This is a genomic window from Azospirillum sp. UENF 111221 (genome assembly GCF_058780625.1).
Genome location: NZ_JBSNCH010000005.1, coordinates 2,169,772 through 2,281,653 on the forward strand (window position 1 = coordinate 2,169,772; position 111,882 = coordinate 2,281,653).

102 protein-coding genes, 3 tRNA genes and 5 pseudogenes (2 of these 110 cut by a window edge) are annotated in these 111,882 nt (G+C 67.2%); 61 read left to right on the forward strand and 49 right to left on the reverse strand.

Going from position 1 to position 111,882, the window contains the following annotated elements:
- Positions 1–1,126 carry the 5' portion of a porin gene (locus tag ACWPN3_RS24985; protein WP_492261797.1) on the reverse strand. It extends 38 nt beyond the left edge of the window, so the window shows 1,126 of its 1,164 coding nt (coding positions 1–1,126); it begins with the start codon at positions 1,124–1,126; its stop codon lies beyond the left edge, outside the window.
- Between the two features lie 335 nt (positions 1,127–1,461).
- Between ACWPN3_RS24985 and ACWPN3_RS24990 the strand changes: the two genes are divergently transcribed.
- The 6 genes from ACWPN3_RS24990 (at position 1,462) to ACWPN3_RS25015 (ending at position 7,262) form a co-directional block, all read left to right on the forward strand.
- The gene (locus ACWPN3_RS24990) at positions 1,462–2,001 is read left to right on the forward strand and encodes a DUF3576 domain-containing protein (RefSeq protein ID WP_098740706.1); all 540 of its coding nucleotides are present in this window, start codon (positions 1,462–1,464) and stop codon (positions 1,999–2,001) included.
- 71 nt (positions 2,002–2,072) lie between these two features.
- On the forward strand, positions 2,073–4,637 hold the full coding sequence (leuS, locus tag ACWPN3_RS24995) for a leucine--tRNA ligase (protein WP_492239890.1): 2,565 nt from the start codon (positions 2,073–2,075) through the stop codon (positions 4,635–4,637).
- A gap of 109 nt (positions 4,638–4,746) precedes the next feature.
- Complete coding sequence (gene lptE, locus ACWPN3_RS25000) at positions 4,747–5,211, forward strand: LPS assembly lipoprotein LptE (RefSeq protein ID WP_492239891.1); 465 nt, start codon at positions 4,747–4,749, stop codon at positions 5,209–5,211.
- 18 nt (positions 5,212–5,229) lie between these two features.
- Complete coding sequence (holA, locus tag ACWPN3_RS25005) at positions 5,230–6,255, forward strand: DNA polymerase III subunit delta (protein WP_492239892.1); 1,026 nt, start codon at positions 5,230–5,232, stop codon at positions 6,253–6,255.
- Between the two features lie 49 nt (positions 6,256–6,304).
- Positions 6,305–6,835, forward strand: a complete 531-nt coding sequence (locus ACWPN3_RS25010; RefSeq protein WP_109095834.1) for a tryptophan-rich sensory protein — start codon at positions 6,305–6,307, stop codon at positions 6,833–6,835.
- Positions 6,836–6,914: 79 nt separating this feature from the next.
- A complete protein-coding gene (locus tag ACWPN3_RS25015) occupies positions 6,915–7,262 on the forward strand; it encodes a GIY-YIG nuclease family protein (protein WP_492239893.1) in 348 nt (115 codons plus the stop codon).
- 10 nt (positions 7,263–7,272) lie between these two features.
- Here ACWPN3_RS25015 and ACWPN3_RS25020 read toward each other — a convergent pair whose 3' ends face one another.
- On the reverse strand, positions 7,273–8,310 hold the full coding sequence (locus tag ACWPN3_RS25020) for a lysine-2,3-aminomutase-like protein (RefSeq protein ID WP_109095832.1): 1,038 nt from the start codon (positions 8,308–8,310) through the stop codon (positions 7,273–7,275).
- Between the two features lie 66 nt (positions 8,311–8,376).
- On the opposite strand from ACWPN3_RS25020, the gene ACWPN3_RS25025 reads away from it, so the two are divergent.
- The 3 genes from ACWPN3_RS25025 (at position 8,377) to irrA (ending at position 11,459) form a co-directional block, all read left to right on the forward strand.
- The gene (locus tag ACWPN3_RS25025; RefSeq protein WP_492239894.1) at positions 8,377–9,120 is read left to right on the forward strand and encodes a glycerophosphoryl diester phosphodiesterase; all 744 of its coding nucleotides are present in this window, start codon (positions 8,377–8,379) and stop codon (positions 9,118–9,120) included.
- A 254-nt stretch (positions 9,121–9,374) separates the two neighbouring features.
- Entirely contained in the window at positions 9,375–10,772 is a 1,398-nt protein-coding gene (locus ACWPN3_RS25030) for an NAD(P)H-dependent flavin oxidoreductase (RefSeq protein ID WP_199237472.1), read from the forward strand.
- Between the two features lie 264 nt (positions 10,773–11,036).
- Positions 11,037–11,459 carry an iron response transcriptional regulator IrrA gene (gene irrA, locus ACWPN3_RS25035; protein ID WP_199237754.1) on the forward strand — a complete coding sequence of 141 codons (423 nt, stop codon included), beginning with the start codon at positions 11,037–11,039 and terminating at the stop codon, positions 11,457–11,459.
- A 62-nt stretch (positions 11,460–11,521) separates the two neighbouring features.
- Here irrA and ACWPN3_RS25040 read toward each other — a convergent pair whose 3' ends face one another.
- Both ACWPN3_RS25040 and ACWPN3_RS25045 read right to left on the reverse strand, forming a co-directional pair.
- Positions 11,522–11,755 carry a hypothetical protein gene (locus tag ACWPN3_RS25040; RefSeq protein ID WP_109095828.1) on the reverse strand — a complete coding sequence of 78 codons (234 nt, stop codon included), beginning with the start codon at positions 11,753–11,755 and terminating at the stop codon, positions 11,522–11,524.
- The gene (locus tag ACWPN3_RS25045; protein ID WP_109095827.1) at positions 11,752–11,994 is read right to left on the reverse strand and encodes a hypothetical protein; all 243 of its coding nucleotides are present in this window, start codon (positions 11,992–11,994) and stop codon (positions 11,752–11,754) included. The genes ACWPN3_RS25040 and ACWPN3_RS25045 overlap by 4 nt, the downstream gene beginning before the upstream one ends.
- A 332-nt stretch (positions 11,995–12,326) precedes the next feature.
- Here ACWPN3_RS25045 and ACWPN3_RS25050 point away from each other — a divergent pair, with 332 nt between their 5' ends.
- Both ACWPN3_RS25050 and ACWPN3_RS25055 read left to right on the forward strand, forming a co-directional pair.
- Entirely contained in the window at positions 12,327–14,369 is a 2,043-nt protein-coding gene (locus ACWPN3_RS25050) for a sensor histidine kinase (RefSeq protein ID WP_492261798.1), read from the forward strand.
- A 37-nt stretch (positions 14,370–14,406) separates the two neighbouring features.
- Positions 14,407–14,628: a hypothetical protein gene (locus tag ACWPN3_RS25055; RefSeq protein WP_109095825.1), complete on the forward strand. Its 222-nt coding sequence runs from the start codon at positions 14,407–14,409 to the stop codon at positions 14,626–14,628.
- An 81-nt stretch (positions 14,629–14,709) separates the two neighbouring features.
- On the opposite strand, the gene ACWPN3_RS25060 is transcribed toward ACWPN3_RS25055, so the two are convergent.
- Together ACWPN3_RS25060 and ACWPN3_RS25065 are read right to left on the reverse strand one after the other, a co-directional pair.
- On the reverse strand, positions 14,710–16,392 hold the full coding sequence (locus ACWPN3_RS25060; protein ID WP_109095824.1) for a cation acetate symporter: 1,683 nt from the start codon (positions 16,390–16,392) through the stop codon (positions 14,710–14,712).
- A complete protein-coding gene (locus tag ACWPN3_RS25065; protein ID WP_109095823.1) occupies positions 16,389–16,712 on the reverse strand; it encodes a DUF485 domain-containing protein in 324 nt (107 codons plus the stop codon). The genes ACWPN3_RS25060 and ACWPN3_RS25065 overlap by 4 nt, the downstream gene beginning before the upstream one ends.
- A 217-nt stretch (positions 16,713–16,929) precedes the next feature.
- On the opposite strand from ACWPN3_RS25065, the gene ACWPN3_RS25070 reads away from it, so the two are divergent.
- From ACWPN3_RS25070 to ACWPN3_RS25095, 6 genes are all read left to right on the forward strand, one after another.
- Positions 16,930–19,731: a cache domain-containing protein gene (locus ACWPN3_RS25070; protein WP_492261799.1), complete on the forward strand. Its 2,802-nt coding sequence runs from the start codon at positions 16,930–16,932 to the stop codon at positions 19,729–19,731.
- Between the two features lie 79 nt (positions 19,732–19,810).
- Complete coding sequence (locus tag ACWPN3_RS25075) at positions 19,811–20,533, forward strand: response regulator transcription factor (RefSeq protein ID WP_109095822.1); 723 nt, start codon at positions 19,811–19,813, stop codon at positions 20,531–20,533.
- Positions 20,534–20,690: 157 nt separating this feature from the next.
- Positions 20,691–22,355, forward strand: a complete 1,665-nt coding sequence (locus ACWPN3_RS25080) for an acyl-CoA synthetase (protein ID WP_492239897.1) — start codon at positions 20,691–20,693, stop codon at positions 22,353–22,355.
- A 142-nt stretch (positions 22,356–22,497) separates the two neighbouring features.
- A complete protein-coding gene (locus ACWPN3_RS25085; protein ID WP_492239898.1) occupies positions 22,498–23,247 on the forward strand; it encodes an electron transfer flavoprotein subunit beta/FixA family protein in 750 nt (249 codons plus the stop codon).
- Between the two features lie 53 nt (positions 23,248–23,300).
- On the forward strand, positions 23,301–24,227 hold the full coding sequence (locus ACWPN3_RS25090) for an electron transfer flavoprotein subunit alpha/FixB family protein (protein ID WP_492239899.1): 927 nt from the start codon (positions 23,301–23,303) through the stop codon (positions 24,225–24,227).
- 37 nt (positions 24,228–24,264) lie between these two features.
- The gene (locus ACWPN3_RS25095; protein WP_492261800.1) at positions 24,265–26,085 is read left to right on the forward strand and encodes an acyl-CoA dehydrogenase C-terminal domain-containing protein; all 1,821 of its coding nucleotides are present in this window, start codon (positions 24,265–24,267) and stop codon (positions 26,083–26,085) included.
- On the opposite strand, the gene ACWPN3_RS25100 is transcribed toward ACWPN3_RS25095, so the two are convergent.
- On the reverse strand, positions 26,027–26,686 hold the full coding sequence (locus ACWPN3_RS25100) for a pseudouridine synthase (protein WP_492239900.1): 660 nt from the start codon (positions 26,684–26,686) through the stop codon (positions 26,027–26,029). The genes ACWPN3_RS25095 and ACWPN3_RS25100 overlap by 59 nt on opposite strands.
- A gap of 79 nt (positions 26,687–26,765) precedes the next feature.
- On the opposite strand from ACWPN3_RS25100, the gene ACWPN3_RS25105 reads away from it, so the two are divergent.
- Positions 26,766–27,692, forward strand: a complete 927-nt coding sequence (locus ACWPN3_RS25105; protein WP_492239901.1) for a 2-hydroxyacid dehydrogenase — start codon at positions 26,766–26,768, stop codon at positions 27,690–27,692.
- Positions 27,693–27,716: 24 nt separating this feature from the next.
- On the opposite strand, the gene ubiB is transcribed toward ACWPN3_RS25105, so the two are convergent.
- Both ubiB and ACWPN3_RS25115 read right to left on the reverse strand, forming a co-directional pair.
- Complete coding sequence (ubiB, locus tag ACWPN3_RS25110; RefSeq protein WP_492239902.1) at positions 27,717–29,255, reverse strand: 2-polyprenylphenol 6-hydroxylase; 1,539 nt, start codon at positions 29,253–29,255, stop codon at positions 27,717–27,719.
- Positions 29,256–29,261: 6 nt separating this feature from the next.
- Positions 29,262–30,038 (reverse strand): class I SAM-dependent methyltransferase, encoded by a 777-nt coding sequence (locus ACWPN3_RS25115; RefSeq protein ID WP_492239903.1) that lies wholly within the window; start codon positions 30,036–30,038, stop codon positions 29,262–29,264.
- A gap of 487 nt (positions 30,039–30,525) precedes the next feature.
- Between ACWPN3_RS25115 and rpmI the strand changes: the two genes are divergently transcribed.
- The 5 genes and pseudogenes from rpmI (at position 30,526) to ACWPN3_RS25140 (ending at position 35,549) form a co-directional block, all read left to right on the forward strand.
- Complete coding sequence (rpmI, locus tag ACWPN3_RS25120; RefSeq protein ID WP_012975158.1) at positions 30,526–30,726, forward strand: 50S ribosomal protein L35; 201 nt, start codon at positions 30,526–30,528, stop codon at positions 30,724–30,726.
- 35 nt (positions 30,727–30,761) lie between these two features.
- Complete coding sequence (gene rplT / locus ACWPN3_RS25125; protein WP_098740681.1) at positions 30,762–31,133, forward strand: 50S ribosomal protein L20; 372 nt, start codon at positions 30,762–30,764, stop codon at positions 31,131–31,133.
- 136 nt (positions 31,134–31,269) lie between these two features.
- Entirely contained in the window at positions 31,270–32,337 is a 1,068-nt protein-coding gene (pheS, locus tag ACWPN3_RS25130) for a phenylalanine--tRNA ligase subunit alpha (protein ID WP_109448541.1), read from the forward strand.
- 12 nt (positions 32,338–32,349) lie between these two features.
- Positions 32,350–34,762: pseudogene (pheT, locus tag ACWPN3_RS25135) on the forward strand (phenylalanine--tRNA ligase subunit beta).
- 433 nt (positions 34,763–35,195) lie between these two features.
- Entirely contained in the window at positions 35,196–35,549 is a 354-nt protein-coding gene (locus tag ACWPN3_RS25140; protein WP_247873383.1) for a response regulator, read from the forward strand.
- Between the two features lie 60 nt (positions 35,550–35,609).
- Here ACWPN3_RS25140 and ACWPN3_RS25145 read toward each other — a convergent pair whose 3' ends face one another.
- From ACWPN3_RS25145 to ACWPN3_RS25155, 3 genes are all read right to left on the reverse strand, one after another.
- Positions 35,610–37,403 (reverse strand): DUF3369 domain-containing protein, encoded by a 1,794-nt coding sequence (locus tag ACWPN3_RS25145; RefSeq protein ID WP_492261801.1) that lies wholly within the window; start codon positions 37,401–37,403, stop codon positions 35,610–35,612.
- Positions 37,404–37,465: 62 nt separating this feature from the next.
- Complete coding sequence (locus tag ACWPN3_RS25150) at positions 37,466–38,413, reverse strand: SH3 domain-containing protein (RefSeq protein ID WP_492239906.1); 948 nt, start codon at positions 38,411–38,413, stop codon at positions 37,466–37,468.
- Positions 38,410–39,345, reverse strand: coding sequence for a LysR substrate-binding domain-containing protein (locus tag ACWPN3_RS25155; RefSeq protein WP_109448533.1), 936 nt, complete (start codon positions 39,343–39,345; stop codon positions 38,410–38,412). Before ACWPN3_RS25155 ends, ACWPN3_RS25150 begins: the two co-directional genes overlap by 4 nt.
- 158 nt (positions 39,346–39,503) lie before the next feature.
- Between ACWPN3_RS25155 and ACWPN3_RS25160 the strand changes: the two genes are divergently transcribed.
- Both ACWPN3_RS25160 and ACWPN3_RS25165 read left to right on the forward strand, forming a co-directional pair.
- A complete protein-coding gene (locus tag ACWPN3_RS25160; RefSeq protein ID WP_146208061.1) occupies positions 39,504–39,728 on the forward strand; it encodes a hypothetical protein in 225 nt (74 codons plus the stop codon).
- A gap of 51 nt (positions 39,729–39,779) precedes the next feature.
- On the forward strand, positions 39,780–40,868 hold the full coding sequence (locus ACWPN3_RS25165; RefSeq protein WP_492239907.1) for an asparaginase: 1,089 nt from the start codon (positions 39,780–39,782) through the stop codon (positions 40,866–40,868).
- 49 nt (positions 40,869–40,917) lie between these two features.
- Here ACWPN3_RS25165 and ACWPN3_RS25170 read toward each other — a convergent pair whose 3' ends face one another.
- The 7 genes and pseudogenes from ACWPN3_RS25170 to hrpB all read right to left on the reverse strand — a co-directional run bounded on the left by ACWPN3_RS25170 (position 40,918) and on the right by hrpB (position 50,727).
- Entirely contained in the window at positions 40,918–41,547 is a 630-nt protein-coding gene (locus ACWPN3_RS25170) for a hypothetical protein (RefSeq protein WP_492239908.1), read from the reverse strand.
- A gap of 161 nt (positions 41,548–41,708) precedes the next feature.
- Positions 41,709–43,511, reverse strand: a complete 1,803-nt coding sequence (lepA, locus tag ACWPN3_RS25175) for a translation elongation factor 4 (protein ID WP_109448525.1) — start codon at positions 43,509–43,511, stop codon at positions 41,709–41,711.
- A gap of 286 nt (positions 43,512–43,797) precedes the next feature.
- Complete coding sequence (locus ACWPN3_RS25180) at positions 43,798–44,664, reverse strand: IS3 family transposase (protein ID WP_492239909.1); 867 nt, start codon at positions 44,662–44,664, stop codon at positions 43,798–43,800.
- Positions 44,661–45,089, reverse strand: a complete 429-nt coding sequence (locus ACWPN3_RS25185) for a helix-turn-helix domain-containing protein (protein ID WP_174475373.1) — start codon at positions 45,087–45,089, stop codon at positions 44,661–44,663. The genes ACWPN3_RS25180 and ACWPN3_RS25185 overlap by 4 nt, the downstream gene beginning before the upstream one ends.
- Positions 45,090–45,465: 376 nt before the next feature.
- Positions 45,466–46,152, reverse strand: a complete 687-nt coding sequence (locus tag ACWPN3_RS25190) for a hypothetical protein (RefSeq protein WP_492261802.1) — start codon at positions 46,150–46,152, stop codon at positions 45,466–45,468.
- A gap of 58 nt (positions 46,153–46,210) precedes the next feature.
- Entirely contained in the window at positions 46,211–47,692 is a 1,482-nt protein-coding gene (gene dgt / locus ACWPN3_RS25195; protein ID WP_492239911.1) for a dGTP triphosphohydrolase, read from the reverse strand.
- 469 nt (positions 47,693–48,161) lie between these two features.
- A pseudogene (hrpB, locus tag ACWPN3_RS25200) lies at positions 48,162–50,727 on the reverse strand (ATP-dependent helicase HrpB).
- A 176-nt stretch (positions 50,728–50,903) separates the two neighbouring features.
- On the opposite strand from hrpB, the gene ACWPN3_RS25205 reads away from it, so the two are divergent.
- Positions 50,904–51,377 (forward strand): ferritin-like domain-containing protein, encoded by a 474-nt coding sequence (locus ACWPN3_RS25205; RefSeq protein ID WP_109049693.1) that lies wholly within the window; start codon positions 50,904–50,906, stop codon positions 51,375–51,377.
- A gap of 39 nt (positions 51,378–51,416) precedes the next feature.
- On the opposite strand, the gene ACWPN3_RS25210 is transcribed toward ACWPN3_RS25205, so the two are convergent.
- Together ACWPN3_RS25210 and ACWPN3_RS25215 are read right to left on the reverse strand one after the other, a co-directional pair.
- Complete coding sequence (locus ACWPN3_RS25210; protein ID WP_098740667.1) at positions 51,417–51,629, reverse strand: hypothetical protein; 213 nt, start codon at positions 51,627–51,629, stop codon at positions 51,417–51,419.
- Between the two features lie 130 nt (positions 51,630–51,759).
- On the reverse strand, positions 51,760–52,797 hold the full coding sequence (locus tag ACWPN3_RS25215; protein WP_492239913.1) for a hypothetical protein: 1,038 nt from the start codon (positions 52,795–52,797) through the stop codon (positions 51,760–51,762).
- Positions 52,798–52,998: 201 nt separating this feature from the next.
- Between ACWPN3_RS25215 and ACWPN3_RS25220 the strand changes: the two genes are divergently transcribed.
- Entirely contained in the window at positions 52,999–53,415 is a 417-nt protein-coding gene (locus ACWPN3_RS25220; RefSeq protein ID WP_109448517.1) for an HRDC domain-containing protein, read from the forward strand.
- A gap of 288 nt (positions 53,416–53,703) precedes the next feature.
- On the forward strand, positions 53,704–53,850 hold the full coding sequence (locus ACWPN3_RS25225; protein ID WP_199237854.1) for a hypothetical protein: 147 nt from the start codon (positions 53,704–53,706) through the stop codon (positions 53,848–53,850).
- Positions 53,851–53,983: 133 nt separating this feature from the next.
- Here ACWPN3_RS25225 and frc read toward each other — a convergent pair whose 3' ends face one another.
- The 7 genes from frc to mdh form a co-directional block, all read right to left on the reverse strand.
- Positions 53,984–55,234, reverse strand: a complete 1,251-nt coding sequence (gene frc, locus ACWPN3_RS25230) for a formyl-CoA transferase (protein ID WP_109448515.1) — start codon at positions 55,232–55,234, stop codon at positions 53,984–53,986.
- A 110-nt stretch (positions 55,235–55,344) separates the two neighbouring features.
- Positions 55,345–55,818 carry a PAS domain-containing protein gene (locus ACWPN3_RS25235; protein WP_109448513.1) on the reverse strand — a complete coding sequence of 158 codons (474 nt, stop codon included), beginning with the start codon at positions 55,816–55,818 and terminating at the stop codon, positions 55,345–55,347.
- Positions 55,819–56,155: 337 nt separating this feature from the next.
- Positions 56,156–57,412 carry a 2-oxoglutarate dehydrogenase complex dihydrolipoyllysine-residue succinyltransferase gene (gene odhB / locus ACWPN3_RS25240; RefSeq protein WP_492239914.1) on the reverse strand — a complete coding sequence of 419 codons (1,257 nt, stop codon included), beginning with the start codon at positions 57,410–57,412 and terminating at the stop codon, positions 56,156–56,158.
- Between the two features lie 43 nt (positions 57,413–57,455).
- Entirely contained in the window at positions 57,456–60,410 is a 2,955-nt protein-coding gene (locus ACWPN3_RS25245; RefSeq protein WP_109451252.1) for a 2-oxoglutarate dehydrogenase E1 component, read from the reverse strand.
- A 306-nt stretch (positions 60,411–60,716) separates the two neighbouring features.
- On the reverse strand, positions 60,717–61,592 hold the full coding sequence (gene sucD / locus ACWPN3_RS25250) for a succinate--CoA ligase subunit alpha (RefSeq protein ID WP_372398196.1): 876 nt from the start codon (positions 61,590–61,592) through the stop codon (positions 60,717–60,719).
- 1 nt (position 61,593) lies between these two features.
- Positions 61,594–62,790 carry an ADP-forming succinate--CoA ligase subunit beta gene (sucC, locus tag ACWPN3_RS25255; protein ID WP_174475077.1) on the reverse strand — a complete coding sequence of 399 codons (1,197 nt, stop codon included), beginning with the start codon at positions 62,788–62,790 and terminating at the stop codon, positions 61,594–61,596.
- A gap of 130 nt (positions 62,791–62,920) precedes the next feature.
- On the reverse strand, positions 62,921–63,889 hold the full coding sequence (mdh, locus tag ACWPN3_RS25260; protein ID WP_042699729.1) for a malate dehydrogenase: 969 nt from the start codon (positions 63,887–63,889) through the stop codon (positions 62,921–62,923).
- Positions 63,890–64,159: 270 nt separating this feature from the next.
- Here mdh and ACWPN3_RS25265 point away from each other — a divergent pair, with 270 nt between their 5' ends.
- Positions 64,160–64,645, forward strand: coding sequence for a hypothetical protein (locus tag ACWPN3_RS25265; protein WP_492239915.1), 486 nt, complete (start codon positions 64,160–64,162; stop codon positions 64,643–64,645).
- Between the two features lie 30 nt (positions 64,646–64,675).
- Here ACWPN3_RS25265 and ACWPN3_RS25270 read toward each other — a convergent pair whose 3' ends face one another.
- The 3 genes from ACWPN3_RS25270 to ACWPN3_RS25280 form a co-directional block, all read right to left on the reverse strand.
- Positions 64,676–65,899 (reverse strand): DUF2336 domain-containing protein, encoded by a 1,224-nt coding sequence (locus tag ACWPN3_RS25270; protein WP_492239916.1) that lies wholly within the window; start codon positions 65,897–65,899, stop codon positions 64,676–64,678.
- A gap of 147 nt (positions 65,900–66,046) precedes the next feature.
- The gene (locus ACWPN3_RS25275) at positions 66,047–66,955 is read right to left on the reverse strand and encodes a hypothetical protein (protein WP_492239917.1); all 909 of its coding nucleotides are present in this window, start codon (positions 66,953–66,955) and stop codon (positions 66,047–66,049) included.
- A gap of 488 nt (positions 66,956–67,443) precedes the next feature.
- A complete protein-coding gene (locus ACWPN3_RS25280; protein WP_492239918.1) occupies positions 67,444–69,012 on the reverse strand; it encodes a lysine--tRNA ligase in 1,569 nt (522 codons plus the stop codon).
- Between the two features lie 216 nt (positions 69,013–69,228).
- On the opposite strand from ACWPN3_RS25280, the gene ACWPN3_RS25285 reads away from it, so the two are divergent.
- Genes ACWPN3_RS25285 through ACWPN3_RS25295 form a run of 3 tightly spaced genes read left to right on the forward strand, consistent with a single transcriptional unit; the run spans position 69,229 to position 70,413 of the window.
- Positions 69,229–69,552 carry a DMT family transporter gene (locus ACWPN3_RS25285; RefSeq protein ID WP_109449673.1) on the forward strand — a complete coding sequence of 108 codons (324 nt, stop codon included), beginning with the start codon at positions 69,229–69,231 and terminating at the stop codon, positions 69,550–69,552.
- Between the two features lie 52 nt (positions 69,553–69,604).
- Positions 69,605–69,943 (forward strand): ArsR/SmtB family transcription factor, encoded by a 339-nt coding sequence (locus tag ACWPN3_RS25290; protein WP_109449671.1) that lies wholly within the window; start codon positions 69,605–69,607, stop codon positions 69,941–69,943.
- Positions 69,940–70,413: an SRPBCC family protein gene (locus ACWPN3_RS25295; RefSeq protein WP_109449669.1), complete on the forward strand. Its 474-nt coding sequence runs from the start codon at positions 69,940–69,942 to the stop codon at positions 70,411–70,413. The genes ACWPN3_RS25290 and ACWPN3_RS25295 overlap by 4 nt, the downstream gene beginning before the upstream one ends.
- A gap of 30 nt (positions 70,414–70,443) precedes the next feature.
- Here ACWPN3_RS25295 and ACWPN3_RS25300 read toward each other — a convergent pair whose 3' ends face one another.
- From ACWPN3_RS25300 to secA, 3 genes and pseudogenes are all read right to left on the reverse strand, one after another.
- Entirely contained in the window at positions 70,444–73,203 is a 2,760-nt protein-coding gene (locus ACWPN3_RS25300) for an EAL domain-containing protein (protein ID WP_492239919.1), read from the reverse strand.
- A gap of 129 nt (positions 73,204–73,332) precedes the next feature.
- The gene (mscL, locus tag ACWPN3_RS25305) at positions 73,333–73,818 is read right to left on the reverse strand and encodes a large conductance mechanosensitive channel protein MscL (protein ID WP_492261803.1); all 486 of its coding nucleotides are present in this window, start codon (positions 73,816–73,818) and stop codon (positions 73,333–73,335) included.
- Positions 73,819–73,917: 99 nt separating this feature from the next.
- Positions 73,918–76,681: pseudogene (gene secA, locus ACWPN3_RS25310) on the reverse strand (preprotein translocase subunit SecA).
- A gap of 439 nt (positions 76,682–77,120) precedes the next feature.
- Here secA and ACWPN3_RS25315 point away from each other — a divergent pair.
- The 6 genes from ACWPN3_RS25315 to ACWPN3_RS25340 all read left to right on the forward strand — a co-directional run bounded on the left by ACWPN3_RS25315 (position 77,121) and on the right by ACWPN3_RS25340 (position 83,021).
- Positions 77,121–78,089, forward strand: a complete 969-nt coding sequence (locus ACWPN3_RS25315) for a peptidylprolyl isomerase (protein ID WP_492261804.1) — start codon at positions 77,121–77,123, stop codon at positions 78,087–78,089.
- Between the two features lie 130 nt (positions 78,090–78,219).
- Positions 78,220–79,458, forward strand: a complete 1,239-nt coding sequence (gene argJ / locus ACWPN3_RS25320) for a bifunctional glutamate N-acetyltransferase/amino-acid acetyltransferase ArgJ (protein WP_492261805.1) — start codon at positions 78,220–78,222, stop codon at positions 79,456–79,458.
- 21 nt (positions 79,459–79,479) lie between these two features.
- Positions 79,480–80,064 carry a GNAT family N-acetyltransferase gene (locus tag ACWPN3_RS25325; protein ID WP_492239923.1) on the forward strand — a complete coding sequence of 195 codons (585 nt, stop codon included), beginning with the start codon at positions 79,480–79,482 and terminating at the stop codon, positions 80,062–80,064.
- A complete protein-coding gene (locus ACWPN3_RS25330; protein ID WP_161958144.1) occupies positions 80,061–80,504 on the forward strand; it encodes a (deoxy)nucleoside triphosphate pyrophosphohydrolase in 444 nt (147 codons plus the stop codon). The genes ACWPN3_RS25325 and ACWPN3_RS25330 overlap by 4 nt, the downstream gene beginning before the upstream one ends.
- Before the next feature lie 410 nt (positions 80,505–80,914).
- The gene (recQ, locus tag ACWPN3_RS25335) at positions 80,915–82,843 is read left to right on the forward strand and encodes a DNA helicase RecQ (protein ID WP_492239924.1); all 1,929 of its coding nucleotides are present in this window, start codon (positions 80,915–80,917) and stop codon (positions 82,841–82,843) included.
- A gap of 103 nt (positions 82,844–82,946) precedes the next feature.
- Positions 82,947–83,021: transfer RNA gene (locus ACWPN3_RS25340), tRNA-Thr, on the forward strand.
- 173 nt (positions 83,022–83,194) lie between these two features.
- On the opposite strand, the gene map is transcribed toward ACWPN3_RS25340, so the two are convergent.
- Together map and sfsA are read right to left on the reverse strand one after the other, a co-directional pair.
- On the reverse strand, positions 83,195–84,004 hold the full coding sequence (map, locus tag ACWPN3_RS25345) for a type I methionyl aminopeptidase (RefSeq protein WP_109449657.1): 810 nt from the start codon (positions 84,002–84,004) through the stop codon (positions 83,195–83,197).
- Between the two features lie 60 nt (positions 84,005–84,064).
- Entirely contained in the window at positions 84,065–84,817 is a 753-nt protein-coding gene (gene sfsA / locus ACWPN3_RS25350; RefSeq protein ID WP_492241367.1) for a DNA/RNA nuclease SfsA, read from the reverse strand.
- A gap of 66 nt (positions 84,818–84,883) precedes the next feature.
- Here sfsA and ACWPN3_RS25355 point away from each other — a divergent pair, with 66 nt between their 5' ends.
- Both ACWPN3_RS25355 and ACWPN3_RS25360 read left to right on the forward strand, forming a co-directional pair.
- Positions 84,884–85,669, forward strand: coding sequence for a competence/damage-inducible protein A (locus ACWPN3_RS25355; protein WP_492239925.1), 786 nt, complete (start codon positions 84,884–84,886; stop codon positions 85,667–85,669).
- Between the two features lie 118 nt (positions 85,670–85,787).
- Positions 85,788–86,033: a hypothetical protein gene (locus ACWPN3_RS25360; RefSeq protein ID WP_109449652.1), complete on the forward strand. Its 246-nt coding sequence runs from the start codon at positions 85,788–85,790 to the stop codon at positions 86,031–86,033.
- Between the two features lie 32 nt (positions 86,034–86,065).
- On the opposite strand, the gene ACWPN3_RS25365 is transcribed toward ACWPN3_RS25360, so the two are convergent.
- Positions 86,066–86,239, reverse strand: a complete 174-nt coding sequence (locus ACWPN3_RS25365; RefSeq protein ID WP_199237670.1) for a hypothetical protein — start codon at positions 86,237–86,239, stop codon at positions 86,066–86,068.
- A 255-nt stretch (positions 86,240–86,494) separates the two neighbouring features.
- Here ACWPN3_RS25365 and ACWPN3_RS25370 point away from each other — a divergent pair.
- Positions 86,495–86,579 (forward strand) — tRNA-Leu (locus tag ACWPN3_RS25370).
- An 82-nt stretch (positions 86,580–86,661) separates the two neighbouring features.
- Here the strand turns inward: ACWPN3_RS25370 and ACWPN3_RS25375 are convergent.
- The 3 genes from ACWPN3_RS25375 to ACWPN3_RS25385 all read right to left on the reverse strand — a co-directional run bounded on the left by ACWPN3_RS25375 (position 86,662) and on the right by ACWPN3_RS25385 (position 87,532).
- Positions 86,662–86,847 (reverse strand): hypothetical protein, encoded by a 186-nt coding sequence (locus ACWPN3_RS25375; RefSeq protein ID WP_109449650.1) that lies wholly within the window; start codon positions 86,845–86,847, stop codon positions 86,662–86,664.
- On the reverse strand, positions 86,844–87,065 hold the full coding sequence (locus ACWPN3_RS25380) for a hypothetical protein (RefSeq protein WP_492239926.1): 222 nt from the start codon (positions 87,063–87,065) through the stop codon (positions 86,844–86,846). Before ACWPN3_RS25380 ends, ACWPN3_RS25375 begins: the two co-directional genes overlap by 4 nt.
- 83 nt (positions 87,066–87,148) lie before the next feature.
- Complete coding sequence (locus ACWPN3_RS25385; protein ID WP_492239927.1) at positions 87,149–87,532, reverse strand: rhodanese-like domain-containing protein; 384 nt, start codon at positions 87,530–87,532, stop codon at positions 87,149–87,151.
- A 210-nt stretch (positions 87,533–87,742) separates the two neighbouring features.
- Between ACWPN3_RS25385 and ACWPN3_RS25390 the strand changes: the two genes are divergently transcribed.
- Positions 87,743–88,096 (forward strand): carboxymuconolactone decarboxylase family protein, encoded by a 354-nt coding sequence (locus ACWPN3_RS25390; RefSeq protein WP_492239928.1) that lies wholly within the window; start codon positions 87,743–87,745, stop codon positions 88,094–88,096.
- Positions 88,097–88,129: 33 nt separating this feature from the next.
- Here the strand turns inward: ACWPN3_RS25390 and ACWPN3_RS25395 are convergent.
- Positions 88,130–88,214: transfer RNA gene (locus ACWPN3_RS25395), tRNA-Leu, on the reverse strand.
- Between the two features lie 227 nt (positions 88,215–88,441).
- Here ACWPN3_RS25395 and ACWPN3_RS25400 point away from each other — a divergent pair.
- Positions 88,442–88,978 carry a disulfide bond formation protein B gene (locus tag ACWPN3_RS25400; RefSeq protein WP_109449641.1) on the forward strand — a complete coding sequence of 179 codons (537 nt, stop codon included), beginning with the start codon at positions 88,442–88,444 and terminating at the stop codon, positions 88,976–88,978.
- Positions 88,975–89,559: a demethoxyubiquinone hydroxylase family protein gene (locus ACWPN3_RS25405; RefSeq protein ID WP_109449639.1), complete on the forward strand. Its 585-nt coding sequence runs from the start codon at positions 88,975–88,977 to the stop codon at positions 89,557–89,559. The genes ACWPN3_RS25400 and ACWPN3_RS25405 overlap by 4 nt, the downstream gene beginning before the upstream one ends.
- Positions 89,560–89,630: 71 nt before the next feature.
- On the opposite strand, the gene ACWPN3_RS25410 is transcribed toward ACWPN3_RS25405, so the two are convergent.
- Positions 89,631–90,194 (reverse strand): HNH endonuclease, encoded by a 564-nt coding sequence (locus tag ACWPN3_RS25410; RefSeq protein ID WP_109449637.1) that lies wholly within the window; start codon positions 90,192–90,194, stop codon positions 89,631–89,633.
- Between the two features lie 421 nt (positions 90,195–90,615).
- Here ACWPN3_RS25410 and ACWPN3_RS25415 point away from each other — a divergent pair, with 421 nt between their 5' ends.
- Together ACWPN3_RS25415 and gluQRS are read left to right on the forward strand one after the other, a co-directional pair.
- The gene (locus ACWPN3_RS25415; protein WP_014248815.1) at positions 90,616–90,783 is read left to right on the forward strand and encodes a hypothetical protein; all 168 of its coding nucleotides are present in this window, start codon (positions 90,616–90,618) and stop codon (positions 90,781–90,783) included.
- 77 nt (positions 90,784–90,860) lie between these two features.
- A pseudogene (gene gluQRS / locus ACWPN3_RS25420) lies at positions 90,861–91,707 on the forward strand (tRNA glutamyl-Q(34) synthetase GluQRS).
- Positions 91,708–91,829: 122 nt separating this feature from the next.
- On the opposite strand, the gene ACWPN3_RS25425 reads toward gluQRS, so the two are convergent.
- From ACWPN3_RS25425 to ACWPN3_RS25435, 3 genes are all read right to left on the reverse strand, one after another.
- A complete protein-coding gene (locus ACWPN3_RS25425; RefSeq protein ID WP_492239930.1) occupies positions 91,830–93,041 on the reverse strand; it encodes a class I SAM-dependent rRNA methyltransferase in 1,212 nt (403 codons plus the stop codon).
- 79 nt (positions 93,042–93,120) lie between these two features.
- Entirely contained in the window at positions 93,121–93,480 is a 360-nt protein-coding gene (locus tag ACWPN3_RS25430; RefSeq protein ID WP_492239931.1) for a cupin domain-containing protein, read from the reverse strand.
- Positions 93,481–93,535: 55 nt separating this feature from the next.
- Positions 93,536–94,108 carry a hypothetical protein gene (locus ACWPN3_RS25435; RefSeq protein WP_492261806.1) on the reverse strand — a complete coding sequence of 191 codons (573 nt, stop codon included), beginning with the start codon at positions 94,106–94,108 and terminating at the stop codon, positions 93,536–93,538.
- A 246-nt stretch (positions 94,109–94,354) separates the two neighbouring features.
- Between ACWPN3_RS25435 and ccoN the strand changes: the two genes are divergently transcribed.
- From ccoN to ACWPN3_RS25475, 8 genes and pseudogenes are all read left to right on the forward strand, one after another.
- Positions 94,355–95,851: a cytochrome-c oxidase, cbb3-type subunit I gene (gene ccoN / locus ACWPN3_RS25440; protein WP_109449626.1), complete on the forward strand. Its 1,497-nt coding sequence runs from the start codon at positions 94,355–94,357 to the stop codon at positions 95,849–95,851.
- Positions 95,852–95,872: 21 nt separating this feature from the next.
- Positions 95,873–96,610 carry a cytochrome-c oxidase, cbb3-type subunit II gene (gene ccoO, locus ACWPN3_RS25445; RefSeq protein ID WP_492261807.1) on the forward strand — a complete coding sequence of 246 codons (738 nt, stop codon included), beginning with the start codon at positions 95,873–95,875 and terminating at the stop codon, positions 96,608–96,610.
- Between the two features lie 15 nt (positions 96,611–96,625).
- Positions 96,626–96,787 (forward strand): cbb3-type cytochrome c oxidase subunit 3, encoded by a 162-nt coding sequence (locus ACWPN3_RS25450; protein ID WP_012972963.1) that lies wholly within the window; start codon positions 96,626–96,628, stop codon positions 96,785–96,787.
- Positions 96,788–96,790: 3 nt separating this feature from the next.
- On the forward strand, positions 96,791–97,681 hold the full coding sequence (gene ccoP / locus ACWPN3_RS25455; RefSeq protein WP_109449624.1) for a cytochrome-c oxidase, cbb3-type subunit III: 891 nt from the start codon (positions 96,791–96,793) through the stop codon (positions 97,679–97,681).
- A gap of 222 nt (positions 97,682–97,903) precedes the next feature.
- Positions 97,904–98,434, forward strand: a complete 531-nt coding sequence (locus ACWPN3_RS25460; protein ID WP_109449622.1) for a FixH family protein — start codon at positions 97,904–97,906, stop codon at positions 98,432–98,434.
- A 33-nt stretch (positions 98,435–98,467) separates the two neighbouring features.
- Positions 98,468–101,018 (forward strand): annotated as a pseudogene (locus tag ACWPN3_RS25465) (heavy metal translocating P-type ATPase).
- The gene (ccoS, locus tag ACWPN3_RS25470) at positions 100,924–101,127 is read left to right on the forward strand and encodes a cbb3-type cytochrome oxidase assembly protein CcoS (RefSeq protein ID WP_109449618.1); all 204 of its coding nucleotides are present in this window, start codon (positions 100,924–100,926) and stop codon (positions 101,125–101,127) included. The pseudogene ACWPN3_RS25465 and the gene ccoS overlap by 95 nt, the downstream one beginning before the upstream one ends.
- Positions 101,128–101,308: 181 nt before the next feature.
- The gene (locus ACWPN3_RS25475; protein ID WP_492261808.1) at positions 101,309–101,971 is read left to right on the forward strand and encodes a Crp/Fnr family transcriptional regulator; all 663 of its coding nucleotides are present in this window, start codon (positions 101,309–101,311) and stop codon (positions 101,969–101,971) included.
- A gap of 227 nt (positions 101,972–102,198) precedes the next feature.
- Here ACWPN3_RS25475 and ACWPN3_RS25480 read toward each other — a convergent pair whose 3' ends face one another.
- The 3 genes from ACWPN3_RS25480 to ACWPN3_RS25490 all read right to left on the reverse strand — a co-directional run bounded on the left by ACWPN3_RS25480 (position 102,199) and on the right by ACWPN3_RS25490 (position 104,317).
- Complete coding sequence (locus ACWPN3_RS25480; RefSeq protein ID WP_492261809.1) at positions 102,199–103,272, reverse strand: COX15/CtaA family protein; 1,074 nt, start codon at positions 103,270–103,272, stop codon at positions 102,199–102,201.
- Positions 103,273–103,408: 136 nt separating this feature from the next.
- Positions 103,409–103,903 carry a lysozyme gene (locus ACWPN3_RS25485; protein WP_109449612.1) on the reverse strand — a complete coding sequence of 165 codons (495 nt, stop codon included), beginning with the start codon at positions 103,901–103,903 and terminating at the stop codon, positions 103,409–103,411.
- Between the two features lie 177 nt (positions 103,904–104,080).
- Entirely contained in the window at positions 104,081–104,317 is a 237-nt protein-coding gene (locus ACWPN3_RS25490) for a hypothetical protein (protein WP_492239938.1), read from the reverse strand.
- A 446-nt stretch (positions 104,318–104,763) separates the two neighbouring features.
- Here ACWPN3_RS25490 and groES point away from each other — a divergent pair, with 446 nt between their 5' ends.
- The 6 genes from groES (at position 104,764) to ACWPN3_RS25520 (ending at position 110,818) form a co-directional block, all read left to right on the forward strand.
- Positions 104,764–105,054, forward strand: coding sequence for a co-chaperone GroES (gene groES, locus ACWPN3_RS25495; protein WP_492261810.1), 291 nt, complete (start codon positions 104,764–104,766; stop codon positions 105,052–105,054).
- A 48-nt stretch (positions 105,055–105,102) separates the two neighbouring features.
- The gene (groL, locus tag ACWPN3_RS25500) at positions 105,103–106,746 is read left to right on the forward strand and encodes a chaperonin GroEL (protein WP_109449608.1); all 1,644 of its coding nucleotides are present in this window, start codon (positions 105,103–105,105) and stop codon (positions 106,744–106,746) included.
- A gap of 267 nt (positions 106,747–107,013) precedes the next feature.
- The gene (locus tag ACWPN3_RS25505) at positions 107,014–107,379 is read left to right on the forward strand and encodes a hypothetical protein (RefSeq protein WP_492239939.1); all 366 of its coding nucleotides are present in this window, start codon (positions 107,014–107,016) and stop codon (positions 107,377–107,379) included.
- A gap of 17 nt (positions 107,380–107,396) precedes the next feature.
- Positions 107,397–108,314, forward strand: a complete 918-nt coding sequence (locus ACWPN3_RS25510; RefSeq protein ID WP_109449603.1) for a DMT family transporter — start codon at positions 107,397–107,399, stop codon at positions 108,312–108,314.
- A gap of 423 nt (positions 108,315–108,737) precedes the next feature.
- Entirely contained in the window at positions 108,738–109,451 is a 714-nt protein-coding gene (locus ACWPN3_RS25515) for a response regulator transcription factor (RefSeq protein WP_109449601.1), read from the forward strand.
- A 173-nt stretch (positions 109,452–109,624) separates the two neighbouring features.
- Complete coding sequence (locus tag ACWPN3_RS25520; protein ID WP_492261811.1) at positions 109,625–110,818, forward strand: hypothetical protein; 1,194 nt, start codon at positions 109,625–109,627, stop codon at positions 110,816–110,818.
- Positions 110,819–110,838: 20 nt separating this feature from the next.
- Here ACWPN3_RS25520 and ACWPN3_RS25525 read toward each other — a convergent pair whose 3' ends face one another.
- The gene (locus tag ACWPN3_RS25525; protein ID WP_492261812.1) at positions 110,839–111,108 is read right to left on the reverse strand and encodes a hypothetical protein; all 270 of its coding nucleotides are present in this window, start codon (positions 111,106–111,108) and stop codon (positions 110,839–110,841) included.
- Between the two features lie 266 nt (positions 111,109–111,374).
- Here ACWPN3_RS25525 and ACWPN3_RS25530 point away from each other — a divergent pair, with 266 nt between their 5' ends.
- Positions 111,375–111,882: the 5' portion of a zinc-binding alcohol dehydrogenase family protein gene (locus tag ACWPN3_RS25530; protein WP_492239942.1), read on the forward strand. Its footprint extends 518 nt past the window's final position; 508 of the gene's 1,026 nt are visible here — the first part of the coding sequence; its start codon is at positions 111,375–111,377; the stop codon falls past the right edge of the window.

A 111,882-nucleotide genomic window follows, 5' to 3' on the forward strand; every position in this document is an offset into this window, starting at 1 on the left:
CCTTGTCGTCGCGGAGCGAGGCGTCGTTGTCCAGCTTGAAGTGGTCGTACTGAGCCTGGACGGTCAGGCCCGGAGCGACGGTGTAGCCGACACCGATTTCGTAGACCTGCAGTTCGCGGTCGCCGGCGGTGAAGAACGAACCGGCGTCCTTGCCGTTCTTGTAGTTGGCACCGACAACGATCGGGCCGGCGGTGTACTGAGCGCCGACAACCCAGTTGCGGGTGTTCTCGGTGGCAACGCCCGGACGCTTGTTCTGGCCCGACTTGCCGTAGTCGATGTAGCCGCCGCCGATGGCGAAGCCGGCGTAGCCAACCTGAGCGCCAGCCTGCCAGGCGTTCGAATCCTTGTAGTTCGAACCGACGACGTCGTCGACGGCACGGCCCCAGTTGTAGCCGGCGCTGGCCTTAACGGTCACGCCGCCGAAGGTGTTGTTGTAGTTGGCGCCGACTTCGACGATGTCGGTGTAGGTGCCAGCGCCGCCAGCGGCGAACGTGCCGACCGGCTTGACGCGGTTGACGTCGGTGGCCGAGCTGTCGTTACGCGGGGTGTAGCTGGCGCCAACCTGCAGGCCGGCGAAGCGCGGCGAGAAGTACACGATCTTGGTCGAGTTGGCTTCCGCCACCAGCGACTGGGTGATGATCGTGTTGCCGTTGGTGACGGTGCTGGCGGCGCCGCTGTTCAGGCCGTTGGCGGTGGTGCCGATCCAGGCCGGCAGCGCGTCATAGATGCCGAGCGGCAGGTAGTCGAGCGGGGCGGTCGTGTAGGTCTCGTCGTTGAACGAGTTGGTCACGCCGAGGCGGACCTGACCGAAGGAGCCCTGCGCGAAGATGTAAGCGCGGTCGGCATCGGTGTTGCGGGCGTTGTTGGTGCCAGCGTTGGCACGCAGACGCATACGCGCACCGTACTCCAGGCCGTTGTCGGCCTTGGCGGACGGGATGATGTTGATGCGCATGCGGTTGCGGAATTCGGTCGAACGCAGGCCGGAGTCCAGATCCTGATCGACGTAGCCGGCTTCGAAGTAGGCGTCGCCGCCGACCTTGACTTCGAACTTAGCCTGGGCGTTGGCGGCGCCAGCGCCGAGGGCGAGAGCGGCGGCGGCAGCGCCGGCCAGCAGATAACGGGTCATGATTTTTGCCTCCATCCTGGCAGCAGATGTTTCAGCCTGGTTGACGTCCTGGCTGAGACTTTCGTACGCACCCCCGCCTTCGCCAGCAAGCGGCAAATCTCCGGGATTGCTGCATTGGGGGGACAGTGTGTCGCACGGAGCACACTAAGAAGGAGGCCCTTGGCGAGCCCGCCGCAGTGCAACCCGGCAGGCTTCGCCTGTTGTCATCCTGTTGTGACGGGGTGGGGCAAAGACGCTTCCGCTGTTGCGTGGTGCCGTCCACTTATGGTCTGTTCACCGGCATTCCGCGCGTGACTCGCGCGCGGCAACCCCTTTTCTAAACCGGGTTCCCGACCATGCGCCGTTCGACCGCCCTTCGCCTTGTCCCTGTACTGCTCGCGGCTTCCGTCTCGATCGCCGGCTGCGCAAGCTGGGGCGGCAAGACCGAAACCGTCGAAGAGCAGATGAAGAACAAGGACTACAAGTTCGGCAGCCTGCTCGGCACCGACGGCGGTCTGAACCTGTTCGGCAAGAACAAGCGTGGCGGCGACCAGGACACGGCCGGGGGCATCGGCGTGAACAGCTTCCTGTGGCGCGCTTCGCTCGACACCCTGTCCTTCATGCCCATCGCCTCGGCCGACCCGTTCGGCGGCGTGATCCTGACCGACTGGTACACCCCGCCCGATTCGCCGAACGAACGGTTCAAGGTCAACCTCTACATCATGGACCGCCAGCTGCGCGCCGACGGCGTCCGGGTGTCGGTGTTCAAGCAGCAGCGGACCGGCAACGACTGGCGCGACATCACTGTCGGGCCGGAAACCGCCGGCACCCTGGAAGACGCGGTTCTGACCCGCGCCCGCCAGCTTCGCGTGGCGCAGAACGCCGCCGCCCGCTGACGCGGCGGCCGGTCCGGGCTGGTGTCCCGGCCTTTCGAGCATCTGGTACAACGGAAAACGGCGTCGCGCTCATGTCGCGTTACAATGTCAAGGAAACCGAGGCGAAGTGGCAGGGCGTGTGGGACAGCAAGGGCTGTTTCACCGCGCGCGAGGACGCCTCCCGGCCCAAATACTATGTGCTGGAGATGTTCCCCTATCCGTCGGGGCGCATCCACATGGGCCACGTCCGCAACTACACCATCGGCGACGTGATCGCGCGCTTCAAGCGCGCCAAGGGCTTCAACGTCCTTCACCCGATGGGCTGGGACGCCTTCGGCCTGCCGGCGGAGAACGCCGCGCTGGAGAAGAAGGTCCATCCCGCCGCCTGGACGCGCGAGAACATCGCGACCATGCGCGGGCAGCTGAAGACGATGGGCCTGTCCATCGACTGGGACCGCGAGATCGCCACCTGCGATGTGGAGTATTATCGCCACGAGCAGAAGATGTTCCTGGATTTCCTGAAGGCGGGCCTCGCCTACCGCAAGGAATCCTGGGTGAACTGGGATCCGGTGGACAACACCGTTCTCGCCAACGAGCAGGTGATCGACGGCCGCGGCTGGCGCACCGGCGCGCTGGTGGAGAAGCGCAAGCTGTCGCAGTGGTTCCTGAAGATCACCGCCTATGCCGAAGATCTGCTGAAGGGCCTGGAGACGCTGGACCGCTGGCCCGAGCGCGTCCGCATCATGCAGGAGAACTGGATCGGCAAGTCCACCGGCGTCCGGTTCCGCTTCAAGATCAAGGGGCGCGAGGACGATCTGGAGGTGTTCACCACCCGCCCGGACACGCTGTTCGGCGCCTCCTTCGCCGCGATCTCCCCGAATCACCCGCTGGCGGCCGAACTGGCCGCGTCCAGCCCGGAACTGGCCGAGTTCATCGCCGAGTGCAACCGGCTGGGCACCAGCGAAGAGGCGATCGAGACGGCGGAGAAGCGCGGCTTCGACACCGGGCTGACGGTCGTGCATCCCTTCGATCCGTCCTGGGAGCTGCCGGTCTACGTTGCCAACTTCGTGCTGATGGAATACGGCACGGGCGCCATCTTCGCCTGCCCGGCGCATGACCAGCGCGACCTGGATTTCGCCCGCAAGTACGGTCTGCCGGTCCGCCCGGTGGTGATTCCGGCCGATGCCGATCCGGCGGCCTTCGAGGTCGGGACCGAGGCCTACACCGGCCCCGGCGTGCTGCGGAACTCCGCCTTCCTCGACGGACTCGACACCGAGTCGGCGAAGGAGGAGGCCGGCAAGCGGCTGGAAGCGGCGGAGCAGGGCGAGCGCACCACCCAGTACCGCCTGCGCGACTGGGGCGTGTCCCGCCAGCGCTATTGGGGCTGCCCGATCCCGGTCATCCATTGCGAGTCGTGTGGCATCGTTCCGGTTCCGGACGACCAGCTGCCGGTCGTGCTGCCGGAGGATGTGACCTTCGACAAGCCCGGCAACCCGCTGGCCCACCACCCGACCTGGAAGCACACCGGCTGCCCCAATTGCGGCAAGCCGGCGCTGCGCGAGACGGACACCTTCGACACCTTCATCGAGTCGTCCTGGTATTTCGCCCGCTTCTGCTCGCCGAAGACCGAGGATGCGGCCTTCACCCGCGAGGCGGTCGATTACTGGCTGGGCGTCGACCAGTATATCGGCGGCATCGAGCATGCGGTCCTGCACCTGCTCTACAGCCGCTTCTGGACGCGCGCGCTGAAGACCTGCGGCTACCTGAACCTGGACGAGCCGTTCACCGGCCTGTTCACCCAGGGCATGGTCAACCACGAGACCTACAAGGACTCCGGCACCGGCGCCTGGCTGGCCCCGACCGACCTGACGAAGAACGACAAGGGCGAGTGGGTCCGGGCCGACACCGGTGCGCCGGTCAATGTCGGCCGTGTCGAGAAGATGTCGAAGTCCAAGAAGAACGTGGTGGATCCGGCGCACATCATCGGCACCTACGGCGCCGACGCCGCCCGCCTGTTCATGCTGTCCGACAGCCCGCCGGAACGCGATCTGGAATGGACCGAGGCCGGCATCGACGGTGCCTGGCGCTACATCAACCGCCTGTGGCGGATGATGACCGAGGCGGACCTGCCGGCCGCCGGCACGCCGAAGCCCGAGTTGCTCAGCCCGAAGGCCGAGGCCGTCCGTCGCCTGGTCCACAAGACCATCGCCGGCGTGTCGGAGGATCTCGACAAGTTCCGCTTCAACAAGGCGGTCGCCCGCGTTCGCGAGCTGTCCAACGCGCTGGGCGAGCTGGACGGCAAGGGTGACGGCGAGGGCTGGGTCCTGCGCGAGGGCTTCGAGTCGCTGGTCCGTCTCGTTGGTCCGATGATGCCGCATCTGGGCGAGGAGCTGTGGGCGCAGCTGGGCCACGGCAGCCTGCTGGCCGACCAGCCCTGGCCGGAGGCCGACCCCGCCCTGGTGGTGGAGGACAGCGTCAAGATCGCGGTCCAGGTCAACGGCAAGCTGCGCGCCACGCTGGAACTGCCGCGCGACATGGACAAGGATGCGGCGGAGCAGGCGGCACTTGCCGATGTCAACGTCCAGCGCGCCATGGACGGCAAGCCGGCGCGCAAGGTCATCGTCGTCCCGAACCGGGTGATCAATGTCGTCGTCTGATCCCAGATCAATCCGCCAGGGCTCGTTCCGCCGGAGCCCGCCCCGTCAGGCCCCACTCCGTCGGGCCGCGGCGCGGGGGCTTTTCGCCCTCGCGCTCGGCCTATCCGCCGTGTCCCTGTCGGGCTGCGGGTTCCAGCCGCTCTATGGCGGCAAGGGCATCGGGGCCGCCGCGTCCGAGCGGCTGATGGAGGTCGACATCGCGTCGATCCCCAACCGCGAAGGGCAGAAGCTCCGCAACCTGCTGATCGACAATTTCTACCCGTCGGAGCGGCCGAGCGCTCCGCGCTACCGGCTGGACGTGTCGCTGACGGCGTCGGAACAGAAGCTGGCCTTGCAGAAGGACGCCACCGCGGTGCGCGCCCAGCTGCTGGTCAACGCCCCCTACCGGTTGACCGACACCCAGACCGGGCAGGTCGTGTTCCAGTCCAGCTCGCGCTCGATGGTCAGCTACAACACGCTGGAGCAGCATTACGCCGCCATCGTGACAGTGCAGAACGCTTATGATCGGGCGCTCGAAGACATCTCCAACGACATCACCACCCGCGTCGCCATGTTTCTCGGCCGCGGGTCCTGACCGGCCGGGGATGCACGGGTGAAGCTCCAGCCCAAGGCGATCGATGGTTTTCTGCGCAGCCCGGACCGCAAGGTTCGGGCGGTGCTGCTTTATGGTCCCGACTCGGGGCTCGTCCGCGACCGCGCCCAGACGCTGGGCAAGACGGTGGTGCCGGACCTGTCCGATCCCTTCCGCGTCGCTGAGTTCCTGGGGCGCGCCATTGCCGACGATCCGGCGCGGCTGGCGGACGAGGCGGCGGCGATCTCCTTCACCGGCGGCCGGCGCCTGATCCGCGTCCGCGATGCCGAGGACAACGCCACCGCCGCCTTTGCCGCCTTTCTGGAAAACCCGCCGCCGGGCGACAGCCTGGTGGTGGTCGAGTCGGGCGACCTCTCAGCCCGCTCCAAGCTGCGGCTTCTGTTCGAGGGGGACGATGCCGCCGCCGCCATCCCCTGCTATGTCGAGGAGGAGGCGTCGCTCGGCCGCGTCATCGCCGACATTCTGCAAGGCCATGGGCTGACCGCCGATCCCGACGTGTTGAGCTTCCTCGCCGGCAACCTCGTCGGCGACCGCATGGTGGCCCGCGGCGAGGCGGAAAAGCTGGCGCTCTACATGGGCAGCGAAAAGCGCGTGCGGCTGGAGGATGCCCAGGCCTGCATCGGCGATAGCGCCGCCCTGTCGATGGACGAGCCGATATGGGCGGCGGCGGAGGGCGATTTCGCGACTCTCGACCGCTCGCTGGCGCGCCTGTTCGCCGAGGGCACCTCGCCGGTGCCGATCCTGCGCGGCGCCCAGCGCCATTTTCAGCGGCTGCAACTGCTCACCGCCCAGGTCGCTGCCGGCAAGTCGCCGGAGGCCGCCGTCGAGTCGCTGCGCCCGCCGGTCTTCTTCAAGCTGAAAACCCGGCTGGTCAGGCAGGCGCGCCACTGGTCACCCAACCATGTCCGGCAGGCGCTGGAGCGGCTGGTCGATGCCGAGGCCGACTGCAAGCGCACCAACATGCCGGACGAGACCCTGTGCGCCCGCGTGCTGTTCCAGCTCGCCTCGCTGGGGGCCCGGCGCTGAAGGATGGCGCTGACTTGACCGTTGGGGGCGGCGCGCTATCTGGCGGAGCATGAGCGACGCCACGTACTCCGCGCCACCGCCCGCCCCCTTCCGGGTCCGCTGGTGGCAACCCCTGCTGTTCTGGGTCATCGTCAATGCCTGGGGCTTTGTCGAGCGGGGCGGACAGCCCTTTGCCGGGCACCACCCGTCGCCCTTGCAGCCGCCGGGCTGGGTCTTCCCGGTGATGTGGTTCACCTTGAACGTCTTCCAGATCTGGGGAGACATCCGCCTGATCGACCCGGCGCGGCGAATCCGCAGCCGCGGGCTTCTGATCGGCCTCCAGGCGGTGACCTGGGCGATCTACGCCACCTTCAGCCTCGTCTATTTCACGCTGGGCAGCTCAATCCTCGCCGCAGCATGGACGGTGTGCTTCTTCGTCATCACGTCGATCTGCATCGCGCTGGTAGGGCGTGACGACCGAAGCATCGCGCTGATCTGGACGCCGTTGATCCTGTGGACCGGCTTCGCTTCGGTGGTCGGCATCCACAATGCCCTCATCAACCCCGATCCGCTGTTCGGGACGCCAGCCCTCTGGGGATAAAACCCGGATAAAAACCTTGCATGGAATATCACCCGGGTATAACCAATCGGGACAGATAACCCGCGAAGGAGTGAAGGCTATGGCGGCGACGGTTGGGAAAGAGGATCGAAAGGCGGCAATGGCCGCCTACAAGGAGCGCAAGAGCGTGGCCGGTGTCTTCGCCGTCCGTTGCGGGGCCTCCGGTACGGTGTGGGTGGGCGGCGCGCCGGACCTCGACAAGATCCGGAACCGCCTCTGGTTCCAACTGAAGATGGGCGGCTGCCCGCACCGCAGCCTGCAGGTAGCCTGGAACGCCCATGGCGCCGAGTCGCTGGCGTTCGAGATCGTCGAGCCGCTGGAAGACGAGGAACTTGCCTTCGCCCGCGCTGCCGCCCTGAAGGCGCGGGTCGCCCATTGGGTTGCGGCTTTGCGGGCAGAAGCGATCTGAGGGCGGGCGCTCAGCCGCGGTAGTCGTGAACCCGGCCGGTGAAGTCGGTCACGCGATAGCGGTTCCCGTCCTCCGCTTCGATCCAGGCCGGGGCGGCGGGGGCTTTGCCATGGCCGCCGGGAATGTCGAGCACGTAGGTCGGCTGGCACAGGCCGGACAGTTTCCCGCGCAGGCCGGTCACCAGTGCCTGCCCCTCCGCCAGCGTCGGACGGAAATGGCTGGTGCCGGCGGCAAGGTCGGGATGATGCAGGTAATAGGGCTTCACCCGGTTGCGGACCATCCCGCGGAACAGAGCCTCCAGCGCGGCATGGCTGTCGTTGATGCCCTTCAGCAGCACGGTTTGTCCGACCAGTGGGATGCCGGCCCCGACCAGCCGGGCGAGGGCCGCCCGCACCGGTGGAGTCAGTTCGTCGGCATGGTTGATGTGGACGGCGACCCAGGTGGCGAGGTCAGGGGCGGTCAGCGCCTCCACCAGTTCCGGCGTGACACGGTCGGGATCGGCGGCGGGAATGCGGCTGTGCAGACGGACGACACCGACATGCGGCATGGCCGACAGCGCGTGGACGATCCCGCGCAGCCGGCGCGGCGACAGCAGCAGCGGGTCGCCGCCGGTGATCACCACCTCCCACACCTCCTCATGCTCGCGGATATAGGCCAGCGCCGCATCCATCTCCTCGGCGGTCAGTGCCTCGCCGCCCGGGCCGACCATCTCCCGGCGGAAGCAGAAACGGCAATAGACCGCGCAGGCGTGCAGCGGCTTCAGCAGCACCCGGTCGGGATAGCGGTGGACGATGCCCTTCACCGGGCTGCGCGCCACGTCGCCGATGGGATCCGCGAGTTCCTCCGGCGTGCTGTACGCCTCGGCCGGGGAGGGGACATATTGGGCATAGAGGGGATCCCGCGGATCCATGCGTCCGGCCAGCGCCTCGCGCAGGTACGGGGTCAACGCCACGGCATAGCGGTCGGCGACCGTGCGCACGGCATCGCCGGCCTCCGGCGTCATCAGCCCGGCGGCCACCAGATCGGAAACGCTGTGCAGGGCCTTCATCGCTCTTTCCCGCTTCGACGGAATGGGTCATGTAGGAAAGCGACCGCTCTTACTCCTGCGAGACCCATGCTGTCGACTCTTCCCCGCCTGATCGGCCATCGCGGCGCCAAGGAAAGCGCCCCGGAAAACACCCTCGCCTCGATCCGCGAAGCCGCCCGCCAGGGCGCCCGCTGGGTCGAGGTGGACGTCATGCTGACCCGCGACCAGCGCCCCGTGCTGATCCATGACGACACGCTGGACCGCACCACCACCGGCAGCGGCGCCGTCCCGTTGCTGGATCTGGCGGAGCTGCAGGCACTCGACGCCGGGCGCTGGTTCGATGCCGCCTTCGTCGGCGAGCGCGTGCCGACGCTGGAGGAGGCGGTGGCGCTGGTCAATGACCTGGGCCTGGGCCTGAACCTGGAGATCAAGCCCTATCCGGGGCAGGAGGAGATCACGGCGGAGGTGGCGCTGAACACCCTGCGCCCGCTGTGGCCGTCCGACCGGCCGCTTCTGCTCTCCAGTTTCGAGGTTCCCTGCCTGGAGGTGGCGCAGCGTCTGTGGCCGAAGATCCCGCGCGGCTATCTGCTGTGGGACCCGCCCTCCGACTGGGCTTCCATCGCCGATCGCATCGGCGCGGCGACGCTGAACGTCCATCAGGACCGCCAGACGGCGGACAGCGTGGCCGAGTACCGCGCCACCGGCCGGCCGGTGCTGGCCTACACCGTCAATGACGCCGAGCGCGCCCGGACCCTGTTCGGCTGGGGCGTGTCGGCGGTCTTCACCGATGCGCCCGGCCGGCTCGCCGACGAACTGGCGGCGGATGCCTGATGGGAAGCCCGACGATCCGCCGGTGGACCGGTCGATATGCTGACGCTTCCGTTCGCGACTGCGGCAATTCATGAACGTTTTTTGCGCGAGGGGATGAATCCGCTCGTAGGGCGCGCCAATTCCTCATATATAGAACCGCACTGGCGATCCCGCCGGAACCCACGCGGATTCCGGCGGAGCTTTTCGTCGTCCGGTAGTCCGCCGCTTTGGTCCGGCGTCCCACGGGATGCCACGTTCGGTCTTTGGAGGGTTCGTTGAAGGCGTTGAAGCCGTTGCCGATGTCCGGCCGGGAGGTTCTGCCGCTCGTCGAGGGTGGCAAGGGTATTGCCGTTTCCAACGGCGAAAGCTCCGGAGCCTGGGCGGCTGCCGGCGGGATTGGCACCTTTTCGGGTGTCAACGCCGACAGCTATGATGAGAACGGCAACCTTCTGCCGCAGATCTACAAGGGCAAGACCCGGCGCGAGCGCCATAACGAGCTGATCGCCTTCGGCATCGAGGGCGGCATCGCCCAGGCGCGCATCGCGCACGAGACGTCGAACGGCAACGGCCGTATCCACATGAACGTCCTGTGGGAAATGGGCGGCGCCGAGCACATCCTGCATGGCGTGCTGGAAGGCGCCCAGGGCATGATCCACGGCGTCACCTGCGGCGCCGGCATGCCTTACAAGGTTGCCGAGATCGCCGTGAGCTACGGCGTCCATTACTATCCGATCGTCTCGTCGGCCCGCGCTTTCCGCGCCTTGTGGCTGCGCGCCTACCACAAGTTCCGGGACCATCTCGGCGGTGTGGTGTACGAGGATCCGTGGCTGGCCGGAGGTCACAACGGCCTGTCCAACTCCGAAGACCCGCAGAAGCCGGAGGATCCGTTCCCCCGCGTCCTGGCCCTGCGCCAGATGATGAACAGCTTCGGGCTGAACGACACCCCCATCGTGATGGCGGGCGGCGTCTGGTGGCTGTCGGAGTGGGAGGATTGGATCGACAATCCAGACCTGGGTCCTGTCGCCTTCCAGTTCGGCACCCGTCCGCTGCTGACCCAGGAGAGCCCGATTTCGATGGCGTGGAAGCGCAAGCTGGTGGCGCTGCAGCCGGGCGACGTCTTCCTGAACCGCTTCTCCCCCACCGGCTTCTACTCGTCGGCAGTGAAGAACCCCTTCCTGCTGGACCTGATGGCCCGGTCCGAGCGTCAGGTCGCCTATCTGTCCAAGCCGGTGGGCGAGCATTCGGCCGAATTCCCGGTCGGTCCGCGCGGCCGTCCGGTCTACGTGACCGAAAGCGACAAGCAGCGCGCCGAGGGTTGGCTGTCCCAGGGCTTCACCACCGCCCTGAAGACGCCGGACAGCACGCTGGTCTTCGTCACGCCCCAGCAGTCGGACAAGATCCTGCACGATCAGGTCGACTGCATGGGCTGCCTGTCGGCCTGCGGCTTCTCCAACTGGGCGCAGAACGACGAAGGCACGACGGGCAAGCGCGCCGATCCGCGCTCTTTCTGCATCCAGAAGACGCTCCAGGCGGTCAGCCACACCGACGACTGCGAAAACCAGCTGATGTTCGCGGGGCACAACGCCTACCGCTTCGCCAGCGATCCTTATTACAACGACGGCTTCATCCCCACGGTGAAGCAGCTGATTGAACGGATCGCCACCGGCTACTGACCGGTCGCATCCACCGGCCACATCCATCGGTCTGGCAAGGCCGTCGGCGGGAAACCGTCGGCGGCCTTTGCATTGGGCCGTCATGGGCAGTCATCCGGTTCGGGCGGCTCTCCAAACCATGTCTCCATTGACGTCGCTGCGACAATGGCTTGCGTGAGCTTTCCGAATGGTTTTACTCTTAAACAGAATGCGGCCTAGTGCCGCGGTTCTGTTTTGGACTCCGTGTCCGATCCCACTGTCGACAGTACGGGTGCCTCGCCCATGATGACCGCCGAACGCCCCTTCAAGCGAGCCCTCGACCGGCTGAACAGCGCCGGGTTGCGCCCGACCCGCCAGCGCCTTGGCCTCGCCCGCATGCTGTTCGAAGGCTGCGACCGGCATGTCACGGCGGAGCAATTGCATGGCGAGGCGCAGGCAGCCGACCTGCCGGTGTCACTGGCGACCGTCTACAACACGCTGAACCAGTTCACCGCCGCCGGGCTTCTGCGCGAGGTGGTGGTGGAGGCGGGCAAATCCTACTTCGACACCAACACCAGCGACCATCACCATTTCTTCGTCGAATCCACCGGCCGGCTGGAGGACATCCCCGCGGACCGGCTGACGGTGCAGAACCTTCCGGCCGCCCCCGCCGGCACCCGCGTCGCCCGCGTCGACGTGATCGTCCGCCTCATCGAGGACGACATCTGATCGAGGACGACATCTGATCGAGGATGACGTCCGATCCTGTCCCCTTGCCGATGGTCCGGTGCTCAGCCCTCGTCGGGCTGCGTCGGGGAGGGGGCGCGGTCGACGAAAGGCCAGCGGATGAAGGCGAAGGCCCAGACCGCCAGGACGTTGAGGTAGGGGAACAGCAGCAGCAGGATCCACAGCGGGCTGCGCCCGGCCTTGGCCAGAACCCAGCCGCCGGCGATCAGCATGTACATCGTGACGATGGAGCCGATCAGCAGTTCCCAGAAGCCGAGCTGGATCACGGTCTCCGTCATGCCGTCCTCCGTGCCTTGACCTTGCGCGCCTGCCGTGCCGGCAGCACCGGCCATCGGCTGTGAGCCATCACGCCGATGGGCACAACATGACCGAGCGGCACCAGGGAGAACAGGGCCCACAGCGGCGAGAAGCCGGCCCGCCGCAGGATGCGCGACATCGGCCAGACGATGGCGATCTGGAACAGCATCAGCCCCAGGAGCGGCCCCTGGGACAGGCTATCGATGAAATCCTGCAGCATGCCCGACGGGATCCTCCTTCACATCGTCGCCGGGCAGAGAAGCGCGGGCTGCGGGCTTTGTCGAGCCAAACTTTTCCCGGAACTCTTCCCCTAAGCTCCTTCCATGCACGACGGCCGGCCGAAGCATCCCTGATGCTGCCCGGATCAGGGGTAAGCGAACGTGAAAATGCCCGCACCGGCATGCTACAGTTCGTCGCGTCCGGCCGTTCCGGCTTGACGTCTCTCCAGCATTCAGACGCGGCGGACCATTTCCTTTGACGGATCTCTCCGAACCGGACGGTGGCGCACGCGGGACGTGGTGGCGCTTATCCTCTCTTCCGCCCGTCGCCGCGATGCGAATCGGCCTGCTTGTGGCGGTGATCGCCGGCTTTTGGCTGGTCGCATACGCCGACCTTGAGCGGGCGCGCGACCGGGCGATCCATGATGGTCTGCGCCAGACCGCAAACCTCTCGACCTTGCTGGAGGAGGACGCCCGCCGGGTCATGGTCGTGGCGGACCATGCCCTTCGGGCGACGGCGGCCGAGGGGACGATTCCCGCCTATCTGGTTGGGGAAGGGGCAGGGGTATCGGGGGCGGCCATCGGTCCCGGGCCGGCTTTGCGGACTCTGATGATCGTCGAGCGGGATGGCCGGGTGCGGCAGGCTGCCGGTCTGCACAAGCCCACCGATGTCGCCCATTCCCCGTTGGCTGAGGCGTTGATGGGGGAGCCGCGCGCCTTCGTCGGGCCTTATCGCGAGGCCGACGGCGGTTGGCGGGCCGCGATAATCCGTCCGCTTGCCAACGGCAGCGCCATGGCGGTGGCTGTGCTCGATCTCGACCGTTTCGCCCGGCTTTATGCGACCCAGGACATCGGCCCGCTCAGCATCATTCTGTTGTACGGTGAGAATGGCATGGTCCTGTCCCATTCTCGGAGCGGAATGCGCGCTCTCGATGAGAACCGCGCTTTCTTCGCCTCGGTCCTGCCGCGTCTGCCTGCCGGTGAGAATGCCCGGACGCTGTCCGGTCTCGATCCCACGGAGGGACGGGAGCGCATCGGTACGGTGCGCCGTGTGGCGGGGTGGCCGCTTTACGTCTATGTCCGCATCCGGACCGAGGACGTGCTGGCCGGCTGGTACGACGACCGCTGGAAACGCATTCTGGAAACCGCAGCAGTGTCGGTGGTGGTGCTGCTGCTGGCATTGCTGGCCTTGCGGCAGCTCGGCCGGCTGGAAACGACGACGCAGGCGCTGCGCGCCAGCGAACGGCGGTCGCAGGCCCTGTTCGACAGCAGTTTCCAGATCATGGGGCTGTTGGCGCCGGACGGTCGGGTGCTGGCGCTGAACCGGCCTGCCTGCGCCCTGGCCGGCCTGCCGGCCGAAGCGCTGGTCGGACATCCCGCCTGGGAGTTCCGCGGCTGGGCCCGCACGGACGATCTGGCGGCTGCTTTCCGCCAGTCCATCGAAAAGGCGGCCTCGGGACGCTTCGTCCGTTACGAGACCGATGTGGTCGCCGACGGGCTCACCCGCGTGATGGATGTGACGATCAAGCCGGTCTACGACGACAGGGGCGTCGTTACGGTGCTGGTGGTCGAGGCGCGCGACATCACCGAGCGGGTCGAGGCCGCCGAAAGGCTGGCCACGGCGCTCGACCAGGCGGAGGCCGCCAACCGGGCCAAGAGCGCCTTCCTGGCGACCATGAGCCACGAACTGCGCACGCCGCTGAACGCCATCATCGGCTTTTCCGACATCATGCTGCACGAGCTGTTCGGTCCGCTGGGCAGCCCGCGCTATCGCGACTATGCCCGTCATGTGCAGAACAGCGGCCGCCACCTTCTGGACCTGATCAACGACGTGCTGGACATGTCGAAGCTTGAGGCCGGACGCTACACGCTGGATGAAAGCTGGATGGAGCCGGCCGAGGCCATCGAGACCTGCCGGGCGCTGGCCGCGGTGCCGGCCGATGTCGGTGGGGTGACGCTGGCGGTCGACTGCCCCCCCGACCTGCCCAATCTGCTGGCCGACGAGCGCGCCTTGCGTCAGGTGCTGCTGAACCTGCTGTCGAACGCGGTCAAATTCACCCCGCGCGGCGGCCGGGTGACGGTAAGCGGGGTGCGGGAGGAGGATGGCCGGATCGCCATCACCGTGCGCGATACCGGCATCGGCATCGCCGCCGACGCGCTGGCCCGCATCCTTGAGCCGTTCCAGCAGGCCGACAGCAGCATCTCCGGGCGGTTCGGCGGCACCGGGCTGGGCCTGTCGATCTGCCGCGACCTGATGGCCCTGCATGGCGGGAGCCTGTCCATCGACAGCGAACCGGGCCGCGGCACCGCCGCCACCATCCGTTTCCCCGCCGACCGCACCGGCCGGCCGGTTGCGGCGGATGGGTTGCCGGCGTAAGCCTGTCGGCGGTCAAGAGCATCGAAAGGCGGACGAGATGATCGGGAATGACGGGAAGCCGGTGTCCAAGGAGACGCTGCGCACACACATCGCCGCCTACAACGGCCAGTCGCGCGGCTCCAAGGAATTCGCGGCGATCCCCCGCGCGCTGGTCACCATCCTGGACGGGCTGAAGCCGGGCAAGACCGGCTACGTCAAATGCCTGGACGGGCAGATCCAGCTGTCGCGCCGCAAGGACAACAGCGTCTCGGCCGGCTGACATAAGGAAAGGCGCCCTTCCCCGGACTGGAGAAGAGCGCCTTTCCGCTAAAATGTGCCGGGCCGTCGGGCCGTCAGGGGATCAGTGCTTGGCCGCGGCGGCGGCACCGATGCCGGTCTGGGAGCGGACGAACTGGTCCTCGAAGGCCTCGCGCTCGGCACGGGCCGACGCGCTGCTGTCCAGCTTCGAGACGACGATGGTGACGATGAAGGCCAGCGTCATCGAGAACAGGGCCGGCTGCTCGTAGGGGAAGATGGGGGCCGGGTTGTTCAGCACCACCACCCACACGGCGTTGGACAGGATGACCAGCGTCACTGCGGAGATCAGGCCGGCGATGCCGCCCGCCAGCGCGCCGCGCGTGGTCAGCCCCTTCCAGTACATCGACAGGATCAGCACCGGGAAGTTCACCGACGCCGCGACGCCGAAGGTCAGCCCGACCAGGAAGGCGACGTTCTGCTTCTCGAAGGCGATGCCCAGCACGACGGCCAGGACGCCCAGCACCAGCGAGGCGATCTTGGACACGCGCATCTCCTCGCGCTCCGTCGCCTCGCCCTTGCGGATGACGCGGGCGTAGAGGTCGTGGGCGATGGCGGACGCGCCGGCCAGTGCCAGACCCGACACCACCGCCAGGATGGTGGCGAAGGCGACCGCCGACAGGAAGCCCAGGAACAGGTCGCCGCCCAGCGCCTTGGCCAGATGCATCACCGGCATGTTGCCGCCGCCGATGAGCTTGCCGCCGACCTTGCCGCCTTCGAAGAACTGCGGGTCGGTGCCGACGATGGTGATCGCCGCCATGCCCAGCACGCAGACGATCAGGAAGAAGAAGCCGATGAAGCCCGAGGCGTAGAAGACCGACTTGCGGGCCTCGCGCGCGTTGGGGACGGTGAAGAAGCGCATCATGATGTGCGGCAGGGCGGCGGTGCCGAACAGCAGGCCCAGCGACAGCGACACCGCCGATACCGGGTCGGCCAGCAGCGTGCCCGGCCCCATGATCTTCACGCCGTCCTTGTGGGAGGCGATGGCGCTCCTGGCGATGGCCTCCAGGCTGAAGCCGAAGCGGGACAGGGCCAGGAAAGCCAGCAGGATGCCGCCGCCCAGCAGGAGCACCGCCTTGATGATCTGCACCCAGGTGGTGGCGATCATGCCGCCGAAGGTGACATAGACCACCATCAGAACGCCGACCACGATCACCGCGACATTGTAGTCCAGCCCGAACAGCAGCTTGATCAGCTGGCCGGCGCCGACCATCTGGACGATCAGGTAGAAGCACACCACCGTCAGCGAGCCGATGGCGGCGAAAGTGCGGATCTTGCCCTGGTCCAGCCGGTATGAGGCGATGTCGGCGAAGGTGAAGTGGCCGAGGTTGCGCAGCCGTTCGGCCAGCAGGAACAGGATGATCGGCCAGCCGACGAAGAAGCTGATGGTGTAGACGAAGCCGTCATAGCCCTTGGCGAACACCAGGCTCGACAGGCCGAGCAGCGTCGCCGCCGACATGTAGTCGCCAGCAATCGCCAGGCCGTTCTGGAAGCCGGTGATGCCGCCGCCCGCGGTGTAGAAGTCGGAGGTGGACCGGGTGCGGCTGGCCGCCCAATAGGTGATGCCCAGCGTCATCACCACGAAGGCGATGAACATGCCGATGGCCGACAGGTTGATCGGCTGCTTTTCCAGCTGCCCGACATCGCCGGCGGCCAGCGCCGGCACGGCAGACAGGGCGGCGGCCAGGATGGCGGCGCTGGCTGCAACAAGGATCCGGCGGGCGATCATTGCAGCGTCTCCCGCGTGATCTCGTCGGTCAGGTCCTGGAAGCGGCCGTTGGCGAAATGGGAATAGACGCCGGTCAGCAGCCAGGACAGGATGATGATCGCCGCCCCGATGGGGAAGCCGACGCTCAGCGACGACTCGTCGGACATCGGCTTGTGCAGCAGGCCGGGAGCGAAGGCGACCACCATCATGAAGGCGTAGTAGCCGACCAGCACGATGGCCGACAGGACCAGGGCCAGCCGGCTGCGCTGGCGCACCAGCTCGTGGAATTTGGGGTTCCGGCGAACCCTCTCGTAGACGGGAGTGTTGGCGGGGGAGTGCATGTTTCCTCCAGACGCTGAACGTCCTTGTGTCGCCCTGTTTGGGCTTATGTCCTTCCGGCTAACAAAACACTGTTTCGCAAATTTCCCGGAAATATGACGAATTGTTTCAGGGTAATTCAGGCAACAATCCCACTGATTCGCGTTGAGCCGCGGCGGTGAAGCTGGAATGATGGCGAGGATTCCATCGCCCCCGCATTCCGCCACCCCCGCCCGGAAAATGATCCGTTCGCCCCTGTTCCTCCGGCTGTTCTCGGCGATCCTGGTCTCGCTCGGGCTGTTCTCCGCGGCGGCCTACGTCTTCTCGGTCCCCTTCATCGAGGAGAAGGCCTACGAGATCGAACGCGACGCCAGCCGCACCATCCTCGACAACGTGTTTGAACTGGTCAGCCGCATCCGCGGCGGGCTGGAGGAGCAGCGGGTGGCGACCGTCGATTCCTACAAGACCCGGCTGCGCGACGTGCTGGAGCTGGCGGTCGGCTATATCGAGCATGTCTATGCCCGCGCAGACCGCGGCGAGATCACGATGGAGCAGGCGAGGCGCGAAGCGATGGAGGGGCTGCACGCCTTCCGCTACGGCAACGGCGACTATGTGTGGGCCATCGGCTACGATTCGGTGATCCTGTCGCACCCCTCGCCGGACTATCAGGGGCGCAAGGCCGACGATCTGCGCGACAATCTGGGCCGCCACATCCTGCCCACCATTGTCGCCACCGCCAAGCGCGAGGGGGAGGGGTTCCAGACCTATCCGTGGTGGCGGCCGAACGGCGACGAGCGGGCGCCGAAGCTCAGCTTCTTCAAGGATTTGCCCAGGCGTGGCATCATCGTCGGCACCGGCGCCTATCTGGCCGATGTCGATGCCGAGGTGGAGCGGCGCAAGGCCGACGCCATCGAGGATCTGCGCCAGGCCCTGCGCAAGCTGCGGATCGCCCGCACCGGCTATCTCTATATCTTCGATTCGGCGAACCGGATGATCATCCACCCGAATTCGAACATCGAGGGCACGGCCTTCGGCGACCGGCTGAACTCCGCCACCGGCCGTCCCATCGCCGAGGATTTGAAGGTCGCCGCGGCAAAGGGGGAGCCGCTGACCTATCTGTGGGACAAGCCCGACGATCCCGGCAACTACGCCTACGAGAAGATCAGCTGGGTCCGGCATTTCGAGGGGTTCGACTGGTACATCGCCTCGTCGGTCTATGTCGACGAGCTGCGGCGGTCGTCGGTGGTGCTGGGCAACCGCATCCTCGCCATCGGCATGGCGCTGATGGCGGCGGGAAGCCTGCTGGGCTACATCGCGGTCGGGCGGCTGGTGCGGCCGCTGCGCCGGCTGGCCGACACCGCGGTGCAGGTGAGGGCCGGCGACCTCGGTGCCCAGAGCGGCATCCGCCGCGGCGACGAGATCGGCCTGCTGGCCGCCTCCTTCGACGGCATGGTGCGCCAGCTGCGCGACACCGTCGCCACGCTGGACAGCCGGGTGCGCGACCGCACCGCCGCATTGGCGGAGGCGGAGACCCGGCAGCGCGTGATCCTGGATGCGATCCCCGCCAGCATCGCCGGACTGGACCGCGACGGTCGGCTGACCTTCGCCAACCTGCGCTGGGCAGACCTGGTCGGTCGCGACAAGGCGTCGGTCATCGGCCGTGACTTGGCGTCGGTCGTCGGTCGTCGGGCGATGGCGGCGTTGCGTCCCCATCTGGACCGCTGCCTGTCGGGGGAGGTGGTCACCTTCGAATACGCCTTCCCGCGCGACGGGCGCGAGATGGTGACCAAGACCACACTCATTCCCCACCGCGGGGAGGGCCGGGTGCATGGCTTGGGCGAGGAGGGCGCGGTCACCGGCCTGTTCGTCCTGACCCTCGACGTCACCGACGAGAAGCAGACCGAGCGCCAGCTGGTGGAGGCGCAGCGGCTGAAGGCGGTCGGCCAGCTGTCCGGCGGACTGGCGCACGACTTCAACAACCTGCTGTCGATCATCATCGGCAACCTGTCGGCGGCGCGCGACCGCTACGCGGCGGTGGAGGGGCTCGACGCCTATCTGGAGCCGGCCCAGCGCGCCGGCCGCCGTGGTGCCGACATCACCGCCCGCCTGCTCGCCTTCTCCCGCCAGCAGCCGCTGAAGCCGGAGCCGATCGAGCTTTGCGGCCTCTTGCGCGACATGGCGGTTCTGCTGCGCCGCTCCTTCCCCAGTTCCATCGCCATCGGCGTGCCGGAGGAGGGGCGGGACTGCTGGACCATAGCCGACCAGACCCAGCTGGAGAACGCGCTGGTCAACCTCGCCATCAACGCGCGCGACGCCATGCCCATTGGCGGTCGGCTCGACATCGCGGTCGGCATCCGCAAGCTGGAGGGCGATCAGTCCTTCGACGAGCCGGTCCGGCCCGACGATTATCTGGAAATCCGTGTCACCGACACCGGCACCGGCTTCACGCCTGAGGCGTTGGCCCGCGCGGTTGAGCCCTTCTTCACGACGAAGGCCCTCGGCTCCGGCCTGGGGCTGTCGATGGTCTACGGCTTCGTCAAGCAGTCGCGCGGCTATCTGCGCATCGACAGCCGGCCGGAGGAGGGGACGACCGTTACCCTGCTGCTGCCGCGTGCCGAACCGGTGCCCCGCCTGCAGGAGGCCGAAACGGCAACGGCCGAACCGCAGCCCGGAGGCTGGTCCGGCCAGCTGGCGCTGGTGGCGGAGGACAATGACGATGTCCGGCAGGTGATGCGGCAGCAGCTGGTCGACCTCGGCTTCTCGGTGGTGGAGGCTGCGAGTGGCGACGAGGCGGCGGAGCTGGTGGAGCAGATCGACGGGCTGTCGCTGCTGGTCTCCGACATCGTGATGCCCGGCCTGTCGGGGGTGGAACTGGCTCGGCGCGCCCGGCTGCTGCGCCCGGCCATGCGGGTGGTTCTGGTCAGTGGATTCGCTGTCGAGTATGGCGACGTTCCCGCCGATGCCGTCATACTGCGCAAGCCATGGGACAAGCGGGACCTGGTGGCGGCCATCGGCCACGCCGCCGAACCCGCGCCGGCCTGATACAATCGGGCAAATAGAACGCACCCAATAGAACGCACCTGGAAAAAAGCAGGGCGACGAGTGCCGAGGGGAAACGCGCGTGGGACAGAAGAAGCGCATCTATGTGATCGAGGACGAGGCCGACATCCGGCGGCTGGTGACGGAGGTGCTGGAGAGCTACGGCTATGAGGTGACCGGCTGGGCCAGCGGGCGGGAGGCGCGGACGGCGATCCAGCGTCAGGCCCCCGACCTCTGTCTGGTCGATCTCGGACTGCCGGACATGGACGGTCTGACCCTGGTGCGCGAGCTGTGGGAGGATGTGCGCTTCGGCGTCATCATCCTGTCCGGGCGCGGCGGCACCTCCGACCGGGTGCTGGGGCTGGAGCTTGGCGCCGACGATTACATCGTGAAGCCGTTCGAGCCGCGGGAGCTGGTCGCCCGCGTCAACAGCGCCATCCGCCGCCGCGAGCAGCTGGCCGGAGCGACTGCCGCAGCGGACACCGCACGGGCGCGCTTCGGTCCCTGGGTGTTCGATCTCGGCAACCTGACGCTGACCGCCGACGATGGCCGGCAGGAGAGCCTGACCGCGGCGGAGGCCTCGCTTCTGCTGATGCTGCTGAAGGCGCCCAAGCGCGTGCTGTCGCGCGAGCATCTCCAGGGCCCGGATCAGGATCGCGACGATTTCCCCTACGACCGCAGCATCGACGTCCGCATCTCGCGCATCCGCAAGAAAATCGAGGAGGATCCCCGCGCGCCGCGGCTGATCAAGACGGTCTATGGTGCCGGCTACCTGTTTGCCGGCGACGTGAGCTGGCTGCGCTGAAAGTGGCGCCACCCCTGCGTTTGCGCCGCAACAACCTCAATAACAATTGGTCATAATCCTGAGAAAGTTGCGCAAAGCTGATCTGGTACAGGCTGTTTCCAACACCGCCGCGCCCAATGCCGGCGCGCAACAAAGAACCCCTGGGGAGAACGGTCCGATGAGTGAAACTGCCGCCGCAGCGACTCAAAGCGTCGATGCCAGCGTAAACCCGTACGAGCGAAACCTCGACCGCAACGCTGCCAATTTCGTCGCCCTGACGCCGCTGACCTTCCTGGAGCGCGCCGCCGCCGTGTGGCCCGACCGGCTGGCCGTCGTCCATGGCCCGGTCCGGCGGACCTGGGCCGAGACCTTCGTCCGCGTGCGCCGTCTGGCCGCGGCGCTGGCGAATGTGGGGATCGGCACCGGCGACACCGTCGCCATGCTGGCCGCCAACACGCCGGAACTGTTCGAGGCCCATTTCGGCGTGCCGCTGGCCGGCGCCGTGCTGAATGCTGTCAACACCCGCCTGGACGCGGAGGCCATCGCCTTCATCCTGAAGCATGGCGAGGCGAAGATCCTGATAGTCGACCGCGAGTTCTCCGGGGTCGCGAAGAAGGCGCTGGCTCTGCTCGACGCGCCGATTCCGGTGGTGGATATCGACGATCCGACCTACAGCGGCGGCGAACTGATCGGCGACCGCGATTACGAGGCCTTCATCAGCGATGTCGGTGCCGAACACCCTTGGACCCTGCCGGCCGACGAATGGCAGGCCATCGCACTGAACTACACCTCCGGCACCACCGGCAACCCGAAGGGCGTCGTCTATCACCACCGCGGCGCCTACCTGAACGCGGTGTCGAACGCGCTGTCCTGGAACATGGGCGATGCGCCCGTGTATCTGTGGACCCTGCCGATGTTCCACTGCAACGGCTGGTGCTTCCCCTGGACCATCGCGGTCACCGCCGGTACCGCCGTGTGTCTGCGTCAGGTCCGCCCCGACGCCGTGCTGACGCTGATCCGCGACGAGCGGGTGACCAACTTCTGCGGCGCGCCCATCGTCCTCAACATGCTGAACAATGCCCCGGCCGAGCTGAAGCAGGGCATCGAGCAGAAGGTCAAGGTGATGGTCGCGGGTGCTGCCCCGCCCGCCGCCGTCATCGCCGGGATGGAGCGCATGGGCTGGGAAGTCACCCATGTCTACGGCCTGACCGAATGCTACGGACCGACCGTGGTCTGCGTCTGGCACGACCGCTGGGACGGCCTGTCGCTGGACGAGAAGGCGGCGATCAAGGCGCGCCAGGGCGTGCGCGGCCCGATGCTGGAGGCGGTGGTCGTCGCCGATCCCTTCACGCTGGAGCCGGTGCCGAAGGACGGCCGGACGATGGGCGAGATCATGATGCGCGGCAACAACGTCATGAAGGGCTATCTGAAGAACCCCAAGGCGACCGAAGAGGCCTTTGCCGGCGGCTGGTTCCACACCGGCGACCTCGCCGTCTGGCATGAGGACGGCTATGTCGAGATCAAGGACCGCTCGAAGGACATCATCATCTCCGGCGGCGAGAACATCTCGTCCATCGAGGTGGAGGATGTCCTCTACAAGCACCCCGAGGTGCTGGAGGCCGCGGTCGTCGCCCGTCATGACGAGAAGTGGGGCGAGACGCCCTGCGCCTTCGTCACGCTGAAGGACGGCGCCACCGCAACCGAGGCCGACATCATCGCCTTCTGCCGGTCGCACATGGCCCACTTCAAATGCCCGCGCACGGTGGTGTTCGGCCCGCTGCCGAAGACCTCGACGGGCAAGATCCAGAAATACGTCCTGCGCAAGCAGACCGAGGGTCTGTAAGGGGCGGGGCGCATTGCCCTTTCCCTGACCCTTACCTGCATGTCGGCCAAAGCGCCCGCTCTCGCCCCCATCTGACGGGGGAGAGAGCGGGGCAAGACCGTCCCATGCCTGCACGCCGCCCATTTCCAAAGGGACCCGCGCCATGAAGATCCTCTGCGCCGTGAAGCGCGTCGTCGACTACAACGTCAAGATCCGGGTGAAGACCGACCAGTCCGGGGTCGAGACGTCGAACGTGAAGTTCTCGATGAACCCCTTCGACGAGATTGCCGTCGAAGAGGCGGTCCGTCTCAAGGAAGCCGGAAAGGCGACCGAGATCGTGGTGGTCTCCATCGGCCCGGCACAGGCCCAGGAGACGCTGCGCACGGCGCTGGCGATGGGCGCCGACCGCGCCATCCTGGTGCAGACCGACGTGACGACCGAACCGCTGGCCGTCGCCAAGGTGCTGAAGGCGCTGGTCGAGAAGGAGGCCCCCGGCCTCGTCATCCTCGGCAAGCAGGCCATCGACGACGACTGCAACCAGACCGGCCAGATGCTGGCGGCGCTGCTCGGCTGGGGCCAGGGCACCTTCGCCTCGAAGGTTGCCCCGGCGGGCGATGCCGTCGCCGTGACCCGCGAGATCGATGGCGGACTTGAGGTCGTATCGCTGAAGCTGCCGGTGGTGGTCACTGCCGATTTGCGCCTCAACGAGCCGCGCTATGCTTCGCTGCCCAACATCATGAAGGCGAAGAAGAAGCCGCTGGAAACCATCACGCCGGACAGCCTGGGCGTCGACGTCAAGCCGCGCCTGAAGACGGTCAAGGTCGCCGAGCCGGCCAAGCGTCAGGCCGGCATCAAGGTGCCGGACGTCGCCGCCCTGGTCGACAAGCTGAAGACCGAGGCGCGGGTGATCTGAGCGCCGGCCCCGTGCCCGCACTCCCCACACCCGCCCGACAGAGGAACCGCCCCATGCCCATCCTGATCCTTGCCGACCACGACAACGCCAGCCTCAAGCCCGCCACCGCCCATGCGGTGACCGCAGCCAGCAAGCTTGGCGGCGATGTCCACCTCCTGGTCGCCGGCCGCAACGCTGCCCCGGCCGCGGAGCAGGCCGCGAAGCTGGCCGGCGTTGCCAAGGTGCTGCTCGCCGACGATGCCGCCTATGAGCATGCGCTGGCCGAACCGGTCGCGGCCCTGCTGGTGTCGCTCGCCCCCGGCTACAGCCATGTCCTCACCGCCGCCACCTCGGTGGGCAAGAACGTACTGCCGCGCGTCGCGGCGCTGCTCGACGTGGCGATGATCTCCGAGATCACCGCCGTGGTCGCCGCCGATGTTTTCGAGCGGCCGATCTATGCCGGCAACGCCATCGCCACCGTGCAGTCGGCCGACCCGGTCAAGGTGATCACCGTCCGCACCACAGCCTTCGAGGCGGCGCCCGCCACCGGCAGCGGCGCGGTCGAGAGCATCGCCACCGCGCCGGACCCCGGTCTGTCGGGCTTCGTCTCGGCCGAGCTGTCGAAGTCGGAGCGGCCGGAGCTGACTTCCGCCCGCATCGTCATCTCCGGCGGGCGCGGCATGCAGTCGGGCGACAATTTCCACCTGCTGGAGGCCATCGCCGACAAGCTGGGGGCCGCCGTCGGGGCCAGCCGTGCCGCCGTTGATGCCGGCTTCGTGCCGAACGACTATCAGGTCGGCCAGACCGGCAAGATCGTGGCACCCGACCTTTATGTCGCCGTCGGCATCTCGGGAGCGATCCAGCATCTGGCCGGCATGAAGGACAGCAAGGTGATCGTCGCCATCAACAAGGACGAAGAGGCGCCGATCTTCCAGGTCGCCGACTACGGCCTCGTCGCCGACCTGTTCAAGGCCCTGCCGGAGTTGCAGCAGGCCGTCTGACACCGTTGATTTCCCCGTTTACCCGAAGAGGTCCCCCATGGCCGCCGCCGCGATCCCCTACACCCCGCCGCTGAAAGAGATCCGCTTCGTCCTCGACCACCTCGCCGGCATGGCCGACGTGGCGGCACTGCCGGGATTCGAGGATGCCAGCCCCGACATGGTGGACAGCATCCTGGGCGAGGCGGCGAAGATTGCCGAGAATGTCCTGGCGCCGCTGAACCGCATCGGTGACGTGCAGGGAGCCCGGCTCGACGCCGACGGCGTCGCCCGCACGGCGGAGGGCTGGGGGACGGCATGGCAGGCGCTGGTGGAAGGCGGTTGGAACGGGCTGCCCTTCGATCCGGCGCGCGGCGGCATGGGGCTGCCTAACCTGCTGAATACCGCGGTGCAGGAGATGTGGCATTCCGCCAACATGGCCTTCGCACTCTGTCCGATGCTGACGCAGGGGGCGGTGAACGCGGTTCAGCTCTATGGCTCGGAGGCGCTGAAGGATTTCTATTTGCCCCGGATGATCTCGGGCGAGTGGACCGGCACCATGAACATCACCGAGCCGCAGGCGGGCAGCGACCTCGCCGCCACGCGGTCGCGCGCGGTGCCGAACGGCGACCATTACCTCGTCACCGGGCAGAAGATCTTCATCACCTACGGCGACCATGACCTGACGGAGAACATCGTCCATCTGGTGCTTGCCCGCTTGCCCGACGCGCCTCCGGGCGTGAAGGGCATCAGCCTGTTCGTCGTGCCGAAGTTCCTGGTCAATCCGGACGGCAGCCTGGGCGCCCGCAATCAGGTGAAGTGCGTGTCGCTGGAGCACAAGCTGGGCATCCATGGCAGCCCGACCGCCGTGCTGTCCTTCGGCGATGAGGGCGGGGCGACCGGCTTCCTGGTGGGCGAGCCGAACCGCGGCCTGGAATACATGTTCGCCATGATGAACCATGCCCGGCTGAACGTCGCCATGCAGGGCCTGTCGATCGCCGAGCGTGCCTATCAGCAGGCGCTGGCCTATGCCCGCGACCGCGTGCAGGGCAAGCCGCTGGGCTGGGCCGAGGGCCAGTCGAAGGGCATCGTCAATCATCCCGACGTCCGCCGCCTGCTGATGGGCATGAAGGCGCGGATCGAGGCGATGCGCGGCATCCTCTACACCGCCGCCGCCGCGGTGGACGTGGCGCACCATCATGCCGACGAGGCCACCCGTGCCCGCGCCGCCCTGCTGGTCGATCTGCTGACGCCCATCGCCAAGGGCTGGTGCACCGAGACCGGCCAGCAGCTGACGTCGGACGGCGTGCAGGTTCATGGCGGCATGGGCTTCATCGAGGAGACGGGGGCCGCCCAGCACCTGCGCGATGCCCGCATCACCACGATCTACGAGGGCACGACCGCCATACAGGCCAACGACCTGATCAACCGCAAGCTCCTGCGCGACGGCGGGGCGACGGCCAACGGGCTGCTGGACGAGATCGCGGCGCTGGGCGGCGAGCTGTCCGGACATGCGGACGAGGCGTTGCGCGTCACCGGGGCGGAGCTGACCGCCGCGGTGCAAGAGGCCAGGCAGGCGGTGGCCTGGGTGCTGACCGCGGCGAAGCAGGACCCGCGCCTGCCGGCCGCGGCGTCGGTGACTCTGCTGGAGCTGATGGGCGTGGTCGCCGGCGGCTGGCAACTGGCCCGCGCCGCCAAGGTGGCGGCGGAGCGGCTGGCGCAGCGCGATGCCGACACCGCCTTCCTGTCGGCCAAGCCGCTGACCGCCCGCTTCTTCGCCACCCATGTGCTGCCGAAGGCGGCGGCGCTGCGGGCGACCGTCGTCAACGGCTCCACGAGCGTGATGGCGCTGAGCGAGGAGCAGCTGTTCGGCGCGGCTTGACAGGGCCGCGCTTGCCGGTTGGTGCCGGGGCCTTCGGCCCCTTGTCGGGTGTCGCGGGCGGTTGGGGGACCTCCCGCCACTGCCCCGGTGCCAGCCCGTCCAGCGTCCAGTCGCCGATGGCCCAGCGGATCAGCCGCAGGGTGGGGAAGCCGACGGCCGCCGTCATGCGGCGGACCTGCCGGTTGCGCCCCTCGCGGATGGTGAGCGCGATCCAGCTGGTGGGGATGGCGGCGCGGTAGCGCACCGGCGGGTCGCGCGGCCACAGCGACTCCGGCTCCTCCATCCGCCGCACCTCGGCCGGCAGAGTCGGGCCGTCCTTCAGCGTGACGCCGCGGCGCAGCGCCTCCAGCGCCTCGTCGGTCGGCACGCCTTCCACCTGCACCCAGTAGGTCTTCGGCATCTTGTTGGCCGGCAAGGCGATGCGGGCGATCAGCGGGCCGTCGTCGCTCAGCGCCAGCAGCCCCTCGCTGTCGCGGTCGAGCCGGCCGGCGGCATAGACGCCCTTCACCGGCACCAGCTCCGCCAGGGTTGGGCGGCCCTGGTCGTCGGTGAATTGCGGCAGCACGCCATAGGGCTTGTTCAGCAGGATCAGGCGCGGCACGGGCTTGCTTCCTTGCGGAGTTCGGGAAAGGCGCTATCGTTCGCACCCCAACAGCAATCTAGATAGCAGGGGTTCGGCCGTGACGCTTCTGTTCTGCTCCGCCAGCGACAGCGCCGAGGATTGGCGCCGGGAAATCGCCCGCCATCTTCCCGGGCTGGAGATGCGCGTCTGGCCCGAGACCGGTGACGTCACCGACATCGAGGTCGCCGTGGTTTGGAAGCCGCCGGCCGGAATGCTGGCGACCCTGCCCAACCTGAAGCTGATCGTGTCGCTCGGCGCCGGGGTGGAGCCGATCCTGCTGGATCCGACCCTGCCGGACGTGCCGCTGGTGCGCATGGTGGCGGACGGGCTGACGGCGGACATGGCCGGCTACGTCGTCTTCCAGGTACTCTATTGGCACCGGCTGATGGACCGCTACGCCGCCCTCCAGGCCGAGACGCGGTGGGAGCAGCTGGACCATCGTCCGGCGTCCGAGGTGACCGTCGGTTTCCTGGGGATGGGCGAGTTGGGGGCGGCGTCGGCCCGCACGCTGCGGACGCTGGAATACCGGCTGATGGGCTGGAGCCGCAGCCCCAAGAGCATCGAGGGGGTGGAGAGCTTCTCCGGTCCCGACGGGCTGGCGGCGATGCTGCCGCAGTGCGATGTGCTGGTCTGCCTGCTGCCGCTGACCGACGAGACCCGCGGCATCATGAATGCCCGGCTGTTCGCCGCCCTGCCCAAGGGGGCGGTGGTCATCAACGCCGCCCGTGGCGGGCATCTGGTCGAGTCGGACCTGCTGGATGTGCTGGAGAGCGGGCATCTGCGCGGTGCCAGCCTGGATGTCTTCGCGACGGAGCCGCTGCCGGCGGACCATCCGCTCTGGCGCCATCCGAAGGTCCGCGTCACCCCCCATGTCGCCGGGGTCACCCACCCGTCGCTCTGCGCCGGGCAGGTGGGCACCGCGGTGACGGCGCTCCGCGAAGGCCGGCCGATCCCCAATCTGGTGGACCGCAGCCGGGGTTATTAAGACCCTTTGGCGCCGTCCCGGCCCTTACAGCATCTGGACGGCGATCACCGCCAGCAGGGCCGCGATCACCCACAGGGCGGCGCGGTCCGAGCGGCGGCGGGCTTCCCAGCCGTTCAGCATCTGGCGGACGGTCTGCGGGTGCAGGCGCACGCCGCCTTCCGAAATGTCGCGGGTTACCCGCTCCGCCTCGCTGACCAGGGCGGGGATGCGGCGGACGGTGGACAGGATGGCGCCGGCATCGTTGATGAACTGCGCCTCCGGTCCGCGGTTCTCGCGCATCCACTCCTCGATCAGCGGCCGGGCCAGCTCCCACATGTTGATGTTGGGATTCAGCAACCGGCCGACGCCCTCCGCCGTCAGCATGCTCTTCTGAAGAAGGAGCAGTTGCGGCTGGGTTTCCATCTCGAACTGTTCGGTGACGGCGAACAGCTGGGCCAGCAGCCGGCCGACCGAGATGTCGGCCAGCGGCTTGTTCTGCAACGGCTCGCCGATGGCGCGGCAGGCCTGGGTGAAGATCTCGATGGACTGGTGGCGCGGCACGTAGCCGGCCTCGAAATGCACGACGGCGACCCGGCGGTAATCGCCGGTCAGGAAGCCGATCAGCATGTCGGCGAGGTAGTAGCGCGTCTCGCGGTCCAGCCGGCCCATGATGCCGAAATCGACGGCGGTGATGGTGCCCTGTTCGTTGATGAACAGGTTGCCGGGATGCAGGTCGGCGTGGAAGAAACCGTCGCGGAAGACCTGGTTGAAGAAGCTGGCCGAGGCCATCGCCAGGATCTCGTCCCGGTCGAAGCCGGCGGCGGAGATGCGGGCGGGCTCGTCCACCTTGAAGCCGCGGATGCGCTCCAGCGTCAGCACCCGGCCGCCGGTGCGCTCCCAATCGACCTTCGGCACGTTGAAGGTGACGTCGTCCTTGAAGTTCGACGCCAGCTCCGACGCGGCGGCCGCCTCCATCCGCAGATCCATCTCCAGCCGCGAAGTGCGGGCGAAGGTGTCGACGATTTCGATCAGGCGCAGCCGCTTCAGCCTGGGCAGGACCCATTGGGCGAGCGCCGCCAGCCGGTAGAACAGGTCGATGTCGCGCTCGAAGGCCTGCTCGATGCCCGGGCGCAGCACCTTGACCGCCACCTCCTGCCCGTCGGCGGTAACGGCGAAATGGACCTGGGCGATGGAGGCGGCGGCGACCGGCTTGTCGTCGAAGCTCTGGAACAGCGCCTGGACCGGCTGGCCGAACTCCGCCTCGATGATGGCGCGGGCCTGATGGGCGGGGAAGGGCGGCAGCTTGTCCTGCAACTCGGCCAGATCGACCGCCATCCGCTCGCCGACCAGATCGGAGCGGGTGGAGAGCAGCTGGCCCAGCTTGATGTAGGTGGGGCCGAGTTCGGCCAGCGCGCGGGCCAGCCGTTCGCCCTCGCGGCCGGGCACGCCCTTGCGGGCGACCCGGCGCCACAGCCAGAGCAGGCCTGGGGCGGTGCCGAGCAGGCTGGTGGGCAGGGCGTCGTGACGGGCGACCGTCCGGCCGATGACAGCCATCCGGATCAGGTTGCGCAGGATGCGGAACACGGGAGCTTAAATCCGCCAGCCGGAATGGATGGCGGCGATGCCGCCCGACAGGTTGCGCACCCGCACGGCACCGAAGCCGGCCGCCTCGATCCGCCTGGCCAGATCGGCCTGCTGCGGGAAGCGGCGGATGCTCTCGGCCAGATAGCGGTAGCTCGCCTCGTCCTTCGCCACCACGCGGCCCATAAAGGGCAGCACCTGGAAGGAATAGACGTCGTACAGCTCGCGCAGCACCGGCAGCACGACGTGGCTGAATTCCAGGCAGTAGAACTTGCCGCCGGGCTTCAGGACCCGGTGGGCCTCCCTGATCGCCTCGTCGATGCGGGTGACGTTGCGCAGGCCGAAGGCGATGGTGTAGGCGTCGACCGAGCGCGGGGCGATTGGCAGCCGTTCCGCGTCGCCGACCGTCCATTGCACACCGGACAGGATGTTGCGGTCGATGGCGCGGTCGCGGCCGACCCGGACCATCGCCTCGGTGATGTCGCAGACCACTGCGGCCCCGCCGCCCTTCTTGAGGAAGCGGAAGGCGATGTCGCCGGTGCCGCCCGCCACGTCGAGCAGGGTCATGTCCGGCTTGGGCGCCACCATCTCCATCAGCGTGTCCTTCCACAGCCGATGGATGCCGCCCGACATCAGGTCGTTCATCAGGTCGTAGTTGGTCGCCACGCTGTCGAAGACGGCGCGGACCAGCCCGGACTTGGCGGACGGATCGACGGGGGTGAAGCCGAACCAGTTGCCTTCGGCACCGGACGCGGGTTTTTGCGGGTCGGGGATGCGGTCGCTCATGGCCGGGAAGATAGCGCGGGCAGGGGCCATGCGCCAGCGGGGGCGTGCAATGCGGAAGTTGCTGCGGCGAATGGCGTAGGGCGGATGGGGCGCCGGCCGGGAGGTGTCCGCGATGGAACGGCGTGAAACAGTTTTCCGTGTCTGTTCCATGGGGTGCGGTTGGGCGGTGGGCCGGCGACCCGGTGGGGGATGGAACAGGGTGAAACAGTTTTCGGCCGATGTTCCATCTGCTGCTCCCGCTAAAATGGGTAGGTGCTAAATCCTAACATGAGTGCGGGTCGAGGAGGAGGATGTCCGGCAAACCATGCGGCTCCCGATCCTAAGTCTTGCCGCTCATCCCGCGACCCACTCCCACATCCCCCTTGCATCCAGCCGTCCCCGCGCGTATAAGCGCAGCCTTCCACGGGCGGCGAGGCTGGGCCGGAAGGCTCAGGGCATGCCCACCCGTCCGTTGGAATTCCGCCTCATTTCCACCCAGGAAACGAAAATGCCCAAGCTGAAGACGAAGAGCGGCGCCAAGAAGCGCTTCAAGGTGACCGCCACGGGTAAGGTCCGCGCTCAGGCCGCCTACAAGCGCCACTGCCTGGAACAGAAGTCCCCGAACATGAAGCGCAACGCGCGCGGCATGATGACCCTGTGCGACTCCAACGCCCGCACGGTGCTGAAGAACTGGCTGCGCAACGCCTGATCTCGGCACATCTAGAATTTCGGAAGGACTGAACCATGGCTCGTGTTAAGCGCGGCGTCACGACGCACGCCCGTCACCGCAAGATCCTGAAGCTCGCCAAGGGCTACCGGGGTCGCAACTCCAAGAATTTCCGCATTGCGGTCGAGAAGGTCGAGAAGGCGCTTCGTTATGCCTACCGCGACCGCCGCAACAAGAAGCGCGATTTCCGCGGCCTGTGGATCCAGCGCATCAACGCCGGCGTCCGTCAGTACGGCTTGACCTACTCGCGCTTCATCAACGGCATCAAGCTGGCCGGCATCGAGATCGACCGCAAGGTCCTGTCCGATCTGGCCGCGCGCGAGCCGGAGGCCTTTAAGACCTTGGTGGACCAGGCCCAGGCCGCGCTCGCCTCCAAGGCCGCCGCGTAACGCGCCTCGCGTTCCCCGAACTCAAGGGAACGCTTGCCGTCACGGCGTCAGTTGTAAGAGAAGGGAGCCGGGCCGCTGGGCCGGCTCCCTTTTTCTTTTTGCACCGTTTTCTTCCCCACGCTTGCCGGGAACCGCCATGCTCGACGCGCTGAAAGACGAACTTCTGTCGCAGGTCAACGCCGCCGCCGACCTCTCGGCGCTGGACGAGGTGCGGGTCTCCGCGCTCGGCAAGAAGGGGCGCATCACCGGCTTCATGAAGGAGCTGGGGAACCTCACGCCGGACGAGCGCAAGGAGCGCGGTCAGGCGCTGAACGCGCTGAAGGACGAGATCGCCGCCGCCATCGACGCGCGCAAGGCCGACCTCGCCGCCGCCCACCTGAAGGCCCGGCTGGAGGCCGAACGGGTCGACGTCACCCTGCCGGTCCGCCCGGAGACCGAGGGACGCATCCACCCGATCAGCCAGACGATGGACGAGATGATCGCCATCTTCGCCGAGATGGGCTTCTCGGTCGCCGAAGGGCCGGACATCGAGGACGATTTCCACAACTTCACCGCCCTGAACTTCCCGCCCGGCCACCCGGCGCGCGACATGCACGACACCTTCTATCTGCCCGATGCCGGCGATAAGAAGATGCTGCTGCGCACCCACACCAGCCCGGTGCAGGTCCGCACCATGCTGAACAACAAGCCGCCGATCCGCATCATCGCGCCGGGGCGCACCTACCGCTCCGACTACGACATGACCCACACCCCGATGTTCCACCAGATCGAGGGGCTGGTCATCGACGAGGCGACCAACATGGGGCACCTGAAAGGCTGCCTCGTGGAGTTCTGCCGCGCCTTCTTCGACGTGGACGATTTGCCGCTGCGCTTCCGCCCCAGCTTCTTCCCCTTCACCGAACCGTCGGCGGAGGTCGATATCGGCTGCTCCCGCAAGGGCGGCGAGCTGAAGCTGGGCAATTATGGCGACTGGCTGGAGATCCTCGGCTGCGGCATGGTCCACCCGAACGTGCTGGAAGCCTGCGGCATCGACAGCACCCGGTACCAGGGCTTCGCCTTCGGCATGGGGGTGGAGCGCGTGGCGATGCTGAAATACGGCATCCCCGACCTGCGCACCTTCTTCGAAGCCGACCTGCGCTGGCTGAAGCATTACGGCTTCGCCGCCCTCGACATTCCCAACATCGCCCACGGCCTGACGCGCTAAGGAGCCGGACCCATGAAGTTCACGCTGTCCTGGCTGAAGGACCATCTGGAGACCGACGCCTCGCTCGACCAGATCACGGAAAAGCTGACCGCCCTCGGGCTCGAGGTCGAAGGCATCCAAGACCGGTCGAAGGAGCTGGCGCCCTTCCGCGTCGCCCATGTCGTCTCGGCCGAAAAGCACCCGGACGCCGACAAGCTGCGCGTGCTGATGGTCGATACCGGCGCCGGCACCCTGCAGGTGGTCTGCGGCGCCCCGAATGCGCGCGCCGGCATGAAGGGCGTCTTCGCGCCGGAAGGGACCTATGTCCCCGGTTCCGACATCACGCTGAAGAAGGGCGTCATCCGTGGCGTCGAGTTCGAACGGCATGATGTGCTCCAAGCGCGAGCTGAAGCTGTCGGACGAGCATGAGGGCATCATCGAGCTGCCGGACGACGCGCCCATCGGTGCCGCCTTCGCCGACTATGCCGGGCTGAACGATCCGGTCATCGACATCAACCTGACGCCCGACCGCGCCGACTGCGCCGGCGTGCGCGGCATCGCCCGCGACCTCGCCGCCGCCGGCATGGGCACGTTGAAGCCGCTGACCGAGGGGCGGTTGAACGCCACCCCGGTTCCCGGTTCCTTCAAGAGCCCGATCGGGGTCGAGATCGAGTCGCTGGACGCCTGCCCCTATTATGTCGGCCGCTACTTCCGCGGGGTGAAGAACGGCCCGTCGCCGCAGTGGCTGCAGGACAAGCTGACCGCCATCGGCCTGCGTCCGATCTCCATCCTGGTCGACATCACCAACTACATCACCTTCGACGTGTCCCGCCCGCTGCATGCCTTCGATGCCGACAAGGTGAAGGGTGGCATCGTGGTCCGGCTGGCGCGCGAGGGCGAGACCCTGGCGGCGCTGAACGGCAAGGAATACCCGCTCGACCCGGCGATGACGGTGATCGCCGACCATGAGCGGGCCGAGGCGCTCGGCGGCATCATCGGCGGCGAGACGTCCGGCTGCACCGAGGAGACGACCAACGTCTTCCTCGAAGCCGCGATTTTCGACACCGTCCGCACCGCTCAGACCGGCCGCCGGCTGGGGGTGGAATCGGACGCCCGCTACCGGCTGGAGCGTGGCGTCGATCCCGCCGCGGTGGTCGAGGGGATCGAGCGGGCGACCCGTCTGATCCTCGATCTGTGCGGCGGCGAGGTGTCGGAGATCGTGACTGCGGGGGCCGAGCCGGAGTGGAAGCGCACGCTGACCCTGCGTCCGGGCCGCGTCGCCGCGCTGGGCGGCGTCGAGCTGCCGCGCGAGCGCCAGGAGCGGATCCTGACCGACCTTGGCTTCTCCCTTGAGGGCGAGGATGCCGAGGGCCGTCTGATCGTCGGCGTTCCGTCCTGGCGCGCCGACGTCCATGGCGAGGCCGATCTGGTCGAGGAGGTGCTGCGCGTCCATGGCTTCGACGCCATCCCGGCGACGCCGCTGCCGCGCGAGACGGTGCTGACCCGCCCGGCCCTGACGTTGAAGCAACGCCGTGTCGCGCTGGCCAAGCGCACACTGGCCGCCCGCGGCCTGTCGGAGGCGGTGACCTGGTCCTTCCTGTCCGGCCCGGTCGCCGCGCTGTTCGGCGGTGGCGAGCCCGGCCTGCGGCTGGTCAACCCGATCAGCAGCGATCTCGACGTCATGCGCCCGTCGGTCCTGCCCAACCTGATCCAGGCCGCCGGCCGCAATGCCGACCGCGGTTTCGCCGACGTGCGCCTGTTCGAGGTCGGGGCGGCCTTCCGCACCCCGGCGCCGGACGGGCAGGATACGGTCGCCGCTGGCATCCGCGCCGGTGCGGCGGTGCCGCGCCATTGGTCGGAGAAGGCCCGCGGGGTCGACGTGTTCGACGCCAAGGCCGATGCGCTGGCGGTGCTGGAGGCGGTCGGCGCCCCGTCCGCCAACCTGCAGGTCACCACCGATGCGCCGGGCTGGTACCATCCCGGCCGGTCCGGCGTGCTGCGACTCGGGCCCACCGTGATGGCCCGCTTCGGCGAGATCCATCCGTCGGTGCTGGACGCGCTGGGCGTCAAGGGGCCGGTCGTCGGCTTCGAGGTGATGCTGGACGCCGTGCCGCTGCCCAAGAAGAAGGGCGGCACCGCCAAGCCGATGGTCCAGCTCTCCGCCTTCCAGCCGGTGGAGCGCGATTTCGCCTTTGTCATCGACCGCAAGGTGGAGGCCGACAAGATCCTTCGTGCCGTCAAGGGTGCCGACAAGGCGCTGGTCAAAGATGTCGCAGTCTTCGACGTCTATGAAGGGCCGGGAGTGGGTGAAGGCCGCAAATCGGTCGCCGTGTCGGTCACCTACCAGCCGACCACCGCAACCCTGACCGACGAGATGATCGAAGCCGTCGGTCAGAAAATCGTCGCTGCGGTGGTCAAGGCGACCGGAGGAAATCTCCGCGCTTGAGAAAAACCCTCAAGGGTTGAAATTACCGTTATGTAAGAGACAGGGCCTCCGCTTCGGCGGGGGCCCTTTTCGTTTGTCCTACCTGAAGGATTCACGAAAGGCTCCTTCACGATAGCTCACCGCGCAATCATATGATGAATTGCTGATTGATGAATCTCGAGTGCATTCGCTAAGGGAAAACCCTGAGGCTGTTTGTTTCAATTCAATGTTTGACGCCAGGACGTTGATCTGTGGGAAGGTTGGGGGTCAGGATTGTTCGCCCCCGGTGGACCCACGATGTGTTCGATGTCACGATTACGGCACAGGCGATGCGTGCATTGCCTTGGCAAGTCGAATGCCCATCACACTGCAAGCGACGAAGCGGGGGAAGTCTATGGTTGATCCAGCAGACGGTCAGGCAACCAAACCGGAGTCCGGCAGGCCACTCATCCTGGTGGTGGACGACGACCGCTCGATCGTCGAGGGGCTGGCGATTTTGTTGGACGGCTGGGGGTACGAGGTGGTGAAGGCGCTCAGCGCCGCCGCGCTGGAGGCACAGCTGGGTGGGTTGGGCCGGGTGCCGAACCTGATCATCGCCGACCATTACCTGCCGGCCGGCCGTACCGGACGCGAGGTGGTGGAGCGTGTCCGCAGCGAAACCGGGCAGCAAATCCCGGCCATCATCCTGACCGGCGACAGCACGCCCGAACGCCGCGACGAGGCCCAGCTCATGGGCTGCGAATTGCTGCTGAAGCCGGTTCAGGTCGGGCCGCTGCGCCAGGCGGTCGAAGCGCTGTGCAGCCGGTAGGATTGCGGCCTGTCGGACCAACGAAGTCCGAGTGAGGGCGACGTTGCCGCAACAGGCACGTCAGGAAGCCGGTCCTGCCGCGGAACGGGGCAGGTCGACCTCCGGCAGCACGGCGAGGAAGGCATCGACCACCGCCGGGTCGAACCGCAGGCCGGCCAGCCGGCGGATTTCATCCACGGCGTGATCGCGGTCCAGCGCCGGACGATAGGGCCGGTCACGCGTCATGGCGTCATAGGCGTCGGCAACGGCGACGATGCGGGCGCACAGCGGGATCGCCGCCCCGGTGCGGCCGTCGGGATAGCCGGTCCCATCCCAATTCTCGTGGTGCCAGCGTGCCACCGCCGCCCCCAGATGAAGATGGGTCGGGCCGTCGGCCAGATGGCTCGCCTGGTTCAGCAGGCTGGCACCGGCCACCGTATGGGCCTGCATGGCGCGGCGCTCCGCCGCATCGAGCGGGCCGGGCTTGGACAGGATCGCCGGGTTCACCGCCGCATTGCCGATGTCGTGCAGAATGGCCGCGAGGCCGATGATCTCCAGCGTCAAGTCGTCCAGCGTGTCGGCGAAGAGACCGTCGGCATGCAGGCGGCGGGCGATCCGTTCAGTGATCGCGGCGATGCGCAGCGACCGGCTGAACCGGTCGTCCTCCGCAGCAGCCGCGTCCATTCCAGCGCAGGCTGCCCCATCCCTGGCAGGCCCGTCGGGGGTCAGCGCGCCGCGGCCGCGCTCGGCCAGATCGGCCAGCGCCGCCAGCGTGCCCTGCTGGGCGCGGTAAAGCTGCTCGTAATGGTGCAGATTGTCGAAACCAACGGAAATCTTGCCACAGAACACCTCGATCAGCTTGCGGTCCAACTCCGACAGCGGCCGGTTGGAGCGCAGGTAGACCACCGTCTCCCGGTCGTTCGGCGTGCGGATGTAGAGGGTGCAATGGTCGCCGGCAAAGACATGCGCCCGCTTTTCCAGGCAGGCGGTCACCGCGGCCAGCACCGCCGGATCGACATGGCCCGCAGCGGGTTCGTTGATGAGATCCTCGAACCGGCCAGATCCGGCCAGCACATAGAGGCCGTTGCCGGTTGCGGCCTCGACCGGCCGGTTGCTGCTACCCGGGGTTCCGGCACCGCCGCGCTGCACGCACAGGATGGCGTCCGGCCCCACCCCCAGCAGGCCCGACAGCTGGGTCAGAACCCCGGCGGCGAACAGCTTCATCGAGCGGGCGCGGAACAGCGACGACGACGCCTCGATGATCTTCTCCAGGCCACGGCGGTTGGCGTCGATCGCCACGATGTCCTCGTAGGAGCGGAGCGCCGCGACCGTGGTGGTGAACAGCTGCTGGGCGGTCAGCTGGGTCTTCGCCTTGTAGTCGTTGATGTCGTAATCGAGGATGACCGCCCGTTCCGGCGCCTGTCCCGGCTGGCCGGTGCGCAGGATGATGCGCACGTTGCGGTTCTGCAGCTCTTCGCGGATGTGGTGGACCAGCCGCAGGCCGGCATCCTCGGTCTCCATCACCACGTCGAGCAGGATCAGCGCGATGTCGCGCTCGCGCGCCAGGATCCGCCGGGCCTCCGCCGCCGAATGGGCGGACAGGAAGCGGGCCTTGCGGCCCTTGAAGGCGAAGTCGGACAGCACGAGCTTGGTGATCGCATGGACCTCCGGCTCGTCATCGACGATCAGCATGGTCCAGCGGCTGCCGGGCGCCTCCTCGGCGGCAGCGCCGTCTTCGGGGGCGTCCTCCGGGGCGGCATCGTCGAGGAAGACCGAATCCTCGTCGGCCAATTCGGGGGCCGATTCGGGGGCCGGCCCGGCTGCCGGATCGGTGCGGGGGTCGTCCTCAGGTCCGGTCGGGTCGGCGTCGGTCATGGCTCTTCAATCGCGAAAGGGTCATGAGGACGGGCTTGGCCGGCCCGCATGGCGGTCACTCATCAAAACGTATCCAGCTCGATCACCGTACAATCGAGCGCGCGTTGCGCCAACGTGCCGCAGGCGGTGTCGACCTGCAAGCGCGTGAAAGGGGCGACGCCGACCTCGTACAGCAACCGGCCCTTGCGGAACACCGGCCAGACCATCGCCGGCAGGTCGCGATAGGCGCTGCCCGGCCCGGCGGTGAACTCCTTCCAGGCGCGCAAGCCCTCGGCGTAGCTGACATATTCGCCGAGCTTGATGCCGTAGAGCATGCCCGGTTCGACCGGCGGCATCCCCGGCAGTGGATAGGGCGCGGCCACTCCGACCAGCCCCTGGACCGGCGCCAGCGCGCGGGTGCCGGCGGGCAGGGCCAGCGTCGCCTCGCCATCGGCGGCACCGATCAGCGCCACCACGTCGCCCTTGCGCAGGGTGAAGCTGCGCCGCTTGCGGTTGGCCAGGATCTCGGTTGCGGAAATCGGGCCGGCGGCGACGACATAGCCCTCCGCCGGGGTCTGCGCCGCCTTGTCCCAGGCCGCCCGCGGGACGACCGCGGCGCTGCGGTGGGAGGGAGGGGCATCCGCCGGCTGGTTGGCGGCGGGCTTGGGCGGCCGCGGCCCTTCGCCGCCGATTGCCGGCCGTCCGGTGACCATCAGCGCCGGGTCCAGCGAATCGGCAGGGACATAGCCGATGGGCTGGCCGCCGATGGCGATCTCCGTCCAATAGGTGCCGCGCGGCGTGCCGAGAGCGTTGAGCGCCTTGCCCTGCTTCAGCGTCATGACGATGCGGGCATCCTCGCTGGGGCCGATCCGCACCTCGATGTCGCGGTTCAGCACCACCTCGCCGGTCAGCGGGGCGCCGATGGCGACGGGGCTCTGCGCCCAGGCCGGCGGGGTTGCTGCAACACTGCCGGCACAGGCGAGGACAAGGGCGAGCGCTGGGAGGAGGCAACGGGGCGGCACGGCGATCATTGGGCGGCTTCCCTGGCAGTCACCTGTGAGGCATGGGGTGGCTTCCGGCGGCCCAGCAGCTGGCCGCCGACGAGGTCGTGGATCGCGTCGGCCAGCAGCCGCACCGGCTTGGGCGCCGTGCCGCGGGCGCGGTGCAGGGCGATGTCGACGTCCGGCAGGTCGGGAAAGCCCTCCGCCGCACCGATGCGGCGCAGGCTGGGCGGGACGGTGCAGGCCTCCATCGCCGTCACCCCCAGCCCGCCCATCACCGCGCCATGGACGGCGACGACGCTCTTGCTGGTGAAGGCGACGCGCCAGTCGCGTCCCATCCCGTCCAGGGCGGCGACCGCGATGTCCCGCACGACGCAGCCCTTGGGGAACAGCGCCAGCGGCAGCGGATCGAGGCTTTCCACCGGACGGCAACCCGGCGCGGGGTCGAGCGGCGGGGCGACCCAGGACACCGGCTCCTGCCGCACCAGCTCGCCGCCGGCCTCGCCGGCCTTGCGGGTGATCAGCGCCAGGTCGTAGCGGCCCTTCTCAATCTCCGCCACCAGATCGGGGCTGTTGTCGCAGACGACCTCGACCATCACGTCGGGATAGGCGGCGTTGAAGCGGGCCAGGATCTCCGGCAGCAGCATGGTGGCGTAATCGTCGGGCGTGCCGATGCGCACGCTCGCCACCGTCGGGCTGCGGTGCATCAGCGCCAGCACCTCGTCGTTCAGGGTCAGCATGCGCCGGGCATAGGCCAGCAGCACCTCGCCGTCGCGGGTCATGCGCACGCCGTGGGTGTCGCGTTCGAACACGCGCTTGCCCACCGTGTCCTCCAGCCGGCGCACCTGCTGGCTGACCGCCGCCTGGGTGCGTCCCAGCCTTTCGCCGGCGCGTGTGAAGCTGGCGCTGTCGGCCACGGCGACGAAGGCGCGCAGCAGGTCGGTGTCGAGATTGGCGGGCATGTCGGGAACCGGAAGTTGCCGCTTATTCAAGCAGAGCGCCGGCCCGTCCGCAACGGCGCGGTCATTACGAACCGTGATGACACCATAATGCCTATTCGTTTCCAAGGGATTGGCGCACCCCCCATTGTCGGCCTCCGACCCCCTTGGAGTTTCCGATCATGTCGCTGTTCGCCGCCTGGACCGGCACGGTTCTCGGTGCCGCCCGCCTGGAGCCGCCGGCCATCCCCACCCCGGCCGTGCCGGAACCGCGGCGCTTCCGCCTCGCCTACAATCCGTTGCCCTCGGCCGGGCCTGCGTTGGGGTATCGCCTGACCGTGGAGCACGCGCCGTCGTCGGTCCGGTCGCCGCTGCCAATTCCGGGTCGCCAGCGTCTTGAGAAGTAAGCGGCCCGCAGCCTATCCTGCCGCCGATAACTATGCCGGCAGGAGTGGGCGATGGGGCGGGTCTATGTGCTGTACACCGGGGGCACCATCGGGTGCGTGACCAATCCCAACGGGGCGCTGGCGCCGGTGCCGGGCATGGAGTTCGAGCGGCTGGCCCTGTCGGTGCCCGGCCTGTCCGACCACCGGGTGAAGGATTATCCGGACCTGGGCTGGACCATGGACTGGTTCGACCGCACGCTCGACAGTTCCAACATGACGCCGGCGGACTGGGTCGCCATCGCCCGGCGGCTGCTGTCGGTCTATGACCAGTATGACGGCTTCGTCGTGCTGCACGGCACCGACAGCATGGCCTACAGCGCGTCGGCCCTGTCCTTCCTGCTGCCCGGCCTGTCGAAGCCGGTGGTGTTCAGCGGATCGCAGGTGCCGCTGTCCTTCACGCTGAGCGATGCGCCGGCCAATCTGGTCGGCGCCATCGTGGCGGCCGGCACCCTGCCGGTGCCGGAGGTCTGCGTCTATTTCGACACCAAGCTGCTGCGCGGCAACCGCTCGTCGAAGGTCGACGCCAACCGCTTCGCCGGCTTCGATTCCCCCAACTTCCCGCCGCTCGCCACCATCGGCAGCGTGGTCGCGCGCAACGAGCCGCATTGGCTGCCGATGCCGGACACGGGTGTCTCGCTGGCCGGGCCGGACAACCGGGACAAGCGGATGGCGGCGCTGGACGCCCTGCCGGCGGCGCTGGCGGGCTTCTCCGTCGTCATGCTGTGGCTCTATCCCGGTATCCGCGCCAGCACGGTGTCGGCGATGCTGACCGGCACCAGCCCGGCGGCGAAGGGGGCGATCGTGCTGGCCTACGGCGAGGGCAACGGCTCGACCGATCCGGACTTCCTCGACACGCTGTCGGCGGCGGTGAAGGCCGGCGTCGTGCTGATGGACAACACCCAGGTGCAGCGTGGTGCTGTGCTGCCCGGCGCCTATGCGACGGGCCTCGGCGCCGTGGGGGCGGTCGGCGCCTATGACATGACGCCGGAGGCCAGCTACGCCAAGCTGGTCTGCCTGTTCGCCGCCGGGCTGGACGTTGCGGCGGTCAAGGCGGCGATGCCGGTGCCGCAGGCCGGCGAACTGACGGTGATCGGGGACTGAGCGCCTGTCCGAAGGCGGAGGCCGATGGCGCTCCGCCTTCGGTGACGGCTTACTGGCCCATGCCGGGCTGGGCCGGGGCCATGGTGCCGCGGTTCATCGTGCCGTTCCCCATGGTGCCGGTGCCCATGGTGCCCTGGTTCATCGAGCCGTTGCCCATCGAACCCTGGTTCATCGTGCCCTGGTTCATCGAGCCGGAGCCCATGCCGCCGTTCATCGAGCCGCCCATCGAGCCGCTCCCCATCTGGCCGCCCATGGCGCCGCCGGTCGAGCTGCCGTAGCCGGTGTTGGCCTGGCTGCTGTACTGGGCGAGCTGCTGAAGCTCCATCTGGTCCTGCATGACGACCACTTGGCGGCCGCGCCGCTCGAAGGAGGCGGGAGGCAGCATGACCGACTGGCCGGACTTGGCCAGCTTCAGTTCGACCATGGTCTGGCCGTCGGCGCCGGTGGTGACGTTCTGGATGGTGCCGGCGACGGGGCCGCCATGGCGGTGGACCACCCGCTTGCCGATCATGTCCCGGCTGGCCTGGACGTCGCGGGCGCCGGTGTCCATCGTGCCGTTGGCGACGGCGTTGGACCTGGCGGACCCGCCGGTCTGGGTCTGACCCATCTGGGCGTGGCCAGGCGCGGCGACGGCCATCAGCATCAGGGCCGGAACCGCGGCGGCGAGAAACTTGCGCATGTCATCCTCCCGGATAGAACCAAAAACAGGGGAGGCGCCGCGCAGGAGCGGCACCGTCCTGGGTGTGATGACACCCGAACGGCCGTTTTGTTGCGCAAGGTTGTACGGAATTGCCGCGTTGTACAAAAAAGGCGGGCCTGAGCCCGCCTTGTCCGTTTGCCTTATTCGTCGCCCATCTTGAGCGCCGCGATGAAGGCGCTCTGCGGGATTTCGACCTGCCCGAACTGGCGCATGCGCTTCTTGCCTTCCTTCTGCTTGTCCAGCAGCTTGCGCTTGCGGCTGATGTCGCCGCCATAGCACTTGGCGGTCACGTCCTTGCGCATGGCGCTGATGCTCTCGCGGGCGATGATCTTGCCGCCGATGGCGGCCTGCACCGCGATCTTGAACAGCTGGCGCGGGATCAGTTCCTTCAGCCGTTCGCAGAGCTGGCGGCCGCGGCGCTCGGACTGGCTGCGGTGGACGATCATCGACAGGGCGTCCACCGGCTCGGCATTCACCAGGATCGACAGCTTCACGAGGTCGCCTTCCTCGTAGCTGTCCATCTGGTAGTCGAAGCTGGCATAGCCGCGGCTGATCGACTTCAGCCGGTCGTAGAAGTCGAACACCACCTCGTTCAGCGGCAGGCGGTAGACCAGCATGGCGCGGGCGCCGGCATAGGTCAGCTCGATCTGCTGGCCGCGCCGCTCGGTGCAGAGCTGGAGCACGCCGCCGAGATACTCGTCGGGCAGCATGATCGTCGCCTTGATCCACGGCTCGTCGATGTGGTCGATCCGCATCACGTCGGGCATGTCGGCCGGGTTGTGCAGGTCGCGCACCGTCCCGTCGGTCATCGTCAGCTTGTAGACCACCGACGGCGCGGTGGTGATGAGGTCGAGGTTGAACTCGCGCTCCAGCCGCTCCTGGATGATCTCCAGATGCAGCAGGCCGAGGAAGCCGCAGCGGAAGCCGAAGCCCAGCGCCGCCGACGTCTCCGCCTCGTAATGGAAGCTGGCGTCGTTCAGCTTGAGCTTGCCCAGGCTGTCGCGCAGCCGCTCGAAATCGGCGGCATCGACCGGGAACAGGCCGCACCACACCACGGGGATGGACGGCTTGAAGCCGGCCAGGGCCTCGGTCGCCGGCTTGCGCTCGTCGGTGATGGTGTCGCCGACCTTGGTCTGGGTGATGTCCTTGATCGCGGCGGTGATGAAGCCCATCTCGCCCGGCCGCAGCTCGCCGGTCAGCAGCGCCTTCGGCGTGAAGACGCCGACGCGGTCGACGTCATGGGCCGAGCCGGCGGCCATGAAGCGCACCTTCTGGTTCACCTTCAGGACGCCGTCGACGACGCGCACCAGAATGACGACGCCGAGATAGGGGTCGTACCAGCTGTCGACCAGCAGCGCCTTCAGCGGCGCGTCGGCGTCGCCCTTGGGCGGCGGCAGCCGCTTGACCACCGCCTCCAGCACAGCACCGATGTTGAGGCCGGACTTGGCCGAGATCTCCACCGCGTCCGACGCGTCGAGGCCGATCACGTCCTCGATCTGCTGCTTGATCCGCTCCGGCTCGGCGGCGGGCAGGTCGATCTTGTTGAGGACCGGGATGATCTCGTGGTTGTTGTCGATCGCCTGATAGACGTTGGCGAGCGTCTGCGCCTCGACCCCCTGGGAGGCGTCGACCACCAGGATCGAGCCCTCGCAGGCGGCCAAGCTGCGGCTGACCTCATAGGCGAAGTCGACGTGGCCGGGGGTGTCCATCAGGTTCAGCGTGTACTGCTTGCCGTCCTCGGCCTTGTAGAGCAGGCGGACGGTCTGGGCCTTGATGGTGATGCCGCGCTCGCGCTCGATGTCCATGCTGTCGAGCACCTGTTCGCGCATCTCGCGCGCGTCGAGGCCGCCGCACTGCTGGATCAACCGGTCGGCAAGGGTCGACTTGCCATGGTCGATGTGGGCGATGATCGAGAAATTGCGGATGTGCGAGAGGTCAGTCATCGGGGCCCGGACAAGCGAGAGTTTGCCGGGAACATAGGGCGGACGGGGGGTGGGCGCAATGATGGTGTGTCGGCGGGCGGCGCGCAGGGCGTACGGGCGGTTGCGGAAGGGTGCGGCGTGGGGTGGATGGAACGGGGCGGAACGTTTTTCGGCGGGGTGTTCACTGTTCCATCGGGGGCGGGTGGGGCGGCGGGACGTGGAACGTATGGAACAGGATGGAACGGTTTTGCGGGGGGTGTGGACCGCCCCCCGAAGTTGAGACGCTTGTTAAATTGTTCCGGATTGGTCAGGCCACCAGGGCCGGGCGGCCGCCCGGCCCTGGTGGCGGGAAATTTTCCTCGAACTCGACCGGTGGGCTGTAGGCAAGGGCCGAGTGAAGGCGCTGGCGATTGTACACCTCGTCGATGAAGCGGTCGATGCAGGCCCTTGCCTGGGCGATGTCGGCATAACTGCGGCCATCAACCTCTTCGGTCTTGAGTGTTTTCATGAAGCTCTCCGCCATGGCATTGTCGTAAGGGCAGCCGACCCGGCTCATGCTTGGCTGGACGCCATGAGCCTCCAGGCGCCCGATGTAGGCCCGGCACGCATACTGGACGCCTCGGTCGGAGTGGTGAACCATCGGTCCTGCTCCACGTACGGCCAAGGCACCGTCGAGCGCCTCCAGCGCCAGTTCCGCCCGCAGATGATCGCCCAGTGCCCAGCCGATCACCCGGCGCGACCAAGCGTCCAGCACCACCGCCAAGTAGGCGAACGCCCCGCCCAACCGGACATAGGTGATGTCAGCCACCCACAGTTGGTTCGGTCCGCTCAACGCCAGGCGGCGCGCCACATTGGGCCAGACCGGAAAGTCATGACGGCTGTCCGTCGTCGCCGGGACGAACGATGCCCGACGCAGACACAGCAGGTTGTCCTCCCGCATCAGCCGCAGCACCAGCTTGTGGTTCACCAGCCGCCCCTCCCGGCGCAACAGCGCCGTGATCCGCCGGTAACCGTAGTGCCGGTGTACCAGGGCAAGGCGCTGGACGGCGTCGCGCAGGTCCGTCTCCTCAGCCGACGGCGCCCGCTCCTGCCAATGCCGGTAAAAACCGGCCCGGCTCACCCCCGCCAACCGGCACATCCGGTCCACCGAAACTCTGCCTTGCCGCTGCGTCATCGCCTGGATGGCGGCATAGACGCCGTCTCGCCAGCCGCGCTCTTCGGCCGGCGTGATGCCTCGATACGCTGCAAGGCTTCGCTGAAAAAATCCAAATCAAGCTGCTGGCGCGCAACCGTCCGCTCAAGCTCCGATACCCACGCACGCACATCAGGCGCAAGCTGATCCAATGCTGCCTCCGCAGGCGCGCTCGGCGCCGGGCCCGCTGAAGGGCCTCCCTCTGCAGATCGAGACCGCCGATAGCCGCGTCGGCGGCCAGGACGACGCTCCAATCCAGCCTCACCCGCACGACCAAAAGCATCGCGCCAGCGGTAAATCTGCGCACGGAATACGCCAGCCTCTCGCTCAAGATCCGTTATCCGCTCGCCAGCTTCAAGCCGTCGAACCAGCGAAACCTTGAACTCCAAACTTCGCTTCTCTCCCATCGGTCCTCTCCATCAGAGAACTGGAACACTTTAACACTGTCTCAGTTTCAGGGGGCACTCCAGGGGTGTCCAGTGTTCCATCCGGGCGGGCGCGTGGGGAGGGGACGCACGGGGGGAGGACGGGCCGCGGGGCGGCTTCGGTGGAGCGGGCGGAGGTGGCGGATCGCCACTGTCGGGGCATGCGGTGCCCTCCGCGGGTGGGGGAGGGCGCAAGCGTAGCATGGTTGGGGGAGTGGTGGTAAGGGTAGGCGAAAAAAGGGAAGGGCAAGGCTTGGGCTACCCATAAATAAATGGAGCGCAATAAATACAGGCAATGGAGAAAGTGCGCAAATTATTGAATTGAGGGGCGTTCGCCATCCTAAATTCAAAGTTAAATTCAGAAATCTCCCAACTTGAGCTGTTCTTGATAATTTTTCTTTTGACTAATCTCAAGTATTTTTTGGCGGGCATCTTTAGCATTTTTCCAAGAGGTGGTAATGGGTAAGGGGTAAGTGGCCATTTCTTTATGCTGTATACGCTTGAGTGTCTTTTCGTTTAATGCTTCTTCGATAAAGGAACGCAGTGCTGGTCCTGTGTTAAGGCGCCACAGTACGATGCGCCTTATTGACCGCAGCAAGTTCCCATCAGGTGAAGGAGTGAGGCGAAGGTTGATGTCGAGAGCCCCGTTTTTGATCCGGTCTAGATAATCCCTACTACAAATTAGTTTTCTTGAATGCAAGTCATACGCGGCAGCATCCCAATCGAAAAAGGTGCAGCGAATCACGTCTTCCAGCGATTTCACAGATACGCCGGCGTAGCGCGCAGCCCATGTTGTTTCTAAAGCCCAGAAATCGATTTGCCATGGCCCCCCACGGAAACCATAGCCACCGAATTTATTAGGTGTGGCATTCAGCGATCTAGCCAAACGCGCGATTGATTCTGCAGGGGCATCAATAACTAGATCAACATCAGACCTAAAGCCTGTGCGGCCCTTGCGAGCGAAATCTCGGACGAGTTCTCCAATCACCGCAACCCGGTCAAATTTCATAAAATTTTCATTAAGATGGCTTTGCAGAACCTTCATCTCAGTTAGCTGATTCTCCCAAAAGTAGCGATCCAATCGCCGTTTAAGCGAAGAAAAGTTAGGGGCAACTGACATTCGGCACCGAGTTGATATCTTGCCAAAGCTTCGTAGCATATGTGTCCGTCATCCCCGACACCATGTCGGTGAGAAGACGGAGTTCACGATAACGTAGTGTGCCTGCAATCCCATCCAAGGACTTAGACTTTTCCGCTTCCTCCAGATAGTTTGGACTAATCAAAGAGAAGATGTACCGTGCGCGAGCGCTACTGCGTGCTGACCTTAGGTCGTCTGCTTCTCTTTCGGAAATAGCCTCCCATAACGATGACATAATCCCGTCAATCGCTACGGCGCCCACCGCTTCTGTGCGCAGCACCGATGGATGGCGTAACCCATACTGCTTTGCTATATACTTTAGAGCGTCGCATAGAGGATTGTTATCCATGAGAGGAGCCTCGTGAGTCAGCTTCATTATCTGGTCAACGCTGGCCACGAATGCGTCGCTCGCATCATTAATGAGTGCCTCAATTACATATGCGCGCAGAAATTGTATCTTAATGTCGTGACGAATCTCAACGCGCCGGTCACTTTCGTTCACCTCTCTAAATTTTTCGTCAATCTTATTAATAGTATCTCGTCCTGCGACATCTTTGTTATGTTGGAGTGTGATTAGAACATCATCTGGTGAGAGAAGTCCCTTTTTCAGCAGGTCATCAACGTCAAGCACTGAGTAAGCAATATCATCACATGCTTCCATTATCCACGTGAGTGGATGTCGCTGCTTTTCGGCGAGCCCTGTCTCCAGGCGAATCCAATCAACAATTTCTTTCTCTGACTCGAAATAGCCATATTTTTTGATGTGAGGCTTTTGTTTGCTTGTCCCTGTTACGTGAACAGGGTACTTCAAAGTAGCCGCGAGTGTTGCTGCAGTCAGGTCTAGCCCAAGACGAGAGTGATGCGTCTGAAGCTTTGTCAAAAGACGGAGGCTTTGCGGATTGCCGTCGAATTTAGTAAACTCCGGCCAAAATTTTCCCGGAATAGGGTGGCGGATTCTTTTCTTCCTGTCGTAACTTTTGGTGAAAATCCAGTCTTTCCTAGACTTAAACCAGTTTCCAATTGCGCTTTCGCCTTGATGGCCGAAGGGTGGGTTCCCAAGGTCATGCGCAAGCCCAATAGCAGAAAGCATGGGCTGGATAGTGTCGCTTAAATTGACGCCTGCGAAAGCTTCAGGTGCACGCCTAAATGCACGCGTCCCAATTGATCGCGCCAAATTCGCAACCTCATGGGAATGCGTTAAGCGAGTGCGAACCCCGTCGTTGTCATCCATCGGCCAAACTTGTGTCTTGTCAGCGAGACGGCGTACAGGGGTAGAAAAGAGAAGTCGGTCGTAGTCCTGCTGAAAAAAAGAGCGTACACCGTTTGGATCGTGGTCATTTGTCGATGCTTCGCTACTTGAGCTGTTCAGCCTCGGGCGCCGAGTTTCACTCCAAAGATTTACAGACATATTTCGTTCCATTGATAAAGTTAAAAATCTCTTTTGCATTCAATGCCAATAAAAGCGCTGCACGATCCTCACTTTTTGTAGGGAATCGAGATGATCCCAATCGTGTGCTTCATCATCATGACAATCTTTTCCTCTGCTCCATAAGATTATTCAGAGAATATTCGATGTTAGCTTTAAGAGTTTGTGCTAGTTCTGACGCGTTTCTTGCAAGGACACTCAAAAACCACCTATCCGTTGCGGAGGTGCATTCTATTGCTGACTGCCTAAAGTCACAATCACCTTCTCTGCCTAACGCAAGCAAGTTCTTCATATCTGACACGCTCCGTCACCGTCTTCTCCGGTTATCCATTGCCTTCGGGCGTGGACGGCCGCGCTTCGGCGCGCCGCCAAGGGGCATGCTGCCCCTTTGCGATCCCCTGGCAAAGGCTGGCGCCTTTGCTGCCCCCTCACCCTGACCCTCTCCCCAGGGGGAGAGAGGATTGGGGGCGTTGCGGTGCAGGGCGGGCCGTTACCGCCCCCTTGGCTTCGCCCTTGCGGTCGGTTCGGCTTCCAGCGGGTTGTCGGGCCAGTAATGTTTCGGGTACTGGCCCTTCAAATCCGCCTTCACCGCCTTGTAGGCGTTGGCCCAGAAGCTCGCGAGGTCGCGGGTGACCTGGACCGGGCGGCGGGCGGGGGACAGCAGGTGCAGCAGCACGGGCACCCGGCCGCCGGCAATGCGCGGGGTCTGGGCCAAGCCGAACATCTCCTGCAACCGCACCGCCAGCACCGGCTCCTCGCCGTCATAGTCGATGGGGATGCGGGAGCCGCTCGGCACCTCGACATGGGTCGGGGCCTCGGCGTCCAGGCGGGTCTTCAACTCCCAGGGCAGCAGGGCGCGGAGCGCGCTCGACAGGTCGATGCGCTCCAGATGGGCGCGGCGCGACACGCCGTCGAGGAAGGGGGCCAGCCACGCCTCCAGACCGTCCATCAGGGCGTCGTCGGACAGGTCGGGCCAGTCGTAAGCGTCGCCCTCGCGGGTGCGCAGGAACATCACGCGGGTGCGCCATTTGCGCAGCTCGTCGGTCCAGGGCAGGCAGGTCGGGCCCAGCGCGCGGATGCCCTCGATCATCGCGGCGGTCATCGCGTCGGCCGGCGGCTTGGCCAGCTTCTCGTCCTTCAGGATCAGGGCGAACAGCATGCGCCGCCGCCGCGCCAGCACCGTCTGCTCGCGCGCGTCCCAGGCGACGATGGTCTCCGTGCGGATGTCGTCGGCGAAGCTCTCCTCCAGATCGGCCAGCGTGACCGGGGCGGCCAGGAAGATGCGCGATTCGCGGGCGGCGCCGTCGAGGTCGGCGATGGCGAGCCACTCCTCGGCCGACAGCGGCTCGGCCTGCTGGAAATAGGCGCCGCGCCCGCCCGACAGGCGATACTGCGCCGCCACGCCGCCGGGCTGGCCTCCGGGACGGCGCTGGCCGATGCGGTCGGGATAGGCCAGCGCCAGCAGGATGCCGACGGCGTTGGAATCCATCGCGTCGTCGTCGCGCACGCCGAGCTGGCGGCGCCACTGCCGGGCCTGCTTCACCGCCTGCTGCGCCCCGCCGCGGTCGACGCTGAGGCCGCGCGCGGCACCCTGGCCGCCGCGCTCCTCGCCGCGCAGCAGATCGACGCGCAGGCGCAGGTCGGCGTCGCGGAAGCCCGGTTGGGCGCGGACGATGTCGCGCTCGCCCAGCAATGCTGCGACCAGACAGGCGAGCGCGCCCTGGCCCATCGCCTTGCCGGCCAGCATCATGTGGGCCAGACGCGGATGCACGCCGAAGCCGGCCATGCGGCGGCCGTGCGGGGTGATGGCTCCCGCTTTGGTGAGCGCGCCGAGGCCGGTCAGCAGCTCGCGCGCCTGGGCCATCGCCGCTGTGGGAGGCTGGTCGAGCCAGGACAGGCTGGCGGGGTCGGAGACGCCCCACACCGCAAGCTCCAGCGCCAGCGGGGCGAGGTCGGCGTCGGCGATCTCCGGCGTGGTGAAGGGGGCCAGCGCCTTGTGCGTCGCCTCCGGCCACAGGCGGTAGCAGACGCCGGGCTCCAGACGGCCGGCGCGGCCGCGGCGCTGCTCGGCCGAGGCCTGGCTGACCTTCACTGTCGCCAGACGGGTCATGCCGCCGCGCGGGTCGAAGCGCGGAACCCGCATCAGCCCGCTGTCCACCACGATGCGGATGCCCTCGATGGTCAGGCTGGTCTCGGCGATGGAGGTCGCCAGCACGATCTTGCGCTGGCCGGGCGGGGTGGGGCCGATGGCGCGGTCCTGCGCCTCGGCCGACAGGTCGCCATAGAGCGGGGCGATGACGGTGTTCGGGCCGAGGTCGGACTGGTCGAGCAGCGACTGGACGCGGCGGATCTCGCCGACGCCGGGCAGGAAGACCAGGGCGTTGCCGGGCTCCTCGCGGAGCGCGCGGCGGACGGCGGCGGCGACGGCGTCCTCGATGCGGGTGCCCTGGGGAGGCGCGTCGAGGTGGCGGGTCTCGACCGGGTAGGCGCGGCCCTCGCTGGTCACCATCGCGGCCGGGCCATGCGTGTCCGCGAGAAGGGTGGCGACCGGGGCGGCGTCGAGCGTCGCCGACATCACGACGAGGCGCAGATCGTCGCGCAGCGCGCCGCGCGCCTCCTGCACCAGGGCAAGGGCGAGGTCGCTGTCGATGCCGCGCTCGTGGAACTCGTCGAACAGGACGGCGCCGACGGCGGGAAGCTCCGGATCCTCCTGAAGCTGGCGCAGGAACAGGCCGTCGGTCACCACCTCGATCCGGGTCTTCGGGCCGACCTTGGTATCCAGGCGCACGCGGTAGCCGACGGTCTCGCCCACCGCCTCCCCCAGCATCGACGCCATCCGGCGGGCGGCGGCGCGGGCGGCGAGGCGCCGCGGCTCCAGCACCAGGATTCTTGCGGCCCTTTGCCCAAGCCGCCTCCAGCAGGGCCAGCGGCACGCGGGTGGTCTTGCCCGCACCCGGCGGGGCTTGCAGCACGGCGGTGCCGCGGCTGTCCAGCGCCTCCAGCAGGGCGGGCAGGACGGGATCGATGGGAAGGGCGGGGAAGGCGGGCTTGCTCATGGGGGGAGTCTGCTGCCGCGAACCGGAGCGAAAGGCAATGCTTTTCGGGTGCGGGTGGGCGCGGCGCGCGCCAAAAGGTCGCAGGGGTGGGGCAGCGGGAGAGCGGTCGCGACCGATGGCCTTAAAAACTGTATGGTTTTGTCGTCGTCGGGCTTTTTCGCACCTCAAAGGGACCCATGACCGATATCCACGACGCCGCCCTGTTCCTCGCCCACGCCTGTGCGCTGGAGGAGGACGCCGCCAACCGCTTCTCCGACCTGTCGGAGGCGATGAAGACCTATGGCAACCAGGAGGTCGCGGCCTTCTTCGGCCAGATGGCGAAATTCTCGCGCCTGCATCTGGCCGAGGCGCGGGAACGGTCTGGCTTCCGCAAGATCCCCGATCTGGCGCCGGAAGACTTCCAGTGGCCGGACGGCGACAGCCCGGAAGCGGCCTCGATGGAAGGCTCGCACTATCTGATGACGGTGGAATACGCGCTGGAACTGGCGCTCGACAGCGAACGGCGCGGGCAGGCCTTCTATGCCGAGGTGGCGAAGACCACCACCGACGCCGAGGTCCGCATGATGGCCGAGGAGTTCGCCGCCGAAGAGGCCGAGCATGTCGCCCAGCTGGAGGTGTGGGCCAAGCGCTATCCGGCGTTGCAGGGGTAAGAGAGTGAGGAAGGGGGCGCTGGCTGCCCCCTCCCCTGGTTACTTTGACAGGGCGGACCAGTCGATCTCGTACACCTTGTCGGCCGGCTGATAGGTCTTGAAGGCGGCGATCACGTCGTCGACGCTGACGCCGCCCGGTACGTTCTGGATTTCATAGACGACCGAGCTGCCGCTGGTCGGGCCGACGTCGGCGTTGCGGTGGGCCTGCGAGACCAGCCCTTCGCCGGCCTTCTTGATCATGATGGAAGCCATGCATCCGTCTCCTGTTGCGACTTGCCCGACGGCAAAACCATAAACAAAAAGTGGTTTAACCGGAAGGCGGAAAGAATGGCGACGTTTGCACTGCGTCAATTTTGAGGGGCGTCATTTTTGAGGGGCGTCCTTACGGCAGCGATGCGGCCTCCGTCACCGGGGCGCGGCCGGGCATGCGGTCGGGCTGGGCGCCGCGCAGCGCCCCGGCGATGCCGCCGGTCAGCCAGACCGAGAAGGCGTTGCGGCCGGTGGCGCTGGCCTGATCGCAGGCGGCGGTGGGGGCGGCGCCCTCATAGTCCTCGGGCTCCACGGCGCCGCCGCCGTAGTTCCACAAGGGCAGCGAGGCGGCGGTGGGCTGGCCGGCCGGTTCGGCGGCCGAGGCGCTGGAGATCAGGCTGGGCGCCTGCCGGGCCGGGCGGCTGTGCACCTCGATCAGGGCGACGCGGATGCCGGCGGCCCAGGCGCGGTCGATGAAGGCGCGGACCTGCCGCTCGGTGGCGGTGGAGCCGGCGACGGCCCCGGGCGCCCCGCCGGTCAGCCAGGCCGACGGCGTCGGGCCGCAGCCGCGCCGGTATTGCAGGGCCACCTGATCCTGAACATAGGTCTGGCCGCGATAAAGCCGCATCAGGCCGTTGCCGTAGCGTTGCAGCTCGTCGACCGGGCCGCGGCTGGCGGTCAGCAGGTTGCGGTCGATCAGGATCAGCGTCGGCTTGACGGCGATCAGCCGGTCGAGCAGCGGCTCGAAATCGGCGAACTGGGCCTGTCGATGGACGATGCGCAGGAATTCCAGGTTGGGCACACCGCGCTCGGCGGCGACCTTCGCCATGCCGTGCTCGTCCAGCGTGGCGTCGCGCAGGGCGGTGTCGCCCAGCGCCACCACCATCACCGAATTGGGGACGCGCGCCGCCCGCTCTGCCACCGTGTTGATGCGGTTCAGGTTGTACCAGGCGAAGGGCTGGTCGTAGAGCATCGACCCGCTCCACAGCACCCCCAGCGCCGCCAGCGCGGCCAGCACCAGCGGTGCGATCAGCAGCGTCCCCAGCACCCCCCAGCGCCGCTTGCCGCGCCGCGGCGTCTCCGCGGCGGCGGTTTCCCCGGCGTGGGGGGAAACGGATTGCTGGTCCGGTTGAGACTGGGACGGGGGCTCCTGCGGGTCGAGATGGGACATCGGGCGTCTCCGGGCGTGCTGCGGCTACTCCCACAACGCGCGGAGGAGGTGAATCGACACGCGGTAATTGGGGGTATCCCCAAGGCCCCGGAACACCTCCGCCGCAGGGTCCCGGTTTGCCGAACGCGCCGTTTGTGTGTAGGCTCCGACCATGGAGGACGGCCTTGTCGCAGGGTTGGCTCCTTACAACAGGATTGGGCGATGAGCACCGAGATCCGCACCTTCAGCATTCCCGACGCCGCCGCCGAAGAGGCGCAGGCGCAGCTGTCCAGCTTCCTGCGGACGGTCGAGGTCCAGCGCATCGAAACCGCCTATGCCGACGGGGCGTGGCGCGTGCTGGTGCTGTTCACCGACCTTCGCCGCAAGGAGGAATCGCAGCAGATCGAGGCCGCCATCGCCGCGGCGCTGAACGGCTGGCGCGACAAGGCCGCCGCCCAGGCCGGGGTGACGCGCGACGCCGTTCTGGCCGACGATCTGGTGCAGGAGATCGCCCGCTTCGCACCCACGACGGAGCATGAGCTGTCGATCATCCTGAATGCCCGCGGGCAGGCCATCTCGCCCCAGGGCGGGGAAATCGTGCAGGTGGTGCGCTCGACGCTGGACCTGTTGATCGACTGACCGGCTGATCGACTGAGCGGCCGATCGACTGACCAGTTGATCGGCTCCGGGTGGAGCATCGGCGAAGTCCTATCCGATTCGGAAAGGCGATGCACAGCCAAAGGCTGTGGCGAACCTGCCGTAAGCGTCAGTTGGTCCGGGCGTTGTGGTATGCCAGGATTGCCCCCTTCACTGGCACCGGTGGATGGGATGACTGTGGCTTGGAAGGATCATCCGAAGCGTCGTGGCGCAGCTCCGCACGCGGTCCCCGCGGACGCGGTGTGGACCATGGTTCCGGACTATCGGAAGATGGCGCAGGAACTGGCCATGCTGGGGGCGGAAGCCGCCCGGCGCGCCCGCATGACCGGCAACGGGCATTACGACCGGCTCGCCCACACCCTGACCAGCCGGGCGGACGAGATCCTGGACGATCTGGAGCGCGGCCGAAAGATTTGACCGGATTGGACGGTTGCGAAAAGGAAACGGCGCCCGGATGGGGCGCCGTTTTGGTTTTCGCAAGTCTGTCGGGTGCCCCTTTCACCCCACCCCTCTTCCCGGAGGGAGAGGGGCGTGGCGGGGGCAATCGGCCTCAGACCACCTTGGCGCTGTGCATGGCGGCGATCTGGTCCTTGTTGTAGCCGAGCTGGGCCAGGACCTCGTCGGTGTGCTCGCCGAGCAGCGGGGAACCGGTGACCTCGACCGTCATGTCCGAGAACTTGATCGGGCTGCCGACGGTCAGGTACTTGCCACGCTGCTTGTGGTCGACCTCGACGACGGTGCCGCTGGCGCGCAGCGACGGGTCTTCGGCGATCTCCTTCATCGACAGCACCGGCGCGCACGGGATGTCGTACTTGCGCAGGATGTCGACGGCCTCGAACTTGGTCTTGTCCTTCAGCCAATCCTCGATGATCGCGAAGATGTCGAAGATCTTGTCCTGACGGGCGAGAGCCGTGTTGTAGGCCGGATCGTCGATCCACTCCTCGCGGCCCAGAGCCTTACAGATCGGCGCCCAGGCATGGCCCTGGATGGTGAAGTAGATGTAGGCGTTGGGATCGGTCTCCCAGCCCTTGCACTTCAGCACCCAGCCCGGCTGGCCGCCGCCGCCGGCATTGCCGCCGCGCGGAACCACGTCGGTGAACTTGCCGTGCGGGTACTGCGGGTATTCCTCCAGGTAGCCGACGCGGTCCAGGCGCTGCTGGTCGCGCAGCTTGACGCGGCAGAGGTTCAGCACGCTGTCCTGCATCGAGACGGCGACCTTCTGGCCCTTGCCGGTCTTGGTGCGGGCCATGAGCGCGGTCAGGATGCCGATGGCGAGGTGCATGCCGGTGTTGCTGTCGCCGAGAGCGGCGGCGGACACGGTCGGCGGGCCATCCCAGAAACCGGTGGTCGACGCGGCACCGCCGGCGCACTGGGCGACGTTCTCATAGACCTTCAGGTCCTGGTAATGGTGGCCGTCGCTGAAGCCCTTGACCGAGGCGACGATCATGCCGGGGTTCAGTTCCTTGATCTTGTCCCAGCTGAAGCCCATGCGGTCCAGCGCGCCGGGGCCGAAATTCTCGACCAGCACGTCGGATTCCTTGATCAGGCGGGTCAGGACTTCCTTGCCCTCGGCCGTCTTGGTGTCCAGCGTCAGGGAGCGCTTGTTGCTGTTGAGCATGGTGAAGTACAGCGCGTCGGCATCCGGGATGTCGCGCAGCTGGCTGCGGGTGACGTCGCCGGCGCCCGGACGTTCGACCTTGATGACGTCCGCGCCGTACCAGGCCAGAAGCTGGGTGCAGGCGGGGCCGGCCTGCACGTGGGTGAAGTCGATGATCTTAATGCCTTCGAGCGGCTTGGTCATGACTGCAACACTCCCTTATTTCGCGTTGTTTCAGTTTGTCTGTTGGATTTGATCGTCAGGGATCGGCTCCGGTTCGATCTTCGGAGCCTGCTCCCGGGGTCCGCTCGCCCTCAGCCGGCCGCAGCGACGCCTGCTCGGGCGGCGGCTTCGAGGTCGGTGAGGCGGCGGCGCAATGTCCGCTCTTCGGTCCAGCGGGCGGTTTCGTCCCGCACCACGGCGACGATCCCGGTCACCGCACCGTCGGTCCCGCGCAAAAGCGCGACGGTGAAGGCGATCGACAGGCTGTGCCCGTCCTTGTGGACCGCCGGAACCCGAAGCAAATCATGGCCATAGCGGGTCTCGCCGGTGGCCATGGTGTTTTCGTACCCATCCCAATGACGCTGGCGCTGGCGTTCGGGAATGATGATGTCGAGCGACTTGCCCATCGCCTCGTCGGCGGTGAAGCCGAACATCCGCTCCGCCGCTGCATTCCACAGGGCGATGGCGCCGGCCGGATCGGACACGATGACGGCATCGCCGATCACCGCCACCAGCTGTTCGCAATCCACAACCGCGGGCGAACCCGCTGCTGTCCTCTCGTCCATGTCGATCTCCTTGGTGCCCGCCCCCTCTTGGATTGGGCACCGGGGGAGCCGGTGCGGCGATGGCCCGTAAGCCGCCGTCGCACTGACATTATCGATACGGTATACCAGATACCATATCTTTGGCAAGAGGATTTGAGCGCTTCGCGAACTGTTGTTTGCGCGAACCTTTTGGGGGGTGCAGGTATCCCCTCTCCCCCCGGGGAGAGGGGGATTCTTCGGGGGAGTGCGCGCCAAAAGAAAAAGGGCGCCTTGCGGCGCCCCTTCAGGGTTCCAAGGGCCTTGGCCCTTGGACGGGTGGGTCAAGGGAGGGCAGTTGCCCTCCCTTGCCTCGTTGGTCTCAGACGTCCAGCAGCAGGCGGCGCGGATCCTCGATCAGCTCCTTGATGCGGACGAGGAAGGTGACCGCTTCCTTGCCGTCGATGATGCGGTGATCGTAGGACAGCGCCAGATACATCATCGGGCGGACCTCGATCTTGCCGCCGACGACGACCGCGCGGTCCATCGTCTTGTGCATGCCGAGGATGGCCGACTGCGGCGGGTTGATGATCGGGGTCGACATCAGCGAGCCGTAGACACCACCGTTGGAGATGGTGAAGGTGCCCCCCGTGAGTTCGTCCATCGACAGCTTGCCGTCGCGGCCCTTCTTGCCGAGAGCGGCGATGGTGCCCTCGACGCCGGCGAAGTCCAGCTGGTCGGCGTTGCGCACCACCGGAACCACCAAGCCCTGCGGCGTGCCGACGGCGACGCCGATGTCATAGTAGTTCTTGTAGACGATGTCGGTGCCGTCGATCTCGGCGTTGACGGCCGGGATCTCCTTCAGGGCCTGGACGGCGGCCTTGACGAAGAAGGACATGAAGCCGAGCCGCACCTTGTGGCGCTTCTCGAAATAGTCCTTGTACTCGGCGCGCAGAGCCATCGCCGCCGACATGTCCACCTCGTTGAAGGTGGTCAGCATGGCGGCCGAGTTCTGGGCCTCCTTCAGACGCTCGGCGATGCGCTGGCGCAGGCGGGTCATGCGGACGCGCTCTTCCTGAGCGGCGCGCGGACGGTCGCCCTGGGTGCCGGCGGCCCACTGGACCTTCGGAGCCGGGGCCGGAGCGGCCGGCTTGGCGGCGGGAGCCGGAGCCGCCGGGGCAGCCAGCACGTCACCCTTGGTCACGCGGCCGTCCTTGCCCGAACCGGCGATGGACGAGCCGTCGATGCCCTTCTCGTCGGCCAGCTTGCGGGCGGCCGGGCCGGAGGCGGCCAGGTTGCCCGGAGCGGCGGCGGCGGCCGGGGCGGCAGCCGGGGCCGGGGCGGCGGCGGGAGCCGGGGCAGCGGCCGGAGCGGCGGCGGCCGGGGCGGCACCGGCGGCGGCACCTTCGGTCAGCACGCCCAGCAGGGCGCCGACCTCGACGTTCGCACCTTCCGCGGCGACGATCTCGGCCAGCACGCCGGCGGCCGGGGCGTTCACCTCGAGCGTGACCTTGTCGGTCTCCAGCTCGACCAGCGCCTCGTCCATGGCGACGGCCTCGCCGGCCTTCTTCAGCCAGCGGGCGACCGTCGCCTCGGAGACGGACTCACCCAGCGTGGGGACCTTGATTTCGGTAGCCATTTCTTATTCCTCGTTCGTCTTCTTGTTCGCTTGGGCGAGAGGGTCAGCGGACCGTCAGGGCTTCATCCAGGAGCTTGGCCTGCTCCTTGTTGTGGCGCTTCAGCAGGCCGGTCGCCGGCGAGGCGGTGGCCGGGCGGCCGACGTAGGACGGGCGGCCGGCCTTGTGGCCGACATCCTTCAGCACGGCTTCCAGGCGGCGGTCGGCGAAGAACCAGGCGCCCTGGTTCTCCGGCTCTTCCTGGCACCAGACCAGCTCGGCGTTCGGATACTTGGCGAACTCGGCGGCCAGCGCGTCCTTCGGGAACGGGTAGAGCTGTTCCAGGCGCAGGATGACGACGTCCTTGATGCCGCGGCTCATGCGCTCCTGCAGCAGGTCGTAATAGACCTTGCCGGAGCACACCACGATGCGGCGGATCTTGTCGTTGGCGGCCAGATCGTTGGCGGTCTCGCCCAGCACGCGGTGGAAGCTGCTGCCCGGGCCCATCTCCGACAGGTCGGAGATGCACAGCTTGTGGCGCAGCAGCGACTTCGGCGTGAACAGGACCAGCGGCTTGCGGAAGCTGCGGCGGATCTGGCGGCGGAAGACGTGGAACAGGTTGGCCGGCGTCGTCACGTTGCAGATCTGCCAGTTGTCCTCGGCGCACATCTGCAGGAAGCGTTCCGGACGGGCGGACGAGTGTTCCGGACCCTGGCCCTCGTAGCCGTGCGGCAGCAGCAGCACCAGGCCGGACATGCGCAGCCACTTGGACTCGCCCGACGAGATAAACTGGTCGATGATGGTCTGCGCGGTGTTGGCGAAATCGCCGAACTGCGCTTCCCACAGGACCAGATTGTGCGGCTCGGCCAGCGAATAGCCGTATTCGTAGCCGACGACGGCGGCTTCCGACAGCGGGCTGTCATGGACCTCGAAGGTCGCCTGGTCCGGGCTGACGTGGCAGAGCGGGACGTACTTCTCTTCGGTGTTCTGGTCGTACATCACCGCATGGCGGTGCGAGAAGGTGCCGCGGCCGGAATCCTGGCCCGACAGGCGCACACCGGTGCCCTCGGCGACCAGCGTGCCGTAGGCCAGCGCCTCGGCGGTCGCCCAGTCGATGCCCTCGCCGGTCTCCAGCGTCTTCTTCTTGGCTTCCAGCTGGCGCGCGATCTTGGAGTTGATCGCGAAGTCCTTCGGGTACTCGCAGAGCTTGAAGCCGATCTGCTTCAGCTTGTCGAGGTCCACGCCGGTCTCGCCGCGGTGGGCGGTGTTGGCGCCCTGCGCCTCCAGCCCGGCCCACTTGCCTTCCAGCCAGTCGGCCTTGTTCGGCTTGTAGGTGCTGGACGCCTCGAACTCACCCTCCAGCTTCTTCATGAAGTCCTGGGTGATCTGGTCGCCCTCGGACTGGGTGATCACGTTTTCCGCCACCAGCTGCTTGGCATACAGCTCGCGCGTGGTCGCGTGGGAGCGGATGTTCTTGTACATGATCGGCTGGGTGAAGCCCGGCTCGTCGCCCTCGTTGTGGCCGTGGCGGCGGTAGCAGACCATGTCGATCACGACGTCCCGCTTGAACTTCTGGCGGAACTCGATGGCGATGCGGCTGACATGGACGACGGCTTCGGGATCGTCGCCGTTCACGTGGAAGATCGGCGCCTGCACCATCTTGGCCATGTCGGAGCAGTACACGCCCGACCGCGAATAGGTCGGGTTGGTGGTGAAGCCGATCTGGTTGTTGATGATGAAGTGCATGGTGCCGCCGGTGCGGTAGCCGCGCAGCTCCGACAGGCCCAGCGTCTCGGCCACGATGCCCTGGCCGGCGAAGGCGGCGTCGCCGTGGATCAGCACGCCCATCACCTGCTCGCGCTCGAGGTCGCGGCGCTGCTGCTGCTTGGCGCGCACCTTGCCCAGCACGACCGGGTTGACCCATTCCAGGTGGGACGGGTTGGCGGTCAGCGACAGGTGGACGATGTTGCCGTTGAAGTCGCGGTCCGACGAGGTGCCGAGATGGTACTTCACGTCGCCGGAGCCCTGGACGTCCTCGGGGCTCGACGGGTTGCCCTGGAACTCCGAGAAGACGGCGGAGAAGGGCTTGCCCATGAAGTTGGTCAGCATGTTCAGACGGCCGCGGTGGGCCATGCCGACGACGGCCTCCTTCAGGCCGAGCTGGCCGCCGCGCTTCAGGATCTGCTCCAGCGCGGGGATCATCGACTCGCCGCCCTCAAGGCCGAAGCGCTTGGTGCCGGTGTATTTCAGCTGCAGGAACTTCTCGAAGCCCTCGGCCGCGGTCAGCCGCTCCAGGATGGCGCGCTTGCCGTTCACCGTGAAGTCGGTGTGGTTGCGGCCGCCCTCGATGCGCTCCTGGATCCAGGCCTTCTCTTCCGGGTCCTGGATGTGCATGAACTCGACGCCGATCGTCCCGCAATAGGTCTTGTGCAGGATGTCGAGGATCTGGCGCAGCGTCGCCGTTTCCAGCCCGAGCGAGTAGTTCAGGAAGATCGGACGGTCGAGGTCGTCCGGGCCGAAGCCGTAGGTCGCCGGATCCAGTTCCGGGTGCGGCTCGCGCTTCTCCAGACCCAGCGGGTCGAAATGCGCGTTCATGTGGCCGCGGACGCGGAAGACGCGGATCAGCATCAGGGCGCGGATGCTGTCCAGCGTGGCGGCGCGCAGCTGCTGCGGGCTGATGCCGCCATAGACCTGCTGGGTGTGGGACAGCATGGCGCCGTTGCCGGGGCCGTTCATCGCCGCGGCGGCGCCGTTCGTAGCGGCGCCGTTGGGGACGGCGACGATGAAGCTCTCGGCGACCGGGTCGCGCTTGGCCTTGGGGTCTTCCAGATCGGACACGGTCCAGGACGCGCCGCGCAGCTCGTCCAGGACGGCGCGCGAATCCTCGTCCAGATCCTGGAAGAAGCTGTTCCAGCTGGGGTCGACGGCGGCCGGGTTGGACAGGTAGCTGGCGTAGAGCTCGGCGACGTAACCGGCGTTCGAGCCGAAGAGGAACGAGGTCTGTTCCAGATTTGCCGACATGGTTTCACCTCGGGCCGTGAGCCCGATTCCCTGTGGGAGATGATCGCGAGTGATGAAGGGGGCGGGAGATCGATGGATACCCATGTGCAAGAACCGGCGAGGGGAGCCGGTGGGATGCGAGGTGGGATGCCGTACGCACCGCCGACGCTTGCATATGGGTTCCCAGGACCAACCGTCCAAGAGGATAGGCCGAAGGGGCGTCGGGCGGGGCACCGCAGCGTCCCGCCCGTCAACCTCTTCGAAAGGCGTCCTCTTTTCAAAGGCATGAGGCCGCGGGCGTCACGTCGCCGTGACGCCCGCCGGCGATCAGCCCTTGAACACCTTCAGCATGGTGGAGCCCAGGCTGGCGGGGCTGTCGGCGACGGCGATGCCGACCGACTTCATGAAGTCGATCTTGAAGTCGGCGGTGTCGTTGCCGCCGGAGATCACCGCACCGGCATGGCCCATGCGGCGTCCCGGAGGAGCCGTGCGGCCGGCGATGAAGCCGACGACCGGCTTCTTGGTGCCCGAGGCCTTGATGAACTCGGCGCCGCGGACTTCGGCGTCGCCGCCGATCTCGCCGATCATGATGATGCCCTCGGTCTCCGGGTCCTTCACGAACAGCTCCAGGCTGTCGACGAAGTTGGTGCCGTTGACCGGGTCGCCGCCGATGCCGATGCAGGTGGTCTGGCCGAGGCCGGCCGCCGTGGTCTGCGCCACCGCTTCATAGGTCAGCGTGCCGGAGCGCGAGACGATGCCGATCTTGCCGCGCTTGTGGATGTGGCCCGGCATGATACCGATCTTGCACTCGTCCGGCGTGATGATGCCGGGGCAGTTCGGGCCGATCAGGCGGGTGGCCGAACCGCTGAGCGCACGCTTGACGCGGACCATGTCCAGCACCGGGATGCCCTCGGTGATGCAGACCACCAGCGGGATCTCGGCGTCGATGGCTTCCAGGATCGCGTCGGCCGCAAACGGCGGCGGCACGTAGATCACGGAGGCGTTGGCGCCGGTCTTCTCGACCGCCTCGGCGACGGTGTCGAAGATCGGCAGGTCGAGGTGCTTGGCCCCGCCCTTACCCGGCGTCACGCCGCCGACCATCTTGGTGCCGTAGGCGATGGCCTGCTCGGAGTGGAAGGTGCCCTGGGCTCCGGTGAAGCCCTGGCAGATCACCTTCGTGTTCTTGTCGACGAGAACAGCCATGTTACGCGGCCTCCTTCACGGCCTTGACCACCTTTTCGGCGGCATCGGCGAGGTTGTCGGCCGAGAGGATCGGCAGGCCGGATTCGGCCAGGATCTTCTTGCCCAGATCGACGTTGGTGCCTTCCAGGCGCACCACCAGCGGAACGTGCAGGTGCACTTCGCGCGCCGCGGCGACCACGCCCTCGGCGATCACGTCGCAGCGCATGATGCCGCCGAAGATGTTGACCAGGATGCCTTCGACGTTGCTGTCGGACAGGATCAGCTTGAAGGCCGCGGTGACGCGCTCCTTGGTGGCGCCGCCGCCGACGTCGAGGAAGTTGGCCGGCTCGCCGCCATACAGCTTGATGATGTCCATGGTGGCCATCGCCAGGCCGGCGCCGTTGACCATGCAGCCGATGTTGCCGTCGAGCTTGACGTAGTTGAGGCTGTGCTTGGCCGCCTCGATCTCCGACGGATCCTCTTCGGCCTCGTCGCGCAGCTCTTCCACGTCCTTGTGGCGGAACAGGGCGTTGTCGTCGAAGTTCATCTTGGCGTCGAGCGCCAGGATGTCGCCCGAGCCGGTGACGATCAGCGGGTTGATCTCGACGATGGCGCAGTCCAGGTCCACGAAGGCCTTGTAGGCGGCCTGGATGAACTTGGCGGCGGCGCCGACCTGCTTGCCTTCCAGGCCGAGCGCGAAGGCGACCTTGCGGGTGTGGTATCCCTGGATGCCGGTGGCCGGGTCGACCGCGACCTTGATGATCTTCTCGGGCGTGTTATGGGCGACCTCTTCGATCTCCATGCCGCCTTCGGTCGAGGCCATGATCGTCACGCGGCCGGTGGCGCGGTCGATCAGCATGCCGAGGTACAGCTCGCGCTTGATGTCGGCGCCTTCCTCGATGTAGAGGCGCTTGACCTCGCGGCCTTCCGCGCCGGTCTGCTTCGTCACCAGGACGCTGTTCAGCATCTCGGCGGCGTTCTTGCCGACCTCCTCGATCGACTTGACGACGCGGACGCCGCCCTTGCCCTCGGGGTTGTTCTTGAAGCGGCCGGCGCCGCGGCCGCCGGCGTGGATCTGGGACTTCACGACCCAGACCGGACCGCCCAGCTCGCGGGCGACCGTCTCGGCCTCCTGCGGGGTGTAGGCAACGCCGCCGCGGGGAACCGCGACGCCGTACTTCTTCAGCAGGCTTTTCGCCTGGTACTCATGGATGTTCATCGGGCGTCCATCTGTTTTTTGTTTCGGCTGACGAGAACGGGTCGACTGAAGGACAAGACGGGCGCACCACCGGCGTCCACCCGGCCCGGATATGGGCCGGGTGGACGCCGGAGACCGCGCGATCCGTTCTTTAGGAAGCGGCCTTCTCGGCGTCCAGCTTCTTGACGACGTCGACCAGCGTCTTCACCGCGTCGACGGAGTTCTGGAACATCGCCTTCTCTTCGTCGTTCAGCTCGATCTCGATGATCTTCTCGACGCCGCCGGCGCCGATGATCGTCGGGACGCCGACGTAGAGGTCGTCCTGGCCGTACTGGCCGCTCAGGTGGGCGGCGACCGGCAGAACGCGCTTCTGGTCCTTGAGGTAGGACTCGGCCATCTGGATGGCGGACGCGGCCGGGGCGTAGAAGGCCGAGCCGGTCTTCAGCAGCTTGACGATCTCGGCGCCGCCGTCACGGGTGCGCTGAACGATGGCGTCCAGCTTCTCCTGCGTGGTCCAGCCCATCTTGACCAGATCGGGCAGCGGGATGCCGGCGACGGTGGAGTAGCGCACCAGCGGGACCATGGTGTCGCCGTGGCCGCCCAGCACGAAGGCGGTGACGTCCTCGACCGAGACGTTGAACTCTTCGGCCAGGAAGTAGCGGAAGCGGGCCGAGTCGAGCACGCCGGCCATGCCGACCACGCGCTCCGGCGGCAGGCCGGACGCCTGCTGCAGCACCCACACCATCACGTCGAGCGGGTTGGTGATGACGATGACGAAGGCGTTCGGGGCGTACTTGCCGATGGCCTCGCCGACGGTCTTGCAGACGCCGCTGTTGATGCCGATCAGGTCGTCGCGGCTCATGCCCGGCTTGCGCGGGATGCCGGCGGTGACGATCACGACGTCGGCACCCTCGATGACCGAGTAGTCGTTGCCGCCGGTCAGGCTGGCGTTGAAGCCCTCGACCGGGGAGGTTTCGGCCAGATCCAGCGCCTTGCCGGCCGGCATGCCTTCGGCGATGTCGAACAGGACGACGTCGCCCAGTTCCTTCTGAGCGGCGAGCAGAGCCAGCGTGCCGCCAATCTGGCCGGCACCGACGAGCGCAATCTTCTTGCGAGCCATGGAGCGTTCCCTAAAACGTTTGAGCGTCCCCCATTCAGCGGGAGACTAGAACCGTTGGTCATTCTAACGTCTTAGGGATCCAGCGCCCCGAGATTTCGGAAGCGTAGGTAGCGCGTTTTGTCGCGGAGGGCAAGCATGACCGCAAGCGGGGCATTGCAGCGTTGCGTCGCACCCCCGATGATCCTTTCCAAACGCCGGAGCGTTCGGCTTTATACGTATGGTTCGCGTCCGGTCCTTACCTTGTTCGCAGATGGTCGAAGGAGAGCGCAGATGGCCAAGCTCGTGGCCCGTTTCATTCCCGGTCTGACCATGTCGCTGGCGCTTGCCGCCGGTGTCCTGGGGGCCGGTGCCGCCCAGGCCCAGACGGTCGGCGATTATACCGCCGCCATGGCCGCCGCCCCGATCACCGATCCGGCTGCGGAGGCCAGCGCCGCCTATTGCCGGCCGCTGACCAACTATGTCTACACCTCGATCCCCGACAACCAGCGCTCCAGCTGGGTGCTGCCGCTGGTGACGCTGGACGGGGCGCAGTCGGCGGAGACGGCCGCCAAGCGCGACGCCTGCCTGAAGGTGCGCCAGCAGGCGCTGATCGCCTTCGACGCCGGCACCGGCGAGCAGATCGTCACCCCGGCCGAGGCGATGGAAGGCCCGACCGACCGCGGCCCCTATTACAAGGAGCCGTCGCCCGACGCCCCGATCCCGCACACCGGCCGCGCCACCCCGCGCCAGCCGATGCCGCGCGGCGGCGTGCAGTAAGGACGGTCTCCGGGGGGCGCCTCGCCCCCCTTACGGCCCGACGCCGTAGCGTTCCAGGTGGCGGGCCATCTCGGCGGGGGACAGCGGGAAGCCGCTGCCCTGCCGGGCGTTCAGCATCGCCCGCGGGTGGATGCCGGCTGCCCGCGCCTGGATCTGCATGGCGCAGCGCATCGACAGGCCGGCGCGCCAGACCAGCGCGGTGACCGCCTGCGGGTCGTGGGCGTCGAGGATCAGATCCACCACCTCCGGCGCCACGCGGGCGCGCAAGGTCAGTGCCGTCCGCACGAAGCCGGTCTCGTTCCACGACATCGCGTCGCTGAGCGCCGTTTCGTCGAGCTTCCCCTGCCGGTGCAGGCGGACGGCGCGGCGTTCCGGCGGTTCTGCCGAGTCGGGCGCCTCGGCCCAGTCGATGCGGCGGCGGGTGGTCGCGGCAATCTCCGCCACCGTGGCGTCGTCGAGATCGCCGCGGCGGCGCAACGCCTCGACCACCGCCAGATCGACGAAATCGGCCAGCCGCAGCGCCAGCCGGCGGGGCAGGGCCGGGCGGCGGGCCAGCTTTTCCCGCCAGTCGGGATGGTGGGCCGACTGCTCCACCAGCGCTTCCAGAGTGGGTTCGGCGATCACCGCACCGCTGTTGTCGAGGAGGATGCCGGTCGCCTCGGCATGGCCGCTGCCGGCGATGGCGTCGGACAGGGCGGCGCCGATGCTGTGGCGCCGGGCGATGGCCGACAGCGCCCAGCCGGCCGGCGCCGCGGCGACGATGTCCAGCAGATCCTCGTCGCCCAGCGCCGCGCAGCAGCGCAGCACCGGCTCCGCCACCGAGCGTTCGACATCGCGCGCCAGCGTCGCCACCACCGAGGGCGGGGCGCAGGCGATGTCCTTGATCGCCGTCGCCAGCGCCTCGCGCACGCGGACGATGTGGTCGCGGGCCAGCTGTTCCAGCGCGCGGGTGGCGACGGTGCTGACGGTGTCGGCCCCGCCCGGCGGCAGGTCGGGCAGCAGCCGGCAAAGCTTGCGGGCCAGGGTGGAGCGCACGTCGGCATCGCCCATGCCGGCCAGCCGCGATTCGACCAGGACGTCGCCGACCTGACGGGCGACGCCGCGTCCGGGTTGGGGGGCGTCTGCGGGGGGCGATTCCGGCACCGGTTCCGGCGACTCGGCGAACAGATAGTCCATCAGCTCGGGCGCGACGCCGCACTCCGTCTCCGGCGGGAGATGGGCGGAGGGGCGGGAGGGGGAGCGCCGGGCTGTCACCGGACCTGAAGCCTTGTGGTTGGGCCGCGGCCGGAGCGGAGCGGCAACGGTGGGATCATGCGGACCATCGAAACGCCCCCCTGGTTAACGGCCCCCTAATTCGGCGGCCGTGCTCCCTGTGATATCTCTCCGGAATTGCAGCGGACCTCAGCGCCGCTTGGCCGCCGGGGTGCTGCCCAGCATGCTGCGCTGCGCCAGCATCGGGCGCGGCATCTGCCGGCCGCCCAGCACGCGGACCGGCACGGATTGCTCCTGCCGATGCTTGTCGAACTGATCGAAGATGCGCAGCAGCGTCTCCGCCGTGCCCTCGCCATACTGGATGTCGGTGCGGGCGCGGCCCAGTTCCGTGCGCAGCCCGTCGCGCAGCCGGCCGAACAGCGCGTCAAACAATGTCTGGAAATGCTCCTCGGCGAAGACGAAATGGCGCTCGCGCAGCTGGTCGGTCATCCGCCGCATGAAGGTCTGGCGCTGCTGGTGGAACTGCCGGAAGCGCAGCATCACCCGGATGAAGGGCGTGTCGGCCAGCACCGCCAGCGTTTCCTCATGCGCCAGCCGCTGCCAGACCTCGGCATCGCGGTCGGTCCCCAGCCGGTTGAACAGGGCGATGACGCTGGCGTTCATCGCTTCCCATTCCTTCTCGTAGAACAGGGCGGTCAGGGTCGATTGCAGGCCGGGAAGGATCACCTGTGGAAAGCTGGCGCCGGTGATCGGATCCATGCTGTCGGGCAGCCGGTTGCGCAGGGCCGAAACCATCAGGCGGGTGACGAAGTCGCGGCGGCGACCGCCGGCCCCGATCTGCGGAGGCTCCTCCCCCATGGTTCCGGAACCGCCGCCGCAGCCGCCGCAACTCGACGCCGTGCAGGATTGGCAGATCGAGGCGAACAGCGGCAGCACCGACGGCCAATGCGCCATCATCAACCCCATGGCGCGGGTGAACTCCTCGCGCGACAGGACGCCCTTGGCGGTGAATTGCGGCTCCAGCGCCTCCTGAAAGGTGCTGACCAGAGCCTGTGCCGTGCGGTGGTGGCGTTCGAACGGCGGCTGATCGGCGGTCATCCCACGCCCTCCCTCCCGGTGCATCCCAGCCGGCCGGCGAGTGGGCCGGTAGCGGTTACCGGAACAATTTATCCGGTATTTTATCTATCCTGGCTGTGACGGCCGTCACAGGGGGGACGGGACTGGGAAGGGAAGGGATGCTGCGGGCAAAAAAGGGCCGCGTCCCAAATGGGCGCGGCCTTTAGTCTAGGGAGGAAACGCACTGCAAAATGCAGTAACGAGGCGGAGTTTAAGCCCACAGCCGTGTTAGCGGTACCACGGTTTTCGTATTGGTGCGGTGCGACATCCGCATAGCGCGGTATGGAATAGAGTTTGGTTTGCCCAGCCCCTATGCGGGGAGGCAGTTTTCTGCCCGTTTCATGGGCAATTTGCCGCTTGCGGGTTGGGCGAACGGTCAAATTTGAAAATCATCGCGCCTGTGAATGTTCGCAAACGAAAAGGGGGCGTCTCGCGACACCCCCTTTCCCCATCCGATGCGGACCGCAGCGTCAGGCCGCCAGCTTCTCGCGGATCAGTGCCTTGGTTTCCTCGATGCCGTAAAGCTGGATGAAGGAGCCCATGCGCGGGCCGGTGGTCTGGCCCAGCAGCACCTCGTACAGCGCCTGGAACCAGGCGCGCAGCTCGGTGAAGCCGTGGGCCTTGCCGACCTCGAACACCTCGTTCTGGATGACGTCGGCGCGGGCGTCGGCCGGCACGCTGTCGAGCTTGACCAGCAGATCCTGCAGGGCCGCGCGCTCTGCGTCGGTCGGCGCGCGGAACTGCTTGGTCGGCTTGACCTGATCCTGGTAGTAGCGCACGGCATAGCCGACCATGCTGTCGAGGAACGGGCTGTTCTCCGGCGTGGCGTCGGGCGCGTAGCGGCGGATGAAGCCCCACATGGCGTCCTTGGTCTCGGCATTCGCCGCACCGGCCAGATTGAGCAGCAGGTTGAACGACACGTCGGAGCGCACCGCCGGCGGCTTGCCGTTGTGGATGTGCCAGGCCGGGTTCTCCAGCTTCTTCGCCGGCTCCTCGCCATGGACCCTGTCGACGAAGGTCAGATACTCGTCGACGGCACGCGGGATGACGTCGAAATAGAGGCGCTTGGCCGACTTCGGCTTCTGGAACATGTAGAGGGCGAGGCTTTCCTGCGGCGCGTAGGCCAGCCATTCCTCCATCGTCAGGCCGTTGCCCTTCGACTTGGAAATCTTCTGGCCCTTGTCGTCGAGGAACAGCTCGTAATTGAAGCCTTCCGGCGGGGTGCCGCCGAGGATTTTGCAGATCTTGCCGGCGAGATCGGCCGACGGGATCAGGTCCTTGCCGTACATCTCGTAATCGACGCCGAGGCCGAACCAGCGCATGCCCCAGTCGGGCTTCCATTGCAGCTTCACATGGCCGCCGGTGACCGGCAGTTCCACCTTCCTGCCGTCCTCGTCCTCGAAGACGATGGTGCCGGCATCGGTGTTGCGCTCCAGCATCGGCACCTGGAGCACCCGGCCGGTCGAGGGGGAGACCGGCAGGAAGGGGCTGTAGGTGGCCTGACGCTCCGCACCCAGGGTGGGCAGCATCACCGCCATCACCTCGTCGTAATGGCGCAGGATGCCCAGCAGCGCCTCGTCGAAGCGGCCCGACTTGTACCAGTCGGTGGAGGACTGGAACTCGTACTCGAAGCCGAAGCTGTCGAGGAAGGCGCGCAGCCGGGCGTTGTTGTGGGCGCCGAAGCTGTCATGCGTGCCGAAGGGATCGGGCACCTGGGTCAGCGGCTTGCCGATATTGGCCGCCACCATCTCCTTGTTGGGGATGTTGTCGGGCACCTTGCGCAGCCCGTCCATGTCGTCCGAGAAGCAGAACAGCTTGGTCGGAATGTCGCTCATGGTCTGGAAGGCGTGGCGCACCATGCTGGTGCGCGCCACCTCGCCGAAGGTGCCGAGATGCGGCAGGCCCGACGGACCATAGCCGGTCTCGAACAGGACATAGCCTTTGGCGGGCGGAGCTTTCGCGAAGCGTGCGACCAGTTTGCGCGCCTCCTCGAACGGCCATGCCTTCGCCTGCAACGCCAGATCCCGTTCGCCGGTCATCGTCGGACCCTTTCGAAACCACAAAGATAAAGTTGGGAATGAGGGCAAAGACCCTAGGGCCGGCCGGGCGTGGCGTCAACCTTGGGCGTCCGGCCCGGCTGGCACGGATGTCCCGGCGGGGGACGTCTTTGGTGGGTCTTGCGGCACCCTTTCGCCCGGTCCATCCTGCGCCCCCCGCGGAATCGGCCTTGCGGGAGTTGGCGGGGTTTTGGCGCGATGAGCTGGCTCTATCTGGTTGTGGCGATCCTGTTCGAGGTCGTCGGCACGTCGGCGATGAAGATGTCGGACGGGATGACGCGGCTCGGCCCGGCGGCGGTCGTGGTGGTGTGCTATGGCATCGCTTTCCTGCTGCTGGCCAAGGCGCTGCGCAGCATGGAGGTCGGCATCGCCTATGCGATCTGGTCGGCGACCGGTACTGCCGCCATTGCCGCCATCGGCGTCTTCGTGTTCGGCGAATCGCTGACGGTGATGAAGGTGGTCGGCATCCTCCTGATCGTCGCCGGGGTGATCAGCCTGCACATGGCGAGCGGGCCGGCGTGAACAGAGATAGTTAGGCATTGACCTAAGTATTTTTCGCCGGTAGGGTGCCGTCATGGATGCGGCACTCGACCTGACCTTCCGTGCGCTGGCGGACCCCACGCGCCGGGCGGTCGTCCAGGCGCTCGGGCGTGGCCCGGCGACGGTGGGCGACCTCGCGAAACCCTTCGACATGGCTTTGCCGAGCTTTCTCCAGCACTTGAAGATGCTGGAGGAGAGCGGACTCGTCGAAACGCGGAAGGTCGGCCGGGTGCGCACCTGCACGCTGAAGCCGGAGGCGCTGACGGCTGCGGAACGCTGGCTGGACGCCCAGCGGAGCCTCTGGACCAAACGGCTCGACCAGCTGGACAGCCTCGTGCTGGACCTGAACGAACGGGAGGACGGGACACCATGACCGCTATGGATTTCAATCCGCAGCTCGACCTTGAACTGAAGCGCGAGGTCGCGGTGCCGCCGCGTCTGGTCTGGCGGGCCTGGACCGAGCCGGAGCTGCTGATGAAGTGGTTCACGCCGGCGCCCTGGCGCACCACCGCCTGCGAGATCGACCTGCGGCCCGGCGGCAAGTTCCGCACGGTGATGGAAGGGCCGAACGGCGAGAGGAACGACAGCACCGGCTGCTTCCTGGCCGTGGAGCCCGAGCGGCGGCTGGTCTTCACCGATGCGCTGGGGCCGGGCTTCCGCCCCACCGGCGGCGGTTTCATGACCGCGTCCGTGACCATCGAGCCGTCGGCCGCCGGCACGCTCTACACCGCCGTCGCCTTCCACAAGGACGAGGTGGCAAAGACACAGCATGAGGAGATGGGCTTCCATCACGGCTGGGGCGCGGCACTCGACCAGCTCGTCGCCCTGGTGAAGGGCCTGTAGAAACAGGGGCTGCCTACACCCCGACCCTGCCTAAACCCCGACCTTGAACGGGTTCACCTGCCGGGCGGCGCGCTCCACCGCCTCGGCGGGGCCGGGGCGGCCGAGGAAATAGCCCTGGGCGAAGTCGCAGTTCAGGCCACGCAGGGCCTCCAGCGTCTCGGCGTCCTCCACGCCCTCCGCCACGGCGGTCAGGTTCAGGCTGTGGGCCATCTGGATGACGGCGGCGGTGATCTTGGCGCTGTCGTGGTTGCGGGTGAGGTCGGCGACGAAACCGCGGTCGATCTTCAGCTTGTCCACCGCCAGACGGCCGATGTAGGACAGGTTGGAATAGCCGGTGCCGAAATCGTCGATCGACACCTGCACCCCCATCGCCTTGATCCGGCGCAGATTGTCCATCACCAGGTCGGTGTTCTGGATCAGCATCGATTCGGTCAGCTCCAGCTCCAGCAGAAGCGGGTCGAGCCCGCTGTCGGTCAGCGCCCGCGTCACCGTGGCCACGAGGTCGCCGCGCTGAAGCTGCAAGGCCGACAAATTGACCGCCACCGACAGCGGCAACCCCTGGGTATGCCACTGCGCCGCCTGCCGGCAGGCCTCGGTCAGCACCCAGGCGCCGATCGGCACGATCAGGCCGCTGTCCTCGGCGATCGGGATGAAATCGCCGGGCGGGACCATGCCCTTGTCCGGGTGGTTCCAGCGCACCAGCGCCTCGGCACCGGTCACGGCGCCGGTCTCCAGGCTGACCTGCGGCTGGTAATGGATCAGGAACTCCCCCCGCTCCAGCGCGCGGCGCAGGCCGCTGCGGGTGGACAGATGCGCCACCGCCTCGGCGTTCATCGCCTCGGCATAGAAGCGGTGGGTGTCGCGGCCGGCCGCCTTGGCGTGGTGGAGCGCGGTGTCGGCGTTCTTCAGCAAGGTGGCGAAATCCTTCCCGTCGGCCGGGGCCATGGCCACGCCCGACGACAGGGTGAGGATCAGTTCCTGCCCGCCGACCTGGAAGGGGGCGGCCATCGCCTCGTGCAGGGAGGCGACGGTTTCCACCACCGTGTCGATGTCGGGCTTGCCGGACAGCAGCAGGATGAACTCGTCGCCGCCGCCGCGGCTGACCGTGTCGGTCTCGCGCACCGCCGCCTTCAGCCGGTCCGCCACCGCGCGCAGCAGCGCGTCGCCGACGGCGTGGCCCAGGCTGTCGTTCACGGTCTTGAAGCGGTCCAGCCCGCAGGCGACCAGCGCCACCAGCCGGCCATTGCGCTCGGATCGGGCCAGGGCCTGCTCGGTGCGGTCCTGCACCAGGATGCGGTTGGGCAGCAGGGTCAGCGCGTCGTGGCGCGACAGATACTCCATCCGTTCCTGCGCCGCCTTGCGCTCGGTGATGTCGCGGACCAGGACCAGCAGCCGGCGGTCGTTGCCGTCGATCACGGCGCGCCGCATGCTGACCTCCGCCCAGAACAGCGACCCGTCCAGCCGGCGGGCATGCCATTCGAACAGCTGCGGTTCGCCGTCCGCCGCCTTGTGGATCCGGGCGGCGGCGTCGCCCCGCGTGTAGGGCGGCACGCCGGAGCTGAGCTTCTCGACGGTGAGGTCGGACAGCGGGACGCCCTCCACCCGGTACATCTCCCGCATCCGGCGGTTGACCTCCAGGATGGAGCCGCCGTCCAGATCGTGGATGAAGATGGCGTCGGTGACGCTGTCGAAGATGGTGCGGACGCGCTCCTCGCTGGCGGTCAGGGCGGTGACCGCGGTGCGCAGGCTCTCGGTCTTGCTTTCGACCTGCCGGCGCAGCAGCAGGACCCAGACCAGAGCCCCGGCGCCCAGGACGGCCACCCCGGCCAGCAGCTTGACCAGCAGGTCCATCGTCTGCGGGCTGACCATGCCGGTGAGGGGGCGGCCGAGCCAGCGCTCCTCCACCGCCTTGCGCTCCTCCGGGGCGATGCGGGCGAAACCGTCGGCGATCAGGCGGAACAGGGCGGCGTTGCCCTTGCGCACCGCCCAGTGCAGTTCGCCGGTGTAGAGCGGCTCGGTGTAGCGGAAGCGACCCTGCACCCCGCGCTTGGTCATGTAATAGCGGGCCGAGGGGTCGTCCATGCAGAAGACGCGGGTTTCCTGGCGCGAGGCGGCATCGACCATTGCCTCGAAACCGGGATAGCGCTGGAAGGCGGTGATGCCCTGGTCGGTCAGCCATTCGATGCAGAAATCGCTGTCCTTCACCCCGACCGTGAAGGCGCGCAGCGACTCCACCCCGGTGATGCCGCTGAGGTCGGCGCTGAACCAGATCGGCACGTCGACGCGGGCATAGGGCTTGGAGAAGTCGTAGATCGCCTCGCGGGCGCTGTTGCGGAAGATGGTCTCAATGACGTCGGCGTCGCCCTTGTCCATCGCCTGCCGGGCGAGCCCCCAGTCGAGCGGCATCATCCGCACCGGGATGCCGGTCTTCTGCGACCACAGCATCCACATGTCCCTCACGATGCCGACATGGGTGCCGTCCGGCGTGTGGAAGCTGTAGGGCGGGTAATTGTTGTCCAGCGTCACCCGGATCTCGGCCGGGCGGGGGCCGGCTTCCGGAAGCGGGGCCGGCACCGGCGTGTTGATCGCCGCCGCCGGGTCGCCGGCCAGAAGCGACAGCAGGAGGATCGCCAGCAGCCGCAAGACCGCGGTCCGCGCGCCGCGGATCGCCATGGGCCTCCCCTTGGGCCTCATGGAGGCGCCCCGGGCGGAACAGTCGATGGACAGCGCATGGCGGACATGGACATGGCCCTTGCCGAGGTCATGGACAGCGCAGGCGTGTGAGGCCATCTCCTCACCGCCATCGCCAGCTTATCCAAGAGGGTAACCCGTTCGACAAGCTGCGGCAACGAAGGGTTCTCGCGCGCTTGTGACAAGCTCCCGCAGCGATGGCAGCCGGCGGACGCGCCCGGCAGGAGGTCAGGGAGAGCGGTCGGCGGGCGGGGCGGCGGGCCGGGGGGTGGGCTGAGTGCCGGCCCGGTCGTTCGCCCGGTCGTTCGCCTGGGCGCGCAGGGCGTCGCGGATTTCCTCCAGCAGCTGTTCCTGCCGCGGCGGGGTCTTAAGCGTTTCCTTGTGCAGGATGTGCAGCCGGTTGACCTGCCGGACGATCAGGAACAGGGCGCCCGACACGATCAGGAAATTGATGCAGGCGTTGATGAAGCGGCCATAGTTGACGGTGGCCGCACCCGCCTGTTCGGCAGCCTGGAGCGAATTGAACCGGCCGCCGGACAGGCTGAAGAAATAGTTGGAGAAGTCGATGCCGCCCATGACCCAGCCGATGGGCGGCATCAGGATATCCTTGACCAGGGAATTGACGATCCCCGTAAAGGCGGCACCGATGATGATGCCGACCGCCAGCTCCACGACATTGCCGCGGCTGATGAATTTCTTGAACTCTTCGAACATGGCGTCCCGTTTCTCCGTGGTCACGCAAGGGAAACGGGGTGGGGCAAGGATGGTTTCATGAAGGGTGGGGGAGCCCGCAGGCCCCCCGCCGAACAGCCCTCAGGCCATGCGGCCGTGGCAGTGCTTGAACTTCTTGCCGGAGCCGCAGGGGCAGGCGGCGTTGCGCGGGGTATTCTCCATCACGTCCGCCGGCAGCGGCTGGTCCTCCGGCGTGCCGATCAGCGAGGAAGCGGGCGAGGAGGCGCGGACCATGCCGTCCGGCAGGGCTTCGCCATCACCGGTGCCCATGGCGCCGGCCCCCATGGCGGCCATCGCCAGCGCCGGGTCCATGCGGCCCTCGTGCATCTCCTGCATCTGGCGGGCGAACAGCTCCTCCTGCGACGGCGCCATGCGGATTTCGACATGCATCAGGATGGTGGTGACCTGCTCGCGCAGCGCCATCAGCATGCTGTCGAACAGCTCGAAGGCCTCGCGCTTGTACTCGTTCAACGGATCCTTCTGGGCATAGGCGCGCAGGTTGATGCCCTGGCGCAGATGGTCGAGCTGGAGCAGGTGGTCCTTCCATTCCTGGTCCAGGATCTGGAGCAGTATGCTCTTCTCGACATGCCGCATCGTCTCGGCGCCGTAGGCCTCCTCCTTGTCCGCATATTTGCGGTCGGCGGCCTCGCGCACGCGCTCCTCGATCTCCGGCTCGGCGATGCCCTCTTCCTTGGCCCACTCCTGGACCGGCAGGTCCATGCCCAGCACGCGGTTGACCGCCTCGTGCAGGCCGTCGATGTCCCACTGCTCGGAATAGCTGTTCGCCGGGATCGCCGTCGACACCATGTTGGCGATGATCTGGTGGCGCATCTCGCGGATTTCCTCCGCGATGTCCTCGCTCTCCATTACCTCGTGGCGCTGCTCGTAGACGACCTTGCGCTGGTCGTTCATGACGTTGTCGAACTTCAGCAGGTTCTTGCGGACCTCGAAATGGTGCGCCTCGACCTTCTGCTGCGCCTTTTCCAGGGCCTTGTTGATCCAGGGATGGATGATCGCCTCGCCCTCCTTCAGGCCGAGACGCTGGAGCATGCTGTCCATCCGCTCCGACCCGAAGATGCGCATCAGGTCGTCTTCCAGCGACAGGAAGAACTTCGAGGTGCCGGGGTCGCCCTGACGGCCGGAACGGCCGCGCAGCTGGTTGTCGATGCGGCGGCTCTCGTGACGCTCGGTGCCGATGACGTAAAGGCCGCCGGCCTGCTTGACCTTCTCGCGCGCTTCCGCGATCTCGGCCTCGATCTGAGCGATGCGGGCGTCGCGCTCGGGGCCTTCCGGAACGTCGGCCAGCTCGACCTCGATCCGCATCTGGAGATTGCCGCCGAGCTGGATGTCGGTGCCGCGGCCGGCCATGTTGGTGGCGACCGTCACCGCGCCGGCGCGGCCGGCTTGCGCCACGATGTAGGCTTCCTGCTCGTGGTGGCGGGCGTTCAGGACGTTGTGCGGGATGCCGCGCTTGTTCAGCAGCTCCGACAGCAGTTCCGACTTCTCGATCGAGGTGGTGCCGACCAGGACCGGCTGGCCGCGCTTGCGCGCGTCCTCGATCAGGTCGGTCATCGCGTGGTACTTCTCGGTCGCGGTGCGATAGACCTCGTCGTCATGGTCGATGCGCTTGACCGGGACGTTGGTCGGCATGTCGACCACTTCCAGCCCGTAGATCTCGCCGAACTCCGCCGCCTCGGTCAGCGCGGTGCCGGTCATGCCGGCCAGCTTCGGGTAGATGCGGAAGTAGTTCTGGAAGGTGATGGAGGCCAGCGTCTGGTTCTCGCGCTGGATCGTCACCTTCTCCTTGGCTTCCAGCGCCTGGTGCAGGCCTTCGGAGAAGCGGCGGCCGTCCATCATGCGGCCGGTGAACTCGTCGATGATGACGACCTTGTCATCCTTGACGATGTAGTCCTTGTCGCGCTGGAACAGCATGTGGGCGCGCAGCGCCTGCTGCGAATGGTGGACCAGCGCCACGTTCTGGATGTCGTAGAGCCCGCCGGTCTTCAGCAGACCGGCCTCGGCCAGCAACTGCTCCATATGCTCCTGGCCGGCTTCGGTGAAGCTGACGGTGCGGTGCTTCTCGTCCTTCTCGTAGTCCTCGGCCACCAGCATCGGGATCAGCCGGTCGACCTGGACATACATCTCGGACGAATCGGTCGAGGGGCCGGAGATGATCAGCGGCGTGCGCGCCTCGTCGATCAGGATCGAGTTCGACCTCATCGACGATGGCGAAGTTGAAGGGCCGCTGGACCAGTTCCTCCAGCCGGAACTTCATGTTGTCGCGCAGATAGTCGAAGCCGAACTCGTTGTTCGTGCCGTAGGTGATGTCGGCGGCGTAGGCGGCGCGCCGCTCGTCGTCGTCCAGCCCATGGACGATGCAGCCGGTCGACAGGCCGAGGAAGCCGTAGACCCGCGCCATCCAGCCGCTGTCGCGCGAGGCGAGGTAGTCGTTCACGGTGACGACGTGGACGCCCTTGCCTTCCAGCGCGTTCAGGTAGACGGCCAGCGTGGCGACCAGCGTCTTGCCTTCGCCGGTGCGCATCTCGGCGATCTTGCCGCTGTGCAGCACCATGCCGCCCATCAGCTGCACGTCGAAATGGCGTTGGCCCAGCACGCGCTTGGCGGCTTCGCGCACGGTGGCGAAGGCATCCGGCAGGATGTCGTCCAGCGTCTCGCCCTTGGCCAGCCGGTCGCGCAGCCAGTCGGTGCGACCCTTCAGCTGGTCGTCCGACAGCACGGCGACCGACGGCTCCAGCGCGTTGATCTGAGCGACGGTCTTGTGCAGCGCCTTGACCGCGCGCGTGTTGGCGGTGCCGAAAATCTTGCGGGCGAGAGCGCCGAACATGAAAACCTCGGGAGTAAAGCGGAATGTGGGCCAGCCTATCGACGGGTCTCACATAGGACTATGGCAAGGCGCTGTCAACGAGACCGGGCCGGCGGGGGCTCCGTTGCGGCATTTGCGCAGACGGCAAGGCGGGGCGGCGGGGCCGCCCGGCATGACCGCCCGGCATGACCGTTTGATGAATTCGCGTCCAGAAAGCGCCGCGGCGGTTGGCCGGCGGCGGCGGGGGCTGGTATCCCCTGCGGCGGAACACAGCTAATGGGCGGTGGCCGCGCCGCGGGACAATGGGGACCCTTGCCCCGCGCGGCTTAGCCATGCTTAATCCCCTGCGGAATCGGGCGCGGAGCGGCGGATGGCTCCGATGCCGCAGACCATGCGAAACGGGCGCCGGCCCATCGGCCGCCCATTTGTGAAGCATCCGCCGGAAGGAAACAGACACGCCATGGTTCAACGAGTGTTCCGCACCGCGCTCCTGTCGGTTGCCGCCTGTGGCATCGCGCTGGCCGCCCACGCCCAGACGCCGGCTCCCGCCACCCCGGCGCCGGCCGCTCCGGCCCCGGCCGCCGCTGCTCCGGCTCCGGCTCCGGCCGATCCGGTGGTCGCCCGCGTCAACGGCGAGGAGCTGCACAAGTCGGACGTCACCCGCATGGTCTCGCAGCTGCCGCCGCAGGTGCAGCAGATGCCGATCGAGATGATCTATCCGGCGGTGATCGACCAGCTGGTCAGCGGCAAGCTGGTCTCCTCGGCCGGCTACAAGGCGGGTCTGGCCGATTCGGCCGAGGTGAAGGACGAGATCAAGCGCGCCGAGGAGCGCGCGGTGCAGCGCGCCTACATCCAGAAGGAAATCAAGGCCCGCGTGACGCCCGAGGCGCTGAACAAGGCCTATCAGGACTACCTGAAGGAGAACCCGGCGCAGGAGGAGGTCAAGGCCGCCCACATCCTGGTCGAGAAGGAAGACGAGGCCAAGGCCATCATCGCCCAGCTGAAGAAGGGCGGCGATTTCGCCAAGCTGGCCAAGGAGAAGTCCAAGGACGCCGCCGCGGCGGCCCAGGGCGGCGACCTCGGCTACTTCACCAAGGACGCGATGGTCGAGCCCTTCGCCAACGCCGCCTTCGCCATGAAGCCGGGCGAGATCAGCAAGGAGCCGGTCAAGACCCAGTTCGGCTATCACATCATCAAGGTCGAGGACAAGCGGACCCAGCCGCAGCCGACGCTCGACGAGGTGAAGCCGCAGCTGGAGCAGACCCTGTCGAAGGACATGGTCACCGCGCTCGTCGAGGAACTGCGCGGCAAGGCGAAGATCGAGACCTTCCAGCTCGACGGCTCGCCGATGCCGAAGGAAGAGCCGGCCGCCGCTCCGGCCACCCCGGCCCCGGCGCCTGCCGCTCCGGCGGAACCGGCGAAGAAGTAAGCATCGGCATTCAGACCCCCGTCGTCCTTTTCCCGACATAGACGGAGAAAAGGGCGGCGGGGGCCTGACGCCTTGCCGTTTTCATCGTTCCACCACGCCACCACCACTCCCCACCACGGGAATTTCCGTCATGGCCACGACCCTCTCCCCCTTGGCTCCCGCCAGCTTCCCGACGTTGCCGCCCATCGCGGGCGTGCGCATCGCCACGGCGAACAGCGGCATCCGATACAAGGGCCGCGACGATCTGCTGCTGGCCGTGCTGGATCCCGGCACCAGCGTGGCGGGCGTGCTGACCCGGTCGTTGACCTGCTCGGCCCCGGTGATCTGGTGCCGCGACAGCCTGCCCAAGGGGTCGGCGCGCGCCGTGGTGGTGAATGCCGGCAACGCCAACGCCTTCACCGGCAAGGCGGGCGACGCCACCGTGCAGGCGACGGTCAACGCCGCCGCCGAGCTGGCCGGCTGCGCCCCGGACGAGGTCTATATCGCGTCGACCGGCGTGATCGGCATCCCGCTGGCCGCCGACGCCATCGGCAAGTGCCTGGCCCCGATGGCCCCGAGCCTTGCCGCCAATTCGGCCGCCTGGGAGAAGGCCGCCCGCGCCATCATGACCACCGACACCTTCCCGAAAGGGTCGGTGCGCACCGCGACCATCGGCGGGACGACGGTGACCATCGCCGGCTTCGCCAAGGGCTCCGGCATGATCGCGCCGGACATGGCGACGATGCTGGGCTTCGTCTTCACCGACGCCGCCATCGCCGCCACCGCGTTGCAGGACATGCTGTCGGAGTTCACCGAGCGCACCTTCAACGCCGTCACCGTCGATGGCGACACCTCGACCAGCGACACGCTGCTGCTGTTCGCGACGGGCAAGGCCGGCAACGCCCCGGTGGCGAGCGCCGATGCCGCCGAGCTGGCGGAATTCCGCGCCGCGCTGGAGGATCTGCTGCTCGATCTGGCCCTGCAGGTGGTGCGTGACGGCGAAGGCGCGACCAAGTTCATCGCCATCACCGTGCGCGGCGCCGACAGCGACGCCGCCGCCAAGCGGATCGGCATGACGGTGGCGAACTCGCCGCTGGTCAAGACCGCCATCGCCGGCGAGGATGCCAACTGGGGCCGCATCGTCGCCGCCATCGGCCGCGCCGGCGAGCGCGCCGACCGCGACCTGATCAGGATCACCGTCGGCGGCACCCTGATCTGCGCCGAGGGGATGGAAGTCCCGGGTTACGACGAGACGCCGGTCACCGCCCACATGAAGGGCAAGGAGGTCGACATCGACATCGACCTCGGCCTCGGCAAGGGCACGGCGAAGGTGTGGACCTGCGACCTGACCCACGGCTACATCGACATCAACGGCAGCTATCGCAGCTGACGCTCTGACGGAGCCGATGGTTTGACAGGCGGCGGAGCGGAGCCCTGGCCCGGCAGCGTGGCGACGCCGCGGCTGCTGCTCCGCGCCTTCCGGCATGAGGATGTGCCGGATTTCGTGCCGCTGATCGGCGACTGGGAGGTTGCGCGCTGGCTCGCACGGGTCCCGCATCCCTACTCGGTTGCCGACGGGCATGACTGGGTGGAGCTGGCGGCGCGGGCCCATGCCGATCTCACCGCTCTCGCCTTTCTGGCGGTGCGGGTCTCCGACGGCGTGCCTGTCGGCAGCGTCGGGTTGCAGCCGGACCTTGACCGGCCTGATGGTGCCGAGATCGGCTACTGGGTCGGCACGCCGCACCATCGCGCCGGCTATGGGCTGGAGATGGTGACCGTGATGCTGGGGATCGGTTTCGGTCCGCTCGGCCTGTCGCGGATCTGGGCCGCCACCGATCCCGACAACCTGCCGTCCCAGGCCTTGCTCCGCAAAGCCGGTTTGCGGCGGCGGGGCGAACGCCGGCAAGACTTTCCCGCCCGCGGGCGAAGCATGTCGGCGCCCTGTTTCGAAATCACCGCCGCCGAGTGGCCGGCCCGCCGAGAAGGTTCCGCATGACCGCCTGTTTCGATCCCAGCTCCACCCCCGCACCCGGTTCGCTGCCGGTTCTGCTGGTCGTCGCGGTGGCGCTCGTCGATGCCGACGGGCGCGTGCTGCTGGCCCAGCGTCCGCCCGGCAAGTCGCTGGCCGGCCTGTGGGAATTCCCCGGCGGCAAGGTCGATGCCGGGGAGACGCCGGAAGCGGCGCTGGTGCGCGAGCTTAAGGAGGAACTGGGCATCGACACGGCGGCCAGCTGCCTCGCCCCCTTCACCTTCGCGTCGCACAGCTACGAGCGCTTCCATCTGCTGATGCCGCTCTATGTCTGCCGGGTGTGGGAGGGCGACGTGATGCCGCGGGAAGGGCAGACGCTCGCCTGGGTCTATCCGAACCGGATGGGCGATTACCCGATGCCGCCGGCCGATGTGCCGCTGGTGGCGATGCTGCGGGATCTGCTGTAACGACGATACCGCGCGTTGAAAAACGGGTGGCGCGGCTGTATATTTTTCGGAGGTGGCCGGCGCGTGTTGCTGCACCCGCCGGCACGCTTCCAGTGCTTAGCGCCGGATCAGGCGGATTTCGGTCCGCCATCTCCGCCACTGGAGCACCAGGAAGAACGGCATCTTCTTCATGCCACCTTCCTCCTTCTGAAACGGCGGATGGACCACCCATCCGCCGTTTTCAGTTTACACGCGGGCGATGAGCAGGCGCCAAACTTTCACACCAATGTGTGGTGGTGCCGGTGAAGGTCCGACCTTTGTTCCCGGCCGCGTCCCTTTGCGGCTTTGCCCTGGGGGCGATCTGTGCGACATGATGGGGCGTTGAGACGACAAGCCGGATCTCCGGCACCACTTTCCTGAACCGCATCGGCGTGGATTCGTTGTTTTCCTACGGCAATCTGGGTGCGTCGGACGATGCGCCCGGTCAACCGCCGGCCACGGCGCTCGACGCGCTGCGGACGGTGTTCGGTTACGACTCCTTCCGTGGCCAGCAGGCCGACATCATCGACCATGTGGTGCGCGGCGGCGACGCGCTGGTGCTGATGCCGACCGGCGGCGGCAAGTCGCTGTGCTATCAGATCCCGGCGCTGGTGCGCGACGGGGTGACGGTCGTGGTGTCGCCGCTGATCGCCCTGATGCGCGACCAAGTGACGGCGCTGCGGGAACTCGGCGTGCGCGCGGCCTTCCTCAACTCCTCCCTCGGTCCGGCCGAGGCGCGGGAGGTGGAGCGGGCGATGGTGCAGGGCGAGATCGACCTCGTCTATGTGGCACCCGAACGGCTGGTGACGCCGCGCTTCCTCGACCTGCTCGACCGCACCCGGCTGGCGTTGTTCGCGCTGGACGAGGCGCATTGCGTGTCGCAGTGGGGGCATGACTTCCGGCCCGAATATCTGCAGCTGTCGATCCTGCACGAACGCCACCCGACGGTGCCGCGCATCGCGCTGACCGCCACCGCCGACGTGCAGACCCGCGCCGAGATCAAGGACAAGCTGGGGCTGACCGACGCCCGCGTCTTCCTGTCCAGCTTCGACCGGCCCAACATCACCTACCGCGTGGTGCCGAAGAAGAGCGAGCGCCAGCAGATGCTGGCCTTCCTGCGCGACAACCATCCGGAAGACGCCGGCATCGTCTATTGCATGTCGCGCAACAAGGTGGAGGAGGTCGCGGCCTGGCTGAACCAACAGGGCCGCGAGGCTCTGCCCTACCATGCCGGGCTGCCCGCCGAGACGCGCGAGGCCAACCAGGACCGCTTCATCAAGAGCGAGGGTCTGGTGATGGTGGCCACCGTCGCCTTCGGCATGGGCATCGACAAGCCGAACGTCCGCTTCGTCTGCCACCTCGACCCGCCAAAGAGCCTGGAAGCCTATTATCAGGAAACCGGCCGCGCCGGCCGCGACGGGCTGCCCGCCAACGCCTGGATGGCCTACGGCATGGCCGACGTGGTGATGCTGCGCCAGATGCTGGAGCAGTCCGAGGCGGGCGACAGCCACCGCCGGGTCGAGCGCGGCAAGCTGGAGGCCCTGCTCGGCTTCTGCGAGACGTCGGACTGCCGCCGTCAGGTGCTGCTGAACTATTTCAACGAGACGCTGCCGGAGCCCTGCGGCAACTGCGACACTTGCCTGGACCCGGTCGAGACCTGGGACGGCACCATCGCCGCGCAGAAGGCGCTGTCGGCGGTCTACCGCACCGGGCAGCGCTATGGCGCCGGCCATTTGATCGACGTGCTGGTCGGCAACGCCACCGAGAAGGTGGTGCAGCAGAACCATGACCAGTTGAAGACCTTCGCCGTCGGCAAGGACATGACCAAGGTCGAATGGCAGTCGGTCTACCGCCAGCTTGTCGCCACCGGGCTGCTGACCGTCGATCTGGAGGGCTATGGCGGCTTCCGCCTGACCGATGCCGGGGTGGCTGTCATCAAGGGGCAGCGGGTGGTGAAGCTGCGCAAGGACCCGGTGCTGGAACGCCGCCGCGGCGTCCACGACGCTCTGCGCCGCCACACCGCGCGGGGCGGGTCGGTCGGCGGCGGCTCGAGCGGGGAGGGGGTGTCGCGCTCCGGCGCCCGCGGAGCGCTGTCGGCGGCCGACGACGCGCTATGGCATGCGCTGAAGGACTGCCGCACCGCGCTGGCGAAGGCCCAGAGCGTGCCGCCCTATGTGATCTTCCACGACAGCACGCTGTTGGAGATGGTGGCCCAGCGCCCCCGCGACCACGCCACCTTCGCCCATCTGCCGGGGGTCGGCGGCCGCAAGCTGGAACGCTACGCCGACGCCTTCCTGGAGGTGATCCGGCAGCACGGGTAAGGCTTTCGGGCGCATGGCAGGTTTGAGGACGGGCGGCCGATTTTTCCGAAATTCACCGCTTGCATCCCACGAAGCACCTCGCTATGTTCCGCGCCACAACGACGCCGCAGTAGCTCAGGGGTAGAGCAACTGATTCGTAATCAGTAGGTCCGGGGTTCAAATCCCTGTTGCGGCACCAGTTTCTTCAAGGGCTCGGCAAGCAATTGCCGGGCCCTTGTTCGTTTCCGGGGTGTTGCGCGGCTTTCCGTTATGGCGCTGGTCAGTCGAGTGCTTGGCGGTTGCCATAAACAACTCGGGCGCCGCATCCCCCGACACGGCGCCCGCCCCTCGACCCGTCAATGACCGTCAGCTTTACTCCACCGGGTAAGGCGGCCTCGTGTAACCGGCCGGCGATAGGGTGAAGATCTCCGCACCGTCCGCCGTCACGCCGATGGAATGCTCGAACTGGGCGGACAGCGACTTGTCCTTGGTCACGGCCGTCCAGCCGTCGCCCAGGATCTTCACGTCGGGGCGGCCGGTGTTGATCATCGGCTCGATGGTGAAGATCATGCCTTCCCGCAGGACCAGCCCTTCGCCCGGCTTGCCGTAATGCAGGACCGACGGCGGCTCGTGGAAGACGCGGCCGACGCCGTGGCCGCAGAAGTCGCGCACCACCGAGAAGCGGTGGGACTCCGCGAAGGTCTGGATGGCGTGGCCGATGTCGCCCAGCGTGGCGCCCGGCTTCACCGCGGCGATGCCGATCATCAGCGCGTCATAGGTGACGTCGACCAGCTTGCGCGCCTTCACGCCGACGTCGCCGCACAGATACATGCGGCTGCTGTCGCCGTACCAGCCGTCGACGATCGGCGTGACGTCGATGTTCAGGATATCGCCGTCGACCAGACGCTTGTCGCCGGGAATGCCGTGGCAGACGACGTGGTTGACCGAGATGCAGTTGGCCCGCGGAAAGCCGCGATAGCCCAGCGGGGCGGGGATGCCGCCATGGTCGCGGATGAACTGCTCCAGCAGGCGGTCCAGCTCGCCGGTGGTGACGCCCGGCTGCACATAGGGGACGATATAGTCCAGTGCCAGCGCGGCCAGACGGCCGGCCTTGCGCATGCCTTCGAATCCCTCCGGACCATGAAGGCGGACGCGGTTGGATTCGACGTGATCCTGTTCCAAGACGAAAGCCCCTATGCCAGGTAACCAAAAGCCGGATGCCGAAGGCCTGCTGCCGCGACCCTAAAGCCGGATCGGCAGCGGCCGGTCCAATTCAATCGATTCGGGCGTGATCGCGCAAGACCAGCATAGCGCCTCCACACCCGAATCCAGTGCACGGCGCAGCCCGTCATGATAGGCCGGGTCGAGATCGGCCGCCGTGCGGAAATGGGAACAATCGCCGCGCTGGACAAGGTAGAGCATGACCGCGCGGCAGCCCTGCGCCACCATCGCCGCCATCTCCTCCAGATGCTTGGCGCCACGGGCGGTCACGCAGTCCGGGAATTCGGCGGCGTCTCCATGCGGGCCGCCGGGGCGGCGCAGATGGACGTTCTTGACCTCTACATAGGCGGGAGGCCTCATAGAAAGGTGATCGGCGCCGGGCCTGGCCGGGTCGTCCTCCAGCAGCACGTCGATGCGGCTGTTGCGGCCGTATTTCACCTCGCGCCGCAGCCGGTCGTAGCCGGCCAGCTCCGGGATGGTGCCGGCCGATATCGCGGCGGCGACCAGGGCGTTGGGGTGGCCGGTGTTGACGCCGACCAGCCCCTCGCCCCAGGGGGCGGCGGCCTCCACCAGCTCCAGCGTGTAAGCCAGCTTGCGTTTGGGATTGTCGGAACGCGACAGCCAGACGGCGGAGCCGGGACTGTCCAGCCCGATCATGCTGCCGGAATTGGGGACATGCACCGTCACCTCCACCCCGTCCAGTAGGACGTCGGCGAGAAACCGCTTGTAGCGGCGGATCAGGCGGCCTTGAAGAAGGGGGGTGGGAAAGCGCATCTTGGCGGCGACGCTACCCTTGGCCTTCCCGCCCGACAAGAGCGTTCCGATGGAGACCCCCGCCAGATGACGTCCGAAGCTGCTGCAAACGAGACCGGAGCCAACCCGACCGCCGCCGTGCTGGTGATCGGCAACGAGATCCTGTCGGGCCGCACCAAGGACGCCAACCTCGGCCACATCGCCGAGAAACTGACGGAGATCGGCGTGCGGCTGCGCGAGGCCCGCGTGGTGCCGGACGTCGAGGAGGAGGTCGTCGCCGCGGTCAACGCCCTGCGCGCCCGCTACACCTATGTCTTCACCACCGGCGGCATCGGCCCGACCCACGACGACATCACCGCCGCCTGCGTCGCCAAGGCGTTCGGCGTGGCGCTGGAGCGCAATCCGGAAGCGGTCGCCCGGCTTGAGCGCCATTACGCCGCCGGCCAGCTGAACGAGGCAAGGCTGCGCATGGCCAACGTCCCGGCCGGCGGCATCCTGATCGACAACCCGATCAGCCAGGCGCCGGGCTTCCAGATCGGCAACGTCTTCGTCATGGCCGGCGTGCCCAACATCATGCGGGCGATGCTGGACGGCATCCTGCCGCGTCTGGCCGGCGGCCCGGCGCTGCATGCCCGCACGGTGGCCTGCGAACTGGGCGAGGGCGTGATCGCCGCCGAGCTGTCGGCCCTGCAGGACCGCCATCCGGCATTGGAGATCGGCAGCTATCCTTACTTCCGCCACGGCTTCTTCGGCGTCAGCCTGGTGCTGCGCGGCACCGACGAGGCGGAGGTGACGGGTGCCGCCGACGAGCTGGCGGAGATCATCCGCGGCCTTGGCGGCACGCCGACCGTCACGGTCGGTACGAAAGGATAGTGGCGGGTATGACGGCCGCTCTGACGGGGGATATGTCGGCGGATCGATTGCCGCGGACCGATTCGGTCCTACATTAAATTCCTCTCATCTCCGTCTTTCCCGCCGCGGGAGCCCCGCCATGAAGAGCTTCGAGAAAACAGCGCTGCTGTTTCTTCTCCGCCACCTGTTCGCCGGCATCGTCGGCGCCGTGGTGCTGGCAAGCGGGCTGTTGTGGTTCGACGTCGCCAAGCTGGCGACCCTGATCGGCAGCAGCGAATACGGCATCACCGCCACGGTGATGCTCTATGCCGGCCTGATGCTGACCTTCGGCAGCGTGTCGATGGGAATCGGCATCATGACGATGAACGAGGACACCCGCCCCTAACGCCGCGGCACAACGCCGGGGTGGGGCGGCGGTCAGTTGCCGAACGGTCCGAAGCGGTCGTAAACCCAGACGAGGGCGACGATCAGCGCCAGCCACAGCGCCGCGTTGCGAAGAACAGCCCCTCGGTTGCGGCGAAGGGCCGCCGGCACCACCAGCACCGCGACCATCAGCAGCGCCACCAGCGACATCCATTGCGTCTCGCTCACGCCGTCTCCCTCCTGCTCCCGAGCCGGTGCGGGCCGGCCCCCAGTTGCGCGTCCTTCGATATGGGAATGCCTGCGGTTTTGCGAAGGCCCCTTGACCCGCGCCCCCGCGATTGTCTAAGTCATGACCACGGAACGGTGCGTTGCATATTGCGGTATGCAATCTCCGCGGGCAGCGCGGGGCCGGTCCGTGGACATGAGCTTTGCCGTCATCGGTCCGGTGCATCAGCATCGGCTTGCAATGGCAGGGCCCGGGGCGCGGGCGTGGCGAAACCGGTAGACGCAAGGGACTTAAAATCCCTCACCCTTAGGTATGTGGGTTCGAGTCCCACCGCCCGCACCATATTGAAAATACTGTGAAATCTTCAGTCCTGCCGCCGGTTGGCGGCGGTATGGCAACGGCTCCGGGTCGGCGGCCGGAAACCTCACCGCACCTCGACCGTGCCGCAGCTGCGCCGATGGGCCAGCAGACAGTCCTCGGTCCTGGACTGATGCATCAGGGCACCCATCAGCCAGTATCCCAGGCCAAGGACGATCATGACGGCGATGGCCGCGCCGACATTGGCGGCGAGGCGGGTGCGGTCGTCATCGGGCGGCATGTCGGGCGTCACGTCCTGCCCGGCTTCCGTTTCGTCCGGCCGTTGGCGGCTTCCCCCTCCTTGCGTTGAAGGAACAGCCGTCCGGCTTGCATCGCCGCGGCGCGGCTGATGTATCTGCCGCACTCGAACCGCTGGCCGTCGAACGTCACGGTGAGGGTGAAGCTCTGCGGTCCGGTTTCGTCGACGACGATCGGGGAAGAGGCCGCGGGAGGAAAGGGGGCGGGCTTCATTCGACGGTCCCTGCATATCTGTCTGTGACCGACAGACACATACGTCCGCCGTGAGGCGCAGGCCAGCGGCTTTGAGAGGGGCGTCAGCGCTCCACCGGGCCGCCGGCCTTGGCCCAGGCGGAAAAGCCGCCGCTGAGACGGTTGATGGTGCCGGTATGGCCGGCGGCCATCATGCGCTCGGCGGCGGGACCGCAGCGCATGCCTCCCTGGCAGTGGAAGACCAGATGCTTGTCGGGCTCGGCCGGGACGCGCGACGGGTCGAAGCGCGACAGCGGGTTCAGGATGGCGCCGGGGATATGGCCGGCGGCGTGCTCATGCGGTTCGCGGACATCGACGATCACCGCCTCGCCTTTCGCCTGCCAGTGAATGGCGGTCTGCGGATCGACCTGCAGGATCCGGTCGGTGCCGCCCTGCTTTTCGGGCTGCGCGGTCGGGAACAGGCGTCGCATCAGGGAGCAGAGGAACATCGGAGTCGATCCTTGAAAGGGGATTGCGGGCCGGGCCGTGGCATCGGACCGCAAGCAGCCGTCGGACTGCCCTTGACCAATAAATTAGTATATTCTAATGTTAAGTCAATGGGGCGATGTCGCCCGCAGCTCGCTTTCCGCCAAGGCGGTTCCGGCTGGGCGGCGACCCGGACGTCCGGTGCGCCTTTTTTCGATGGCAGGAGAAGACCCATGCACAAGAACTGGCCGCAGATGACCGGCGAGCTGTCCGGAGCCATCCGCGAGCTGCGCGGCGGCGCCCCGGAGGTCATGAAAGCCTTTTCCGGGATGGCCCAGGCGGCGCTCAAGGCGGATGCGCTGGACACCAGGACCAAGGAACTGATCGCGCTCGCCATCGCGGTGGCGATCCGCTGCGACGGCTGCGTCGCCTTTCATGCCGAAGCGGCGATGAAGCAGGGGGCGACCCGCGACGAGGTGATGGAGACGATGGGGATGGCGGTCTATATGGGCGCCGGGCCGTCGGTGATGTATGCCGCCCAGGCGGTCGAAGCATTCGACCAATTCGCCGAAAAGGCGGCCGGCTGACCGGAACCGCGATCCCACAACAGAGGGATCGGGTGGTGCGGGCGGTCGGACTCGAACCGACACTCCTTGCGGAACCGGATTTTGAGTCCGGCGCGTCTACCAATTTCACCACGCCCGCAGCGACGCCTCTTCTAGCGCAACAGTCCGCAAACGGAAAGGGCAAAAGAACAGGCATCCGGGCATCCCGGTTCGCTGCCCGGGTCCGGGGCGAAACAGCGCCCGGCGACGCAGCCGCGGTGCCGCTTATTCCCTGCCGATGCCGCCGCCCTGTCATGCCGTCGCAGGCGTGCCGCGGGCCTTGCGGACGGCTGGCCGAACGGCCTCGCACGCGCTACCTTGTCCGCCATGACGACCAAGCCCTTTCTCTCCCGTGCCTTCGAGGATCCCCGCATCGCCGCCCTGCTGCTGGCGCTGGCCAGTGCCGGGGTGCTGCTGTCGGCCCTGTTCTTCCAGTTCGTGCTGAACTACCAACCCTGCGTGCTGTGCATCATGCAGCGCTGGCCCTATGTGGCGGTGATGGTGCTGGGGCTGGTGACCTGGCTGTTCCGCCGCTGGAAGGGGCTGGGCGACGCGCTGCTGGTGGTGAGCGGGCTGGCCCTGCTGGCCGGTGCCGGCATTGCCGCCTATCATGTCGGGGTGGAGCAGCATTGGTGGGCCGGCACCTCGTCCTGCGGCGGCTCGGCCGCGGCCAATTCGCTGGAGGCACTGCGCGCCCAGGTGCTGGCCGCCCCGGTCACCCGCTGTGACGAAGTGGCGTGGTCGCTGTTCGGGATCTCCATGGCGGGCTACAACGTGGCGATCTCGCTGGCGCTGGCGGCCTACGCCTTCGTCGCGGCACGCATCGCCTATACCCGCACCCCGGTGTCGAGGACCGCATTGTGAGTGAAACGACGTCTCCCACCGCCAATTCCCGTCACGGCGCGCGTCACGGTGCATTGCCCGGCGACCTGCCGCGGCGCGACCGGCTGGCCCGCATCGTCCGCGTCGACCATGCCGGCGAATATGGCGCCAAGCGCATCTATGAGGGCCAGATCGCCGTGATGGGCAAGGGCCGCCACGGCAAGACCCTGCGCCACATGGCCGATCAGGAGCTGGTCCATCTCGAATATTTCGAGAAGCAGCTGAACCGGCGCCGGGTGCGGCCGACCCTGCTGCAACCCCTGTGGCACGTCACCGGCTTCCTGCTGGGCGCCGGCACTGCGATCCTCGGCGAACGGGCGGCGATGGCCTGCACCGTCGCGGTCGAAGAGGTGATCGAGGAGCATTACGAGGCGCAACTGCCTCATCTTGGCCCGGACGAGCAGGAGCTGTCCGACAGCATCCGCAAGTTCCAGGCGGAAGAGGTCGAGCACCGCGACATCGGCTTGCAGAACGAGGCGGAGCGCGCGGCGGGCTACCCGCTGCTGTCGGCGGCGATCAAGGCCGGCACCCGGGCGGTGATCTGGGTGGCGGAACGGGTGTGACGGGGCGGGTTTGAGGCGGCGGATGCAGGGGCCGGCAGCGGCCCCCATCCGTTGACGGCACGGCGCCAAGCCTACATCGGGTCCAGTTCCGAGTCCCAGTAAAGAAAATCCCGCCAACTTTCATGGAGGAAGTTTGGCGGGAAGGCGCGTCCGTTCTCTTGCAGCTCGTAGGCACTGGGCTGGAAGGGCGGCGTGAGGGGGATCATGCCGCAGACATGGGGAAGGCGGTCGCCCTTCGCCAGATTGCAGGCCGAGCAGGATGTGATGACGTTTTCCCACGTCGTCCGACCGCCGCGGGACCGCGGAATCACATGGTCGAAGGTCAGGTCGTGGGTGGGGAAGGGGCGGCCGCAATACTGGCAGGTGAAGCGGTCGCGCAGGAAGACGTTGAAGCGGGTGAAGGCCGGACGGCGCGAGGCCGGGATGAATTCCTTCAGCGAGATGACGCTGGGCAACCGGACTTCAAAACTGGGGGATCTGACGACCCGGTCATAGTGCGATACGATGTTGACCCGTTCGAGAAAGACCGCCTTGACCGCTTCCTGCCAGGACCATAGCGACAAGGGGAAGTAACTGAGCGGGCGGAAATCCGCGTTCAGCACCAGAGCCGGACAGTGATCGGGTGGTGGAGCCAATGGCCACTCCCTTGTCTGTAACCGTTGTCTGAGACCGTTTCTGGACCCGGCACGCGACACTGCTGCGGCACCGTGCGCGGGGCATGTCTGCTGCGCCCCGGCGGCCGAATCGTCCTCCGGGACAACCAGATACATAGTGGATCGGGGCTCGGGACTCAATATCTTGACCCGGTGCGGCCGAATTTCTTCACCGTTGTGTAACCTTTTTCGCGCTGTGGGCAAGGTGGGTGCGGCGGGGATGCGGTCAAGTGGCCCCACCCGCGGCGGCTGTGAAGGCGGCTGTGACATCGGCAAAAAACAGTCGCGCCCGCCTTGCGTGCTTACCCCTCGTTAACCATGACGGCGCGATGGTGGACCTCGTTGATCCAAGCCGATCCCGCCGGTCCGAACCGGCCGGAAGCGACCCCGAGGAAAGTCCGCCATGACCGCCGTCATCATCGACCTTGCCCAGAAGCGCCGTGAACGCGAGGAGCGTGAGCGCCAGATTCGCATCGATGCGTTCGACCGCGAGCTGCGCCGCCGTCTGGCGCTCTATCTGGAAGGCGAAGAGATCCCGGTCGAGCCGATCCGCGACAATCCTTACATCTGATCGGGCCCCATATTCGATCAGGCCCCATATCCGATCCGCGCTTACATCTAGGTCACGCCAGCCGTTATAAAGCGGGAATGAGCGATCTCGTCACCCGCTTCGCCCCCAGCCCCACCGGGCATCTGCATCTGGGCCATGCCCATTCCGCGCTGTTCGGCTGGACCACCGCCCGCAGTGCCGCCGGCCGCTTCCTGTTGCGGATCGAGGACATCGACCCCAACCGCTGCCGTCCGGAGTACGAGCGCGACCTGATCGAGGATTCTGGCGTGGCTCGGCCTCGACTGGGACGGTCCGATCCGCCGCCAGTCCGACCATTTCGACGATTTCCGCGCCGCTCTGGCCCGGCTCGAGTCGCTGGGCGTGCTCTATCCCTGTTTCTGCACCCGCAAGGACATCGCCGCCGAGATCGCGCGGGCCGGTGCGGCTCCCCATGGACCCGACGGGCCGCTCTATCCCGGCACCTGCCACCATCGCTCCGCCGCGGAGCGCGCCGAGCGGATCGAGCGGGGCGACGCCTGGGCGCTGCAACTCGATGTGGAGGCCGCCTGCCGGCTGACCGGGCCGCTGCGCTGGCACGACCGGGCGCTGGGCTGGCAGAACGCGACGCCGGAACTGCTGGGCGACGTGGTGCTGGCGCGCAAGGACACGCCGACCAGCTATCACCTCAGCGTCACCGTCGACGATCATCTCCAGGGTGTGACCCTTGTCACCCGCGGCGAGGACCTGTTCTTCGCCACCCATCTGCACCGGCTGTTGCAGGCCCTGCTGGGCTACGATCCCCCCGATTACCACCATCACGGCCTGCTGCGGAATGCGGCGGGCGAGCGGTTGGCCAAGCGCGACCGCGCCCAGTCCCTGCGGTCGCTGCGGGACGAGGGCCGCAGCCCGGCCGAGGTGCGGGCGCTGGCGGGATTTGCAGGATAGGGCTCGCTCCGGGCGGCAGGCGTACGTGTCACTGGCGGGCCGGGCCGGGGCTGGAGGCGTACGGGGGACGTACCGCGTGTGTACGTCCGCCCGTCCGTCCTGGATGCCCAGGCGGGCTGCACTCAGTCCAGTTGCAGCACGAGCGCTTTCAGATAGGCCGACTCGGGCAGGTGCGGGTGGACCGGATGGTCGGGGCCGGCGCCGGCGCTGCGCAGGATGCGGCCGGTGCGGCCGGCGTCGTGCAGGCCGCGGGCGACCAGTTCGGCGAAGGTCGGCGGATCGACATTGTGGCTGCACGACCCGCAGAGCAGATAACCGCCCGGTGCCGTGATCTTCGCCGCCAGCCGCGCCATCTTGCGGTAGGCGCGGCTGCCGGCCGCCAGATCCTTCTTCGACTTCACGAAGGCCGGCGGATCGGCGACCACCACCTGGAAGGTTTCGCCGGCCGTGCCCAGCCGCTCCATCTCCTGGAAGGCGTCGGCCTTGCGCGCCTCGAAGCGGTCGGCGACGCCGTTCGCCGCGGCGGCGCGGGTGGCGTTCTCCAGGGCCAGGGCGGAGCGGTCGACCGCGATCACCTGGGTGGCGCCGGCCACCGCGCACTGGATGCCGAAGCCGCCATTGTAGCTGTAGAAGTCGATGGCCCGACCGCCCTTGGCCAGCGAGGCGATGAAGGCGCGGTTGTCGCGCTGGTCGTAGAACCAGCCGGTCTTCTGGCCGTCCAGCGGGTTGGCGAAGAAGGTGGCGCCGTTCTCTTCAAGGCGGATCGAGCCGTCGATCTCGCCCTTGGCCAGCCGGGTCTCCTCCGCCAGCCCTTCCAGCGCGCGCTGGCTGCCGTCGTTGCGCAGGATGACCGCGCGCGGCGCCATCACCTCGTCGATGGCGGCCAGGATCTCGTCGATCCGGCGGTCCATGAAGACGGAGTTGGCCTGCACCGTCACCACATCGTCGAAGCGGTCGACGATCAGCCCGGGCAGCCCGTCGGCCTCGGCATGGACGACGCGGTAGAAGGGACGGCTGAACAGGCGGTCGCGCAACTCCACCGCGCGGCGCAGCCGGTCGGCGATGAAGGCCTGGTCCACCACGGTCGCCGGGTCGTTTGACAGCAGCCGGGCGGCGATCAGCGTATGCGGATTGAAGGTGTAGATGCCCAGCGGCGTCCCGCCGGGGTCCAGAAGCCGCACCGGGCTGCCGGGCGGCACCGCCTTGGCGGTGGTGTCCATCTGGACTTCGTTGGAATAGACCCAGGGATGCCCCTGCATGACGCGCCGCTGGCGGCCGGACTGCAGATGGATCGCGGGGTATTTCTTGACGGGTTTGGTGCCGGTGTCGCTCATGGGCCCGCATCCTAGCGGCAAATCGGCGGCGCGCAATGGCTGCGGTGGCCCGCCCATGCCGCTCCGCGCCGTTCGGCCTCTACCCCGATCCGGTGGTGCCGCCCGGCTCACCGGCATGGACCGCCAGCCAAACGGTCGGCCCGCCGGCGGCGGTGGCGGCAACGCGGTGGCGGGTGCGGGCGGGCAGCAGCACCCAGTCGCCGGGGGACAGCGGGCGGTCTCCCTCTCCGTCCACCTGCAGAGTGGCGGAGCCCGCGACCAGCAGGACGAACTCGTCCCACTCCTGGTCGTACCAGAAGCCGTCCGGGGAGGACTGGCCGGTGGAGACGATCCGCTCGATGCGCACACCGGGCAGCGCCGCCAGCGTCTTGAACAGTTCTTCGGGCTGCGGACTTGCGGGAAGTCCTTCCAGCAGGCTGCCGACCAGCGCGTCGCTCATCCGAGACGTTTCCTTTGCAAGGTCCGGCATTGTGCGCCTCCCGGCCCGACAGGCGCTACTCCGCGTCGCGCCGTCCCTCCGCCAGCGTCGGGGCATTGTCGTTGACCACCGCCAGCTCCTTGCAGAAGCGGATCGTTTCCTGCCGGTGCCCTTCGGTGCGGAAGCAGTCGGGGATCGGGTCGCGGCCGGAGCCTTGAAGGGAATCGGGTCGGGCGAAACGGTCGGGCAGGGTGGTGTGGATGGCGGCGCAGCCCAGCCGCCGGGCCAGCCCCTCCATCGCCTGCAGCAGGGCTTCCGCCACGCCGGCGACGTCGAACAGGTCGAGCACGACGAAGTTGTCGACGCACAGCGTCCGCCCGTGCAGCAGGTGCGGTTCGGCCGTGTAGGAGAACAGGCCGTGCAGGTACCCCTGCGCGTTCTGCACGGTCATGATGCCCCGGCTTGCCGGCTGGCGGCCGTCTCCTGCGCCACCGTCCGCACTGCTCCCCAGGGTTGCGCTGTCCAGAACCGCTGCGGCAAATGCGCGCCATTGGTCGACCCCCAGGCCCGGCGCCAGGGCGCAGACCAGCGGGTAAGCCTGGTCGATCTGGCGCCGACCAAGGGGTTTAGCGATGAAACCGTCGTCCATTTCAGCCCGGCCGATTGCAAGGACACTGAACGATGGCAGCCCCGGGGCGGAAGGGTCGTTGACGTAGATCAATGTTGCTGAACCCCCCCATCCACATAGTGGGCGCCATTGGAGACAGGCGCGCCCGGCGTCCCTTTCGGCATTTCCGAGTGCAACCTGTCCCGCTCCTTAACAGTACGTACCCAGTGGTGGTGCAACCCAGAAGGCGCGGCCCCGCGGCCGCCCGGGGCAAACGGGAGAGATTGTATGACATCAGCGACTCTGACTTCAGGGGCCACCCTGGGCAGCCAGCGGGTGTCGGAAGACGTGCGTTACCATGAGGACGCCATCCGACTCTTCGTGATCGCTGCAGTGTTCTGGGGCGTGGTCGGTTTCCTGGCCGGCACCTTCATCGCTCTGCAGCTGGCTTTCCCGGCGCTGAATCTCGGGCTGGAGTGGACGAGCTTCGGGCGCCTGCGCCCCGTCCACACCTCGGCCGTGATTTTCGCGTTCGGCGGCAATGTGCTGTTCGCCACTTCGCTCTATTCGGTCCAGCGGACGTGCCGCCAGTATCTCTTCGGGGGCGAAGGGCTGGCGAAGTTCATCTTCTGGAACTACAACGTCTTCATCGTGCTCGCGGCGCTGAGCTACGTCCTGGGCTTCACCCAGGGCAAGGAATACGCCGAGCCCGAATGGATCCTCGACCTGTACCTGACGGTCACCTGGGTGCTCTATGCGGTCCAGTTCATCGGCACGGTGATGACGCGGCGCGAGTCGCACATCTATGTGGCGAACTGGTTCTTCATGGCGTTCATCCTCACCGTCGCGATCCTGCACATCGGCAACAACATCAACGTCCCGGTGTCGCTGTTCGGCATGAAGTCCTACACCTTCGTGTCGGGCGTGCAGAGCGCCATGGTGCAGTGGTGGTACGGCCACAACGCGGTCGGCTTCTTCCTGACCGCCGGCTTCCTGGGCATCATGTACTATTTTGTGCCCAAGCGCGCCGAGCGGCCGGTCTATTCCTACCGCCTGTCGATCGTCCATTTCTGGACCCTGATCTTCCTCTACATCTGGGCCGGTCCGCACCACCTGCACTACACCTCCCTGCCGGACTGGGCGCAGACGCTGGGCATGACCTTCTCCGTCATGCTGTGGATGCCGTCCTGGGGCGGCATGATCAACGGCATCATGACCCTGTCGGGCGCGTGGGATAAGCTGCGCACCGATCCGGTCCTGCGCTTCCTGGTCACCTCGGTCGCCTTCTACGGCATGTCGACCTTCGAAGGCCCGCTGATGTCGGTCAAGCCGGTCAACGCCCTGTCGCACTACACCGACTGGACCGTCGGCCACGTGCACTCCGGCGCCCTCGGCTGGGTCGCCTTCGTCTCGTTCGGCGCGATCTACTATCTCGTGCCGGTGCTGTGGAAGCGCTCGCAGCTCTACAGCATGCGCCTGGTCAGCTACCACTTCTGGACCGCCACCATCGGCATCGTGCTCTACATCACCGCCATGTGGGTGTCGGGCATCATGCAGGGCCTGATGTGGCGCGCCTACGACAACCTGGGCTTCCTGCAGTACTCCTTCGTGGAGACCGTCGCGGCGATGCACCCGTTCTACGTGATCCGCGCGATGGGCGGCGTCCTGTTCGTCACCGGCGCTCTCATCATGGTCTACAACCTGTGGCGCACGGCGAAGGGCGATGTCCGCATCGAGAAGCCCTATGTCACCACGCCGCACAAGGCGACGGTCGGCGCGGCCTGACGCTAGGGAAGGATGCGAGAAATGGCTCAGGATAAAAAGGGCTTCAGCCACGACCTGATCGAGCGGAACACCCTTCTGCTGATCGTGCTCGTGCTGATCACCGTGTCGATCGGCGGTCTGGTTCAGATCGTCCCGCTCTTCACCATCGAATCGACCATCGAGAAGGTGGAGGGGGTCCGTCCCTACTCCCCGCTCGAACTGGCCGGGCAGAACATCTACCTGCGCGAAGGCTGCTACAACTGCCACAGCCAGCAGATCCGTCCGTTCCGTGACGAGGTCGAGCGCTATGGCCACTACTCGCTGGCGGCGGAGTCGATGTACGACCATCCGTTCCAGTGGGGCTCCAAGCGCACCGGTCCCGATCTGGCCCGCGTCGGCGGCAAATACTCCAACGCCTGGCAGGTCGCCCATCTGGTGAACCCGCGCTCGGTCGTGCCGGAGTCGATCATGCCGGGCTATAGCTGGATGAAGGAGCGTCCGCTGAGCTACGGCGACATCGGCGACCACCTGAAGACGCTGAAGATCGTCGGGGTGCCCTACACCGACGAGCAGGTCGCCAACGCCAAGGCCGACCTGGAAGCGCAGAAGAACCCCGACGGCGACACCGCCGGGCTGATGAAGCGCTATCCGAAGGCCGTGGTGGCGAACTTCACCGGCGAAAAGACCGTCACCGAAATGGACGCTCTCGTCGCCTACCTGCAAGTGCTGGGCACCATGGTGGACTTCACCAAGTACCAGTCCAAGCAGCTGCAGCAGTAATCGGGGGAGGAATCCATGGACTTGGATTCGATCACGGTGATGCTTCGGTCCTTCTGGACGGTGTGGTTGATGCTGCTGCTGACGGGCATCCTGGTTTACGCCATGTGGCCCGGCAACCGCCGCACCTTCGACGATGCCGCCCAGATCCCGCTCAAGGATGATGGTCAGGAGCTTTAGACCATGGCACAGAATTACAAGGACGAGCTGTCCGGCGTCGAGACCACCGGCCACGAGTGGGATGGACTGCGCGAGCTGAACAATCCGCTGCCCAAATGGTGGCTGTATCTCTTCTATGTCTGCATCGCCTGGGCGATGGTGTACTACGTGTTCTACCCGGCCTGGCCGCTGGGCAAGACCTACACGAAGGGCATCCTGGGATATTCCCAGCGCGAGGAGCTGGACACCAAGCTGGCGGAGGCGAAGGCCGGCCAGGCCAAGTACCTGACCGCCATCGCCGCCAAGTCGGTCGACGAAATCCAGAAGGACAAGGACCTGCTGGGCTTCGCGATGGCCGGCGGCCGGTCCTACTTCAACGAGAACTGCGCCGCCTGCCACGGCGCCGGCGGCCAGGGCGCCAAGGGCTTCCCGACGCTGGCCGACGACGTGTGGCTGTGGGGCGGCTCCTCGGCCGACATCTACAAGACCATCCAGCACGGCATCCGCTCGGATGACGGCGACACCCGCGGCACGCCGAACGTCGGCATGACCGCCTTCGGCAAGGACGGCATCCTCAACCGCGACCAGATCGATCAGGTCACGGACTATGTGCTGTCGCTGAACGGCAAGACCGCCGATGCGGGCAAGGCCGCCAAGGGCAAGGCCGTCTATGACGAGAACTGCGCCGCCTGCCACGGCGATGCGGCCCAGGGCTCGGTTGCCGCCGGTGTCGACGGTGTCGGCGCTCCGCCGCTGAAGCAGGCCAACTGGCTCTACGGCAGCGACAAGCAGACGCTGGTCGAGACGGTGACCAACGGCCGCGCCGGCGTCATGCCGGCCTGGTCCAAGCGCCTGGACGATGCGACGATCAAGTCGCTGGCCGTCTACGTCCACAACCTGGGCGGCGGCAAGTAAGCCGAAGCCCGGGCGGGCCGCTGCGGAACCGACCGGAGAGGGCGTCGGGGAGGTCACTCCCCGGCGCCTTTTTCTTTGCGGGACATGCGGCGCGGGACAGGCGGGGGACCGGCGGTTTCGTTAACTTCCTGTCATTTGATCCATCGCAATGTCCCTGCGGCAATCGGTCGCCATAGTGCCCGCGATCAAACGCCGCCGACCAGTCGAAGGGCAGCCAGCGACATGAGCATCAGCACCACCACCGGAAACCGCCCCCTCCCGCCGAAACGCCTGAAGGCGCCGCGCCAGCCGGGATGGTACATCCCCTGGATCTTCGTCGGCGTCTTCATGATCGTCCTGGCGGTGAACGGGGTGATGGTCCATTTCGCGGTGTCGAGCTGGACCGGGATCGAGACCGAGAACCACTTCATCAAGGGGCTCGGCTACAACAGCGATCTGGCCGGCGCCCGTGCCCAGGCGGAACGCGGCTGGCAGGTCCAGCCGGACTTCACCAGCACCGAACCGCGCAAGGGCGTGATCGCCATCACCGTCCGCGACAAGCAGGGCCAGGTCCTGAAGGATGCCGCCGTCACCGTGACGATGATCCGTCCGATCTCCGAGGGGCATGACAAGACCCTGTCGCTGCCCTATCTGGGCGAGGGCCGCTATGGCGCCCCGGTGGAACTGGATCTGGAAGGCCAGTGGGACATGCGCTTCGTCATCACCCACGCCAGCGGCGACTATCAGGACCAGAAGCGCGTCTGGGTGCAGTGAGGGCGTGACCGGGACAGTCAGGGTGATGTCGAGATGACCGTCTGCCTCCATTGCGGGCAAGAGCTGGGCGACAATGCGCAAGCTGGCAGCCTGACTGCCGGCGATGGCGCGGGGCCGTTCTGCTGCACCGGCTGCGCCGCCGCCTACGACCTCGTGCGCGGGCTGGGGCTGGAGCGCTATTACGAGCGCCGCAGCGTCGATCCCACCGCCCGCCCCTTGCGTCCCGACGACACCCCGGCGGTCGATTACGAACCGCATGCCCGCGACGAGCAGGACGGCAGCCGCAGCCTGCACCTGATGGTCGACGGCATGCAGTGCGCGGCCTGCGTCTGGCTGATCGAATCGGCGCTCAACCGCCAGCCGGGCATCGCCCAGGCCCGCATGAACATGACCACGCGGCGGCTGACCGTGCGCTGGACGCCCGAGGCGACCGACGCCAACGCGGTGGTCGGCACCGTGGCCCAGCTGGGATACCGCGCCGTTCCCTTCGATCCCGACCGGCTGGGCGGCGCCCAGGCCAAGAGCGAGAAGGAGCTGCTGCGCGCCATGGCGGTGGCGGGCTTCGCCATGGGCAACGTCATGCTGCTGTCGGTGTCGGTCTGGGCCGGCCACAGCCAGGGCATGGGCACCGCCACCCGCGACCTGATGCACTGGATTTCGGCGCTGATCTGCATGCCGGCCATCGCCTATGCGCTGCGTCCCTTCGCGCGCTCGGCGCTGTCGGTTCTGCGCCACGGCCGCACCAACATGGATGTGCCGATCACCATCGGCGTGCTGCTCGCCACCGGCATGAGCCTGTTCGAGACCATCCACAGCGGCGAACACGCCTATTTCGACGGCGGCGTCATGCTGCTGTTCTTCCTGCTGGTCGGCCGCTATCTCGACCAGCGGGCGCGCGGCCGGGCGCGGTCGGCGGCGGAACAGCTGCTGGGCCTGCGCGCCAACGCAGTCACCATCCTGAAAGAGGACGGCACCAGCGCGGTGGTGGCGCCGGAGCAGGTCGTTGCCGGAACCACCATCCTGGTCGCGGCCGGCGAGCGCATCCCCGTCGACGGCCGGGTGTCCGACGGCGTGTCCGACCTCGACACCGGCCTGATCACCGGCGAGACGGTGCCGGGCACCGCGCGGCCGGGCGATCAGGTCTTCGCCGGCACGCTCAACCTGACCGCACCCCTGCGCCTGACCGTCACCGCGGTGGGCGAGGGCACGCTGCTGGCCGAGATCGTCCGGCTGATGGAGGTGGCGGAACAGGGCCGCGCCAAGTATGTCGCCATCGCCGACCGGGTGTCCCGCCTCTACGCTCCCGTCGTCCATCTGACCGCGCTGACCACCTTCGCCGGCTGGATGCTGCTGGGTGGGGTGGTGTGGCAGGACGCGCTGATGAACGCCATCGCCGTGCTGATCATCACCTGCCCCTGCGCGCTGGCTCTGGCCGTTCCGGTGGTGCAGGTGATCGCCAGCGGCCGGCTGATGCGCCAGGGCACCCTGCTGAAAAGCCCGACCGCGCTGGAGCGGCTCGCCGCCATCGACACGGTGGTTTTCGACAAGACCGGTACCCTGACCGAGGGGCGCCCGGTGCCGCAGCTGGACGGACTGGCGGCTGGGGGGCTGTCGGCGGAGGGGCTGACGGCGGAGGATCTGGCGCTGGCGGCCTCGCTCGCCGCGGCCAGCCGCCACCCGCTGGCCCGTGCGCTGGCCGCCGCCGCACCCGAGGTGCCGGTGGCGGCGGGGGTGCGCGAGATCGCCGGCGCCGGCCTGTCCCTGCAGACGGCGGAGGGCGAGGTGCGGCTGGGCAGCCGCCGCTTCACCGGCGCGCCGCTGGAGGCGGAGGACGCCGCCGGTCCCGAACTGTGGCTGGCCCGCCCGGGCGAGGAGCCGCGGCGGATCGTCTTCCTCGACGCCCCGCGCCCCGACGCCGCCGCGGTGGTGGCGGCGCTGAAGGCGCGTGGGTTGGAGGTGAAGCTGCTGTCGGGCGACCGCCGGGGTGCTGTGGCGGCGGTGGCGGCGCGGCTGGGCATCGCCGACTGGCGGGCCGAACAGACGCCGGCCGACAAGAACCGCGGCGCTGGCCGAACTGGCCGGGCAGGGCCGCACCGTGCTGATGGTCGGCGACGGGCTGAACGACGCCCCGGCGCTGGCCGCCGCCGCGGTGTCGATGTCGCCCTCCACCGCGGTGGATGTCAGCCAGACCGCGGCCGACGTGGTGTTCCAGGGCCGGCTGCTGCGCCCGATCGTCGAGACGGTGGAGGTTTCCCGCCGGTCCGGCCGTCTGGTCAGGCAGAATTTCGGGATCGCCCTGGTGTATAACCTGTGCGCCGTGCCGCTGGCGATGGGTGGCATGCTGACGCCGCTGCTGGCGGCGCTGGCGATGTCGTCGTCGTCACTGATCGTCATTCTGAACGCGCTGCGGCTGGCCCGCGGCGCCGTCGTCAAGGATCTTCCCGTGCGGAACATCGCCGTTCGGGAACTGCCGGGTAAGGATTCGGGTGATGGACGAGCTTCTCTATCTGATCGCGATCGCGCTGAGCCTGGGCGGACTGGGGCTGGCGGCCTTTCTGTGGGCGCTGAAATCCGGCCAGTTTGACGATCTGGACGGGGCGGCCCACCGCGTCCTGTTCGACGACGATCTGCCGGCTGCACCCCGCGCGGGCGGTGAACCGGCCAAGCCGGTGGAGGCCGTCCGCGGGCAATAGTGCCAAAACCCGTATGGGCATAAAAAGGTTGTATGCGTGCAAGGTTGCGATTCTGAGCGATTGCCACCAATATGGGCCCATGCGGAATGAAAGGCTGGGTTCCTCCATGCCACCTTTTGATATGGTTCGCGCTCGGGAAAAGAGCGCTGCGACGGAAATGAATCCCTGCGGGGCCTGTCCCGTGCGCAGCCTGACGGTGTGCGCCGCGCTGGAACCCGAGGAATTGCGCCGTCTCGCCGACATTCTGCAGAATGTGCGCATCGATTCCGGCCACACCCTGTTCGCCGAGGGCGACGCCGCCGATGCGCTGTACAACGTCACGTCCGGGACGGTGAAGCTGTACAAGCTGCTGCCGGACGGGCGCCGCCAGATCACCGGATTCCTGGTGACCGGCGATTTCCTTGGGCTGGCGGTCAACGACAGCTATGCCTACACCGCCGAATCGGTGACCAGCGCCTCGCTCTGCCGCTTCCCGCGCAAGAAGATCGATGCGCTGCTGGAGGAATTCCCCAAGATGCAGCGGCGCCTGTTCTCGATGGCGTCGAACGAGCTGGCCGCGGCACAGGACCAGATGCTCCTGCTCGGCCGCAAGACGGCGAAGGAGAAGATCTGCTCCTTCCTGCTGATGCTGTCGCAGCGCGCCGCCCGCCGCGGTCACAAGGAAAACCCGGTCTTCGTGCCGATGAGCCGGGCCGACATTGCCGACTATCTGGGCCTGACCACCGAAACCGTCAGCCGCACCTTCACCCAGCTGAAGACCGCCGGGGTGATCTCGCTCCAGGAAGGCAACAAGGTCCTGATCGCCGACCTCGACGCGATGTACGATCTGGCCGAAGGGGCGTGACGCGGAGCCCCGCGCTTTTGCGGGGCGCGGGCGTGTTTGGCAAATTTCCCACGGATTTCACGGATTAGGACACGGATTTCACGGATGTTCCTCCGCGAGGCTTCGGCTTATCGGGAAGCATCCGCGCCGGCAAGCCATAAAAAATCCGTGTAATCCGTGCCTAAATCCGTGCAATCCGTGTCGATCTTGCCGGCCGCGCCCGCAAGCCGGCAAGAATACGACGCGCGTTATTCCCGCCCGACCGGCCGCAGTTCGAACAGCAGCCAGACCAGCATCGACACCACCAGAATGGCGCCGGCCTGATGGGCGGCGGCGATGGGCGTCCACACCACGGTCAGCAGCGTGGCGACTCCCATCGCGATTTGCAGCAGGACCATGGCGCCCGACGCCAGCGCCGCGCGGCCGGCGCGTCCCGGCAGGCGGGCGTTCAGGACGCGGGCGGCCAGCACCAGGACGACCACCCCGGTCAGGATCGCCAGCGCGCGGTGGATCAACTGGATCGCCGCGGTGTTCTCGACCGGGTTGAGCCACCAGGGCGTCAGCGTGTCGACCTCCGGCGGGATCCAGTGGCCGTTCATCAGCGGGAAGGTGTTGTAGGCGAAGCCGGCGTCCGACCCGGCGAGGAAGGCGCCCCAGACAATGGTGACGGCGACCAGACCCAGCGCCCAGCCGGTGTGGCGGCGCAGGGACGCTGCCTCCGGCCGCCAGCCCGCCATTGGCAGCGGATCGAGCAGGCCCAGCGCCGTGCGCAGAAGCAGGGCGTAGATCAGGATGGCAGTGCTGAGATGCAGGGCCAGCCGGTAATGGCTGACGTTCGGCGAATTGACCAGCCCGCTCTTCACCATGAACCAGCCGATGCCGCCCTGGAGCCCGCCCAGCAGGAACAGGCCGGCCAGCTTCGGCCACAGCTCCGACGAGATGCGGCCCTGCATCCAGAAACGCAGGAAGGGGATCAGGAAAACGAAGCCGATCAGCTGGCCCCACAGCCGGTGGAACCACTCCCACCAGAAGATCGACTGGAAGCCGGCCAGATCCATGTGGCTGTTGTAGATGCGGAATTCCGGCGTCGCCTTGTACAGGTCGAAGACCCGGTTCCATTCCGCCGAGGACAGCGGCGGCAAAATGCCGATCAGCGGTTTCCATTCCACCATCGACAGGCCGGATTCCGTCAGCCGGGTGATGGCGCCGATCACGGCCATGGCCAGCACCATGGCGGCGCAGACCAGAAGCCAGACGGCGATGGGCCGGTTCGGATTGGGGCGGGTGGCGGCGGCGAGGCTGTCGGAGGCAAAGGCGGTCAAGGCGGCATTCCGGAGCGCGGCGGTGGGATGTCCGCAAATGTGGGGCGAACATCCCGTCCCGTCAAACGGCTCGTGCCCGACGCCTGCCGGAAGGCCGGATCGGGCTCGGATATCGGGCCCGGATATCAGGCCAGGATCAGGGGGTGCCGTCCGCGGTGGTGACGCCGGTCTTCGGCTGGGCGGTCTGGCTCTGGAACAGCGCCTCCTCGGCCGCGCGGCGGGCGACGAGGCCAGGCAGCTTGGTCGGCGTGCCGTTCACCGTGGCATAGACCCAGCGGCCGAACTGACCGGCAGCCCCGGCATAATCGCCCTCGTTCAGCAGCCTCAGCAGGGTCGAACTTTGCAGGCTGCCGGCGCCGAGGTTGAAGACGAAGGACGCCAGCGCGCCGCGCTGGTCGTCGTTCAGCGGCACCGTCACCAGGGCGTCGACATGGCCGGCGGCCTGGGCAAGGTCGGAGGCGAGAAAGGCATCGGCTTGCTCGACGGTGATGGTCTGCCCCATCGTCACGCCGGCGGTATGGCCGTAACCGATGGTGGGAACGCCGGCCGGGCAGAGGTAGGCGTTGAGGTAAAGGCCTTCAAAATGCTTCACAAGATCGACCGCGGCTTGGCAGACCGGCTGGGTGGTCATGGATGGAAACTCCCGGTTGGCGCGCCGGGCGGGGTGGTGCCGCCCGTATCGGCGGCGATCCTATGGGGAATACGCGCGGAGCGGGAAGTGTGGATTTCAATTTGTCGCGAATTGCGGAGCTGTGGCCGCCGAGACTGCGCGGCAGGAGAATTCTGCGCGGGACCTGGGCTGATAAAGTCAGGGTGACAAGGTCTGGGCGGCGCCGAACAGCACGAAAAGAGCGAACAGCAGGGCGAACAGGCCGGCGATGGTGGTGAACTCCAGCAGAACCTCCACCAGCCGGCTCTCATGCTCCCGCCACCGTGCCCGCTTGCCCGATCCCGGAGCGGCGGCGATTCGGGCCGGACGCTTGTGTTCGAGGCGGTCGGCCGCATGAGTCCCGGTCCAGCCGTCCGCCCGCCGCTTCGCCATCATCGCGCCCTCCACTCTCTCCAATGCCGATTTCTCTAAAATTTTAGGAAATCTCGTCCGGTGGCGCTGTGACGGCAATCACAGGCGTGACGTGCGGGAGGTGAGCGAGCGGCTGGGAGGATCGGGTGGATTCTGGCGCCCGGTTCCAGCCTTTTGCTGTCCCGGCGATGCGTCCGCTGCCGGAAGGGTCGGTTTCCTCGTGACCGTTTGAAGAAATTTGCCCGTGCCGGCTGCCTGCCGAGATGAGGGAATATCATTTGAAATCAATGTGCTATAAGCAGTGTCGGATGAGTGTTGCAGACATTTGCGGCAAATTCCGAAACGAGCCTCTTGAATCCATAATCCGCTTCGATTAGCTGTCTGGCACTCGCCGGGCTGGAGTGCTAACAGCCGCCGCCCGCGCCAATTTCCGTCAGTCAGAACCAAGCCTTGATCCAAGGAGGCATTCCATGAAGTTCCGCCCGCTGCACGACCGCGTCGTCGTCAAGCGTCTGGAGTCCGACACCAAGACCAAGGGTGGGATCATCATCCCCGACACGGCCAAGGAAAAGCCGCAGGAAGGCGAGATCATCGCCGTCGGCCCGGGCGCCCGTGACGAGTTGGGCAAGGTCGTGGCGCTGGACGTCAAGGCCGGCGACCGCATCCTGTTCGGCAAGTGGTCGGGCACCGAAGTGAAGATCGAAGGCGTCGATTACCTGATCATGAAGGAATCCGACATCATGGGCGTCATCGAGGCCTAAGTCCTCCGCCCGTACCCTTCGAAATTTACACGTTAAAGGAATCGAGACATGGCTGCCAAAGACGTCAAGTTCGGCCCCTCCGCGCGCGAAAAGCTGCTGCGTGGCGTTGACATCCTCGCCGACGCCGTGAAGGTCACGCTGGGCCCGAAGGGCCGCAACGTCGTGATCGAGAAGTCCTTCGGCGCTCCGCGCATCACCAAGGACGGCGTGTCGGTCGCCAAGGAAATCGAGCTGGCCGACAAGTTCGAGAACATGGGCGCCCAGATGGTCCGCGAGGTCGCCTCGAAGACCAACGATCTGGCCGGTGACGGCACCACCACCGCCACCGTCCTGGCCCAGGCCATCGTCCGCGAAGGCGTGACCAAGGTCGCCGCCGGCCTGAACCCGATGGACCTGAAGCGCGGCATCGATCTGGCCGTCTCGACCGTCGTCGCCGACATCCAGGCCCGCGCCAAGAAGGTCACGACCAACGACGAGATCGCCCAGGTCGGCACCATCTCCGCCAACGGCGAAGCCGAGATCGGCAAGATGATCGCCCAGGCGATGGAGCGCGTCGGCAACGAGGGCGTCATCACGGTGGAAGAGGCCAAGAGCCTGGACACCGAGCTGGACGTCGTCGAGGGCATGCAGTTCGACCGCGGCTACCTGTCGCCGTACTTCGTGACCAACGCCGACAAGATGGTCGCGGATCTCGAGAGCCCCTTCATCCTGCTGCACGAGAAGAAGCTGTCGGGCCTGCAGCCGCTGCTGCCGGTTCTGGAAGCCGTCGTCCAGTCCTCGCGTCCGCTGCTGATCATCGCCGAGGACATCGAGGGTGAGGCGCTGGCCACGCTCGTCGTGAACAAGCTGCGCGGCGGCCTGAAGATCGCCGCCGTCAAGGCTCCGGGCTTCGGCGACCGCCGCAAGGCGATGCTGGAGGACATGGCCATCCTGACCGGCGGCCAGGTCATCTCCGAAGACCTCGGCATCAAGCTCGAGAACGTCACGCTCGACATGCTGGGCACCGCCAAGAAGGTCGTGATCTCCAAGGAGACCACCACCATCGTCGACGGCGCCGGCGACAAGGCCGACATCGAAGCCCGTTGCGGCCAGATCCGCGCCCAGGCCGAGGAGACCACCTCGGACTACGACCGCGAGAAGCTGCAGGAGCGTCTGGCCAAGCTGGCCGGTGGCGTCGCCGTCATCCGCGTCGGCGGTGCGACCGAGGTCGAGGTGAAGGAGCGCAAGGATCGCGTTGACGACGCGATGCACGCCACCCGCGCCGCGGTGGAAGAGGGTGTGGTCGCCGGCGGCGGCACCGCCCTGCTGTACGCCTCCAAGGCCCTGGACGCCCTGACCCCGGTCAACGACGAGCAGCGCGTCGGCATCGACATCATCCGTCGCGCCCTGCAGGCCCCGGTCCGTCAGATCGCCTACAACGCGGGCACCGACGGTTCGATCGTGGTCGGCAAGCTGCTCGACCAGAACGACACCAACTTCGGCTACGACGCCCAGAAGGGTGAGTTCACCGATCTGGTCGCCGCCGGCATCATCGACCCGGTGAAGGTGGTTCGCACCGCCCTGCAGGATGCGGCCTCGATCGCCGGCCTGCTGATCACCACCGAGGCGATGATCGCCGAGAAGCCGGAGAAGAAGGCTGCTCCGGGCGGCATGCCGGGCGGCATGGGCGGCATGGACGACATGGGCTTCTAATAGCCTATCGTTCGACCGTTCTTCGGTTCGGAAAGGGGCGCCTCCGCAAGGGGGCGCCCTTTTCTTTGGCCGGATGACCGGAAGGGAGCCGGAGTTCCACCCTGCCCCCACCCCTGGCCGTGACATCCCGCCATCCTGAAAAGTCAAGGTGAAGTCCGCCTTGCTTTGCCGCGGTCGCCTCCCAATAATCCGCCCCTCTCTTGCCGGGCACCCCAGCGTGGGGCGCCGGCCTCCTGACTTCCGTATTTTAAAACGAGGGCCTGTTCCATGCGCTCCTTCGAGGGCCAGCATTCCGACAACGTCGCCATCAAGCGCACCCGCGAGCAGAAGCAGCGTCAGCTGGTTCAGCTCAAGGAGCAGCTGGCGACGCTGAAAGCCCACGCGGCCCCCGCCATCCGTGAAGCATTGGTCAAGCGCATCGCCGAACTCGACGCCGAGATGCGCCAGCCCGCCAAGCCTGCCCGCGAAGGCCGCGAAGGCCGTGGCGAGGGCCGCGGTGAAGGCCGTGACGATGCGCCGCGCCATCCCCGCCGCGAACCCCGCGCAAGCGTCTTCCGCGCCGAGGACAGCGGCGACCGCAGCGCCGCCGTGACCGCGGCGAGCGTCTTCGCCTCGCCTCGCCGCCGCAGCTGAACGCACGGGACAGCGCCATGCCCGCCGACCGCACCGCCTCCGTCAAGGGATCCCGTCTCGCCGATCAGGCCTGGCTGCTGATGATGCTGCCGCCCCTGTTCTGGGCGGGCAACGCGGTCCTGGGGCGTGCGGTCGCCGGGTCGGTGCCGCCCATCGGGCTGGCCTTCTGGCGCTGGTTCCTGGGCATGCTGGTGGTGCTGCCCTTCGCCTGGCCGCATCTGCGCCACGACATCACGCCGATCCTGGCGCGGTGGAAGAGCGTGCTGCTGCTGGGCACGCTCGGCATCGGCATCTACAACACCTTCCAGTACATCGCGCTCAACACGACGACCGCGCTGAACTGCGTGATGCTGCAGTCGTCGATGCCGGTGATGATCGTGCTGATGAGCCTCGTCCTGTTCCGCGACCGGATCGGGGCGATGCAGGGGGTGGGGATCGCCGTCTCGCTGGTCGGCGCGATGACCCTGATCTCGCACGGCGATCCGGGAACCCTGCTGGGGCTGGAGTTGAATGCCGGCGACGTCTGGATGCTGGCGGCTGTGGTGATCTATGCCGCCTACACCACGCTGCTGCGCCGCCGGCCGGCGATCCACGGGCTGAGCTTCGTCGTCGTCACCTTCGCCATCGGCGCGGTGGAACTGCTGCCTTTCTATGTCTGGGAGAGCCTGGGCGGCCATCCGGTCCAGGCCAGCGGCATCACGCTGCTGGCGGTCGGCTACACCGTGCTGTTCCCGTCCATCGCCGCCTATCTCTGCTTCAACCGGGCGGTGGAGCTTCTCGGCCCCAACACCGCCGGCCTCGCCATCCATCTGGTGCCGGTCTTCGGCAGCCTGCTGGCCATCCTGTTCCTGGGCGAGCAGCCGCACCTCTATCATGGGGTCGGCATCGCTTTGATCGCCGCCGGCATCCTCCTGGCGACCCGCCGCCGGGCCTGAGCGGCCACAGGGTTGCGGCCGGGGAAGCCGCGCGGAACGTTAAATCCGTGCGAAGATAATTTTTGAACCCGGCGGTCACAACAAACCAACTGGATGGCTTTTCTTGTCTTGTGATAAAGTTTGGCCGGCGTTTCCTGCCGGCGGATAGGTCGTCCGGGTATGGAGTTTGCGAAAATACTTGCGGTGTTCGCCGTCTGGTTTCGGGGTGTCCCGTGGGATAGCGCATTGATCGGCGTTCTTGTTTGAGTTTTCGCCGGTGTAGTATCCCTGGTATCCTTTTAGACAGGTCCGCTATCCCTCGCGATTGCAGCGGTCAATAAGGGATGACCGCTAAAATGTCGGTCATGGCGGCGGTTCGGACACGGATCGACCGTTATGGAGAGCCGGCGCTGTTCGCCGGCCCGATGTGGTGGAGGTCCCAAGATGCCCCTGCAAATTTCCGCGCCCGCCTATCCGCAAACCACCTGCCTCGTTCACATCGTCGATGGCGACCTGATGTCGCGCAGCACGCTTTCGCGGGCGCTGGGCGCGGTCGGCATCGCCTGCCGTGTCCACAGCACCGCCGCCGATGCGCTGGCCGTGCTGGGCACCGGGTCCTCCTGCATCGTCCTGCGCAGCGACCTGCCGGACATGACCGCCATGGAGTTCATGGCCGAGGCCTCGCTGCACGGCCACGACCTGCCGGTCCTGGTGATGACCGAGCAGGGCGACGTCGACGCCGCCGTCGCCGCGATGAAGGCCGGCGCGGTCGACTGCATCGCCCGCCCCTTCGCCATCCCGGCCTTCCTGGAGCGGCTGCGCGCCTGCCTGGCGTCCGGCAGCCCGCATGCCCAGCAGCGCGACCGCAGCCGCGACGCTGTCCGCCGGCTCGCCCTGCTGAGCCGCCGCGAGTCGGAGGTTCTGGAACTGATCGTCGACGGCAAGCAGAGCAAGACCATTGCCTGGGAGCTGGGCATCAGCATCAAGACGGTGGAGGTCCACCGCGCCCGCATCATGGAAAAGACCGGCTGCCGCTCCATCGTCGGCCTGGGGCGTCTCTGGGAGTCGGCGGAAATTCTGCGCGCCCGTGACCTGCCGCATCCCATGTCGATCCGCCAGCCGGCCCCGGCCGCACTGATGGAGGCGGCGGCATCCTGATGCCGCCATCCCCGGGGCTGTCTTGTGCGGGTTGCCGTCCTTGCCGGATTGCGGCTCCTTCGGACACGGCCGGTCGAAAATTGAAGGCCGGCGAGTGCTTTCCGTGGGCTTGACCGGAAGAGGATTGTAAAGTTCCGGGGAAGAGCAACCAGAGCGCTGACAGGAGCGGTTCTATGTTCCCCGATCATGGTCACCGTCGCATCGCCGTGGCGTCGCCCGACGACATCGCCACGGCGCGTCGGATCGCGGCGGAACGGGCCGACGGGGTGCTGCCGGTGGACGAGGCGGCCCGGCTGGACCGGCTGGTGACCATGGTGGCCGACCATGCTCTTGGCCGGCCGGACGGGACCATCCTGATTGCCCGGATGCGCAGCGGGGCCGGCGTCGAATGCCTGGCCTACGACCGCGATCCCGCCACCGCCGCGCTGACCCCGTCAACGCCGGACGGTGGTCTCCCCGCGCTTGACGCGGTGTTGGAGTCCGTTCGCGGCGAGGCCGACCGGTTCCATGTTCATGCCACGCCGGGCATCGGGCTCGCGCTGCTGGCCCGTGTCCTGCGGCCGGGTGCGGACGATGCCCCGCCGGCCGACGCCCTGGCCCAGGCCGGGGCGGTGACGGTCGAGCGGAGCGGCGGCGACGCCGCGCGCGGCGGTCCCTTCATCGACCATTGGTTCGTCAGCTGTGCCCCCGCCCGTGGCGGTGACGGCCCCTGCGGCATCGCCCTGATGGTCGACGGCGACACGGCCGCCGATGCCGGTCCCGCCGAGCCCCCCGTCAAGACCGATGCCGGTTCCAGTGCGGAGGAGGGCAAGGGGCAAGGTGCCACGCAAATTCCCCCCCCCACAATGATGACGCCCGCCGTGCTGCGGCAGATGGAGGCGGTGGTCGCCGCCACGGTTCCGGGGCTGCCGGCTCCCGTCGTGGTCAACGCCATCCGGCGCGACCTGAAGGGGCGGCCCGAACTGGGGCTGTCCCACGACCGGACCCTGACGCGGATCGGGCGGTCGGCCGCCGCGGTCCTGCGCTTCGACGCCGGTGCGGTGGATTATACGGCGCTCGGCACCCTGGCCGGGGCGGTGGTGCGCCGGCAGGAGATCACGGCGCTCGGCGCCCGCTGGGCGATGATCGGCTTCAATCCGCTGGCCCCCGCCTCGGTCCATCTGCGCTGGGCAGCGGGGGAGCATGTCGTGCTCTACACCGGCGGGTGTGCCCGGCTGCCCGCCCTGTTCATCCACCGCGACCTGCACCGGGTCGAGCCGACGCTGGCGGCGCTGGTCCTGCTGCGCGACGGTGCGGTGAGCGACGACGACCACACCGTGCTGGTTCTGCGCAACTGCGGCGACGGCCTGCCGGCCAACGCCGTCTGAGGTCCGTCGGCGTCCCCGGCTCAGCGCCAGCCGCGCGGTCCCCTGCCGGGGCCCCATCCACGTCCCGGGCCCCAGCCGCGGTCGCCGTGCCAATGGTCGTGCCAGGGGCGGCGGTAATAGCCCGGCCCGACCACCACCGGCGGCGGCACGGCATAGACGGTCGGCGGCGGAACCACCACCGGCTCGCTGTAGGCGGGATGATCGGGATCGTAGGCGACGCAGCCGGTCAGGGCGGCACCCCCCGCAGCCAGGAGCAGGGCGGTCAGGATGCGGAGACGATTGGTTGGCATGGCCGTGCTTCCTGTCTGACGACGGACCGGCTTCGGCGGTGAAACCGGTCATCTGTACGAACACCGCAGCCCGGCCGGCTATTCCATACCTCTTTGGCGTCATGATTTTGAAGCCGTTCGGCCGATGCCTCGTCCATCCCGGAATCCGATGGATGAAAGAAGAACTATGAATTTCACATATCGGGGCGGCGGCGCCATCCTGTGTCCCGACGTCTTCCCAATTCAGAAGACCCATTCAGAAGACCCATTCAGAAGACGAGGCCGCCATGAAAGCCGTTGGTTTCCGCAAGTCCCTGCCCATCGCCGATGCCGGCGCGCTGATCGACGTCGAGATCGACCGCCCGACCCCCACCGGCCGCGACCTGCTGGTCCGGGTGGAGGCGGTGTCGGTCAACCCGGTGGACACCAAGGTCCGCCGCAACGCCTTGCCGACCGAAGGCGAGCTGCGCGTCCTGGGCTTCGATGCCGCCGGCATCGTCGAGGCGGTCGGGCCGGAGGTGACCCTCTTCCGTGCCGGCGACGCGGTGTTCTATGCCGGCTCCATCGACCGGCCCGGCACCAACAGCGAATATCATCTGGTCGACGAGCGCATCGTCGGCGCCCGCCCGGCCAGCCTGAGCGTCGCCGAGACCGCCGCCCTGCCGCTGACCGCCATCACCGCCTGGGAGATGCTGTTCCACCGGCTGGGCCTGCCGCGCGAGGGCGACGGGAAAAATGGCGGCGAGGGCAAGTCGCTGCTGATCGTCGGCGGGGCCGGCGGCGTCGGCTCCATCG

Bases quoted from the DNA above. Each gene is read 5' to 3' on its own strand.
- ACWPN3_RS25010 (WP_109095834.1), top strand. From the start codon at position 6,305: ATGAGCGACGCCACGTACTCCGCGCCACCGCCCGCCCCCTTCCGGGTC.
- ACWPN3_RS25215 (WP_492239913.1), bottom strand. From the start codon at position 52,797: ATGTCCCATCTCGACCCGCAGGAGCCCCCGTCCCAGTCTCAACCGGAC.
- ACWPN3_RS25315 (WP_492261804.1), top strand. From the start codon at position 77,121: ATGGTTCAACGAGTGTTCCGCACCGCGCTCCTGTCGGTTGCCGCCTGT.
- ACWPN3_RS25170 (WP_492239908.1), bottom strand. From the start codon at position 41,547: ATGCGCAAGTTTCTCGCCGCCGCGGTTCCGGCCCTGATGCTGATGGCC.
- ACWPN3_RS25070 (WP_492261799.1), top strand. From the start codon at position 16,930: ATGATCCGTTCGCCCCTGTTCCTCCGGCTGTTCTCGGCGATCCTGGTC.
- leuS (WP_492239890.1), top strand. From the start codon at position 2,073: ATGTCGCGTTACAATGTCAAGGAAACCGAGGCGAAGTGGCAGGGCGTG.
- ACWPN3_RS25275 (WP_492239917.1), bottom strand. From the start codon at position 66,955: ATGACCGCCGATCAGCCGCCGTTCGAACGCCACCACCGCACGGCACAG.
- ccoS (WP_109449618.1), top strand. From the start codon at position 100,924: ATGGACGAGCTTCTCTATCTGATCGCGATCGCGCTGAGCCTGGGCGGA.
- ACWPN3_RS25290 (WP_109449671.1), top strand. From the start codon at position 69,605: ATGGATGCGGCACTCGACCTGACCTTCCGTGCGCTGGCGGACCCCACG.
- ACWPN3_RS25330 (WP_161958144.1), top strand. From the start codon at position 80,061: ATGACCGCCTGTTTCGATCCCAGCTCCACCCCCGCACCCGGTTCGCTG.
- ACWPN3_RS25430 (WP_492239931.1), bottom strand. From the start codon at position 93,480: ATGAGCGACGCGCTGGTCGGCAGCCTGCTGGAAGGACTTCCCGCAAGT.
- ACWPN3_RS25225 (WP_199237854.1), top strand. From the start codon at position 53,704: ATGGCGCAGGAACTGGCCATGCTGGGGGCGGAAGCCGCCCGGCGCGCC.
- ACWPN3_RS25045 (WP_109095827.1), bottom strand. From the start codon at position 11,994: ATGCTGCAGGATTTCATCGATAGCCTGTCCCAGGGGCCGCTCCTGGGG.
- sucC (WP_174475077.1), bottom strand. From the start codon at position 62,790: ATGAACATCCATGAGTACCAGGCGAAAAGCCTGCTGAAGAAGTACGGC.
- ACWPN3_RS25205 (WP_109049693.1), top strand. From the start codon at position 50,904: ATGACCGATATCCACGACGCCGCCCTGTTCCTCGCCCACGCCTGTGCG.
- ACWPN3_RS25515 (WP_109449601.1), top strand. From the start codon at position 108,738: ATGCCCCTGCAAATTTCCGCGCCCGCCTATCCGCAAACCACCTGCCTC.
- ACWPN3_RS25060 (WP_109095824.1), bottom strand. From the start codon at position 16,392: ATGATCGCCCGCCGGATCCTTGTTGCAGCCAGCGCCGCCATCCTGGCC.
- ACWPN3_RS25150 (WP_492239906.1), bottom strand. From the start codon at position 38,413: ATGATCGCCGTGCCGCCCCGTTGCCTCCTCCCAGCGCTCGCCCTTGTC.
- irrA (WP_199237754.1), top strand. From the start codon at position 11,037: ATGACCGCCGAACGCCCCTTCAAGCGAGCCCTCGACCGGCTGAACAGC.
- ACWPN3_RS25095 (WP_492261800.1), top strand. From the start codon at position 24,265: ATGGCCGCCGCCGCGATCCCCTACACCCCGCCGCTGAAAGAGATCCGC.
- ACWPN3_RS25115 (WP_492239903.1), bottom strand. From the start codon at position 30,038: ATGAGCGACCGCATCCCCGACCCGCAAAAACCCGCGTCCGGTGCCGAA.
- ACWPN3_RS25245 (WP_109451252.1), bottom strand. From the start codon at position 60,410: ATGTCGGCAAATCTGGAACAGACCTCGTTCCTCTTCGGCTCGAACGCC.
- ACWPN3_RS25450 (WP_012972963.1), top strand. From the start codon at position 96,626: ATGGACTTGGATTCGATCACGGTGATGCTTCGGTCCTTCTGGACGGTG.
- ACWPN3_RS25510 (WP_109449603.1), top strand. From the start codon at position 107,397: ATGCCCGCCGACCGCACCGCCTCCGTCAAGGGATCCCGTCTCGCCGAT.
- ACWPN3_RS25055 (WP_109095825.1), top strand. From the start codon at position 14,407: ATGATCGGGAATGACGGGAAGCCGGTGTCCAAGGAGACGCTGCGCACA.
- dgt (WP_492239911.1), bottom strand. From the start codon at position 47,692: ATGCAAAAGAGATTTTTAACTTTATCAATGGAACGAAATATGTCTGTA.
- ACWPN3_RS25425 (WP_492239930.1), bottom strand. From the start codon at position 93,041: ATGAGCGACACCGGCACCAAACCCGTCAAGAAATACCCCGCGATCCAT.
- ACWPN3_RS25190 (WP_492261802.1), bottom strand. From the start codon at position 46,152: ATGAAGGTTCTGCAAAGCCATCTTAATGAAAATTTTATGAAATTTGAC.
- ACWPN3_RS25300 (WP_492239919.1), bottom strand. From the start codon at position 73,203: ATGGCCTCACACGCCTGCGCTGTCCATGACCTCGGCAAGGGCCATGTC.
- ACWPN3_RS25040 (WP_109095828.1), bottom strand. From the start codon at position 11,755: ATGACGGAGACCGTGATCCAGCTCGGCTTCTGGGAACTGCTGATCGGC.
- ACWPN3_RS25390 (WP_492239928.1), top strand. From the start codon at position 87,743: ATGCACAAGAACTGGCCGCAGATGACCGGCGAGCTGTCCGGAGCCATC.
- frc (WP_109448515.1), bottom strand. From the start codon at position 55,234: ATGACCAAGCCGCTCGAAGGCATTAAGATCATCGACTTCACCCACGTG.
- ccoO (WP_492261807.1), top strand. From the start codon at position 95,873: ATGGCTCAGGATAAAAAGGGCTTCAGCCACGACCTGATCGAGCGGAAC.
- sfsA (WP_492241367.1), bottom strand. From the start codon at position 84,817: ATGCGCTTTCCCACCCCCCTTCTTCAAGGCCGCCTGATCCGCCGCTAC.
- ACWPN3_RS25490 (WP_492239938.1), bottom strand. From the start codon at position 104,317: ATGATGGCGAAGCGGCGGGCGGACGGCTGGACCGGGACTCATGCGGCC.
- ACWPN3_RS25020 (WP_109095832.1), bottom strand. From the start codon at position 8,310: ATGAAGGCCCTGCACAGCGTTTCCGATCTGGTGGCCGCCGGGCTGATG.
- ACWPN3_RS25280 (WP_492239918.1), bottom strand. From the start codon at position 69,012: ATGACCGGCGAACGGGATCTGGCGTTGCAGGCGAAGGCATGGCCGTTC.
- ACWPN3_RS25080 (WP_492239897.1), top strand. From the start codon at position 20,691: ATGAGTGAAACTGCCGCCGCAGCGACTCAAAGCGTCGATGCCAGCGTA.
- sucD (WP_372398196.1), bottom strand. From the start codon at position 61,592: ATGGCTGTTCTCGTCGACAAGAACACGAAGGTGATCTGCCAGGGCTTC.
- rpmI (WP_012975158.1), top strand. From the start codon at position 30,526: ATGCCCAAGCTGAAGACGAAGAGCGGCGCCAAGAAGCGCTTCAAGGTG.
- mdh (WP_042699729.1), bottom strand. From the start codon at position 63,889: ATGGCTCGCAAGAAGATTGCGCTCGTCGGTGCCGGCCAGATTGGCGGC.
- ACWPN3_RS25220 (WP_109448517.1), top strand. From the start codon at position 52,999: ATGAGCACCGAGATCCGCACCTTCAGCATTCCCGACGCCGCCGCCGAA.
- ACWPN3_RS25380 (WP_492239926.1), bottom strand. From the start codon at position 87,065: ATGAAGCCCGCCCCCTTTCCTCCCGCGGCCTCTTCCCCGATCGTCGTC.
- argJ (WP_492261805.1), top strand. From the start codon at position 78,220: ATGGCCACGACCCTCTCCCCCTTGGCTCCCGCCAGCTTCCCGACGTTG.
- ACWPN3_RS25155 (WP_109448533.1), bottom strand. From the start codon at position 39,345: ATGCCCGCCAATCTCGACACCGACCTGCTGCGCGCCTTCGTCGCCGTG.
- ACWPN3_RS25285 (WP_109449673.1), top strand. From the start codon at position 69,229: ATGAGCTGGCTCTATCTGGTTGTGGCGATCCTGTTCGAGGTCGTCGGC.
- ACWPN3_RS24990 (WP_098740706.1), top strand. From the start codon at position 1,462: ATGCGCCGTTCGACCGCCCTTCGCCTTGTCCCTGTACTGCTCGCGGCT.
- ACWPN3_RS25265 (WP_492239915.1), top strand. From the start codon at position 64,160: ATGGCCAAGCTCGTGGCCCGTTTCATTCCCGGTCTGACCATGTCGCTG.
- ACWPN3_RS25160 (WP_146208061.1), top strand. From the start codon at position 39,504: ATGTCGCTGTTCGCCGCCTGGACCGGCACGGTTCTCGGTGCCGCCCGC.
- odhB (WP_492239914.1), bottom strand. From the start codon at position 57,412: ATGGCTACCGAAATCAAGGTCCCCACGCTGGGTGAGTCCGTCTCCGAG.
- ACWPN3_RS25180 (WP_492239909.1), bottom strand. From the start codon at position 44,664: ATGACGCAGCGGCAAGGCAGAGTTTCGGTGGACCGGATGTGCCGGTTG.
- ACWPN3_RS25415 (WP_014248815.1), top strand. From the start codon at position 90,616: ATGACCGCCGTCATCATCGACCTTGCCCAGAAGCGCCGTGAACGCGAG.
- ACWPN3_RS25185 (WP_174475373.1), bottom strand. From the start codon at position 45,089: ATGGGAGAGAAGCGAAGTTTGGAGTTCAAGGTTTCGCTGGTTCGACGG.
- rplT (WP_098740681.1), top strand. From the start codon at position 30,762: ATGGCTCGTGTTAAGCGCGGCGTCACGACGCACGCCCGTCACCGCAAG.
- ACWPN3_RS25085 (WP_492239898.1), top strand. From the start codon at position 22,498: ATGAAGATCCTCTGCGCCGTGAAGCGCGTCGTCGACTACAACGTCAAG.
- ACWPN3_RS25460 (WP_109449622.1), top strand. From the start codon at position 97,904: ATGAGCATCAGCACCACCACCGGAAACCGCCCCCTCCCGCCGAAACGC.
- ACWPN3_RS25385 (WP_492239927.1), bottom strand. From the start codon at position 87,532: ATGTTCCTCTGCTCCCTGATGCGACGCCTGTTCCCGACCGCGCAGCCC.
- ACWPN3_RS25235 (WP_109448513.1), bottom strand. From the start codon at position 55,818: ATGGACGAGAGGACAGCAGCGGGTTCGCCCGCGGTTGTGGATTGCGAA.
- ACWPN3_RS25295 (WP_109449669.1), top strand. From the start codon at position 69,940: ATGACCGCTATGGATTTCAATCCGCAGCTCGACCTTGAACTGAAGCGC.
- ACWPN3_RS25145 (WP_492261801.1), bottom strand. From the start codon at position 37,403: ATGACCGACGCCGACCCGACCGGACCTGAGGACGACCCCCGCACCGAT.
- ACWPN3_RS25525 (WP_492261812.1), bottom strand. From the start codon at position 111,108: ATGCCAACCAATCGTCTCCGCATCCTGACCGCCCTGCTCCTGGCTGCG.
- groL (WP_109449608.1), top strand. From the start codon at position 105,103: ATGGCTGCCAAAGACGTCAAGTTCGGCCCCTCCGCGCGCGAAAAGCTG.
- lepA (WP_109448525.1), bottom strand. From the start codon at position 43,511: ATGACTGACCTCTCGCACATCCGCAATTTCTCGATCATCGCCCACATC.
- ACWPN3_RS25485 (WP_109449612.1), bottom strand. From the start codon at position 103,903: ATGACCACCCAGCCGGTCTGCCAAGCCGCGGTCGATCTTGTGAAGCAT.
- ACWPN3_RS25435 (WP_492261806.1), bottom strand. From the start codon at position 94,108: ATGGACGACGGTTTCATCGCTAAACCCCTTGGTCGGCGCCAGATCGAC.
- ACWPN3_RS25015 (WP_492239893.1), top strand. From the start codon at position 6,915: ATGGCGGCGACGGTTGGGAAAGAGGATCGAAAGGCGGCAATGGCCGCC.
- ACWPN3_RS25400 (WP_109449641.1), top strand. From the start codon at position 88,442: ATGACGACCAAGCCCTTTCTCTCCCGTGCCTTCGAGGATCCCCGCATC.
- ccoP (WP_109449624.1), top strand. From the start codon at position 96,791: ATGGCACAGAATTACAAGGACGAGCTGTCCGGCGTCGAGACCACCGGC.
- ACWPN3_RS25090 (WP_492239899.1), top strand. From the start codon at position 23,301: ATGCCCATCCTGATCCTTGCCGACCACGACAACGCCAGCCTCAAGCCC.
- mscL (WP_492261803.1), bottom strand. From the start codon at position 73,818: ATGTTCGAAGAGTTCAAGAAATTCATCAGCCGCGGCAATGTCGTGGAG.
- ACWPN3_RS25360 (WP_109449652.1), top strand. From the start codon at position 85,788: ATGAAGAGCTTCGAGAAAACAGCGCTGCTGTTTCTTCTCCGCCACCTG.
- ACWPN3_RS25355 (WP_492239925.1), top strand. From the start codon at position 84,884: ATGACGTCCGAAGCTGCTGCAAACGAGACCGGAGCCAACCCGACCGCC.
- ACWPN3_RS25520 (WP_492261811.1), top strand. From the start codon at position 109,625: ATGTTCCCCGATCATGGTCACCGTCGCATCGCCGTGGCGTCGCCCGAC.
- ACWPN3_RS25050 (WP_492261798.1), top strand. From the start codon at position 12,327: ATGCGAATCGGCCTGCTTGTGGCGGTGATCGCCGGCTTTTGGCTGGTC.
- ACWPN3_RS25505 (WP_492239939.1), top strand. From the start codon at position 107,014: ATGCGCTCCTTCGAGGGCCAGCATTCCGACAACGTCGCCATCAAGCGC.
- groES (WP_492261810.1), top strand. From the start codon at position 104,764: ATGAAGTTCCGCCCGCTGCACGACCGCGTCGTCGTCAAGCGTCTGGAG.
- ACWPN3_RS25210 (WP_098740667.1), bottom strand. From the start codon at position 51,629: ATGGCTTCCATCATGATCAAGAAGGCCGGCGAAGGGCTGGTCTCGCAG.
- ACWPN3_RS25165 (WP_492239907.1), top strand. From the start codon at position 39,780: ATGGGGCGGGTCTATGTGCTGTACACCGGGGGCACCATCGGGTGCGTG.
- ACWPN3_RS25025 (WP_492239894.1), top strand. From the start codon at position 8,377: ATGCTGTCGACTCTTCCCCGCCTGATCGGCCATCGCGGCGCCAAGGAA.
- pheS (WP_109448541.1), top strand. From the start codon at position 31,270: ATGCTCGACGCGCTGAAAGACGAACTTCTGTCGCAGGTCAACGCCGCC.
- ACWPN3_RS25065 (WP_109095823.1), bottom strand. From the start codon at position 16,712: ATGCACTCCCCCGCCAACACTCCCGTCTACGAGAGGGTTCGCCGGAAC.
- ccoN (WP_109449626.1), top strand. From the start codon at position 94,355: ATGACATCAGCGACTCTGACTTCAGGGGCCACCCTGGGCAGCCAGCGG.